The organism is Bradyrhizobium sp. SZCCHNRI20481 (assembly GCF_032485055.1).
Taxonomy (GTDB): domain Bacteria; phylum Pseudomonadota; class Alphaproteobacteria; order Rhizobiales; family Xanthobacteraceae; genus Bradyrhizobium.
Window position 1 is genome coordinate 168,518 of sequence record NZ_JAUEUE010000012.1, and the last position, 111,231, is coordinate 279,748.

Genomic DNA, 111,231 nt, shown 5'->3' on the forward strand with positions numbered 1-111,231 from the left:
TCAGGGCGAGGCCGTTCTCGTCGGCCACGCGGAACGCGACGTTGAGCACGCCCTCCTGGACATCGTTGAGGTCGAGCATCCGCGCGAGCAGCAGCGGCCCCATCTCGGTGACGGTGGCGCGCACCGGATGGCCCTGCTCGCCGAACACATCCCAAAATACCGTCGAGAACTGATCGGGCTGATAGGTGAGCCCGAGTTCGGTCGCGCGCTTGATGATGAAGTCCTTCGCTTCGCCGGTTTGCGAGATGCCCGAAAGGTCACCCTTGATGTCGGAGGCGAAGACCGGAACACCTGCACGAGCAAAACCTTCGGCCATCACCTGCAGCGAGACGGTCTTGCCGGTGCCGGTTGCGCCGGTGACCAGGCCGTGGCGATTGGCGAGCGCAAGCGTCAACCAGGCCGGCTGCTCACCGGCTCCCACGAAGATCTTGTCGTCGGTATCAGCCAGGGATTTTCCGGATGGTGCCATGATGATCCATCTTTCGAGAGTGATTGTTTCGCATCGCACGTGGAGCGGAGCATCTCGTGCAGTAACATAGTTGAGTTTCGCGAATGGGAACTAGGGTCAGGCTGCCTTACCTCTTCGCACGACACGCACTCTTCTTAACATTGGTGCTGCGGGATACGCAGGTTTGAGCCGTGGATTCAACATCTGGTCTTGCATCGCTGCAACAGTTCATCGTCGATCACGAATCGATTCGCGCACCGGGCCGGCTCCTCGCTTGTAATTCACGGATCGTCCGATCAAGATGAATTCAGCGAGAGGACGTTCGGTCTTGGGGGACCGGATGATACGGGGTTCACATGAACGAGTTGATTGAGCCGCTGGCCAGAACGGCCGGCATCGGTAGAGTCGTGGCTGAAATCATCGGCACCGAGCCCGACCTCCTCAGCGACAATGGACGGCAACGACGGGAGCAGCAGCGATCCGCCGGTGAACTTTTCAAATTCGGCCGCGACCAAACCGAAGCGGATCAGTTGGCACGATCGCGACAGGCACACCCGGCCTGAGCCGGTTGCCCAAAGCCCAACCGCCTGGGCCAGATCACCTGAAGCACCTTCGCGCGCGCCGAGCATCATGACATATCCGATCACCGAACTCGAAGGCATGACGGCCTTCTATGCTGCCAAGCTGAAAGCTTTGGGCATCCGCACCACCGACGCATTTCTCGAAGCCGCCCGGACCGTGAAAGGGCGCAAGGCGCTTGCCGCCACGACCGGCATCAGCGAGCAGCAACTGCTCGATTGGGCAAATTCCGCCGACTACATGCGCATTCCCGGCATGGGCAAGGCCAAGGTCTGCCTCGTCCGCGCGGCCGGCGTGCCCACCGTGCGCGAGCTGGCGCACCGCAACCCCGCCCGCCTGGCGCAGAACATCAAGGAAGTGAACACCCGGCGGAAGCTGGTTCGCATCCTGCCGTCGGAGAAGTCGGTCGGCCAGCTCATCGAAAAGGCGCGCCGGCTGGAGCCGAAGATCAGCTATTGACCAGCCTCTAGATTGACCGCGCTTGTGCGCGCGCGACACCTTGACTTGACGGTGGCAACCGCGCAAAGCGGCGCCCATGAGCGCCATTTCGCCGCACTCCGCCTCGGACCTCACGTCGAGCCACCCGCTGCTGCGGCCGTGGCTGGTGCGTCCATTCCCGGCGGTGATGGGCATCCTGAACGTCACGCCGGATTCGTTCTCGGATGGCGGCCGTTTCGATGCACCGGAGCGGGCAATCGCGCAGGCCGAGCGCATGATCGCGGCCGGCGCCGACATCATCGACATCGGTGCCGAGTCCACCCGGCCCTACAAGGGCGCGGTGCCGGTCACGGCCGAGGAGGAACTGGCGCGCCTGCAGCCGATCCTGCCCGCGATCGTCGCACTCGGCGTCCCCGTGTCGATCGACAGCATGAAATCTCAAGTTGTAGACTACGCGCTGAACCATGGTGCTGCGATCGCCAACGATGTGTGGGGTCTGCAGCGCGATCCCGCGATGGCCGCGGTCGTCGCGGCGCATGGCGCGCCGGTCGTGGTGATGCACAACCGCGCTGCCGTCGATCCGGAGATCGACATCATCGAAGACATGCTGGGCTTCTTCGCGCGCTCGCTCGACATCGCCGCCAAGGCCGGCATCCCCATTGGTAACATCGTGCTCGATCCCGGCATCGGCTTCGGCAAGACGGCGCAGCAGAGCATGACCGCACTGGCGCGGCTCGACGCATTCGCGCGCTTCGGGCTGCCGCTGCTGGTCGGCGCGTCGCGAAAACGTTTCATCAGCACCGTGGTGGCGTCGGAGCCGCAGGAGCGGCTCGGCGGCTCGATCGCGGCGCATCTGATTGCGGCTCGGCGCGGTGCTGCAATCATCCGGGCGCATGACGTCGCCGAGACGGTTCAGGCCGTGCGCGTGGCCGCGGCAATCGAGGCACTGGGATGACCGATACGATCTTCATCAAGGGCGTTCTCATCCACGCGCGTCATGGCGTGATGGAGCATGAGAGCGAGGTCGGCCAGCGCTTCGTCATCGACCTCGAGCTCTACACCGATCTGTCCGACTCCTCGCGCAGCGACCGCCTCGCCGACACCGTGTCCTATTCCGACGTGGTGGAGACCGCGACGGCGGCGTTCAAAGATGTCAACTACCGCCTGCTCGAACGCGCGGCCGGCGCGGTGGCCGATGCGATCCTGTCGACCTTCGCCCGCATTCGCGCCGTCAAGGTGACGGTGCATAAGCCGCATGCGCCGATCGCCGCCATCTTCGAGGATGTCGGCGTCGTGCTGACGCGCTCGCGGCATCCATGACGGCAATGGCGAGCGCGCTGATTGCTCTCGGCGGCAATGTCGGCGACGTCAGGGCGACGTTCCGGCGCGCCATTCCGGAGATCTGTGCGCGCGCCTCGGCGGCGCTTGTCGCGCGGTCGTCCGACTACATCACTCCGCCATGGGGCGAGGAGCAGCAGCCGCCTTTCATCAATGCCTGCATCGAGATCGCGACCGCGATGCCCCCACGGCCGCTGCTCGGCATTCTGCACCAGGTCGAGCGCATGTTCGGCCGCAATCGCGCGCAGGAGACGCGGTGGGGTCCGCGGACGCTGGACCTCGATCTGATCGCCTATGACGATTTCGCGATCGACACGCCCGATCTCACGCTGCCACACCCCCGGCTGTTCGAACGCGGCTTCGTACTGGTGCCGCTGGCCGAGATCGTGCCGGCGCGACGGATTGCCGGCCGCCGCGTCGATGAGGCCCTGCGCGCCGTTTCGCGCGACGGAATCCGGCCGCTGCCAGCCGAATAGCTGACGTCTCCGGCCAAACAACCGTTTGGCTTGGCCCCCCTGACGTGGCATTTTGCGCCACAACAATCGCGATAACAGACGCCCCGGGAGACGCGTGCCGACATGACGACCGAGACCGACGATCTGCGACTGGCTGCCGATTTTGCTCCGGCCAGCGAAGCGGACTGGCGCAAGCTGGTCGATGGCGTGCTGAAGGGCGCGGCTTTCGAGAAGCTGGTCGGCAAGACCTATGACGGGCTCCAGATCCAGCCGATCTATCCGCGCGCCAAGCATGCCGCGCCGGTCGCAGGCCGCTCAGCATCGGCGCCATGGCAGATCATGCAGCGCGTCGATCATCCCGATCCGGCCAAGGCCAATGCGCAGGCGCTGATCGACCTCGAGAACGGCGCGACCGGCTTGTCGCTGGTGTTCGCCGGCTCGAATGCCGCACACGGCTTCGGCCTCGCCGCCAGCGCCGACGCAGTGGCGCGCGCGCTCGACGGCGTGCATCTCGATGCTGCGATTGCAATCGAATTGCAACTCGGTGAATCGGTCTCGCCCGCCTCGCTTCTCGCCGACTACGTCAAGCAGCGTGGCGTCGAGGCCGCTGCCTGCGACATCCGATTCGGCCTCGATCCGATCGGGGATGCTGCCAGTCGCGGCGCAAGCTCACATGACGCATCGATGCTCGGCGGCAACTCGGGCGCGCTGGTCAAGCAACTGCACGAGGCCGGCTTCAAAGGCCCGTTCTTCGCCGCGGACGGCCGGGTCGTGCACGACGCCGGCGGATCGGAGGCGCAGGAGCTCGCTTTCGTGCTCGCCTCTGGTGTCGCCTATCTGCGGGCGCTCGAAGCCGAAGGCATCGCACTCGAGACCGCGCGCGGCATGATCTATGGCCGGCTCGCCGCCGACACCGATCAGTTTCTCACGCTGGCAAAATTCCGCAGCCTGCGGCGGCTGTGGGCGCGCATCGAGGAAGCGTGCGGGCTGGCACCGAAGCCGCTCTTCATCTCGGGCGAGACAGCGTGGCGCATGCTCACCCGGCGCGACCCTTACGTGAACATGCTGCGCGCAACCATTGCGACGTTCGCGGCCGGACTCGGCGGCGCCAACGCCGTGACGGTGCTGCCGCACACGGCCGCACTCGGCCTGCCCGACGCGTTCGCGCGCCGTGTCGCCCGCAACACGCAATTGGTGCTGCTGGAGGAGAGCAATCTCGCCCGCGTCGCCGATCCCGCCGCCGGCGCCGGCGGCATCGAGGCGCTGACGAGCGAGTTGTGCGTTACCGCCTGGGCACTGTTCCAGGAGATCGAAAAGGCCGGTGGCGTCGTGGCTGCCCTGCGAGCTGGGCTGATCCAGTCCAAGGTCGCCGCGGTGAAGGCGGCGCGGAATGCCAACATCGCCAGGCGTCGCGACGTGCTGACCGGCGCCAGCGAGTTTCCAAATCTCAACGAGGCCGAGGTCGCGGTCGAAGCGGTTGCACCGTTGGCTCCGCAGGCGACAGCCAAGGCTGCGCTCACCTTCACGGCGCTCGCGCCCATCCGTCTCGCAGACGGGTTCGAGAAGCTGCGTGATCGCTCCGACGCCCTGTTGAAGAGCAAGGGACAGCGCCCCTCGATCTTCCTCGCCAATCTCGGCACCGCCGCCGATTTCACCGCACGCGCGACTTTCGCCCGCAGCTTCTTCGAGGCCGGCGGCATCGCGGCGATCGATGGCGCGGGCGCTTCGGATCCGGCCGCGCTGGCTGCCGCCTTCCGCGCCTCCGGCGCCGCCATTGCCTGCCTCTGCTCGTCCGACAAGGTCTATGCCGACGCCGCGGTTCCGGCGGCCAAGGCCCTTCAGGCCGCGGGCGCGCGACATATCTATCTGGCAGGCCGCGGCAGCGAGCAGGAGGCCGCGCTGCGCGAGGCCGGAATCGGCAGCTTCGTGTCCGCCGGCGGCGACGCGCTGAAGACGCTCGAAGACGCCTATACGCATCTGGAGTGAGCATGACCGACGACACCAAGCCTCTCCTGACCGGCGGCTGCCAATGCGGTGCCGTCCGCTTCGCGTTCAAGACCACGCCGAACAAGGTCAGCATCTGTCATTGCCGGATGTGCCAGAAAGCCTCCGGCGCGCCGTTCGCCTCGTTCGCTGAGATCGACCGCGAGCACTTCGCCTGGACGCGCGGTCAGCCGGCCGCGTTCCGTTCATCCACGATCGCCGAGCGCTTCTTCTGTCCCGCCTGCGGCACGCCGCTCGGCTTCGGGCGTATTGATGGGCCGCGGATCGAGATCATGACCGGCAGCTTCGACCGGCCGGACCGGGTGGTGCCGACGCGACAATATGGCTCGGAGTCGCGACTTGGCTGGGTGGTCGCGATCGCCAATCTGCCGAGCCAGACGACACAACAGAACTATGGACCGGAGAAGATGGCGACCATCGTCAGCCATCAGCATCCGGACCATGATTGAGAGACGAGGACGCCAGGCCATGAGCCGCATTCCCGATTTCACCGCGATCGCGTTCGAGCCCACGGCCACGCCGGCTCCCGCAGGCCACGCCGAGCCGTGGCTCACGCCGGAAGGCATTCCGGTGAAGCCGGCCTATGGCGAGGCCGATCTCGCCGGCATCGACTTCCTCGACACCTGGCCGGGCATCGCGCCGTTTATGCGCGGTCCCTACCCGACCATGTATGTCAACCAGCCCTGGACGGTCCGGCAATATGCCGGCTTCTCCACGGCGGAGGATTCCAACGCGTTCTACCGCCGCAACCTCGCCGCGGGACAGAAGGGCCTGTCGGTCGCGTTCGATCTCGCCACCCATCGCGGCTATGATTCCGATCATCCGCGCGTCGGCGGCGATGTCGGCATGGCCGGCGTCGCGATCGACTCGATCTACGACATGCGAACCTTGTTCGCCGGCATTCCGCTCGACCAGATGAGCGTGTCGATGACCATGAACGGCGCGGTGCTGCCGATCCTCGCTTTGTTCGTGGTCGCCGCCGAGGAGCAAGGCGTGCCGCCGGAGAAATTGTCGGGCACCATTCAGAACGACATTCTGAAAGAGTTCATGGTGCGCAACACCTACATCTATCCGCCGTCGCCCTCGATGCGGATCATCTCCGACATCTTCGCCTTCACCTCGCAGAAGATGCCGAAGTTCAATTCGATCTCGATCTCCGGCTACCACATGCAGGAGGCCGGCGCGACGCAGGATCTCGAGCTCGCCTACACGCTCGCCGACGGCGTCGAATATCTGCGCGCCGGCATCGCCGCGGGTCTCGACGTCGACCGCTTCGCACCACGGCTGTCGTTCTTCTGGGCGATCGGCATGAACTTCTTCATGGAGGTCGCCAAGCTGCGCGCCGCGCGGCTGTTGTGGGCGAAGCTGCTGAAGCCGTTCAACCCGAAGGATCCGCGCTCGCTGTCCCTGCGCACCCACAGCCAGACCTCGGGTTGGTCGCTGACCGCGCAAGACGTCTACAACAACGTCGTGCGCACCGCCGTCGAGGCGATGGCGGCGACCCAGGGCCATACGCAGTCGTTGCACACCAACGCGCTCGACGAAGCGCTCGCGCTGCCGACCGACTTCTCCGCCCGCATCGCCCGCAACACGCAATTGTTCCTGCAGCAGGAGAGCGGCACCACGCGCATCATCGATCCCTGGGGCGGCTCGTACTACGTCGAGCGCCTCACCCGCGATCTCGCCGCAAAGGCCTGGGGCCACATCCAGGAGATCGAGGAGCTTGGCGGCATGGCCAAGGCGATCGAGGCCGGCGTGCCGAAGCTGCGCATCGAGGAGGCCTCGGCCAAGACGCAGGCCCGCATCGACACCGGCCGCCAGTCGGTGATCGGCGTCAACAAGTACAAGCCCACGGATGAGCCGCCGCTCGACGTGCTCAAGGTCGACAATTCCACCGTCCGCCGGCTGCAGATCGACAAGCTCAGCCGGCTGAAATCCGAGCGCAAGCAGGCCGAGGTCGATGCGGCGCTGTCGGCGCTCACGCGCTCGGCCGGCGACGGCAACGGCAACCTGCTGGCGCTCGCGATCGACGCGGCGCGCGCCAAGGCCACCGTCGGCGAGATTTCCGACGCGATGGAAAAGGTGTTCGGCCGCCACCGCGCCGAGATCAAGTCCATCACCGGCGTCTACAAGCGGGAGATCGCCGCCATGTCCGGCAAAGCCGAGAAGCTGCAGGCGCTGATCGAGGCGTTCGAGGAGGCCGAGGGCCGCCGGCCACGCATCCTGGTCGCCAAGATCGGACAGGACGGCCACGACCGCGGCCAGAAGGTGATCGCGTCGGCCTTCGCCGACATCGGCTTCGACGTCGACATCGGGCCGCTGTTCGCCACCGCCGACGAGGCGGCGCGGCAGGCGGTCGAGAACGACGTGCACATTCTCGGCGTCTCGTCGCTGGCGGCCGCGCATCTCACCGCAGTGCCGGAGCTGAAGGCCGCGCTCAAGAAGCAGGGCCGCGAGGACATCATGATCATCGTCGGCGGCGTCGTGCCGCCGCAGGATTACGATGCGCTCTACAAGGCCGGCGCCGAGGCGATCTTCCCGCCGGGCACCGTCATCGCCGACGCCGCCGAGGAGCTGATCCACAAGCTCAATGCGCGGCTGGGCCACAGCGAGGCGGCGGAGTAGTCCGACTGCGTCACACCCCACCGTCATTCCGGGGCAAGGCCAAAGGCCTTGAACCCGGAATCTCGACATTGTCTTGCGTCCATTCCTGGGAGCGTCGAGCTATTGACGCGCTGTAATCGATCGCCGCGCGTTCGATCTGGGCACGATCGAACCTTTGCGGTACGTGCGCGCACAGACCACTAAACCCGGATCACAAGTCTCATGTATTCTACCAAACTGCTTGTCGCCGCCCTGTTCGGCCTGCTCACCCTCTCGCCGGCGATCGCCGCCGAAGCCAAGCCCGATGCGTCGATCAAGACCAAGGCCGCCGAGGCCAGCGTCACGCTGAGTGCCGACATCAAGGCCGATCCGGCGCTCGCCGCGAATTGCCTCGCCGAAGGCCGCAAGTGGATGGACAAGCAGGCCGCGGACGCCGCCAAGGACTACAAGGCGGACAAGGAACTGTTCCGCGACGGCCCTTACACCTATGGCCGCGACTATTCGGTGCGTTCGATCGTCGCCGATCGCTATGTCAGCGTGCTGCGCAACGACTACATGGACACGCATGGCGCCCATCCCAACCGGACGGTCGACACCATCCTCTGGGACAAGGCCGCCGCCAAGCGCATCTCGATCCGCCCGTTCTTCAACGAGACCGCCGACAACGGTCCGACCATGACCGCGATCAGCAAGGCGATCATCGCCTCGCTGCGGGCAGAGAAGAAGGCGCGCGACGCCGGCGACACTGACGAGTGGTGGCTGAAGAGCGTCGAGCCGAAGCTGCTCGGCATTGGCGCCGTCACGCTCGCGCCCTCGACGCTGGCCGGCAAGAGCTCGGGCCTCACCTTCCACTATCCGCCCTACGCCGTAGGTTCCTATGCCGAGGGCGACTATGTCGCCTTGGTGCCCTGGGAAACGCTGAAGCCCTATCTCAGCACGGAGGGGCAGGCGATCTTCGGCGGCGCGAGGCCGAAGGGGGATGCGGAGGAGAACTAGCTGGCCGGGCCGCGCGCATCCGCTATAACGGGCGCATGTCCTCTCGTTCTCCTTCGCCAAATACCACGGCCTTGGCCGACGATATCAGCGCCGGCAGCCGCGCGGCGCTGGCGCGTGCGATCACCTTGGTCGAGAGCCGGCGCACCGACCATCAGGCTGCCGCGCGGGAGCTGGTGCAGGCGCTGCTGCCGCAGACGGGGCATGCGATCCGGGTCGGCATCACCGGCTCGCCGGGGGTCGGCAAGTCGACGACGATCGATGCGCTCGGCATGTATCTGATCGAACAGGGCCAGAAGGTCGCGGTGCTCGCGGTCGATCCCTCCTCCGCGCGGACCGGCGGCTCCATCCTGGGCGACAAGACGCGGATGGCGCGGCTGTCGCATCACGAGCACGCCTTCATCCGCCCCTCGCCATCGTCGGGCACGCTCGGCGGCGTCGCCGCCAAGACGCGCGAGGCGATGCTGCTGTGTGAGGCCGCAGGCTTCGACGTGATCCTGGTCGAGACGGTCGGCATCGGCCAATCCGAGACCGCGGTCTGCGACATGACCGATTTCTTCCTCGCGCTGATGCTGCCCGGCGGCGGCGACGAGCTGCAGGGCATCAAGAAGGGCCTGATTGAGCTCGCCGACATGATCGCGATCAACAAGGCCGATGGCGACAACGTCAAGCGCGCCAACATCACCGCCGCCGACTATCGCGGCGCATTGCATCTGCTCAGCCCCCGCTCCGAGCACTGGCATCCGCCGGTCGTGACCTATTCGGCGATGGCCGGGACGGGCATTGCCGAGCTGTGGCAGAAGGTGCTCGACCATCGCAAGGCGATGATCGCCTCCGGAGAATTCGCCGCCCGTCGCCGCGACCAGCAGGTGAAATGGATGTGGACCATGCTGGAGCAGCGCCTGATGGCGCGGCTGCGCACCGATCCGTCCGTCCGCGCGAAAGTGAAGAAGCTGGAGACCGACGTCGCCGAGGGCCGCGTCGCGCCGGCGCTCGCCGCCGAGCAGCTCGCGGAGATGCTGACATGAGCGAGCGGCCGCGCATCCTGATCACCGGATTCGGCCCGTTTCCCGGCGCGCCGTCCAATCCGACCATGCCGCTGGTGAAGCGGCTGTCGGAGCTGCGGCGGCCGGCGCTGGATGACGTCGCCATCAGCAGCCACATTTTTCACGTGACCTATGCGACCGTGGATCGCGAGCTGCCCGCCCTGATCGCCGAGCGGCGCCCGCATGCGCTCCTGATGTTCGGCCTCGCCGGGCGAACATCATACCTGCGCATCGAGACCCGCGCGCGCAATGCGATCACCACGACCTTCCCCGATGCCGATCGCCACGTCGCGCGCAAGGGCGTGATCGCGCCGGGCGCACATCCGGCGACGTTCGGTCCGCACATGGCGCGGCTGCTGCGCGCGGCGCGCGCCACCGGCATCGATGCCCGGGCCTCGCGCGATGCCGGCAGCTATCTCTGCAACTATCTGAGCTGGCGCGCGATCGAGGCGACCAAGGCCGCCGAAGGGCCGCGGGTCGCCGCCTTCATCCACATTCCTCCCTTGCCGCGTGCCGGCTCGGCGTTGCCGCACGGCAGTTCGCGCATCACGCTGGAGGGGCTGGTCGATGCCGGCGAAGCCATGCTGATGGAGCTGGTCAAGCTCGTGCGACAGGCGACCTGTCGCACGAGCTGACGTCGATAGTGGTATGACCGTATGACCGCTGACCGTCAGCGCTGTGTCAGATGCTCCAACGGCGCCGACCGCCAAATCCCCCGCCGATCAGGCGCAGCAGGAGCAGCAGGACCACGGCGCCGATGAAGGCGTTAATGATCGCGGCGACCAGTCCGACGCCCAGATGGATTCCGAGCTGCGGCAACAGCCAGTTGCCGATGAAGGCGCCGACGAGACCGACGACCAGGTCGCCGATCAGGCCGAAACCGCCGCCCTCCATGACGCGGCCCGCGAGCCACCCGGCGACGATGCCGACGAACAGAATAACCAGTAGACTCTCATTGGACAGATGCATGACCCTCTCCTCGCCGATCCATTGCCGGAACAATGTCCGCGAGTCCCATTGGTTCCCTCGGGAGAGGCTCACCGGTTCGACGGGCAACCCATAGCCGGCGGCGATCTGACGTGAAGATTTAACCCTACCGCCAACAATCCCGGGCGCAGGCGCTCATCCTCAGCATCAGCATTGAGACTTTCAGCTTAAGTCGTGGCCGCACATCATCTTTTGCGCGAGACGCTGACCATGGATGTCAATCGCCGCCGCATTCTGGCTGGATCGGCTGCCGGCGCCGCCGGGGCATTGGCCCTGCCGGCGGATGCCGCACAGGCCGCCCCCTTGATCTCCGCGCTGGGGCGCGACGCCACACAGTATGGCGTCAAGCCCAACAGTCCCGACGACCAGACCCGCGCGCTGCAGCGTGCGATCGACGAGGCCGCCCGCGCGCAGGCGCCGCTGGCGCTGCCGCCAGGCACCTATAGGACCTCGATGCTGCGCCTCGCCAGGGGCAGCCACTTGGTCGGCGTCCGCGGCGCCACCAAGCTCGTCTTCACCGGCGGCGGCCCGTCGATGCTGTCAGCAGAAGGCGCTGACGGCATCGGCGTCAGCGGCATCGCGCTCGACGGCGGCGGCATCGCCCTGCCCCAGCGCCGCGGCCTGCTCCATGTCGCCGCTAGCCGCGACGCCCGTATCTCCGATTGCGAGATCACCCGCTCCGGCGGCAGCGGCATCTGGCTCGAGCAGGTCTCGGGCGACGTCAGCGGCAACGTGATCACCGACATCGCGGTCACCGCCATCGTGTCGTTCGACGCGCTCGGCCTGATCGTGTCGCGCAACACCATCAACGGCACAAGCGACAACGGCATCGAGATCCTGCGCACCGCGATCGACGACGACGGCACGATGGTGCTCGACAATCGGATCGAGGACATCAAGGCTGGCCCCGGCGGCTCGGGCCAGTACGGCAACGCCATCAACGCCTTTCGCGCCGGCAACGTCATCATCAGCGGCAACCGCATCAGGAACTGCGACTACTCGGCAGTGCGCGGCAACTCCGCCTCGAACATCCAGATCACGGGCAACAGCGTCACCGACGTGCGCGAGGTCGCGCTCTATTCGGAATTCGCGTTCGAGGGCGCCGTCATCTCAGGCAATACGGTGGATGGTGCCGCCTTCGGCGTCTCCGTCTGCAACTTCAACGAAGGCGGCCGCATCGCGGTGGTCCAGGGCAACATCATCCGCAATCTGATCCCGAAGCGGCCGATCGGCACCGCACCTGACGACGATGCCGGCATCGGGATCTATGTCGAGGCGGACTCCGCGGTGACCGGCAATGTCGTCGAGAACGCCCCGTCCTACGGCATCGTCGCCGGCTGGGGCCGCTATCTCAGGGATGTCGTGATCTCCGGCAACGTCATCCGCAACGCGCTGGCGGGCGTCGGCGTGTCCGTCGTTCCGGGCGCGGGCACGGCGCTCGTCAGCAACAACATGATCTCCGGCACGCCCCGTGGCGCCGTGATCGGGCTTGATCACATCAAGCCGGTGACATCGGACCTGACGCGCGACGGGACGCAAGGCTATGCGCAGATCGTGGTCAGCGGCAACGCGGTGCGACGAAGCTGAGCCGCCGCTTCAAATCGGCCGAGCACTCGGCCTCACTTGTGTGATCGCGACGCCGGTGATCGCCAGCAGCCCGCCCGCAATCAGCTTCGGTGTCATCCGTTCGTCCAGGAACAATACGCTCGAGATCAAGGCGAACACCGGAAGCAGCAGGCTGAACGGTGCGACGCGGCTCATGGAGTAGCGGGCGATCAACCAGAACCAGACGCCAAACCCGACAATTCCGCCGATGAAGACCGTGTAGGCGAGCGCCAGCCATCCGCGTTCATCCGCCGCGGCAAGGCTCGCCACCTGGCCATATTCGAGGAACGACGACATGACCATGACTTGCGGCACGGTGAGCAGCGACGACCATCCCATCAGCATCAGCGGTTCAAAAGGGCCGTAGCGCTTGGTCAGGACGTTGGACACCGCGAATGCGAAGGCTGCGCCAACCACCAGCAGCAGCGGGAGCACGTTTGCCGTCAGACCCGGCTCGGCCGCCAGCACGACCACGCCGGCGAATGCAAGCCCTACTCCAGCGCATGTGGAGAGGGACGGCTTCTCCGCCAGCAGCGGCCACGCCAACAGGACGGTGAAGGGCGTGGCGAGTTGATAGGCGACGGCTGACATGCTTCCCGAGCCGAGCCCAAGACCAACATAGAACAGCCCGAAGTTCAGGCCGCCCAGGAAAACGGAAATGACTGCGATGTGACCGAGCTGTCGACGCGTCGGCCTTTTGACGAACGGAACGAGCAGCAGCGCGATGGCCAGAAATCGAAGCGCGAGAAAGAACAGCGGCGGAAACTCCGTCACCCCCACTTTGATGACGACGAACTGATAGCCCCACAGCAAGGGAACGGCCACCGAACAGAGAATCTGGACCATGGTCATGGCATTCTCCATTTAAGGACTGATCGGTCCAGATATAGGCGACTCGAAAGCAAGGCGCTCAACGGTCTCTATCGAATGAAGCGGTCGAGAAGCGCGTCAACGGTGGCTTGCGATGTGATCGGCGTCGGCCCCGTCTTGCCGACCACGCGCAGCCCCTCAACGAAACAGACGAGAATTCGCGCGGCACTCGAAGGTTCGACACCATCGGCCAGCTTGCCCGCCATCTTCGCGCGGGACAGTGCATCCGCCACCCGGACCTCCATGGCCTTGAAGAAACTCGCGATGCGCCGACCAACTTCGGCGTCCTGGCCAGCAAGCTCCATGGCTGTCGCCACCAGCAGGCAGCCGCGCCGACCATTGGCCCCGCGCGTGCGGTCGACGTAGCCGGCAAGATAGGCCCGCAGGCCGTCGACCGGCTCCCTGCTTGGGTCGAGCTCGGTATCCATCCGGGCCAGGGCATCGGCGATGTAACGGTCAAGCGCGAGCAGGAACAGCGAGTGTTTGTCACCGAACGCGGCGTAGAGGCTGCCACGCGAGAGCTTCGTCGCCTGAAGAAGATCAGGCAGCGCCGTCGCGTGATAGCCACGCGACCAAAACACACCCATTGCCCGCTCGACAGCGGCGTCCATGTCGAAACTTCGCGGGCGCCCACGCGGCAACTGCATCGGAGTCTGGCGGCTCATCACCGATATATGGACTATTCGGTCTTGAAATCAAGTGACCGGATTGAGGGCGGCTTGCGGCCCCCTTGGCTGCGATGCGGTTTGGGTCTGGAGCTCGCCCTGCGCCTAGAACGCGACCGCCAGCGCGGGATAGCGGCGCTCGATGGCGTCGAGATCGACCACCGGCTCGTCATACTCGGCGTCGGATTGAATGCCGATGCTCAAAGCCTGCTCCAGGGCGAACATGTCGATGCGGGGCGGCGCGACGGCCGGCTCCGGCGCGATGGCATCTTCGGCCACATAGTCCGGTTCGATGACGTCGTCCGGTTCCAGATCATCCGCGGCCAGCTCGATCTCGGGCTCGACGATGATCTTGGACTCCGCAAGGATGGTTTCGAGCGAGGGCGGCAGCGCGATGGGGCGCCGCTCGATGGGATGATTCTCGTGGAGACGGAATTTGATCGGCTCCGGCTCGGCGGGGCGCACGGGAGCGGGTGGCGCAGCCACCATCGCAGCCGGCCGCTGGCTCGGCACGATGCTCACCTGCTCGGGTTCGGCGCGGGATAGCGCCTGCCAGGTCTGCACCGCGGCCTTGGCGTGCCGGATATCGTCGAGGAGCGACTGCTCGGTGTAGTAGCGGCGCCAGCGGCCGCTCTGGAACAGCTCGGTCAGATGGTCCAGGCGCCTTTCGGCGAGCGCGCACCAGCGTGCAGCCAGTTCGCGGCTGCAAGCCACGTCCGGTCGATGTGTCATGGGGGAGCCCGTGAGATAAGGGGACGGACGCACTCGGCACGAATCAACGCAACGTGACGTGAATATTTTGTGGAAAAGGTTAACAAAGTCTAGCTAATGCCATGTTGTTTGGCGGCCAAACCGTAGTCGTGCGGAAATTTTCTCCGTGCTTTTTCGGAATCCGGCCTAGTGCAGCCACGCGAGCGCGGCCAACGACATCGCCTGACAACCCGAAGATGTGCCCATCGGGCGGGCGAACACTGCCGGATATCAATGTCGCCGGGATTTGACCTGACCCAGAAATGGAAGACCCGTCCGGGGGGACAACCGGACGGGTCGAGCCATATGGGCGCTTGGGGTGGATGGGCGCTCGCGCCGTATATAGCCTTGGGGAGGGGATCACCGCTCCCACATGCTTTCTGTCGTGACCGCCCCGCTGCACGTTCAAAGCGAGCGGGAGAATTTCGGAACGTTCACGAAAACGTTGGCGTCATTGCTGCGCCGGCCGAAGCGCGTCGCCGGCTGGAGATGCCTCGGTCACCGCGGCCGGCGCCGGGCGCAACTCGCGGGCCGCCGCGGGCTCCGTTTGCAGCCCCGCGGAAGGCACAGCAGCAGCAGGCGCATCCTGTGGCGAGACCACGGCCTGGACCGCCGCCAGGGCATCCGCCTGCCCTGCCCCGAACAGATCGTCGCGTCCGGGCGTCCCGAGATCGCGCGCGGTCCCGGTCAGCACGGTCCGCACCATCTCCGGCTTCAGCGCCGGATTGCGCTCCAGGACCAGCGCCGCAAGCCCGCTGACATAGGCCGCGGAAAACGAGGTGCCCGAGATGATCTGATATTTTCCGTCCGGCGCCGGCAGGAAGATCTCGGCGCCGGGCGCGGCCAGCGCGATGTAATTGCCGCGGTTCGACGCCGGCAGCAACTGATCCCTGTCATCGGTCGCACTGACGGCGATGACGTTCGGATTGCCCGCAGGATAGAGCGGCGGCGACTTGGCCCCGGCATTGCCGGCCGCAGCGACCATCACGACGCCCTTGGAAGCGACCGCCGCAATCGCGCGCTCGATCACCGCATCCTTCGGGCCGGCGAAGCTCATGTTGACGATCTGCGCACCATGCAGGGCCGCGTAGTCCAGCGCCTTCAGGATCACATAGGAGCTGCTCTCCGGCCCGCCGCCTTTCTTGGCCATGCCGAAGGCGCGGACGGCGATGATGCGTGCATAGGGCGCGCTGCCCATCAACCGCTTGTGCGACACGATCACGCCGGCGATGCCCGTGCCGTGCGCATGCGGTCCCTCGTCGCCGCCGAGCGCGTCGAACGCGTCGAACGACGCGTCGGCGAATTCCGGGTGCTTGAGATCGACCCCGGAATCGATCACGGCGATGGTGACGTTGGCGCCCTCGGCCAGCCTGTGCGCTTCCGGCAGCCGCAGCTTCGCCAGCGCGTATTGCGCCGGATCGCCCTCGACAGGCGGCGCACTCTGCTGCTGCAGCGTATAGCGGTAGTTCGGCTGCACCGAACGCACCCTGGCATCTGCCGCGAGCGCACGGCTGACCGCTTGCACCGAGCGGCGATCGGTGATCCTGAACAGACCGATGGTGGCGCCGATCAGCGGAAAGCGCTGCGAGCTGATGCGCTGCAGGCCATGGCGGCGCGCCAGCGCGTCGGCCTGGTCGATCGAGAGACCGTCATCGATCTCGGCGACGATCTCGTTGGCGACGGCCCGCGGATCGCCAGCGGCCGCAGCCTTAGGCTCGCGCCGTTGCGTCACCTTGGCGGACCTGCCTTTGTCCAATCTTCCTTGGGCTTGCCGGCCCTGCCCGTCCCCCGTCACCGACCGGCGGTCGAGACATTCACCCGACACGCTGCGATCCGCCGGGTTGCAGGACGCCTGCAGGTTCGGTGCAAATCGCGCATTGGGCAAGGTCGGGCGCGCGGCCATCCCGGTCGGCGGCGGCACACGCATCGCGGTGCCCGGGTTGATGCTCGGCACCCGGCTCGGGATGTTGATGTTGGGCGAACGCATCATCGCTTGGGCATGGGCACTGAGGTCGCCACCGGCGAAAGCAGGCATTGCGACGACAATCAGTATCGCGACCGATCTGGCGAACTGTAGCGGCGAAGTGGACGACATGGAGCCTCCGAATGACGTTCGGACGGCGCGGGCCTATTGCGCGGCCACCGCGAGGCTGACGATCTTCTCTCGCGCCAGACGGCCGATCAGGCTGTCGGCCTCGGCCTTCGACAGCGGCCGATCGCCGAGTTGCAGCTTGAACAGGCCGCCTCTGGCGCCCTCGACGATCGACGCCTGGTAGCTGTCGAGCAACGCGGAGATGTCGGCCATGCGCGCATTCGGCGCGAACCGCACCAGCGCATAGGCGGGCGCGGTCGATCCGGCGACCTGCGGTCCAAGGCCGCGGATCAGCGGAGCGGCCGGGGCCGGTGCTTCGGCCATCCGCGAACGCGTCATGCTCTCGGGCGTCCGCTCCGCCGGGGCCGGCGCAGCAGCGCTCGGCGGCGGCGGCGGCGCGGCCATCGGTTTGCTCGCGGGCTCGGGAGCTGCGTTCTTGTCCTCGACCGAGGCGGTCTGATAGGTCGCGGTCTGCGAGCGCATCAGCACGGCGCCGATCACGCCGGCCTGCGCCAGCACCAGCAGCGCGCCGAGGCTGACGGTCCACGCCAAGGTCCGCGGCGACAGGCTGTCGAAGAAATCCATCAGCCGCGCGCTGAAGCCGCGCGGCGCGGCAGGCTTCTGCACCGGATCCGCCTCGATCGCCGCGAACAGCTTCTGCATCGCGCGCATCGAGGGCGCGCCGAGGCTTTCGTTCAGCGCGATGGTCTCGGCATATTCCTTCTGGATCTCCGCATACTGCCTGGCGAGATCGGCATCGTGGGCAAGCACCTCCTCGACCCGGCGCATGTCGCGCGCGTTCAGGGTGCCGGCGGCGTACCACGGCAGCAGGAGTTCGATCTCTCCGGGCTCTTGCTCCAGCATCTTGCTCAAAGCCATCATGGCCAGCCTCTTTCAATGCCGGCCGCTTTCAGGAGTTCGGCCAATTTCTTGCGCGCATAGAACAGGCGCGTCTTGACGGTGTTTTCCGGAATTCCGACGATCTCGGCCACCTCCTCCACGGACTTCTCGTGGTAGTAGACGAGATCGACGATCTCCCGGTGATCAGGCGAAAGCGCCGTCAGGCACTTGCGCAATGCTTCGCCGGTATTCTTCTTCTGGACCGCGACCTCCGGATCGTCGGAGGTATCCTCGATCGCGTTCGCGGCCTCGTCTTCCAGCTCAACGTCCTTCCGGCGCCGAAGTGCCGACAGGGCCTTGAACCGCGTGATCGCCAGAAGCCAGGTGGAGACGGCAGAACGGCCCTCGAACTTGCCGGCCTGACGCCACACGTCGAGAAAGACCTCGCTGATGAGGTCTTCCGCGACCTGCTCGTCCCGCACGAGCCGGAGCCCGAAACGGTACACCCTGACATGGTGCCGTCCGTACAGCACCTGCATGGCGAGCCGGTCGCCTTGAGCGATCCGGGCAATCAGGGTTTCATCTGACGCCGCTGCTGTCACGCTCAATGGCCGTCTCGCAAGATTGGTCTGGAGGATTGACGTCGCGGTTCGAATACAACCGCAAAAATCTTCAAAATACCGGAAAGATACGTCCCGAAATGTGAGTTGGCGCACAGACTTGCAGATTTCGCTGCAGCGCCCAGGTCGATCGCGACCAGCGGGTTCCCGCCTACCATGTTCCGCCCGTTCCCGCCAACTGCGCGCCCTGAAAGCCGTAGATTCCCCGTCGCAGCACGACGCCGGCGGCCTCTTCGTCCATGCCCATAGATACCAAAGTTAAATGCTTTCCCACGTAGATTTTGAGCCAACGACGAAGAATCGCGAGCACATGGGCACGACGGCACCGCCTTTTCCCAGTCCGAATGTCGCTGAGGCCGGGGACGCGCAGCCGTCTCCGTCCAGCGACCTGCGCGCGCGTCGTGCCGGGCGGCGCCGGCAGATGCTGGCGCTGGTCGCAGGATGCTACCTGATCGACGCCGTCATCCTGCTGATCTACGCCAAGGCGGGCACCGTCCCGGTCACGATCGCGCCAGCCTACGCAGCGATCGGCGTTCTCACCGTCGCGCTGTGGACCGCTTTGTCGGAGAGCGGTTTCAACGACCGTTTCCGCGACCACTACCTCGTGGTGCCGCAATCGCTCGCCAGCATGATGATCACAGTCGCGTTCTGCTACATCGCGCCCGAAGTCAGCATCCTGTTCCTGTGCACGCTGTACATCGTCGTCGCCTTCGCCTCGCTGCGCGCGACGCCGCGCCAGAGCGCGATCTGCTGGACGTTCCTCGCGATCGGGCTGGCGGGATTGTTCCTGCTCACCGACAAGCCGCTCGGCATGCCGCACGACAGCGGCCTCGAGCGGCTCGCGACGCTCCTGGTCTTCCTCCTCACCATCGCCGGCTGCATGTTCCTCGGCATCTTCTCCAGCGCGCTGCGCGAGACGCTGTACCAGCGCGGACAGAAGCTCAAGGAAGCCTATCGCCGCATCGAGGAGCTGGCCGAGATCGACGAGCTCACCGGCGCGCTGAACCGGCGCTCGATCATGGATGTGCTGGACGAGGAGATGGCGCAGGCGCGGCAGGGCGGCCAGCCCTGCTCGGTCGTGCTGATCGATCTCGATTGGTTCAAGCGCATCAACGATACGCATGGTCATCCGACCGGCGACGACGTGCTGCGCACCTTCGCTATCACGATCTTCGCCAACATTCGCGGCAGCGACCGCTTCGGCCGCTACGGCGGCGAGGAATTCCTGCTGGTGCTGCCGGGCGCGCCGGCGGACGCCGCCGCGCGGCTCGCCGAACGATTGCGCCAGATCATCGCCGGCCTCGACTGGAGTGCGTTCTCGACCGGCCTGCAGGTCACGTTCTCGGCCGGCGTGGCCGCCCCGCGCGGCGACGAGACCGCCGATTCGCTGCTCGCCCGGGCCGATCGGGCGCTCTACGACTCGAAGGCGCAGGGCCGCAATCGCGTCACCAGCGCCTGAGCCATCCCGGCATGCCCCCGAAACCCACCCCGAACGAAAGCCTGCTCGACGAGCTCGAGGACACGCTCGCGCACGGCACCGTCGCGCGGCGGGTCGAGACCCTGCGCAAGGTGACGGACCTGTTCGTCGACGGCGCGACGGACTTCGCCGATGACCAGGTCGCGCTGTTCGACGACGTATTCGAATGCCTGATCGACCACATCGAGATCTCGGCCCGCGCCCTGCTCGCGCGCCGGCTTGCGCCGCTTGCGTCGGCGCCGCCGCGGACGCTGCACCGGCTGGCGGATGACGACGCCATCGATGTCGCAGGCCCCGTCCTGTCGAAGTCGGAACGGCTCGACGAGGCCGCGCTGATCCGCACAGCCGAGACCAAGAGCCAGGCGCATCTGCTCGCGATCTCGCTCCGGCGCGTGCTCAGCCACGCCGTCACCGACATCCTGCTCAGGCGCGGCAACGACGAGGTCGTTCACAGCACCGTCAGCAATCCCGGCGCCGACGTCTCGGGGACCAGCCTCGACACGCTGGTCGATCGCGCCGCGCTGGACGAAAACCTCGTCGCGTGCCTCGCCATGCGGCCCAATCTGCCGCGCCACCTCTATCTGAAGCTGGTCGCCAAGGCGTCTGCCACCGTCCGCACGCGGCTCGAGGCGGCAAATCCGAAGCTCGCGCAGGAGGTCTCCTCGGCGGTGCGCATGGCGGGCCGGCGGGCGCGATCGAGCGCGGTGGCGCTGACCAGCCAGACCGAGATCGCGCACGCGCTGGTGCGCTCGCTGCATGCCGAGGGCCGGCTCGACGACCGTCTCGTCGTGCAGTTCACCGAGCAGCGCAAGTTCGACGAGGCCAATGCCGCCGTCGCGGCCATGGCCAACGTGCCGGTCGCGGTCGCCGAAAGCATCATGATCGAAAGCCGCGCCGAGGGCGTGATGATCCTTGCCAAGGTCGCAGGTCTGTCCTGGCCAACGGTGAGATCGATCATCCTGATGCGCGACGAGCTCGCCACCACCGCGCCGGCCGATCTCGACGCCTGCAAGGCGACCTATGAGCGGCTCCGGCGGTCCACCGCGCAGCAGGTGTTGCGCTTCCACCGCGTGCAGGACGCCGCGGCGCCGATGCAGGCGTAGTCGCGACCTCGCTTGTCGCGCAGCCCCCTCAGTAGCGCAGGACCCTTGCGCCGATGAGCGCGCCGAGCCCGGCCACGATCAGCGCGGCCACCGTGTACCAGGTCGCCACGAACAGCGGCGAGTCGTCGGTGCAATGCGCGGCATAGAGCGTCGCCGCGATGCCCGCCGAGACCAGGCCGGCGATCGCACCCGTCATCGCCGGACGCGACGGCGCGCCATGGCGCAGGCCGAACAGCGCGGCGGCCAGCAGCGGCAGCGACAGCACGGGAATGGCGCTCATGCACACCATCGAATTGTGGCCGACCAGCCGCGCCATCATCGGCGTGCGCTGCGGCAGCATCATCTCCGCCGCCATGCCGCCGATGAGGACGACGATCGGCGCGATCAGCAGCCAGCTCCAGCCCTGCAGCGAGGCTTCGGGGCGCGACAGATGCAGCCCGATGATCAGCGCCGGGATCGCCAGCGCCGTGGTGACGACGAACTTCAGGTCGAAGAACGGATTGCGCACCGCGAGCCAGATGTCCGGCCGGACGCCGAGGCCGATGAGCAGCATCGCGGTCGATACCGGCGTCGCCGCCATCAGGGCCAGCGCCAGCACGATGCCGACCGGCTGCGCGCGCTGCGCATTGTCGGCCGCGAGGGTGCGGATGAGCTGATCGGTGTCCATGGTCAGGTATCCCGTAGCTTGGCCGTGAGGCTTGCGAGCGCCCGGTGCAGCGCCACCCGCACCGCGCCCTCGCTCATCGAAAACTTCTCCGCGGTCTGCTTGATCGAGGCGGCCTCGACTGCGATCGACTGCAGCACGTCGCGCTGACGCTGCGGCAACGTCTTCAGCTGCGCCTCGACCTCGCTGGCCGAGACGGTGGGCGCCGGCGGCGCGTCGGCCAGCGTCTCCGAGAAATCGTCGATGTCGACGAACACCCGCCGGCCACGCCGGCGCAGCATGTCGATCAGCTTGTTGCGCGCGATCGCGAACAGCCAGGGCGCGAACGGCGCGTCGACGTCCCAGGTGTGCCGCTTCAGGTGAACCGCCAACAGAATTTCCTGCACGATGTCCTCGGCCTGGTCGGGGGGCTGACCGGCGCGCGCCAGCCCGCGCCGTGATGCCGCGCGCAGCACGGGCGTGATCGCCCTCAGCAGGCGATGATAGGCCTCGTCGTCACCGGCGACGGCCTGGCGCATCCAGCCCGTCCACTCGTCGTCACGCTCGCGCAACTCCGCTCCACCCCCAGCAATTCGCCCGAAACACTCAGTTTGTTACTCTCGCTCCATCCTCATCACTAATTCGTGATGAGGACTTTGGCCTCGGAACCATCCGAGTTACGCCACACCGAGAGCACGCCACCGGGCAAGTCTTGGAACCGCTCCATAGCACCGAATCGCGAGGTGCATGATCAGGTTTGATGGGCAGCGTCGCAAAGTGCGGCGGCGCCCAGCTTTTGCCGTGAGCGGCAGGAAGATACCCATTTTCTGCCCCGTTCTCGACATCTGTCGGGGTCTCACTCCGGCTTGGGCTGGCGGGATGGGGAGAAAGCCGACGATGACGATCCAAGCCAGTGGACGTTCAGCATTGATCATTGCCGCCGCGTTCGTTCTGGGCCTCGTTGGCACTGGATTCGCGCGCGCGGCCGAACAGCAGAGCTACAGTCCGTTCTTGCCGGTGGGGTCCGAGAGCGCTCCGGCGGCGAAGCAGGACGGCTTCCCGGCGCCGCTGCCGGCCGAAGCCCAGGCTCAGGCCGCACCTGCGGCGCAATCGACCGACGCCGCGCCGAGCGATGCGCCGGCGGCCTCGGACGTCACCGTGAACATGGTCACGGTCAGCAATGACGACAGCTCCGGCTGGGACAAGGCCTCGATCATCGGCAAGATCTTCATCGCCTGCGGCACCCTGCTCACCCTGGGCTCGGCGGCGCGGATGTTCATGATCTGAGGCGCCGCGCGGCGCCGCACCTACTTGATGCGCATCGATCCAGCGGGCACATTGCCCGCTGTTTTGATTTCTCGGGGTGGGATCATGAGCGTCTACGAGCACATCATCGTCGAAGGCAAAGGCGCGGTCGGTGTCATCACCCTGAACCGGCCGAAGATGCTCAACGCGCTGTCGTTCGGCGTCTTCCGCGAGATCGCCGCCGCCGTGGACGACCTCGAGGCCGACGACGCCATCGGCTGCATCGTGATCACCGGCAGCGAGAAAGCGTTCGCCGCCGGCGCCGACATCAAGGAGATGCAGCCGAAGAGCTTCATCGACATGTTCTCGAGCGACTTCACCGCGATCGGCGGCGACCGCGTCGCGCGCTGCCGCAAGCCGACCATCGCCGCAGTCGCGGGCTACGCGCTCGGCGGCGGCTGCGAGCTCGCGATGATGTGCGACTTCATCATCGCCGCCGATACCGCGAAATTCGGCCAGCCCGAGATCACGCTCGGCACCATTCCGGGCATCGGCGGCACCCAGCGCCTGACGCGCGCGATCGGCAAGGCCAAGGCGATGGACCTCTGCCTCACCGGCCGCATGATGGATGCGGCCGAGGCCGAGCGCTCCGGCCTCGTCAGCCGCATCGTGCCGGCCGACAGGCTGATGGACGAGGTGATGGCTGCGGCCGAGAAGATCGCGGCGATGTCGCGCCCGGCGGCGGCGATGGCCAAGGAGGCCGTCAACCGCGCCTTCGAGACCCCGCTCTCCGAAGGCATGAATGTCGAGCGCAACCTGTTCCACGCCACCTTCGCGCTGGAGGACCGCGCCGAGGGCATGGCTGCCTTCATCGAGAAGCGCAAGCCGGTGAACAAGAACCGGTGAGATTGCTGCGGGTCACTCGCAGCTGAACGAATCGATCTGCCTCTGATGTCCACGGGTGCCCCTCACCCGCCTACCGAGCGCGTATCCGTGCGGCCATGTCGCAGCACTGCGACAAACGGTCTGTGGCGAGCACGACACAACAAACCATGGAAAAGCCTGCCGGATTCCACATCCGCGGTTTGTGTGTGGCCGCCATCCGCCCTAAACAGGTAAACAACTGGTTAAGACAGTGGGACGCGGCGGAGTCGGATGGTGGGTCGAGCCAAGGAATTTGGCGTCGGCGAGGTGCGTGCGCGAAGGATCGGCCTCGGCCTGACCCTCGCGGCCAGCCTCGTCGTCTGCTCGCCCGTGCGCGCCGAGGATCTCGCGGCCGCGCTCGCGAAGGCCTATCAGACCAACCCGGCGCTCAATGCCGAGCGCGCGCGCCAGCGCGCGACCGACGAGAACGTGCCGCAGGCGCTGGCCGGCTATCGTCCGCAACTGATCGCGAGCCTCGGCGCCGGCCTGCAGGCCGTGCGCAACCTGCTCCCCAACAACACGATCCAGACCGCGACGCTGAAGCCCTGGACCATCGGCGTGACCGTCACGCAGACGCTGTTCAACGGCTTCCGCACCGCCAACAGCGTGCGCATGGCGGAGCTGCAGGTGCAGTCCGGCCGCGAGGCGCTGCGCAATGTCGGCCAGGGCGTGCTGCTCGACGCCGTCACCGCCTACACCAACGTGCTCGCCAACCAGTCGCTGGTCGAGGCACAGCGCTCCAACGTCGCCTTCCTGCGCGAGACGCTCTCCGTCACGCAGCGCCGCCTCAATGCCGGCGACGTCACGCCGACCGACGCCTCGCAGGCCGAGGCGCGGCTGTCGCGCGGCCTGTCCGATCTCAACGCCGCCGAGGTCAACCTCGCCATCAGCCAGGCGACCTATGCCCAGGTCATCGGCATGGCGCCAGGCCAGCTGCGCGCGGCCGACCCGATCGATCGCCTGCTGCCGCGCAGCCGCGAGGACGCGATTGCGCTCGGCAACAAGGAAAATCCGGCCGTGGCTGCGGCGAGCTTCGACGTCGACGCGGCCTCGACCTCGATCAAGGTCGCCGAGGGCGCGCTGCTGCCGAGCGTGACCCTGCAGGGCGGTGTCAGCCGCAGCCGCGATTCGGATCAGACGCTGGGCACCTTCGGCACCGACCAGGCCTCGATCGTCGGCAGCGTCACCGCGCCTATCTATGACGGCGGCACGGCGGCGTCGCAGACCCGCCAGAGCAAGGAGCTCGCGGCGCAGAGCCGCCTCGTGCTCGACCAGGTCCGCAACCAGGCGCGCACCGCGGTGGTCAGCGCCTGGGTCGCCAATGAAGGCGCCAAGGTCGCCGTCAGCGCCTCCGAGGCCGAGGTAAAGGCCGCCACCGTCGCGCTGCAAGGCGTCTCGCGCGAGGCCCAGGGCGGCCAGCGCACCACGGTCGACGTGCTCAACTCGCAGGCCGACCTGATCCAGGCCAAGGCGCGGCTGATCGGCGCCCAGCGCGACCGCGTCATCGCCTCCTACACGCTGCTCAGCGCGATCGGCCGGCTCGACGTCAAAAATCTCAATTTGAACACGCCGGACTACCTGCCCGAGGTTCACTACCACCAGGTGCGCGACGCCTGGCACGGGCTGCGCACGCCCTCGGGGCAGTAGCGCGGGACGAGACCCGCGCGAGCGCCGGCCTCATCCCATCCTGTCGATACGCCGTATGACATAAGCCGAAGATACTAATAGGCCTTGGGATCGCCGCTGTCGCTCGGATGCGCGAACGCCTTCTGCAGCGCGGATGTCATCGGGAAGTTGAAGTTGACGCCTTTCGGCGGCACCGGCGCCATGAACCATTTGGCGTACAAGGCCGCGATCTCCGGGCTCGTATAGAGCTTCGTGGCGGCGCGGTCGACGACGGCCTTGAAGGCCGGATCGTCCTTGCGCAGCATGATCCCATAGGGCTCCGGCATCGAGAACTGATCGGTCGAGATCACGAAGTCCGACGGCGTCTTCGCGCTGGCCACCAGGCCCGCGAGCAGGATGTCGTCCATCACATAGGCGTCGGCGCGACCGTTCTCGACCATCAGAAAACCTTCGGCATTGTCCTTGGCCGTCAGCACGTTCATGCCGAGCTGGCGCGCCGTGTTGGCCTCGAAGAGCTGCTTGATGTTGGTGGTGCCCGATGTCGAGGCGACGGTCTTGCCCTTGAGGTCGTCGATGGTCTTGAGGCCGCTCGCGGCCTTGGCGACGAAGCGGTTGGCGGTGAGGAAATAGGTCGGCGAGAACGACACCAGCCGCTGGCGCTCGATGTTGTTGGTGGTCGAGGCGCATTCGAGATCGATGGTGCCGTTGGCGATCAGCGGAATGCGGGTCGCCGACGACACCGGCGTCAGCTTCACCTCCAGCCTGTCGAGCGTCAGCGTCGCCTTGATCTCGTCGACGATCCTGTTGCAGATGTCGAGCGCGAAGCCGAGCGGCTTCTGGTTGTCGTCGATGTAGGAGAACGGCAGCGAGGTTTCGCGGTAGCCGATCGTGATCGCGCCGGTCTCCTTGATCTTCTGCAAGGTGCCGGTCAGCTCCTCCGCGAAGGCGGGTGCGGCCAGCACCGCTGCAACCAGAGCGTACGCGACGAGACGTGCCTTCTTCATGGGTTTCTCTTCCCGTTGGATGCGAGTTCCCTCGCAGAAGCAAGGACTGCGCCAGGGAAAGGCGTCTCGTCCACGAGGCCATCGCGGCCTCGTCCGTCAGGCGAACGATGTCCCCCCGGGCTGGCACCCCGCACCGATTCACCGCACAATGCGTGCACGTCAGGACGGAGGCGCGCATGCTGTTCATGGTGATCGAACGTTTCAAGGACCGCGATCCGATCCCGGTCTATCGCCGCGTCCGCGATCCCGGCATCACGTTTCCCGACGGGCTGAAATATCTCGGCAGCTGGATCGAACCCAATTTCGACCGCTGCTTCCAATTGATGGAATGCGACGACGCCCGCCTGCTGCAGCAATGGATTCTCTCCAATGCTCGCGACTCCGGCATGACGTTCGAGATCGTGCCGGTGGTGACGAGCGCTGAGACGCGCGAGGTTGTGGCGCCGTTTTTGGACGAGGCGTGAACGGCGGAGAAGTCCGCGTAAGGTGGGCAAAGCAGCAGGCGGCTGCGTGCCCGCCGTCTTTCCACGAACTCATCAGCAGGATGATGGGCACGGCGCCACCACGATCTCGAACGTGGAGACAGCGCGGCTGCGCCTTTGCCCACCCTACTGAATGCCCTACCCATCGAACGAAAACAGCTCGATCGGGTCGTTGAATCCGCGCACCGGGAATTCGCCGACGCGCTCCAGCGCGAACGGGCCTTCGACGAGCTCGGCGAAATCGCGCGACAGCAGCACCGGCCGGCCCACCTGCTTGGTCAACGCCTCCATGCGCGAGGCCATGTTGACCGCGGGGCCGATGACGGTGAAATCCAGCCGGGTGCGCGAGCCGATATTGCCATACATGACGTCGCCGACATGGACACCGATGCCGTAGTTCAGCGGCGCGCGGCCGGTCTCGCCGTTGCGCGCGTTCAGCTCGGTCATCGCCTTGCGGGCGCCGCTCACGGCGTGCAGCAGGTTGGCGCAGGCAGCGGGCTCGGTGAGCGGAAAGATCGCCAGCAGGCCGTCGCCGATGAACTTCAGGATCTCGCCGCCGTGCTGCGTGATCGGCTCCACCATGGCATCGAAATAGCTGTTGAGCAGATCGATGACGTCGTCGCGCGGCCAGTTATCGGAGATGCGGGTGAAGTCCCGGAGGTCGCAGATCATGATGGCGGCACGCACCGTGGTGCCGCTGCCGCGCCGGGTGGCGCCGGCCAGCACCATCTCGCCGGCATGCGGCCCGACATAGGTTTCGAGCAGGGTCCGCGCCAAGCGGTTCTTGACGCGGATCTCGCTGACCAGCGCCAGCACCGGCACGAGCCGCAACAGCGCATCGATATGCGCCTGGTCGAAGCCGCCGCGCCGGTCGGTCGCGAAGGTGACGATGTGGCGCTTGCCCAGCGTGTGATACATCGGCCATGCGACATAGTCGGTCAGGCCCTGCGCCCGCATCTCGTCATAGATCGCGTGCCGACGGCCGAGCTCGGGGTCGCGCGCGAGGTTCTCGCGGATCTCCTCGACGCCCTCATGGATTTCGCTGGCGGGACTGCCGATGTATTCCGAGCGCTCGCGGACGTCGTAGTCGACGCGGGCGATGTCGGCGCCCTCCATGCCGTCGCTCCACAGCATGCGCGCGCCGAGCCACTGCGGATGATTGATCTGGACGTGCAGCGAGGCCCGCTTCACCGGAATGCCGGCACGCTGCAGCCGGTTGCACATCTGCCCGAAGATGTTGTCGATGAAGCGCTCGTCGCGGGTGCCGTTGGTGAGCCAGTCCACGACCTCGTCGCCCAGGCGTCGGCCGGCGACGGGATGGGTGTCTGTTGCGGTCATGGCGGTCTCCTGGCAGCTCGGCGTCGCGGTCCAGGAGATGTCGTGTCGCAATGCGAAAGAGTCAATCGACGTCATCGCATCGCGGCCCACCCGGATGGGTAGGATACGCCAGCTCCGCATCGGATCGGCGAGCCGGGACAGCCGAGACGCCTCGCGCAGATGGGGCGGATGCTGCACACCCGCCCCGTCGGCTCACATCACAGGATCAGAAGTGCACGACCGTCCGCAGGCCGAGCACCACCGCATTGCCGGTCTTCAAGCCGGCGGCGTTGAAGCCGCGTCCGCCCGGATTGATGACATACTGGGCGTCGAACTTCAGGTTCATCCAGCCGGTCGCCTGCCAGCCATACCAGGCCTCGATCGGCACCTCGTTGCCGCCGGCATTCGGCGTCAGCGCCGCCGAGTTGACATGCGTCGTGCCGACCGCGAAGCCGACCTCGTCGTCGGGACGGAACGAGAAGGTGCCGGTGTGCTTGACGCCCCAGGAGATCTGGTAGTCCTGATACGAGGTGCGGTGATCGGCGACGCTGGTGTTGAGGAAGGTGTACCAGCCCTGCGCCTTGGGACCCTCGACCGTCAGCCGCTGCAGGATCGATTCGTAGAAGCCGTAGCGGCCGCGCTGGCTGCTGAGATTCTGATCTCCCACGCCGGGACCACCGGGGACGACGGCGACGATGCCGGGCAAGCCGCCGTCGATCGTCGACGCGCTGTCATACCAGCCGCCGAAGCGCCAGGTGCCGTTCAGCGGACCGCTCGGCTCCCACACCACTTCCACCGGCACCAGCACGCCCGAGGCGGGAGTGGAGCGCGGAATGCCCGGCGCGAGGTAGACGCCGGCGTCCGACGTCGTCAGATAGTTCGGATTGGCGTCGTAGACGCCGACCGACAGCTTCCATTCCTTGGTGAAGTTGTAGTGCACGACGCCGGCCCACTGGCTCACCGGCCAATTGTAGATGTAGCCGCCCTGGATGTTGCCCGGCTGGCCGCCGCAGAAGGTCAGGTTGATGAACTCGCACTGGCCGAAGAAGAAGTCGGAGCCGACCGGCAGCCGGCCGCCCTTGAGCACGAGGCGGTCGTCGAACAGCTTCTGCTGATAGTAGAATTCGGTGAGGCGCAGGATGTTGCCGCGGCCGAACACCTCGTTGGTCAGTTGCAGCGCCGGAATGCCGGCCTCGCTGTTGAGATTCTTGCCGAAGCGATCGACCAGCGTCACGCCAATCATGCCGCCCTGGATGCCGGCGAGCTTGGCCATGTCGAACTTGGCTTCGAACCACAATTGCCCGGCATTGGCCGCGGTGTTGCGCGAGCCACCCGACAGATTGGTGACGGCTTCGTCGCCGAGCGTGAGCGCGAGCGAGATGCCCTGCTCCTTCAGCCTGGTCCGGCCGAGATCGCCGAACAGATACGGCCGCGTCCAGAAATCATCGACACCCGCATAGGGAATCGGCGGCGCCTTCATCGGCAGATCGGCCGCGACCGCACCACCGCCACCCAACAAACAAGACAAGGCAATCCCTACGCCGCACATGCGCGCGGTCGTCGCAAACCCACTCATTTTTCCTGCTCCTCGCAGCGTCCCCAGGCTCTGGATGTTGTTCTGTCGCGTCCGGCCCAGAGCCTTCGTCCCGGCACGCGCTTCCCCACGGCTCAACCCCGGCCGCCGCTCATTCGAGGAGCGATTTCGTCAACCTGAGATTGGATGGCAATCCTAGCAAGCACCAGGGCGCCCTTGAATAGTCATATTATATTTTGGAGTCGGTATAACCGTAACTGTGACACGAGTGTCACATCCCGCATTGCGGAATAAGGCTTACGTCAATTCCACCCCGGCGACCCCTGAGGAGCCAATTCCAAGAGCGATCAGATCTGCGCGCGGGCACGCGCGAGCAGGACATCAATCCGTCCGCCGAAATACCGTTCGGAGTTGATCTCAGCTCCAAGCTCCATCACCTGCGCCGCGGCACGCGCCGCATGCATCACGCCCGCACCGCGCTTCGGAAGGCCGCCACGAGGGCATCGAGCGCCGCGCGCGCCCGGCCGTCCCTCACCCGCGTGTGCAGCACGACCGGCAGCCGGGGCAGCTCCGGCAATCCGAGCCTTGCGCCGACATCGACCGCGCCCGATGGCAGCATGCGCGGCGCGAGTGCGGCAACGCCGAGCCCGGCCGTGACGGCCGCGACGACCGCCGCAACGCCGCCGCCGACGAAGATTTCGGCCCAGGACACGCCGGCCGCATCGAGATGCTGCGCGGCCATCGCGCGCACGCCGCACGGCTCGGCCATGGTCGCGACCGGCAACGGCTCGCCCGCGCGCGGCTCCCAATCCGGGCCAGCGAACCAGCCGAACTTCTCCTCGGCCACGAGGTCGCCATCGCTGCGTCCGGCATGCAGGCGGACGATCACCGCCTCGAGCTCGCGCCGGTCGTAGCTCTGCAGCAGGTCGGCCGACGATCCGATGCGGATCTCGACCACGAGATGCGGATCATGGTCGTTCATGCGCGCGATCAGCGCCGGCAGCTCCGGCCCGGCGACATGGTCGCTGATGCCGATGATCAGACGCTGCCGCACGCCGGCGAACACCGCGAGCGCGCGGTCGTGCGCTGCCAGCAGCTGACGGGCAGGATCGAGGAAGACCCTGCCTCGCTCCGAGAGCTGCACATGACGCGGCGTGCGCTCGATCAGCCGGCACCCCAGCCGGTTCTCGAGCCGCCGCAGCTTCAGGCTGATCGCGGCCTGGGTCGTCTGCATCGCCTCGGCGGCACGGGTGAAGCTGCCGAGCTCGGCGATACGGACGAAGGCCTGGACCTCGTCCAGGTCGAGCGGGTGTTCGGTCATTTCCAGCCATTATGACTGATATCTCGATCCCCAGCATACCCGAACCGCACCGCCGCATCTAACCTCTCAGCCGACATCACGGATGAAAGGACTAGGGATGCCGCTGCTTCACATCTCGCTGCGCGCGGGCAAGCCGGAGGCCTACCGGCAGGCGATCTTCGACAGCCTCTACCGGGCGATGCGCGAGGCGCTCGACGTGCCGGAGGACGATCAGTTCATGACCATCACCGAGCACGATCCTTCCAACTTCCGCTATGGCAACGCCTTCGGCATCAACCGCAGCGACGATCTCGTCTACATCCAGATCACCGTCTTCAACACCCGCACGCGAGAGCAGAAGAAGGCGCTGTTCCGACGCATCGCCGACCTGCTCGGGGACAGCCCCGGCATCAGGCCGGAGGACCTGTTCATGACCATCCTCGACGCCGCCAAGGAGAACTGGTCGGTCGGCCACGGCCTCGCGCAATTCGCGTGAGGCGATCGGTGGCGAGCGGCTCGCCTGGAAGCACGATGTCTGCGCGCGTCATTGCGAGCGCAGCGACGCAATCCAGAATCCTTCGGAGAGACAGTTTGGAATGCTTCGCTGCGCTCGCAATGACAAGGAGAGAGCGCGTCGTACGTCCTAGCGAGGCTGCGCATCTTGAATGAAGGCATTCCACTCATCGCGAACGACGCCCCGAAGCAGACCAGGAGGGATCGTGCCCACGTTTGCTGGCCCAAGATAACTGGGCGGTGGGCCGCATGTCTCGATGAAGAAGTTGACGGCGTCGCCTGCTGTCTTAACCCCAGCGGCTTTGGCCGTTGGTGCATGCGTGCGGACGCAGGCTTTGAGGTTTGAGACCACTTGACGTAATTTGTCGTTCTCGGCCCGTGCGGACACTGACAGCGCACCTGCAACAAGCAGCAATGCAATTGCCGTTCTCAAAGCATCGATCCCATGAAATCCAACCCACCAGATTTGCATCGGCAATTGCGGTTCAAGTTTGTAAACACCAGTTACGCGCCGGCTGGCGGGTCAGCCAGCTTCGGGTCAGAAACTGCCTTGTCGTGTCACTGTCGGCTTGCTTACAGTTGAACCTCGATCGCGTAAACTTCCGCCACGGACCGAAATGCCCGAGATGGATCAGAACCGCCCTTGGTCTCCGGGTGAAGTCGAGGCATGATCTGGCCGTGAGGAACGCGTCGGACTTGCACTTGTCCTTGTGGAAACAGGCGCTCGGCGCCGTGCCGGATCATGTCTGGGATCGGACGAATCTGCAATCGCTCGTGCTGGCCGACAATCGCCTGGTGGAGATCTCGGACAGGGTCGGCGAGCTACGCGCCCTGAGAACGCTGGACCTGGGCCACAATCTGTTACGGCAGGTTCCGGCTGCGCTAGGCGAACTCGTCGGCCTGAGCGACTTCCTGTACTTGCACGACAATGCGCTGAAAGAGCTTCCGTCGTCGTTGGGGCGACTTACCCGGTTGCGCTACCTCAACATCAGCGCAAACGAATTCGAAAGACTGCCCGACGCGGTTACCGAGATGTCAGGACTTCTCGAACTTCGCGTAGCCGACAATCGCCTGACGACTCTGCCGATGACCATTTCCAAGTTGACGCGGCTGCGTGAGCTGCATCTCAGGAACAATAGCTTGACCCATTTGCCGGAAGAGATCGGTTCAATGGTGGAGCTGCGGCAGATCGACTTGAGAGGGAACCCTGTCGCCGCCTTGCCGGAAGCGCTGCTCAAGCTTTCACGTCTCGAAAAGCTTGATCTGCGCTGGGTGACGACGATCTCACGCCCGAACTGGTTCGCTGAGCTCGAAGAACGAGGTTGCGCGATTTACCTGTAACGCTTGCGTTTGCAACGTGCACTCTGGTCACAAGCTGCCGTCTCGAACGCCTGAGCGCCATGGCCGTTGTACCGCAGACAGCCGCCGGCTTGCTGCGCCGCGCAGGTCAGAGCGATGGGGTCGAATTCGGTCGTGACCTCCTGTTCGTTGATTTGCCCGACGAGCAGCGTCCCTGCCTTTCATGCAACGAAATCGGTCTCCGCCGCCCCCCGATCGGCGCTCGCCGGAACGGCGCGTTTCGTCAGCGACTTCAATATCATCGCTCATTTCAAGAGCTTCGCGCAAAAATAAACCACTTCCGAAAATCAGCAAATCATGTCTATGCTCCCTTCGTTCCGGTCCGGATGAGGGGCGTACGCGTCGTCACGAAACGTTGGGCCGGCAATGCGGTGGACGTGAGGGCATCAGCGCGCTTCATGCGCGGACGAATGATGCGCTTGCGGACGTGAAGTCGCGTGGTCCTGACACCCCGAAGCTGGTGTCCCCGCGGCAGCGAGCGAGAAGCGCGTCGTCGCGCACGGTGGCCAACAAGCCCGGTGCACCGAGGAGATCGCGTATAAGCGTTAAAACCGCCGCGCAGGGAATGCCGGACGAACCGGCTTTGCCTGTGGTACCTGCCGCCTGCATTTTTTTCGCAGGCGGGCCATGGGTGAGGCCCTCACCCGGCATTCCCTGCGCCCTCATCATGTTTCGAGGGCGAATGCTTTCCGCATCCCCCGGGCGCGACCGCGCCGCGGGACCGCGTGTGCATGCCCGGCTGTTTGACTGGTTGGTAGATGAGATAAAGCTCGTAGCTGCGCCACTCCCCGCTCGCCGCAGCGAGGACGTTGATGGGCAATCTGTGTTGGGCGACGATCTCGGTCTCACCCTCCCCTGGAGGGGGAGGGTCGATCGCACGCGAAGCGGGCGAGCGGGGTGGGGTGAAGCCACGGATGCTGGTGCTGCCGGAGAGATCACCCCACCCCGCCTCACGTCTCGCTTCGCTCCCCGCGAGGCGACCCTCCCCTGGAGGGGGAGGATGACAGCGGGACTCGTTGTTCGGACCTACCCGTCCGTCTGGTCGTCGTGCTCGGCCTGCGACAGCTCGGCGAGGGCGAGGTCGCCGGAATCGGCCATGCGCGCCTTGGCGATGGTCCGGACATGCGCGGCCAGCGCCGGCATCCGCGCGATCAAGGCGTGGAAATCCTGCGCGTCGAGCACCAGCAGCCGGGTCTTGCGTGTCGCGGTCACGGTGCCCGAGCGCTTGGTCCGATGCAGCAGCGCGATCTCGCCGAAGAACGTGCCGTCGGCGAGCTTGACGCATTGCGTCGGCAGCTCGATCTCGACCTCGCCGGCAGTGATGAAATACATCGAGGAGGCGGCATCGCCGCGCCGCACCAGCACCTCGCCGGACTCGATCGTGCGCGCGCGCAGCAGCCGCATGATGTCGGCGATTTCGGACGCCGAAAGATGCGAGAACAGCGGCACCCGCGCCAGCATGCCCCAGGTGACGACGAAGTCGCGCCGCTTGATCTCCTCGGCGAACGCGGTCGAGATGATCGCGACCGGCAGCGCGATCATGGCAAAGCCCCAGATGATCGCGAACACCGTGATGATGCGGCCGAGCGGCGTCACCGGCACGACGTCGCCATAGCCGACGGTGCCGAGCGTCACGATCGCCCACCACATCGCATGCGGGATGGTGCCGAACTTGTCCGGCTGGACGTCGCGCTCGACCGCGTAGAGCAGCGAGGCGAACAGCAGCACCGCGCCGGCCAGGATGACGAGGCAGCCGATCAAGATGCGCCGCTCGGCCTGCACCGCCGACAGCAGCGAGCGCAGCGCCGGCGAATAGCGCACCAGCTTGAGGAACGGCAGCACGATGCACACCGCTTCCAGGCTGCGGTCGCCAAGCACGAGCGCAATCGCGGCCGGCACGAAGGACAGGAGGTCGACGACGCCGAGCGCGGAGAAGGCGTAAGCGAAGCGATCCTGGCGCGGCGACTGCCGCCGCGGCATGTGGCCGGCGACGCTCCAGAGACGGGCGACATACTCCGCGGCGAAGACGATCAGCGCGCCGATCTTGATCGCGCGCAGCAGTCCGCCAATGGCGGCCGCGATGTCCGGGTCCGATGCCAGCACTACCGCCAGCACGTCGAGCGTGATGACGAGCACGATGAACTGGACGACGCGCGAGCCGTGCGTGCTCGGCAGATGGTCGTGCTCGAGCAGCTCGTACAGCCGGTCGCGCAGATCGGGATCGCGAACGCTCTCGCCCGGCCCGAGCGGCGGCACGATCAGCCGGCCTTGCCGATCGCGCTTTCGATCGCGGCCAGCGCGGCCTCCGCCTTGCTGCCGTCGGGGCCGCCGGCCTGGGCCATGTCGGGACGGCCGCCGCCGCCCTTGCCGCCCAACGCCTCGGACGCGGCGCGCACGAGGTCGACCGCATTGAAACGCGCGGTGAGATCGGCGGTGACGCCGACCACGACGCCGGCCTTGCCGTCCTCGGTGACGCCGACGATCGCGGCGACGCCCGAGCCGAGCTGCTTCTTGGCCTCGTCGGCCAGCGACTTGAGATCCTTCATCTCGATGCCCGAGACGGCGCGGGCCATCAGCTTGATGCCGCCGACGTCGCGGATCCCAGCGGGAGCGCCGTTGCCGGTCTCCTGGCCGCCACCCATGGCGAGCTTCCTGCGCGCGTCCGACAGCTCACGCTCGAGCTTCTTGCGTTCCTCCATCAGCGCGGTGATGCGCGCCGGTACGTCCTCGACCGTGGTGCGCAGCTCGGCCGCGGCGGCCCTGGCGAGCGACAGATTGTGGTTGGCATGCGCGCGGGCGCCGCGAGCGGTCAGCGCCTCGATGCGGCGGACGCCGGACGCCACCGCGCTCTCGGAGGTCACCGCGATCAGGCCGATGTCGCCGGTGCGCCTGACATGGGTGCCGCCGCACAGCTCGACCGACCAGCCCATCGCGTTCGAGCCCTGCTCGCGCGCGACGTTGCCCATCGAGACGACGCGGACCTCGTCGCCATATTTCTCGCCGAACAGCGCGCGGGCACCGGCCTCGCGGGCATCGTCCAGCCCCATCAGGCGGGTCGTGACCTCGGCATTCTCCAGCACGACGTCGTTGGCGATGTCCTCGACGCGGGCGAGTTCCTCCGGGCTGATCGGCTTCGGATGGACGAAGTCGAAGCGCAGGCGGTCGGGCGAGACCAGCGAGCCGCGCTGGGCGATGTGGTCGCCGAGCACCTGGCGCAGCGCCTCGTGCAGGATATGGGTCGCCGAATGGTTGGCGCGGATCGCCGAGCGCCTGCTGTGATCGACGTCGAGTTGCAGCGCGGAGCCGAGCTTGAGCGTACCCTGCTCTACCGTGCCGATATGCGCGAACAGGTCGCCGGCCTTCTTCTGGGTGTCGGTGATGCGGACGCGGACGCCGTCGCCGGTCATGAGGCCGGTGTCGCCGACCTGGCCGCCGGATTCGCCGTAGAACGGGGTCTGGTTGAGCACGATGACGCCGCTCTCGCCGGACTTGAGGCTCTCGACCTCGGCGCCGTCCTTGACCAGCGCGGTCACTGCGCCTTCGGCGGTCTCGGTCTCATAGCCGAGGAACTCGGTGGCGCCGAGCTTCTCGCGCAGCGGGAACCAGACGGTCTCGGTCGCAGCCTCGCCGGAGCCGGCCCAGGCCGCGCGCGCCTTGGCGCGCTGGCGGTCCATGGCGTCGGTGAAGGAAGCCTGGTCGACGCTGATGCCGCGCGACTTCAGCGCGTCCTGGGTGAGATCGAGCGGGAAGCCGTAGGTGTCGTACAGCGTGAAGGCGACGTCGCCGTCGAACATGTCGCCCTTCTTCAGAGTGGCAGACTTCTCGTCGAGGATGGCCAGCCCGCGCTCCAGGGTCTTGCGGAAGCGGGTCTCTTCGAGTCGCAGCGTCTCCTTGATGAGCGCCTCGGCGCGGATCAGCTCCGGATAGGCCCGGCCCATCTCGCGGGAGAGCGTGCCGACCAGCTTGTGCATCAGGGGCTCGCGGGCGCCGAGCAACTGGGCGTGGCGCATCGCGCGGCGCATGATCCGGCGCAGCACATAGCCGCGGCCTTCGTTCGACGGCAGCACGCCGTCGGAGATCAGGAACGACGAGGCGCGGAGATGATCGGCGATGACGCGGAGCGACGCCTTCTGCGGGCCCTGCGGGTCGGCATTGGTGAGGTCGGCGATGGCGCGGATCAGGGCGACGAACAGGTCGATGTCGTAATTGTCGTGCTTGCCCTGCAGCACCGCCGCAACGCGCTCCAGGCCCGCGCCGGTGTCGATCGACGGCTTCGGCAGCGGATTGCGGACCCCGCCCTCGAGCTGCTCATATTGCATGAACACGAGGTTCCAGATCTCGATGAAGCGGTCGCCATCGGCCTCCGGCGAGCCGGGCGGGCCGCCCCAGATCTTGTCGCCGTGGTCGTAGAAGATTTCCGAGCACGGGCCGCACGGGCCGGTGTCGCCCATCTGCCAGAAATTGTCCGAGCCGGCGATGCGGATGATGCGGGATTCCGGCAGGCCGGCGATCTTCTTCCAGAGGCCGAACGCCTCGTCGTCGTCGATATAGACGGTCGCGGTCAGCTTGTCCTTGGGAAGGCCGAACTCCTTGGTGACGAGCTTCCAGGCGAGCTCGATGGCGTTCTCCTTGAAATAGTCGCCGAAGGAGAAGTTGCCGAGCATCTCGAAGAAGGTGTGGTGCCGGGCGGTGTAGCCGACATTGTCGAGATCGTTGTGCTTGCCGCCGGCGCGCACGCATTTCTGCGACGTGGTGGCGCGGTTGTAAGCGCGCTTCTCGACGCCGGTGAAGACGTTCTTGAACTGCACCATGCCGGCGTTCGTGAACATCAGGGTCGGGTCGTTGCGCGGCACGAGCGGCGAGGACGGCACGATCTCGTGGCCGTTCGCGGCGAAGAAGTTGAGGAAGGTCGACCTGATCTCGTTGACGCCGCTCATAGCAATCCAATCGAAGAAGTCCGGGAATTCGGCGGTGATGCTTTTAGACAAGGGGACTTCGCGTGTCCAGAAACTGTGCAGAAACATCATGGGCTTGCTGCACGGCTCCTAAAGCTGGTTGAAAGCCCGAGTGACGCGTTGACAGCCTGCGCGGGCTGGTGTTTGGTCCGGGACATAGACGACAGTCGCGTCGGGAGAGACCGGTCTTCTGAGGTTCTGGTTGAACTTCAAGGGTCGGCGCCGAAGGAGCAACCGCCCCGGAAACTCTCAGGCAAAAGGACCCTCGCGACTGCAACTGCATCTGGAAAGAGACGCTGGCCGGGCTTTGACCGGACCGCGTCCGCCGACGGGATAATACTCTCAGGCACAGCGACAGATGGGGCTTCGGTGGCGTTTTTCGGGACTGGTCCCGAGGAACCGCGCGAGGACCCCTGATCGATGGCTGAACCGGCTGCCCCCCTTTCTTTGAAGCGAACGCCGCTCCATGCGCTGCATGGCAGCCTTGGCGGCAAGATGGTGCCCTTCGCGGGCTATGAGATGCCGGTGCAATACGCCCCCGGCGTACTCAAGGAACACCTCCATACCCGCAGCGCGGCCGGACTTTTCGACGTGTCCCACATGGGCCAGGTCGCGCTGGTGCCGAAATCCGGCAAGGTCGCCGACGCCGCAGCCGCGCTCGAGCGGCTGGTGCCGCAGGACATCATCGGCATCCCGGCAGGCCGGCAGCGCTATGCCCAATTCACCAACGCCGACGGCGGCATTCTCGACGACCTGATGGTGGCAAATTTCGGCGAGCACCTGCTGTTGGTGGTCAACGCCGCCTGCAAGGACGCCGACATCAAGCTGCTGCGCGACGGGCTCTCCGACGTTTGTGACGTGCAGCCGCTGACCGACCGCGCGCTGCTGGCGCTGCAGGGGCCGAAGGCTGCGAGCGTGCTGGCGAAATTCTACGCAGAGGCCGAGGGCATGCGGTTCATGGACGCCGGCCCGCGCATGGTCGACGGGCTCCCCTGCTACGTCTCCCGCTCCGGCTATACCGGCGAGGACGGCTACGAGATCTCCGTTCCCGCCGCCAAGGCCGAGCAGCTCGCCGAAGCGCTGCTGTCCGACAACGACGTGCTGCCGATCGGGCTGGGCGCCCGCGACAGCCTGCGGCTCGAGGCCGGGCTCTGCCTCTACGGCCATGACATCGACACGACGACGACGCCGGTCGAGGCCGCGCTGGAATGGTCGGTGCAGAAGGTCCGCCGCACCGGCGGCGCGCGTGCTGGCGGCTTCCCCGGCGCCGACAGGATCCTGGTGCAGTTCGATGGCGGTGCGACACGCCGCCGCGTTGGCTTCAGGCCCGAGGGCCGCGCACCGGTGCGCGAGGGCGCGCCGCTGTTCGCGAGCGCCGACTCGGCCGAGCCGATCGGCCAGGTCACCTCCGGTGGCTTCGGACCGACGCTGAATGCGCCGGTCGCCATGGGCTACGTGCCGACCGCCCTCTCCGCAATCGACACCCAGCTGTTCGCCGATGTGCGCGGCCAGCGCCTGCCGCTGCGCGTCGCCGCCATGCCCTTCGTTCCCAACACCTACAAGCGCTGAAGGACGTCCATGACCACGCTCTACACCTCCGACCATGAATGGCTCAGCATCGATGGCGACACAGCCACCATCGGCATCACCGACTATGCGCAGGCCCAGCTCGGTGACGTCGTGTTCGTGGAGCTGCCGCAGGTCGGCCGCGCGCTGAAGAAGTCGGAAGCTGCGGCCGTGGTCGAGTCGGTCAAGGCCGCCTCCGACGTCTACGCGCCGATCAGCGGCGAGGTGGTCGAGGTCAACCAGGCGATCGTCGACGAGCCTGCGCTCGTCAACACCGACGCCGGCGGCAAGGCCTGGTTCTTCAAGCTCAAGATCGCCGACCGGGGCGAGCTCGGCGGCCTGATGGATGAGGCCGCCTACAAGGCGCATACGGCGTGAGACGTGCGGTGCGGCGATACTCACCACTGTCATCGCCCGGCTCGACCGGGCGATCCACTACGCCGCGCTCTCTCCGCCTGATCTCACCATCGATGTTTACTGGATGCCCCGCCGTCGCGGGGCATGACGAGGCATAGAGGATTTGCTCATGACCACGCCGCTCAAGCCGCTCGATGATGCCGCCACCAGCTTCGCCCGCCGCCATATCGGTCCCTCGCCGCGCGACGTCGCGGCGATGCTGGAGACCGTCGGCGCCAAGAGCGTGGCGGAGCTGATGGCGCAGACGCTACCCGGCACGATCCGGCAGACGGCGCCGCTCACCCTCGAGCCGGCGCTGAGCGAGCCCGAAGCGTTGTCGCATATGCGCGCACTGGCGGCGCGGAATCAGGTCTTCACCTCGCTGATCGGCCAAGGCTATTCCGGCACGCTGATGCCGGCGGTGATCCAGCGCAACATCCTGGAGAACCCGGCCTGGTACACGGCCTATACGCCCTATCAGCCGGAGATCAGCCAGGGCCGGCTGGAGGCGCTGTTCAACTTCCAGACCATGATCTGCGATCTCACCGGGCTCGACGTCGCCAATGCCTCGCTGCTGGACGAAGCCACGGCGGCGGCGGAGGCCATGGCGCTGGCCGAGCGGTCGGCACGGACCAAGACCAAGGCGTTCTTCGTCGATCAGGATGTCCACCCGCAGACGCTGGCGGTGCTGCGCACCCGCGCCGAGCCGCTCGGCTGGCAGCTGATCGTCGGCGACCCGGCCAAGGATCTGGACAGCGCCGAGGTGTTCGGCGGCCTGCTGCAATATCCGGATACGACGGGCGCGCTGCGCGATCCGCGCCCCGCGATCGCCCGGCTGCACGACAAGGGCGCGCTCGCGATCCTCGCTGCCGACCTGCTGGCGCTGACATTGATCGCCTCGCCGGGCGAGCTCGGTGCCGACATCGCGATCGGCTCGGCGCAGCGCTTCGGCGTGCCGATGGGCTATGGCGGACCGCATGCCGCCTACATGGCGGTACGCGATGCGCTGAAGCGCTCGCTGCCCGGCCGCATCGTCGGCCTGTCCGTCGATTCGCGCGGTGCCCCCGCCTATCGGCTGGCGCTGCAGACCCGCGAGCAGCACATCCGCCGCGAGAAGGCAACGTCGAACATCTGTACCGCGCAGGTGCTGCTGGCGGTGATCGCTGCGATGTATGCCGTCTATCATGGCCCCGACGGGCTGAAGGCGATCGCCCGCACCGCGCATTGGCGGACCGCGGTGCTGGCTGCAGGGCTGCGCAAGCTCGGCTTTGCACCGGAAAGCGAGACCTTCTTCGACACGGTCACCGTCGAGGCCGGCGCCAAGTCCGATTCAATCATCGCCCGCGCGGAAGGCGAGCGGATCAATCTCGGCCGCGACGGCAGCAGGCTGCGGATCGCGCTAGACGAGACCACGACGGCCGATGTCGTCGAAGCCGTCTGGCGCGCATTCGGCGGCGACCTCTCCTACACGGCGATCGAGGCGGAAGCGCGCGAGGCGCTGCCGGCCGAGCTCAAGCGGCAGCGGCCGTACCTGACCCATCCGGTGTTCCACGCGCATCGCTCCGAGACCGAGATGCTGCGCTACCTGCGCAAGCTCGCGGACCGCGATCTCGCGCTCGATCGTGCGATGATCCCGCTCGGCTCCTGCACGATGAAGCTGAACGCGACCACCGAGATGATCCCGCTGACGTGGCCGGAATTTTCCAGCCTGCACCCGTTCGTGCCGCGCGCGCAGGCGGCCGGCTATCACACGATGTTCGCCGATCTGACCGACTGGCTGTGCCGGATCTCCGGCTATGATGCCGTGTCGCTGCAGCCGAACTCGGGCGCGCAGGGCGAATATGCCGGCCTCCTGGCGATCCGCGGCTACTACGCCGCCCGCGGCGAGGGCCACCGCACCATCTGCCTGATTCCTTCCTCCGCCCACGGCACCAACCCGGCCTCGGCGCACATGGCCGGCATGGAGGTGGTCGTGGTCGGCTGCGATGCAGGCGGCAATGTCGATCTGGCCGATCTCAAGGCGAAGGCGGAAGCGCATAGCGCCAAGCTCGCCGCCATCATGATCACCTATCCCTCGACGCATGGCGTGTTCGAGGAGCACATCCGCGACATCTGCGACATCGTCCATGCCCACGGCGGACAGGTCTATCTCGACGGCGCCAACCTCAATGCGCAGGTCGGCCTCTCCAGACCCGGAGATTACGGCGCCGATGTCAGCCATTTCAACCTGCACAAGACGTTCTGCATTCCGCATGGCGGCGGCGGCCCGGGCATGGGGCCGATCGGCGTGAAGGCGCATCTGGCGCCCTTCCTGCCCGGTCACCCTGCGACCGATGGCGCGACCGCGCATCCGATCGGGCCGGTCTCGGCGGCGCCGTATGGCTCCGCCTCGATCCTGACCATCTCCTACATCTACATGCTGCTGATGGGCGGCGACGGCCTGACCCGCGCCACCGAGATCGCGATCCTCAATGCCAACTACGTCGCGGCGCGGCTCGATGCGCATTTTCCGGTGCTCTACCGCAACGAGCGCGGCCGCGTCGCGCATGAATGCATCATCGATCCGCGGCCGCTCAAGCAGAGCAGCGGCGTCACCGTCGACGACATCGCCAAGCGACTGATCGACTACGGCTTCCATGCGCCGACCATGAGCTTCCCGGTGGCGGGCACCTTGATGATCGAGCCGACGGAATCGGAGTCCAAGGCGGAGCTCGACCGCTTCTGCGACGCCATGATCGCGATCCGCCAGGAGATCGCCGAGGTCGAGCAGGGCCGCTTCGGAATCGAGGCCTCGCCGTTGCGCCACGCGCCGCACACGGTGCACGACATCGCCGACGACGATTGGAACAGGGCCTACCGGCGCAGCGAGGGCTGCTTCCCCGCGGGCACCTCGCGCACCGACAAGTACTGGTGCCCGGTCGGCCGCGTCGACAACGTCTACGGCGACCGCAATCTGGTGTGCTCATGCCCGCCGGTGGCGGACTACGCCCAGGCGGCGGAGTAAGCCTCCTCACGCATGCTCCAAGGGATCGGGCGCCACGGCTCGCGACAATCAATGACGTGAGGCGTGGCAGGGTCCGGAGCGATGAGCACCGCATGCCAACGCCAGAGATTGGCGTTGATCAATTCGGTGCCACCCCACCAGCGCCGGATCGGATTTTGGCTGCTGAAATCCTCCTCGCCGGCGAGGATTGCCTTGCCGAGCGGTGTCAACGACAGCGTGCTGGCCCTGTAGCGCTCGAGGCGTTCACGGCTGTCGTGCGTCTCGACCGAGAATGGCGATTCGGCGAGGCCCGAAATTGCAGGCACCGGCGCGAGCGCCAGACCGTCGAGCAACGTGCCTCCTTCCCAATAGTCATAGACGCGCCGTTGAAAGCGATCCTGATGATGCGGCAACAGGTCGAATGGGTGCCGATAGCCGGCTGACAGCAATTCGAGGATTCTTAGCTCCGATGCTCCGAGGCCCGTCGCAACACCGGGAAGCTCATCGAGCATCTCCTGCACGCAGCGGCGAAGCTGCGGCAGTGCACTGAGATCCTGCTTCAACAGATCGAACCAGGCTTGCGGCGTCGGCGCCCGAAACGCCCGCCATGCCAGATGACCCAGGTCGAGATGCTCACGTGCGAGCTCGACGCCGGCAATGGTCCGACCGGCGAGTCGCCCGGCCGGGGCATCGAATAGCGGTACATCGACATGCCGCAATACGATCTTCGTCGCGATCTCCGCGTGATGGCGCAGATAATCCAAGAGCCAGATCAGCACCAACTGGTCGTTCGGACGGGTCCCCATCCACAGCTCGACGCTATCGCAGCGGTCGACAAGTTCGAGAAAACTGTGACTCCGCCCGCCGGCCGCCATGACGTCGCTACGCGAGGCGAAATCCAACCAATGCCCCCTCTTCCGTCGCGTGGTGCGCTGGACGAGATACGCCGATAATTCGGCATCGGATGGCAGCGGTCCCCACACGAAACGATGGAGAATTGGCACCACCAGGTCGGCAAAGCCGCCCCTCCGAAGCGCTCCGGCACTCGGATCATCGGCCGCTAGAATCAAACGCGTCATGCTGTCGGCTCCGGCACGGCCCGATTGGCTCAAGGCGCTATCAACATATTCGCGATCGGCTCCCGGCGCCCAGGATCGGCGTCGGAAACCCCGGTGCCGCCGCGCGGATCCGGTCCGCTCGTCCGCGTGCACGCCTTCAGCTATTCGCGTTGGAGATCGTATCCGGCGCTCAGAGACGCATTCTCGCTGCATTCGGGAATGCAGCCGCAGATTTCGGCAGAGCACCACACATCTGCAAACGGGCGCTGGAACGTCGGCAACTCAACGTCCACGGCGCCCCGCCGCCGCCGTGCCCCTACTCTTCCGCCGGCTCCTCACCGTCGGCGTCGCGCTCGGCATTGCCGGCCAGGATCTGCTCGGCGATCAGGCCGGAGTTCTGGCGGATCGCGGCTTCGATCTTGGCAGTCATGTCCGGATTGGCCTTGAGGAACGATTTCGAATTCTCGCGTCCCTGCCCGAGACGCTGGCTATCGTAGGAGAACCAGGCGCCGGACTTCTCGACGATGCCGGCCTTGACGCCGAGATCGAGGATCTCGCCCATCTTGGACACGCCCTCGCCATACATGATGTCGAACTCGACCTGCTTGAACGGCGGCGCCAGCTTATTCTTCACCACCTTGACGCGGGTGGTGTTGCCGATCACCTCATCGCGCTCCTTGATCGCGCCGATGCGACGGATGTCGAGGCGCACCGAGGCATAGAACTTCAGCGCGTTGCCGCCCGTGGTGGTTTCCGGCGAGCCATACATCACACCGATCTTCATGCGGATCTGGTTGATGAAGATCACCATGGTGTGGGATTTGTTGATGGAAGCGGTCAGCTTGCGCAGCGCCTGGCTCATCAGGCGGGCCTGCAGGCCGGGCAGCGACTCGCCCATCTCACCCTCGAGCTCGGCCTTGGGCACCAGCGCCGCGACGGAATCGACGACCAGCACGTCGACCGCCCCCGAACGCACCAGCGTGTCGCAGATTTCCAGCGCCTGCTCACCTGTATCCGGCTGCGAGATCAGCAGCTCGTCGATGTTGACGCCCAGCTTGCGCGCATAGACCGGATCGAGCGCGTGCTCGGCATCGATGAAGGCGCAGATGCCGCCCTTCTTCTGCGCCTCGGCCACCGTGTGCAACGCCAAGGTGGTCTTGCCCGATGATTCCGGCCCGTAGATCTCGACCACCCGCCCTTTTGGCAGCCCGCCGATCCCCAACGCGATGTCGAGCCCGAGCGAGCCGGTCGACACCGTCTCGACATCCATCGAGCGGTCGTTCTTGCCCAGCTTCATCACCGAACCCTTGCCGAACTGACGTTCGATCTGGGACAGCGCAGCAGAGAGCGCCTTACTCTTATCCATTGAGGAACCTTCGACGATACGCAGGGCGGTGGCGGACATTGGCGCTCCTTATGGCGGGGATTCGCGAGATGGACAAACGGTTAACGAGGTCGGCCAGCAATCTTGAGGTGAATGTACTCCATCCGTTCTTTGTTCGCAATATGTTCTTCTCAACAATCATCGCTCTCAGCCCCCCTGACAACCGCGGGGACACGCCTGCCACTCGAGGGCCGGCGCGCAGTCCACCGAGCAGCAGCGAGGGAGCGCTGCCCGATCAGCGCGCCCAGAAGCGAAGTACGGGGTGCAGGATGACGGCGACCGCGAAAGGATCCTGATCCGGCTGGAGGCGGAAGCCATGTGCGCGAGCGGCGCAGCCGCCGACCGGCGATCGCGCGGATGATGACCAGCCTGTCCGAGCGCTCCAACCTCGCTTCCCACGCCTGCGGCAGACGTCGACTCAATTATAAGTTGTTATTATCGTCTCGGCTTTGCCCTTATCATTCTGCTGGTCCTTCTCTATGAGCCTCGCACACCGCTTCCAATTTTCGGGACCAGCATGACCGGATCCAACAACGAACAGACCCTCACGTTGTGGCGCCCCGTCGGCCCAAAGGAGCTTGCCTTGATCGAGGCGTCGGGCATGCGTGCGTTTCCGCCGCGCCTTCCTGAGCAGCCGATCTTCTACCCGGTGCTGACCGAGGACTATGCCGTGAAGATCGCACGGGACTGGAACGTGCCGGCGAGCGGCCGCGGCCATGTGCTACGCTTCGCGATCCTGCGAGGCTTCATCGACAACTACGAGGTGCGCGAGGCCGGCGGCCGCGAGCATCTCGAGTACTGGATTCCCAGCGAAGACCTGGCCGACTTCAACGCCGCGATCGTCGGACCGATCGTGCTCGTCAGGTCTTTCCCTTGAAACTACCAAACTCCTACACGCGTGCGTAGATCGCACATTCCGGGGTTCTCCTGACAGGAACGAAGTTCCCTCGCCTCTTCTGCTTTTGTTCGGCTCATCGTGCGTGCAGGCGCACCGTTTCGATGCAGATGCGCATGCAATGCTCGGCCGCGCGCAAGCTGTGTCCGGCCAGAAGTTCCGCAACAGAAGCGTCCGCGGATCTGCCGCGGCTTTCTGAGGCGGAATGGCACCCTGCGTTCCAACCGGAGCAATGGCCGGCGCGCGAGCAGCTCGACGGTCGCCATATGACGAGCGACAGATGAAATGGCGCCCGCCAGGACGCTGTCTCGTGCCATGCCAGAGGGAGCCACGAGGGCCGTTCGCGCAGCCCCCTATGACCGGGCGAATGAGTGGGCCGAATGGAAGCCGGCGTGATCCGCATCACGCAGCACGCGGCGCTCACGACATCTTCAAGCCACAAACCATTGTCATAAACTTTGGGTTGCGTTATAGAATCGTGGTTGTCGTACGTCTGAGCAAATTTTTGATCAGCCCCGGATTTGTTTGTTCGTTGCGATGATGTGGCCGCACATTGTCAGTGGTGTATCGCCTTTGGTGTATCGCCCGTGGTGTGCCGTCGACCGATCCCTTGCAGCCTGCCAGCTACAACATTTGCAGGCTCCGTCACCCGTAGGCGCCCGGCCCTGAAACCATCCGCGCCGAAAGAAAGCCCCGGACGACGTCCGGGGCTTTCGACGTTGATAGCTCCGCTCGGGATGCATCCCCCCGTCATTGTCGTGATGTCGAGGAACGGATCGCTTGCGTTGCGCTTCATATTGGCGATGACAAGAGATGACGTGACGTGCCCGTCCTGCAGGGCCGGCCTTCAAAGGATCGAGCTTCACTCGCAGCAAGGCGCCGCGGGAGAGAGGCGTTGTCCGGCTTGCGATGAACTCTTGGAAATGGTCGACGGCGCGACGCAGATCGCCTACCGACTGACAGCCGTGCCGGAACGGATCTTCGATCACAGCTAGGCGCGCGTCCCACGGCGATTGATCGAGATGGCAACCTTGATCTGACGCAAGGCACGCCTACAAGTTTCGCACTAATCTAACTACGTCATTGCCGAACTGCCCTCGCTGGGAAGCTACGACGTTGACGCCGAGCCTCGGACCGCGGCGGTCCGAGGCTCATTCTCCGAGGCTCATTCGTTGGCCCGCAATCCGTCCGATTGCGCCGCACATCCCCAACGGCAATCAGCTCAACCGAGCGGACAGCGCGACCGACCGTATTTTACCGGAATTGATCCGAGGGGGTTTTGCGCTTCCATTTGCGATGCGTACATCAAACCCAGCGGCCTGGGGCGGTCAGGGCTCACCGGTTTTGGCAATGCCGCTCTATTTCTTTCGTATCCGTAACGGCCACTTCTCAGGCGCGTCCGAGTATGGGACCGAGTGCGCCGACCGCAACGCAGCCTGGAAAGAGATGACCACCGTCTGTGCCGACATGGCCAGCAGCATCTCGCGCAAGCTCGCCGAAAACTCCGAATGGCAGATGGAGCTGCTCGACGAGGCACGGCAGCCGGTCTTCCGCATCCGGATCGTCGCCGAGTCGCTGGATCAGGCCTGACGGCTCGCCACACCTCTTGTAGATCGTCACCGACGAGAACCACAACCGAAGCCTGTGGCCGGCGAGGTGACTGCGCGTCATTTCGCCAGCCGAGCTTGATCCAGATCAAAATGCCTGTCTGCATCCTGGCAGACATTTAAATTTGTATGGGTAATCTGATCTTCAAATGTCCGCGAACGGGGATGAACGTGCAGCATTGGCTGGAAGAGCCGAAGCCCGGCGATCCCGCGTACGCCTATGAAACCGTGGTCTGCAAGGCCTGCACGCGGCTTCATTTCATCAATCGCGACACACGCAAGCTTCTCGGCGAGAAGGAATGAGGCGCTAGCCGGAATGATTCAATCGGCGCTGGGAAGCCGCCGCATCGTGAACTCGATGGCCCCATCGGGAAGCTCGCGCCAGCTTTCGACGGCGCTCATGTAGCCGGCCTTGGGATAGCGGGTCAGATAATCGCGGGCCTTGGCGCGCGCTTGCTCGCGCGGCAGCGTGAACGTGTCACGAACGTAGCCGTCGCGAACCGGGCCCGCGCTCTTCCTCTGGCGCCGGGCCGCCATCCGGCTGGCCATGTCTCGAGGACGCATCCCCATCGACGAACTCCAACGCGCTGCCACACCGTCAATATAGACGGGGCCGCGAGGAATCCGAGTCCGCAATCGGGCAAGCGGGCCCGGGAGGATCAGAGCCCGCCCGACCCGAACGCGATAAATCTCAGTTGGTGCTGCCGACAGCCTTCGGCTTCTTGGCCGCGGTGGTCTTCATGGCAGGCGCCGCCTTGGGCTGCTCCGCCGCCCGGACGTTGCCCCAGGGATCGGCGCTCGTCTTGGCGTCCGGAATCTTGCGCATGGTGTCCTTGTAGGCCTGCTCCCGCGCCGCTTCGGCCTCTTTCTCCTCGGGCGACTTGGAGGGACCGTCGGCGAGAAGGTTGATGTTGGGCATCTGCGCCATTGCGGGAACCGCCCAGCCGGCCAGCACGGCGACCGCCATCGTCACGATCAGCTTCTTCATTGGTTACTCCCCGGTATAGGCGCCTTATACCATCGCTTCGCCATGCGCCAAGCCCGCGGCACTGTGCCGGAACGGTGGACCGCAGATCGGGATGTTCACGGCCGCAGCGTCTGCGCGCACCTGCCGTCTGTTCCACGGTGTGCCCTCATCATAGTTTTCCAACTCCGGCCTTTTCAAGCCGCCGCTCTGCGGCAACATTCCGGCGGCTCCGCCGATCGCGGCGAGGCAAGTCGATGCCAAGACAAATCGATGACACGATCATGGAAGGACCTCCGCGCGTGCCGAACGAGACCCTGAACTTCACCACCGACGACGCGAGGCGCATCCTCGATGACGTGTTCGCGCCCTGGATCAAGGATCTTGGCTTGATCGTCGAGGACATCGCGCCGTCTGCGCAGGGCGAAGCCGGCGCCATCCTGCGCATGCCGTTCTCGCCGCGGCTCTGCCGCGACAATGGCGTCGTCTGCGGCCAGGCGCTGATGGCCTTTGCCGATACCGCGATGGTGATCGGGATGGTCACCGCGAGCGGCGGCTACCGGCCGATGACCACTGTCGACCAGACCACGCATTTCATGCGCGCCGTTGCCTCCGCTGACGTGCTGGCGGATGCGCGCGTGGTGCGGATGGGCCGCACCATGAGCTTCGGGCGGGTCACACTGACCAGCGCCGGCGATGGCAAGCCGGTGGCCATGGTGTCGAGCGCCTTCGCGATGCTCTGATCTGCGGCCTCTCTGATCCGCGGCCCGGCGGGGGGGTTAACGAAACATGAAGGCGACGGCCCGGGCTTCGCAGGCCGGATTCATCTGATCGAAACGCGAGACTGATTTATTTTAGGTGCTTTTGACGCGAAAGGTGACGCCATTCGGCACCGGGTTACAGGCCATGAGCGAGACGAGTGACAAGCGCATTGCACCGAGGCATCGGGTGCTGAAGCAGGGCAGGCTGGCATTCGACGGCGGCGGCGCGGTCGATTGCATGGTCCGCAACATGTCCGACACTGGCGCCAGGGTCGAGGTGGTCAGCCCGGTCGGTCTGCCCGAAGCCTTCACGCTGGTGATCCCGGCCGACAAGTTCACGCGGCGCTGCCACGCAGTCTGGAGCCACGACAAGCGGATCGGCGTGGCATTCGACTGATAGCGGCGCGGCGGGCTAGACCCGCCGCAGGCGCCATCGCCACAATGTCACCAACAGACCGACCAGCACCCCGACCGCGAGCAGGACGCCGGCGGCGAACCGTCCGCCCGGACGATCAATCGTCCGTGACCACAGCGAGGGCCCTTCGCCATCGCGCGCCAGCCGAAACGCCACGACGCTGTCGCCGAGCGATGTGCCCGCCTCCGAATGGCCGCCCGCTGCGATCACCACGAATTGCTCGCCCTTCCATTCATAGGTCATCGGATTGGCGATGCCCGGCGCCGGCAACCGGCCCTGCCAGAGCTCCTGACCTGAGACAGCGTCGAAGGCGCGCAGATAGGCATCCATCGCGCCGGTGAAGACGAGGCCGCCGCCCGTGACCACGACGCCGTTGACGAGCGGCGTGCCCCACTTGAACGCCAGCCCGAGCGGCGCGCGATCCTCGGTGGTGCCGACCGTCGAGCGCCACAGGATCCTGCCGGCCTTGAGATCGACCGCGACCATTTCGCCCCATGGCGGCCGGTTGCACAACAGGCCGAGCTTGGACATGGCGACCACCCGCGTCACCGCGAACGGTGACCCGCGCTGCAATCCGAAATCGACACCGCGCGGCGGCGTCATCCGGTCAGCTTCGGCGCGCGGGATCAGCCTGACGATGTGGATGGCGCGGCTGATATTGGCGTAGAGGATCTGGTGCACGGGATCGAACGCCACGCCGCCCCAGTTCACGCCGCCTCCGGTCATTGGAAACAGCAACGCGCCCCGGGTCGTCGGTGGCGTGTAGAGACCATCATTGCGCAACGCCGCGAGCTGATCGTCACAGGAGGAATCGACGACGCGCGGCACGGCCCTGAAGACCTCTGCCACTTCGAAGTGCTGATTCAGCAGCGGCGGCACATGGGTCGGGAACGGCTGCGTCGGCGACAGAACCTCACCTTCGACGGCGCCCTGCGGCACCGCGCGCTCCTCCACCGGCCAGATCGGCGCGCCGGTGTCGCGGTCGAGCACGAACACGAAACCCTGCTTGGTCGGCTGCATCACGACGTCACGTGCACCCTGCCCGGTCTCAATCCGCGCCAGGGTCGGCTGCGCCGGCAGATCGTAGTCCCAGACGTCGTGATGCGTGGTCTGAAACGACCAGGCCAGTGCGCCGCTCTCGATCCGCAGAGCGACCACGGAATCGGCGTGCCTGTTGTCACCCGGACGCGCACCGCCAAAGAAATCCGGACTGGGCGAGGATGTCGGAAGGAACACGAGGCCGCGCACCTCGTCGACCGACATCGGCGCCCAGACGTTCGCATGTCCCGCCGCGATGCCGTCATGGATCAGCGGATCGAAACGCCAGCGCAGCTCGCCGGTGCGCGCATCGAAGCCGTGGACCGTGCCTTCGGGCGCATCGACCCGCACATTGTCGCCGATCGATGAGCCGACCACCACGACACCCCTGCTCGCCACCGGCGCCGAGGTGATCTGGAATTCGCCCGGCCACAGCAGGTCCTTGGCGATGTCGATCCGCACTTCACCGTCCGCTCCGAAGCCGGCGCAGGGCTGCCCTGTCCGGGCATCGAGGGCGATCAGGCGGGCATCGACCGTGCCCATGAACAACCTGCTGCGGCACGCCGCGCCGGCCGGCGCCCGCTCGTCCACCCAATAGGCAACGCCGCGGCAGGCATAGCGATTGGCCGGGCGCCGTCCGTTGCCGACCTTGGGATCGAAACGCCAGCGCTGAACGCCGGTGCCGGGATCGAGCGCCACCACCTCGTTGAACGGCGTGCAGAACACCAGGCTGTCCTCGACCAGGATCGGCGTCGCCTCGAACTTGGTCCGCAAGGCGGCCGCGGGCGGCCGGCTCTGCAGATCCCCGGTGTGATAGTCCCAGGCAGGCACGAGCCGATCGACATTGGAAGGCGTGATCTGCGCCAGCGGAGAGAACCGCGTCCCACCGGCATCGCCGCCCCAGTGCTGCCAGGAGACGGCCGGCGCCACCATCAGTTGGCTCCAGATGACGACCGCGCAAACACCCGCTCGACGCAATGACATGGACCTCTTCCTCCCGCAAACTGCATCCGAGGCGACGCAGCCGGGCCATGAAAGCAGCCTTCGCAGGCGGATCGAGCGGGATGGGACGGGCGGCGGCATCCGCGGGACGAGTGGTGGTGGGCGATGACGGATGGCGGAACCGAGAGGATGACCCGAACGAACCTCTCAAACGTCAGTGGCCGCCCCTGCGGACGGCCACATCGATGCGCAGAGGTCAGCGAGCTTCAGTAGCCGTAACCACGCCGTGTCGGATAGCTCTGCGGAGCCCGCCCATAACCACCGCCATAGCCACCGCCGATGCCGATCCCGATACTGACCGGCGGCGCCACGCGCACCGGCGGTCCATAATACTCGCGCGGCGGAGGCGGCGGCGCATAGACGACGACATCATCTGGGTCGCGACGGGGTGTGCGGCTGGCGCGCCTGGGCGGATCCTCGTCGCGCTTTCGGGCCGGCTTCTCTTCGACCCGCTTCTGCGTCTCGGACTTCCGGCCCGGCGGAGGCGTCTGCGAGCATGGACAGGTGGGACCAGCCGCGGCAACGGCCGGCACGACCGGCGGGGTTGCCGGAGCGGCGGCCGGGATCGCCGCATTGGCGGCCGCCACCACCGGCGTCACCACGGGCCGGTTGCGCAAGCGCTCGATCAGCTTGCGCGCGGTCGGGGTCAGGTCGCTGTTCGGATAGCGGTCGAGAAAGCCTTGATAGGACGCCACCGTATTGATCAGCACCGCCTCGTTCCAGGCTGCCATCCTGTTGTGGAGGTCGAGCCATTCGCGCGCCTGCGGGCCATAGGGCGGCGCGGTGTAGAGCGCCACGAAGGCCTCATACGCCTCGACGCTGCCGTCGCCGACGATGATTTCGTTGGCGGCCTCGATCGGCTTGCCCTGCAGGTTGCGCTTCCATTCGTCGACGCTGCGCTTGGCGACGACCGGCCGCGGGCCGGCATTGGCAGCGCCCGCATCCGCCGACACCACGAAGCGAAAATCCTCCGTCAAGGACGACGAATCCCACGGCGTCTGCCGACCCTCGGTGACCTTGTTCACCGCGACGCGCACGCGCTTGAACGCCTGCTCGATCGGAAGGCCCGGTTCCCGCGCCGCCTGCAGCAGCGCCGTGGTGTAGGGGCTGTTGGCGCCGGTGCCATCCTCGGCTTCTGCGCCAGGCGAGGTCGAGTAGGACAGGAACGTGCCCGGTGCTCCGGTCTTGGTGTCCACCAGCGCAAGGCCGCGGCCCGCGTTCTGACTGATGGCAGGAAACGGATTGTTGCGGCAGGCATCGAGCAGCAGGATGCGCATCCGGCTCGGCACAGAATTCAGCGTGTTCAGGAGATCGTTGAGACGCACGGCCTGCAGCGGAATGTCGGCTTCACGTCGCGGATCCACGTCGACGGGCACGAGATAGTTCTCGCCATCGATCTGCAGGCCGTGGCCGGCATAGAACACCAGCGCGACCGTGTCGGGTCCCTTGGCCGCGATCTTGGCGGCAAAGTCGCCCACCTCCCTGTTGAGGTCCCGCTGCGACAGATCGGCGGCCGTCGTCACCTCGAACCCCGCCTCCCCCAGCATCTGCGCCATGACCTTGGCGTCGTTGGCGGGATTCGGCAGCGGCGTCACCGAACGATAGGCCGACTGCCCGATCACCAGCGCCAGCCTGCTGGTTTCGGCCAATGCGGGAGTGAGGCCGGCAAACAGGCCGCCGGCGAGCAATGCAGCCCTGAGAGCGTGCCGAAACATGGGACCTCCAATCTGCTCATGGCGTGCCTGTTGGTCGGGCCGGTTCGTGACCCGGTTCATCCCGACGGGCACAATCCGGTGAGCACGATGCCGCACGGCCGGCGCCGTTCGCGCCCTTGCCGCCCGCGGCCGGACATCGTTGCTGCACGAGATCCCCGTAGCAATGCCGCGATCGCTGGCTAGCGTGCGCGCCGCAATGGGGGCGATGATACATGCGGCGGATTGCGTCACAGGTGGGGCTGCTCTCGGCCCTGCTTCTGGCCGGCTGCGCCGCCGACAGCAATGCGCGCCTGCCGGCCTTCATGCGCGCCAAGGCGCCCGCGCCACCGCAGCCCGAAGCCGCGCCGGATGTCGCACTTCTGGTGCGCAAGAATCTCGACATGATCTTCGTCGCAACGACGCTGCCGCGCGATCTCGAGGCCACATCCGCCCGACAGACCGATGCCGGCGATACATGGACCGCCTGCGTGCGGGCCGGAATCATCTCGGTGAGCGGCGCCGCGCTCCGGCGCCAGACCTATCGGCTCACGATCAGGCACAACGAGATCATCGACCGGCGACGCGCGGCGTCCGCCGACGACTGTGTTTCTGAAGATTACAAAGCCGTCCTGCCGACGAAGTGATTTTGACCCGAAGGCGATCTGGATCCGCCACGTCGACTGGAACTCGCCACGCCAGTTGGCGTGCTGGAACGGGCTACCGCATCGGTTGCGGATTGTTAGTTCTTAGCTAACGCAATTCCGCAACCGCACAGCGAACGAATGGCTCAAATTTAACGATTCCTGCGGAACATCTGGTTCGCAAAAGGCGCGGAATGACCCTGGACCTGGCTTTCCATGAACGTTCACCTCGTCGGCGATGACACGGCCAAGCTCGCTCTGCTTCGCGGCATGCTGGCCGAGCGCTGCTCGCTCACATCTGAACTGATCGGTGACGCCGACTTCAAAGGCGGAGACATCGACGCGATCGTCGTGGCCGCCGATCTGCGCCACGTCGACAACATCACCGCATTGAAGGAGATCTCCGACCGGCTCTCGCGTATTCCGCGGCGGATCTTCCTCACCAACAACAAATCCCGTCTGTCGACGGTCCAGGCCTATGCGCTCGGCGCGACGAGCGTGCTGTCGAGCACGCCGAGCCGCAATCAGTTGCTCGGAAAGCTGCTCGATGTGCGGCCCGGTTCTGCGGCCAAGAGCATCGCGGTCGACGACCGACAGGCCGCATTTGCCGGCGCGTCCTGCATCGCCTCGATGTTTGCAGCCGTGCTGGGCGGTGCAGCGATCGACGTCGAGGAGACCCGGCGCGCCGGCAAGCGAATTGCCGAATGCATTGCAGAAAACGGTCTGTCCGATTGGCTCGCCACCGTTCGCCGCCATCACGAAGGCACCTATCAACACTGCCTGCTCGTGACCGGCATCACCGTGGATTTCGGCTTGAGCCTCGGCGTCCACAGTTCCGATCTGGAGCGTCTCTACATGGCCGCGATGTTCCACGACATCGGCAAGGCCAAAATCCCGCTGACCATTCTCGACAAGCCGGGACGGCTCGACGTCAAGGAACGCACGCTGGTGGAAACCCATCCCGTGGCCGGCTACGAAGCGCTGAAGGACAACGCAGCGATCACCGACGAAGTGCTCAAGGCGGTGCGCCACCATCACGAATTTCTCGACGGCAGCGGCTATCCCGATGGGCTGATGGCCGACAACATTCCAGATCTGACACGCATCCTCACCATCTCCGACATCTTCTCTGCGCTGATCGAATATCGCAGCTACAAGCCGGTGATGACGCGCGAGAAGGCCTATGAGATCCTCCAGGAGATGGAGGGCAAGCTCGAGAAGCCCCTGATCGGCGCCTTCCGCGAGGTGGCGCTGATCCGCTGATCGCAGCCGGCGATAGGCTGAACCGGCCGTTAACGCATCGATTCGAATTGTCTGCCAACGTCAAGTGTCTCTTCTCAGCTTTGCGCTAGTGTCGCCCGCGCGGTGCGGGTTGTCCGCGCCGCGAGGGGACCATCGGGACGTGGCCGAGATCATCGATCGCGCGATTGCGACTGCTTCATCGACGGCAAGGGACCACCAGGCCGATCCGCTCGCGCGCGTGCGCGCCGCCCACCTGGTGCCGCTCGAGACCGTTTCACCGCAAGCATGGCAGGATCTCGCGGAGCGTGCGCGCGAGCCGAACGGCTATTACCTGCCCGGCTGGGAACGCGCGGTGAACGCCACGGCGCGCGGCCGCACCGGAACATCGGCGCTGTGCGCATGGGACGACGATCAGCCCTCGCGTCTCATCGGCCTGATGCCCACGACCTCCCTATGGCATGCCTGCAGGCTTCCACTGCCCGCGCTCGCCAGTGGCCATCCCTACGGCACTTTGTGCACGCCGCTGCTCGACGCAGGGAGCGCGGAGCCGGCTGCGGCGCAGGTGCTCGACGAAGCGCGACGAACAGGCGCTCGCGCCGTGCTGCTGCGCGACATGTCGCTGGCAGGCTCCGTGATGCAGGCGTTCGACGCGGCCCTTCGTCGTGGCGGCCTGCGCCCGCGCATGCTGCATTGCTATGAAAGAGCCTTTCTCGATGCGACCGGGGACGCCGACCAAGTGCTGCATGACGCGCTCGGCGCCAAGAAGCTGAAGGAGTTGCGCCGCCTGCGTCATCGGCTGGCCGAGCATGGCGCGGTTCGCTTCGAGGTCGCGCGCTCTCCCGGCGACGTCTCCGCTGCGCTGGAGACGTTTCTGGTCCTGGAGGCGAGCGGCTGGAAGGGACGCCGCGGCACTGCGCTGATCCAGCACGACGGCGACGCGGCGTTCATCCGACGCGCGGCACCGGCGCTTGCGCAGCACGAGGCCTGCGAGATCATCAGCCTCCGGGCGGGCGACACCACCGTCGCCGCTGGCGTCGTGTTGCGCCATCAGGACCGCGCCTTCTTCTTCAAGCTCGGCGTCGACGAGCGCTTCGCGAAATACTCGCCCGGTGTCCAGCTGACGCTCGACCTGACACGGCACCTTTGCGCGGATCCGAAGATCAACGCCGCCGACTCCACTGCCGGTCCCGACCATCCCATGATCAACCCGATCTGGCGCGAACGCCTCGTCATCGGCGATGTGCTGATTCCGCTCTACGCGCACGATCCGATCGTCGAGCTCATTCATGCCGCGTTGACGGCACGACGCGAAGGCCTGGCCGTCGCACGTCGCGCGGTGCATGCGATCCGCGCTATCCGAAGGCGCCGGCCGACTACTCAGCCGCCTCGGCGTTGACCTCCGCCGACACCTGCCGGATGGCGCGGGCCAGCATCTGCGGATCCTGCGCACCGGAGACGGCGTATTTCTGCGCGAAGACGTAGGTCGGAACTCCGGAGATGCCCTTCTCTGCGGCCTCCTGCGCCTGGGCAGAGACCAGCGCCACATCCTCGTCGGTCGCCAGCATCTTGCGGACCACCTGGGCATCGAGCCCGCAATCCGCGGCGGCCTGCACCAGCACCTCGACGTCGGTGAGGTCGCCGCCGTCGCGGAAATACAATTCCATCAACCGCTGCTTCATCTCGGGCGCCTTGCCGATCTCGGCGGCCCAGCGGATCAGGCGATGACAATCGATCGTGTTGGGCTGACGGGCAACACGATCGGGATGATAGCTCAGCCCCTCCTGCTCCGCAGCCGCTACCACGCGGCCCGCGATGCCCTTGTAGGCCTCGACCGATCCGAACTTGGTCGTCAGGTACTGCTCGCGGCTGATGCCCTCGCGCGGCACCCAGGGATTGAGGAAGAACGGCCGGAAATTCACCTCGACCGGAACGTCCGGCACGAGCTCCAGCGCGTCCTCGATGCGCTTCTTGCCGATGTAGCACCAGGGACAGACGACGTCGGAGACGACATCAATGATCAGCGGCTTCAAGGTGCTCATGCGCCTCGCTCCAGGTTCGCTTGCGATCCGCGCAAGATAAGCCTCTGCATCGCCGAGACAAGCGCGGTCACGGCGAGGTAACCATCTCCTTCAGCCTGATGGCCGTGAGCTCATCGGCCGGAAAGAAGGTCTCCAGCGCCAGCTCCGACAACGTGATGTCGACCGGCGTGCCGAACACCATCGTCGTCGAGAAGAAGCTCAGCACGTCGGTCCCGACCCGCAGCCGCAGCGGGATCGCGACGCTGTCGGCCGCGAGCGGCGCCGATCGCGCCGGGAACGGATAGGACTTCAGCTCCTGATAGAGCTTCAGCAAATCGGCATCCGCGGTCGCCTCGCATTGCCGGTGCAGCCGCTCGAGCAGATGTCCGGACCATTCGGCAAGGTTCACCGTCCGCGCTGCGAGCCCCTCCGGATGCAGCGCCACGCGCAGCACGTTGAGCGGCGGCGCAAGCAGTCGCGGTGGGACGCCTGTCAGCAGCGGCGCGATCATCCGGTTCGCCGCGACCAGGTTCCAGTGCCGGTCGATCGCGAGCGCAGGGTTGGGCTCATGGGCCTTGAGCACGAGGTTCATCGCCTCGCGCGCGGGCTTGAGTGCCGGATCATCCAGCGGGCGCTGCTGGAAGGCGGGCGCGTAGCCGGCCGCCACGAGCAACACGTTGCGTTCGCGCAAGGGCACGTCCAGTCGCTCCGCGAGTTTGAGGACCATGTCGCGCGACGGCGCGGCGCGGCCGGTTTCCACGAAGCTCAGATGGCGCGCCGAGATCTCGGCATCGAGCGCGAGATCGAGCTGGCTGAGATGCCGGCGCTGCCGCCATTGCCGCAGGTGCTCACCGACATGAACGGGTCTGGCGCGGTCGGCGCGCGCCGAAGCAAGCTGTGCATTCATGGGCCAAGACCTATCACGCTGACGTCAGCGCCTCCATGACCTGCCAGGTAATCGAAATGCCTCCCGGCGCAGGTCATCGTCCTCACCACAGGAGATGACGATGAGCAGGCAGCGCAATCCCGAGACCTTTCCCTTCACCGCAGTCGGCCACTGGCTGGCGGGTCTCGCGACATCGCTGCTGGCGCGCTCGCTCAACCTGCCGGAGCCGCTGCTGCACGTCACGGGCAGCCTCGTCTTCGCGCAGGTCTATGCCATCGAGACAAGGGCAGCACGCTCGCTGCGCCCGGCGCGCCTGCGCCGTCAGCTCCTGGCCTGGTTCCGCTGAACCGCCCTCCCCCAAACCAAAGGAGACCCGACATGATCACCTCGTCCGCCCTGCTCCGCCGCGCCCTGCTCGCCGATGCCGCCTTCAGCGGCATTGCCGGGCTCGCGCTCACATTCGGCGCCTCGCCGCTGGCGGCGCTGCTGCAACTGCCCGACGCGCTGCTGCGCGAGACCGGTCTGTTCCTGATCGTCTACGCGGCCTTCGTCGGCTGGCTGGGCGCGCGGCCGATGGCGCCAAGGCCGCTGATCCTTCTGGTCATCGCCGGCAATGCGGCATGGACGGTCGGCAGCATCGCGCTGCTGTTCTCCGGCCTCGTCACACCGAACGTGCCCGGCGAAATCTTCGTCGCGGCCCAGGCGGTGGGCACCGGCGTCTTCGCCGAGCTGCAATCTATCGGCTTGCGCCGCAGTTCCGGCACCGTAGCGGCGTGACGCCGATCGGTGATGAGCGCCGGCCATCGTGCTCGCGCGGGCCGGCGCTCCCGCCCCAACCGATATTTGGGCATGCGCGGCGAATGCACCTTCGGCATAATCGGCGACCGACAGGAGATCGCAGCGATGCAGCCGCAGGTGAGAGGAACGGAAGGCTACGCCGCCGAAGCCGACAGTCTCTTCGTGCGGTACGAGAGCATCCCGTCGGAACAGGTTCATGCCGCCGTGCTTCATCTGCTGCCGAATACGCCCGCACGCGTGCTCGACATTGGAGCGGGCACGGGGCGCGACGCCGCGTGGTTTGCAGGCCTCGGACATCAGGTGGTTGCCGTCGAGCCGACCGATGCGCTGCGCGTCGGCGCCATGCGGCTGCATGCCTCGCCTGCGATCACCTGGATCGACGACAGCCTTCCGGAGCTCGCCACACTGGCCGCTCGTGATGAGCAGTTCGACCTCGTCATGCTGACCGCCGTCCTGATGCATCTCGATGAGGAGCAGCGGCGACGCGCGCTTCCCAACATCGCGGCGCGGATTGCTCCCGGCGGAATGCTGATCATGACGTTGCGGCATGGTCCGGTGCCGCCGGGCCGCCGGATGTTCGAGATCGCGGCCGAGACGATCGTTGAGCCGGCGCGGCAGCTCGGGCTGACGCTCCAGCTCAACCGGCATGGCGAGTCGCTCGGCGCGGAGAACCGGGCTTCCGGCGTCACCTGGACGACGCTGGCCTTCGGCAAGCCGTCCTGAGAGATCCCGGAAACGAGCTGATCGGCTCAGGCCGCCTTGGCGCGGCTGGTCAGGGTCTTCGCCGGGGGGGATTTGGTCTTGCCGCGATTGCTGGCAGCCGGGCGCCGGGTCTTGGCCTTGCCGCGAGCAGCCTCGCCGCCCGATTTGGCTCTGGCCTTGGGCCGCTGCTTGGCCTTGTCCTTGACGGGCTTCTCGACCTTTTTCTTCGCCTTCTTCTCGGCCTTCGCCTTCACCCGCGTCCGCTCGGCGCGCGCCTCGGCCTTCTGCTTCGCCCGCTTCTTCTCGCAGGCGTCGCATTTGCAGCCGATCGGCTTCAGATAGGCTTTGAAGTAGTCGGTGCCGTAGTCGTAGTTGATCTCCTCGCCCGGCTCGATGTTCTTGATGGCCCGGATGAAGATCTTCTTCTTGCGCGGCTTGACGTCGGACTCGGCGTTCGGCTTGCAGGAATGATTGATGTAGCGGGCGACGTTCTCACGGACCGAGCCGTCGATGGTCCAGCGCTTGTCGAGCTCGAACAGATATTTGTTCTCGATCGCGTCCTCGTCCGCCTTCTTCGAATCCAGCAGCGGACCGAAATAGCGGACGATCTTGGTGCCCTTCTTGATCGGCTGGGTTGCGAACAGGCCGAGCCCCGTCTTGGAGCGGCCGATGCGATAGGGTTTGGTCGGCGGGATGACAGGCATGATCGATGAGAAGAGATGAACCTCGCGAGGCCGTCGTTCTAGGATAATTTGACGACGCTGTCAGGTGTTTCCGGCCGCCGTTTCGAGCCGTCCCCAGTTTGCGCGGGCCGCAAACCGCTTTCTCTTGCATTCCTGGTCCTCATCCCGCGACTTGCGCGCCAGGCGGCAGCTTCGGCACGGTGGCCTTCAGCATCGCCTCGAGCAGCGATTCGGCGTTGGTGCCAGCAGGCGAGCGGCGCAGGATGTCGGCGAGACGGCCGTCGAGCAGCAGCATCGTGTAGCCGTGCACCAGCGACCAGGCGCGCGCGATCGCGGCGGCCTGATCGAGCGACAGCTCCTCGTTGCCGACCTGGCCTTCGCTGCGTGCGGCCACCGAGCCCGCCAGCCCGGCGAACGAGGCCTCGGCCGCCTCGTGCAGCGACGGCCGCGAATAGTCGAGCCGCTCGGTGCGGAACATCAGCCCGTACATGCCGGGATTGGCCTGCGCATAGGCGACATAGGCGCGGGCGCGCGCCATCGCGCGCTCGATCGGCGTGCCCGGCTGCTCGCCCGCCGCCTTCATCGCGGCATTGAAGCGCGTGAAGCCGATCGCGGCGAGCTCGCTGACGAGGCCGGTGAGATCCTTGAAATGATGCGTCGGCGCCGCATGCGACACGCCGGCCTCGCGCGCCACTGCGCGCAGGGTGAGTCCGGCGAGCCCGTCGCGCTCCAGCACGCGCTCGGCCGCCTCCAGCAGCGCATCACGCAGCGCGCCGTGATGATAGGGCGTCGCCGCCTCGCCCGCAGTGCCGGCCGCCCGCCGCACCCGCGCCCGTGCCGCCGATGTCGCGATGCGTCGAGGCTGCGCCCGGACCTTTTCAGTCTTGCTCGTCATGAGCCTCCTTATACAATCAATTTTGACAGCGTAAAGATTTGGCTTGACCCCGCCATGTTCGCCCGCTAGCTTTATCTTTACAACGTAAAGATAAAGTGGAGGAACGACCATGAGCGACGCTACGCCGACGACCGCCCGGCAGACTCGGAAGGAGCGCAGCAATCTCGCGCCGATCCCGTTCGAATGCGACGCGGCGTTCCTCGCAATCACCGGCGAGCTGCCGCGTGAGCTGAACGGCACGCTCTATCGCAATGGCCCCAACCCGCAATTCGCTTCGCCCGGCTCGCACTGGTTCGTCGGCGACGGCATGCTGCACGCCTTCCATCTCGAGAACGGCCGCGCGTCCTATCGCAACCGCTGGATCCGCACGCCGAAATTCGAGGCCGAGCGCAAGGCCGGCCACGCCCTGTTCGGCGGCTTCGGCCGCCGGCTGGCGGACGCGCCCGCCGACGTCACTGATGGCGGCGTCGCCAACACCAACATCATCGCCCATGCCGGCCGCCTGCTCGCGCTCGAGGAGGCGCATCTGCCGACCGAGATCGAGCCGGGCACGCTCGCCACCCGCGGCTACCACGATTTCGGCGGCCGCCTGCGCGGCGCCTTCACCGCGCATCCGAAGACCGATCCGGTCACCGGCGAATTGCTGTTCTTCGGCTACAACGCCGCCGGTCCGCTGACGCCGGCGCTGTCCTACGGCACGGTCGATGCGGCCGGCAAACTGACGCGCATCGATCGTTTCGAGGCGCCCTATGCCAGCATGGTGCACGACTTCATCGTCACGGCCAACCACGTGCTGTTTCCAATCCTGCCGCTCACCGGCAGCATCGAGCGCGCAATGTCCGGCAAGCCGCCTTATGCCTGGGAGCCCGACAAGGGCGCCTATGTCGGTGTGATGAAGCGCAGCGGCGACATCAAGGACATCGTCTGGTTTCGCGGTGACGCCTGCTACGTCTTCCACATCATGAACGCCTGGGAGGACGGCGGCCGCATCGTCGCCGACGTCATGCAGTTCGAGGAAGCGCCGCTGTTTCCGCATCCCGACGGGCGCCCGACAGATCCGGCAAAGTCGGTCGCGCGGCTGTGCCGCTGGAGCTTCGACCTCGCCGGCAGCACCGACCGCTTCACGCAAACCTATCTCGACGACCTCACCGGCGAATTCCCCCGCATCGACGACCGCCGCGCCGGGCTCTCGAGCCATCACGGCTGGTACGCCTGCGCCAATCCGGACGGGCCGCTGTTCGGCGCATTGTCCGGGCTCGCCCATGTCGACGGGGCCGGCACGCGCCAGGCGACCCACCTGCTGCCCGCAGGCGACACCCTGTCCGAGCCGGTGTTCGTGCCGCGCAGCCTCGATGCCGCCGAGGGCGACGGCTGGCTGCTGACCGTGGTCTGGCGCACCGGCTCCAACACCAGCGACCTCGCCGTCTTCAACGCCACCGATATCGGCGGCGGTCCCGTCGCCCTGGTGCATCTCGGACACCGCGTGCCCGATGGCTTCCACGGCAATTGGGTCGGCAGCGAAACTCCAAACCATTGATCAGCCTGGATTAATTCGCGATCTCACGAAATTTTGACACTGTCAAGATTTGCTTGACGCGGCGCCGTCCGCGCCCTATCAATCTTGGCAGTGTAAAGATTGGCCAGACCAACGCCATGACGATCTTCCTTATCCTTGCGCCCTACGGCGTCTACGCTGCTCTGATGATGGTGGTCTCGGCCACGCTCAGCCTGGCCGTAGCCACGGTGATGTGCCTGGCCGTGATTGCGCTCGACGTCGCCAAGGGACGTTCGATCAAGATCCTCGGCCTGGGCTCGACGATCGTGTTCGCAAGCGTAGCCGCCTACCTCAGCCTCATCGACCCGACGCTGAGCGCCTCGGCGGTGCGCCTCGCGGTCGACTGCGGCATTTTCGCGCTGTCGCTCGGCTCGATGCTGCTGCGCACTCCGTTCACGCTGCAATATGCGCTCGAGGCGGTCCCGCCGGAAACCGTGGCGATTCCCGGCTTTCTGCGCGCCAATTACGTCATCACCGGCGCCTGGACGCTGTCGGCGCTGCTGATGATGGTCGGCAACCTGATGACGCTCTACGTGCCCGGCCTGCCCTATTGGACCGGCCTCGCCATCGCCTTTGCCGCACGCAACAGTGCACTTTATTTCACGCGCTGGTATCCTGAGTATCGTAAGACGAAAGACATCGCCGCACCGACTGCGGCCGCAATGTCCGGCCAGGATTCGTGACGGGGTGTGCCCCAGGGAGACGTGCGTGAAGGACGTGTTTGCCAAACTGACGGCCGACTTCCTGTCGGCTGCGGTCTTCTTCATCCTGTATATCGCTACCGATAACGTCGTGCTGGCCACGGCCGCCGCGGTCGCCGTCGCGGTGGTCCAGGTGGTCTACGCCCGCGTCAGGGGCGTGAGCCTCAGCTTCATGGCCTATGCCAGCGTCGGCCTCGTCATCGTGCTCGGCGGCGTCACGCTGCTGACCAACGACCCGCGCTTCATGTTCGCCAAGCCTGCGATCGGCCATTTCGCCATCGGCCTCATCATGCTCAAGCGCGGCTGGATGCTGCGCTACGTTCCGCCGATCGTGGCGGAGACCATTCCGGAATACGTCAACGTCGCCGGCTTCGCCTGGGCGGCGCTGATGTTCGCGCTTGGTCTCGGCACCATCGCGGTCGCCATGACCGGCGACATCAAGCTGTGGGTGCTCTACATCACCGTGGTCGCGGGCGGCGCCAAGGTCGCGGCTTTTGCACTGCAGTTCGTCGCCTTCCGCTTCGTGGTCGCCAACCGCTTGCGGGCCGCGCGCGCGTGACGCAACCGATCGCCGTATTGGGCTTATCAGCAAAGATGCGCTATAGGGGCGCCCCGAGGCTTCCTCGAACAGTGCTTCGGGGTGCGGGATGGCAACGCCAGGAGAACGATCGATGGCTGTGGACGGCAACTGGAATCTGACCTTGAATACGCCGATGGGCGAGCGCAGCGCGACGCTGAGCGTGAAGAGCTCGGGCGCGACGCTGACGGGGACCCAGGCCGCGGAGGGCGATTCCGCCGAGATCTTCGACGGCACCGTCAACGGCGACGACGTCGCCTGGAAGGTCTCCATCACCAGCCCGATGCCGCTGACGCTCGACTTCAAGGGCAAGGTCGCCGGCGACACCATCTCCGGCGAGATGGGCATCGGCTTCATGGGCAGCTTCCCGTTCACCGGCGCGCGGGCCTGATCACCGTTCTGAAGGGTGGGCAAAGGCACGCCACGCCGGCCGCCGCTTCGTGGCGGCCCCACGCGCGCCGTGCCCACCATTAGCTCCGCAGTGCGCCAATCGACGGTGGGCACGCACCCCGCCCCGCGGGCGGACGCTTTGCCCACCCTACGGCAGCGTTTGTCCGGCTCGTTCCGCTTCACATCTCAAACAGCCCGGACACGCGAACGCAGCCTCGCAGCGAACATCGCCCGAGGGATGCACCGACATGTCCCTCTTCAAAATGCAGAGGGCGCAGGGAAGGCCAGGCGTCGGCTGACGCCTGCGGCCCGCCTGCGAGAAAAAATGCAGGCGGCAGGTACCACAGGTGCAGCCGAGAAACGCCCGGCCTTCCCTGCGCGATGGTCTTCACGCTTATACGCAGTCTCCCTGGTGCACCGGCTTGTTGGCCACCATGATCCGCGCGGCGCGTTAGCGCCGTCGCGAACGTAACACCGGCAACGGGGTGTCAGGACGCTGCGACTTCACGTCCGCGACACATCGTTCGTCCGCGCGCCCGTAGACACGCTGCGACATGATCGCGGCCACCGCTCCCCGCCCCGCGTGTCGTGACGATCGCGCGCTACGCCCCTCGGCTTGGGACGGGATGGCGGGAGGAAAACATGATTTCGAAAAAATAGCAAGAGATTTATTTTTATCAGAATCACCCGCAAGCCTTGGCCCGGTGCGCTGGGGTGGCGCTCGCGCCAATTGCCCGAGGATCGTCATGCCCCGCGAAGGCAGGACATCCAGTACCCCGAGACGGCGTTGGTCAGCCGAGGTGCCAGTGTATACTGGATCGCCCGCGGACGGTGACGGCGGTGTGAAGGACTGGCCCCGAATTCGCCCCCCTGCCCCTTCAGGCAGAGGTTAGCTCGTCTCGATGGCCCAAGGGCAACGCCACATCAAAACCAGACCTGCATCGCCACGCCATGTGCATCCCGCGGCGCCTCGCCCTCCGGCACGCAGCCGGCGCAGTCGCGGGCAGCGAGCGCGACGGCGCAGGCGTCGAGGAGGTCGTCGGGCTTGGCGCCGGTGCCGAGACGGGCGCGGGTGACCCAGTCGTCGATCTCGACGAAGCCAGCCGCAACTAACAGGTCGCGCCGCAGCTTAGCGCCCTGCTCCGTCTTCTTCGACGGCAGCGGCGCACCGTTGAGGCGCAGGAACACCAGCTCCGGATGGGCCTCGCGGATGTCGCAGTCGCGATGCGCGCGCACGAAGGCGTCGACCTCCATGATCTTGCGGCCGAGGTGCCAGAGCTGGCGCGAGGCGCGTGTCTGGCCGCGCCGCGACGCCTCCGCATTGGCCTCGTCCGGATCGGTGAAGTCCTCCCACAGCCAGCGCCGCGCCCCGGTGAAGACGCGCGAGCGATGCCGCGCGAGTTTGTCGCGCGCGAGCCTGTCGCAGGCGCGCTCGCCGTCGTCGGTCATGCCGATGGGGATGTCGATGGCGGCGCGGGCGAAGGGGGAAGCGAGCGCGGTGGAGATATCGGCCGGGAAGCTGATCGTGCGGTGCTCGCCGTCGATCGAGACGGCGACCCAGCCGCGCGAGAAGCCATCGAGGCCGAGGATGCACCGGCTGCACATGCAACTGATCCCTGCGGCCCTCGTTTGAGCCCAGATCTTCGGAAGTTCGAGTTAATCTCTCAGCGCGATGGCGTGGCGCTCACCTCGCCCTTGCGGAAACGCGACGAGCGGCCCTGCATAAAAACCGCATGGTTCATGCGCCATCGCATTCATAGCAGCCCCTTCGGGCAGGCAGCCGTCAAAGCTCGGATCTTTCGCTACCTATGATTCCTTTTTGAATTTTTTGAGTAACTTTATGATCGAATCCGTTGTGGAATTGTTCTCACGTTGTCGCGCGAAAGATCGCCTCCCGACACCTTATCAATAACTCCTTTGGCTTTCTGAATAAGTGCATTGGCCTTTACATCATCAGACAACGTGGCAATCATTGTCACGCATCTCTTCTCCATTTCCTTTGAGTTCATATGCGGCAACGGGAGCGGGTCCATCAACAATCGCATGGCGAGTAGCATGTGATAACGCGCCGACTTATACACCCTGAGTGGCTTGGTTCGCAGTTGGACTTCAAGTCTGTACGCCGCCAAGGCGGCCAGAAAATAGGGATCGCGTTTGTCGGCTTCAAGGAAAAACTCCTTGCCGACTCGAAGCCTAAGGGCCTTGTAGCTTTTTGCAGCAACATGCGGCTCCTCCAATATCATTGCGGCGAATACCTTGATTAGATTTTGCGGTGAAACAATCCTGCCTTTTTCTCCTACCGCCACCCGATCGTACTGACCATCGCGCCGTTCGTAATGAAGGCGAACAGGTTCTGGGTATGATTCGAAGTGCTTCTCAAGCCTCTTCGCAAATTCAGTACGCGCATAGATTTGCTCTGGCGTTAGTTCAGTCTGCTGATTTGTCCCAGTAACGACCGAATCAAATACATTGTCATCGTTCGTCCAGATCAAACGAAGAGGGACCTGAATGGCAGAGTCCTTTATTTTATCCCTATGATCGAAGAGCACATTGCTAGTTTGGCATCCATTGACGATCTGAAAATTTTCAATAGTAAGCGTATCGCCAACCTGCTTGAATCCTCTGGCAATAATCGTGACCCCGTTGTTCATCAAAACAAACCGAGCTTTCTTTTCGGAGAGGACCGTGTCGCGAATCCCGGAATTGACCTCGTTGTAGTCCTGCCAGTCGCGGACATTGTCGTAGAAAACCCCCCCAACAATTCCGTCATGGGCGTCATCGCTAATGATCTCGACGAAATCCTTCGCTGGCAGGTACCCCAAGTAGGCAAGGTGGACACCAGAAATACTCGGGATTTTAACCTTCTGATCCCAAGTGAAGGTTCGAACGACGGCGTTCTTTGCCGACGTATGAAGCCGCATGATGTCGTCGGCGCCGTAAGTGGTAAAGCTAACATCGAACATCTCTGGTGCCGCCAGCTTTGCTGTTTCGATATTTCTACGAGCCACCAAATCTGCTGCGTCTGTCCATTTTCCCGTCGTGACGTAATAGATATGACAGTTTGGCAACCGCCTGAAACTTGGTGCACGCGCATAGATGGCAGCCTTAATTTCTGCTGCCTCCTGCACATCGTCATTGCGGGTCATTTGAGGAACATCGCGGAAGAAATCTTCGACGCCGTTTCCGATGGTTCCAATCTTTGCGCCATCGAACGAGCTGGAGCGCTCGGCCTGAACAAAGATGAATGTCGCCTCAATGTATCCATTCTGTTCAAGCATCTCTTGGACTTGATCAACGTCAGTCATTAGAGCGCCATTCACAATAATGGCGATAGCGTCCAAGCCGGTGTCTCCGCCTTTTCCTACTACAATATCTTTCAAATTCAGCGCCCGGCTGAAATGTCGCCGGATTGTGAGATACGAAGTCAGGTATTCAAATCGATCCTCTTCCGGCAAGGCTTCGATTCCGTTGTCCTTTGAAAATTCAGCAAGAATGGCTCCAACGATCTTATTCATTAATTTCCCTCGTCGACACCGGCGCCTCGATCGCCGCTCTCATAGTACTACAGGAATCGTTATACCTTTAGTTGTACGTGTAATCAAAGTGATGAAATCTCCCCGCAAGGGGAAGGAAACGCACTGCCTGGGATGCGCGAGTTCGAATCCAACGCCCGGATCTTATTGGAGTCACGCAGGTCGTCCGATTCCCTGCCCTGCATACACCAACGGCCGGGATCGCTCCCGGCCGCCGCAACAAACATCACGCCCGCCTGACCTCAGCCGAGGTTCAGCTCCTTGAAGAAGTCGTTGCCCTTGTCGTCGATGATGATGAAGGCGGGGAAGTCCACCACCTCGATGCGCCAGATGGCTTCCATGCCGAGCTCGGGATATTCGACGACCTCGACCTTCTTGATGCAGTGCTCGGCGAGGTTCGCCGCCGCGCCGCCGATCGAGCCGAGATAGAAGCCGCCGTGCTTCTTGCAGGCCTCGCGCACCGCCGGCGCGCGGTTGCCCTTGGCGACCATCACCATCGAGCCGCCGGCCGCCTGGAACTGGTCAACGAAGGAATCCATGCGGCCCGCGGTGGTCGGGCCGAACGCGCCGGAGGCATAGCCGTCCGGAGTCTTGGCCGGACCGGCGTAATACACCGGATGGTTCTTGAAGTAGTCCGGCAGCGGCTCGCCACGGTCGAGGCGCTCGCGCAGCTTGGCATGGGCGGCATCGCGCGCCACGATCATGGTGCCGGTCAGGGACAACCGCGTCTTGATCGGGTTCTTCGACAGAGTGGCGAGGATGTCCTTCATCGGCTGGTTGAGGTCGATCTTGACGACCTCGCCGCCGAGCGCCTGCTCGACCTCCGGCAAATACTGCGCCGGATGATGCTCGAGCTCCTCGAGATAGACGCCGTCCTTGGTGATCTTGCCGAGCACCTGGCGGTCGGCCGAGCAGGACACGCCGAGACCGATCGGCAAGCTCGCGCCGTGACGCGGCATGCGGATGACGCGGACGTCATGGCAGAAATACTTGCCGCCGAACTGCGCGCCGACGCCGAGCGACTGCGTCATCTTGTGGATTTCCTGCTCCATCTCGAGATCGCGGAAGGCGTTGCCGTCCGGGGAGCCCTGCGTCGGCAGCGCGTCGAGATAACGGGCGGAGGCGAGCTTCACCGTCTTCATGCACAATTCAGCCGAGGTGCCGCCGATCACGATGGCGAGGTGATAGGGCGGGCATGCCGCGGTGCCGAGCGTCAGGATCTTCTCCTTCAGGAACGCCAGCAGCCGGTCCTTGGTCAGCACCGAGGGCGTCGCCTGGAACAGGAAACTCTTGTTGGCCGAGCCGCCGCCCTTGGCCATGAACATGAACTTGTAGGCGTCCTCGCCCTCGGCGTAGATCTCGGTCTGCGCCGGCATGTTGTTGGCGGTGTTCTTCTCTTCATACATCGACAGCGGCGCGACCTGCGAGTAGCGCAGGTTCCGGCGCAAGTATGCGTCGCGCGCGCCTTGGCTCAGCGCGGCCTCGTCGTCACCGTCGGTGATGACGTTGCAGCCCTTCTTGCCCATGATGATCGCGGTGCCAGTATCCTGGCACATCGGCAGCACGCCGCCGGCGGAGATGTTGGCATTCTTCAGGAAGTCGAGCGCGACGAACTTGTCGTTCGGGCTGGCCTCCGGATCCTCCAGGATGCTGCGCAGCTGCTTCAGATGGCCGGGGCGCAGGAAATGGTTGATCTCGCCGAACGCGGCCTCGGACAGCGTCCGCAACGCGTCGCGCGACACCACCAGCATGTCGCGGCCCAAGACATTCTCGACCCGCACGCCCTCGGCCGTGATCTTCTTGTAGGGCGTGGTGTCCGGCCCGAGCGGAAACAGCGGCGTGTGCTTGTAGGGCGGGACGGGCTTGGACTGGTCGGGGAAGGCGGTGGGCGCGTTCATGGCGAGCTCGTGGGGTTCTAGAAATGGCCGCCCAAAGCGGTCTTGACAGGTCTGATACGCTACCCGTCGGAAGCCTTGCAAGACATGTCTCGGCACAGCGGCAGAGGGGTACGATCATGGCAAGTTTTGTCCTGATTCCAGGAGGTTGGCACGGTGGCTGGATGTACGACTCGCTCTGCGCCAGGCTCCAGCAGGCCGGCCATGACGCCTATGCGGTGACCTTGAGCGGGTTGGAGGAGACACCGGCCCGCGCCGCCCATGCCGTCAATCTCGACACCCACATCGCTGACGTCATTGATCTGCTGACGGTCGAGGACCTGTCAGAGGTCATTCTGTGCGCGCACAGCTATGGCGGCATGGTCGCGACCGGCGTCGCCGACCGCGTGCCGGAAAGGCTCGCGGCATTGGTCTATCTCGATGCCTTCGCACCCGAGAACGGTCAGTCATGGTGGGATCTCGCCGGCGACGCGTATCGCCGGTTCGTGATCGAACGCGCCGGGCAAGACGGCTTGACGGCGCTGCCGCGCGAAGGCTCCGATCCGCGCCGCCGGCCCCATCCGCTCGGGACCTTCATCCAGGCCCTGAAGCTCCACAGTCCGGCGCCGGCGGCTCTGCAGCGCACCTTCGTCTACGCCAGCGGATGGAGCGCGACTCCGTTCACCGCGCAATATGAGCGGCTGCGCAGCGATCCCGCGTGGCGCGTGCACGCATTTGCGTGCGGGCACGATGTCGTGCAGCACGCGCCCGACGAGACGTTCGACCTGCTGATCGAGACGGCCCGCGAGGTCGCCGCAACATGACGCCGCGACCGGCGCAATGTCGTACGGCGAGATCGATTGCGATCGGTCGCCGAATTATGTAACCTTAGATTGTTCACCTATTCATTTTCCTCCTGGAGGCGTCATGAAACGAGGTCTCTTCGTTGCCATCACAATTGCTCTTGCCCTGACCACCATGCTCCCGGGCAGCGCCGGCGCGGTCGGTCCCGGTCGTGCGTGCGGCGGATTTGCCGGCATCTCCTGCAATGCCGGTCTTTATTGCGAATTCCCAGCCGGCCAGTGTGGCCGGTTCGACATGATGGGTGTCTGCCGCCGAAAGCCGACGTTCTGCAATCGCATCTACATGCCGGTGTGCGGCTGCAACTTCCAGACCTACGGCAATGACTGCGAGCGCCGCGCCGCGGGCGTATCGCTGTCGCATCCGGGCCGCTGCTGGTTCTGACGAAGCGATCGCGCCGCTGCCGCCGGCAGGTGACCGCGGCCCGTCAACACGCGGTCACGTCGGCCGACGATCTTGTGCGGCCGCGGCGCATCGCGCTTGCATGACCTCCGCGCGCAGGCTTCAATGGCGCGGGGGTATTTGGAATGCATTTCTATCAATGCTCATTTGGCCGCACGGCCGTCTTTGCCGTCCTCGTCGCACTCAGCACGTTGCTGCTGCCGCAGGCCGCGCAAGCGGATCGCTGCGACGACATCGCCAAGGAATTGAGGAACGGCATCGACGGCGTCCGGATCGGACAGACCGCGGCGGGCACGGTCTATCTCGCCCATCCCAAGGCGCGCGAGCTCACGCTCGGCTGCTCGTCTAAGAACTTCAGCAATCAATTGTTCGGAAAAACCGACCGCAAGCCGCCGCCGGCCTTCATCGACCTGATGGCGAGCGCGGCGGCGATCGTGTTCACCTTGCCGAAGGACGACATGCAACGCGGCGTCACACGCTGTTACCGCCGGCTCGGGATCTTCCGCGGCGACGACGTCGCCAGCCGCTACCGCCGGCTCGACATGCGTTGCGCCCGGACCAAGACCGAGTCCTCGATCACGATCAGCCGCAGCAAGGACCAATAGGCCGGGGTGACGCGACAGCCCTGTCGTTTCTGCGCCGGCGGCAGCGACCCGTTCACTATTCGCCGCGCCACCGACAGTTGCAGACAATTCGAGCGATCTGGTTGACGAAGTTTTCGTCAGGGATGGCCACGCTCATCGCAACACCAAGCGAGGAGCTGGACCATGTCCGTTTCGAGCGTTTCGTCGTCATCGCCGCCGCCCTCACCGCCGCCGGTCTCGACCGAGACGACCAAGCCGCAGACCCAAGACACGCAGACCCGGAATCAGACGCAGCAGAGCCAGGCCTTCAAGCCCGACAAGACCGGCGACGAAGCGGCCGCGGAGAAGCAAGCCTCCCGTCCGCCGCTGCCGCCCGGCCAGGGCACCCGCGTCGACATTCTCGCCTGACGATCCCACACCCTCAGGCCAACTTCGTATAGCGGCGGCGCCTCAGGCATCCGCCGCTATACGTGTGATGGCATCGCCGATCCGACTCCACCCCTGTCCCATGATGTCGAACTGAAACTTGTTGCCCGGGAAGACGAAGCCGTCATGGACCATCCGCAGATGCGTGCCGCCCTCGACCGGCGTCAACGTCCAGGTCACGACGCTGTCGAGCCGTAAGCCGTAGGCCGGGTTGGAGTCCGAACCGCCCTTCCAGGAATAGCTGAGCAGATGCGGCGGCTCACAGGCGAGCACCTCGCAGTGAACGACGCCATCCCAGTCGCCCACCGGCTTGGTGCGGAAGGTGAAGCGATGCCCGGTGGCCGCGACGAAGTCGTTCGGCATCAACCATTTCGCGATCAGGTCGCTCGTGGTCAGCGTGCGCCAGATCTTGTCGGGCGAATGGGGCAGATGCTTCTCCACCACGATCGCATGCGTCTCACCCATCACTCGGTCTCCTTCAACAGTGCCTCGAGGCCGGCAATACGCTCATGCCAGAATGCGCGGTAATGACCGAGCCAGTCGACCAGCGGCGCCAGCCCCTTTGGCGCGACGCTATAATAGTTGTGGCGGCCGTCGCGCCGTTCGCTGACCAGCCCGGCGTCGCGCAGCGCCTTGAGATGCTGTGAGATCGCCGGCTGCGACACGCGCGAGCCCTGCACCAGGCCGGTGGCCGCCACCTCCCCCTCTCGCGCGATGCGCTCGAACACGGCCCGCCGCGTCGGGTCGGCAAGCGTCTTCATGACGGATGTCAGCTGGGCTTCGACGATCATGCCAGATGTATAAGCAAATGCTTATACATCGTCAAGCGCGGCGCCGCAGGGCTTCGCCTTCACGCATCCAGCGCCTTGTAGTGGCGGAAGATGCCGTCCTCGTTGAAGGCGATGCGGCGCTCGCTGGCGAGATAGGCTGAGATGTTCGGTCTGCTGGCGACGCGGTCATGCAGCGCGACGAGGCTCGGGATGTTGCGCTCGAACGCCATCATGCGCTTCGGGAACGCGTAGCGCAGGCCGGCGACGATCTGGAACAGCGACAGGTCGACATAAGTGAGCCTGCGCCCGGTGACGTAGGCGCCACCGCTTTTCGACAGGAGCTGCTCGAAATAGCCGAGGAATTTCGGCACCCGCTCGCCCCAGAATTCGGCGGTGCGCTTCCTGGCCGGCGCACGCTGGTCCTCGTAGTACAGCGTCGGCCCCAGCGGATGATGCGTGTCGTGGATCTCGACGACGAAGTCGGTCACGGTGAGCTGCAATTGATGCACCCAGAGCTGGCCGGCTTCGGCCTTGGGCGCAAGGCCATGGCGGCTGCCGAGAAACAGCAGGATGTTGGCGGTCTGGCCGATGACGCGGCGGCCCGCTCTCAGGAACGGTGGCGCGAAGGGCGGCGTGTCGCTGTCCGCCTCCATCATCGCCGTCATCGCACCGATGCCGTCCTCGCGCGCGACGTCGCGATAGGCGGCGCCCGCCTCCTCCAGCGCGAGACGCACATATTCGCCGCGGCCCTGGATCATGGGCCAGTAGTAGAGCTCGTAACGCATGGGCCATCCTCGCAGTGATGCGCCCACACGTTCGGCTCGGACGACGCAACGGACGCGGTGTTAGTTCGCCGCGAAGCAGTATAGCAGCCCGTCACCGCCCGTGCTCTTCAGATCGGCCTGGGAACAGCCGCCATCGGGCCCGCGAGAGATGGGAATTGTTCCACAAGCAAAGGCGCCGCGGATTGCTCCGCGGCGCCTGATGAGGGTCTCAAGTCAGGCTCAGCTGACCTGCTGGATTCCCGATAGCTGCCAATCGGCGCCGGCGTGGCGCAGGAAGGTCCAGATCTCGGTGACCTCCTGCGGCTGGTCGGAGCCGTCGACCACCCGGCCCGAGGCGCGCTCGATGGTCTTGTCGGCCAAAGTGAAGCGCATCGCGACCGTGGCGTAGTCCGCGCCATTCTCGCGCCAGGCTTCGGCGAGGTCACCCTGCAGCAGCTTCACGGCGCTGACCTTGTTGACCACGCCGCGGGCCTGGTTCTGCTCGAGATCGCGCTCGAAATACGAGGCCATCTCCGGCGTCGACAGCAGCCGCAGGCGGCCGACATCCTCGTTCGACCAGGCGGACTGGATCTCGCCGAGCAGCCGCTCGAACGCCTCGTAGTCGGCGGGCAGGATCTGCAGCGGCGGCGTGTTGCTGCCACTGCCGAAGCCACCGAAACCACCAAGGCCGCTCAGGCCCGAGCGGAGGCTCGGCTGGCCGTCGGTGGGCGACGGCGCCGGGCCGGCGGCATAGGCCGGCTGGTTGCGGCGCTGCCACCAGGCCATCGCCATGCGCACCAGGAACACCACCAGCAGGACCTGGAGGATCAGGCCGATGATCGAGGCGAAGCCGCCGAGGCCGGAGAAGAGCCCGCCGCCGAACAGCATGCCGAACAGGCCGGCACCCAGGAAGCCGGCAGCGAGGCCGCCGAGCAGGCCACCCGCGCGGCCGCCGAACAGCCCGCCACGCGACGGCGCAGCCGTGTTGAAGCCGCCGGGCTGGCCGGGCTGGGTGATGGTGCGATTGAACTGCGACGCCGATCCCGGCGCGGTCGTGGTGGGAGGTGGCGCGGAGAAGGTGCGCGTGCCGCGGGAGCCCGAGCTGGAGCCGCCGCCGATCCGGGCGTCGGCCGCCGAGACGGCGAGCACCGTCGGCAGCGCCAGTGAAAGGGCCACGGCCATCGCCTTGAGGAGGCCGCTTTTGCGCTGCATGAAGCTCATCTGTGTTTCCCATAACTCCCCGGAATGGGGATGCCTGTAAGATGGGCACAACCGGCGAAAAGGGAAGGCGGCACGAGGCCGCGCGGCTGCGGCGCTGGGTCGCGGGATGAAGGCGCTCGGCCGCCTTGCCAAGGAACTTCCTAAGGAACTCCGGTAACCTATTGCGGCGCCATGGTTTCCTTGACCGCCGCCACGAGCTGGCTGAGCGTGAAGGGCTTTGGCAGGAACGCGAACTGCTGGTTCTCCGGCAGGCTCTTCTCGAACGCATCCTCGGCATAGCCCGAGACGAAGATGATCTTGATCTCCGGATTGCGCTCGCGCATCGCTTTAAGCAGCGTCGGCCCGTCCATCTCCGGCATCACCACGTCGGACACCACGAGATCGAGCACGCCATCGCACTCCTCCAGCGCCTCCATCGCCTCGACGCCATTCGACGCCTCGATGACGCTGTAGCCGCGCGAGCGCAGGCCGCGCGCGTTCAGCGCCCGCAGGCCCTCCTCGTCCTCGACCAGCAGGATGGTGCCCTGCCCGGTCAGGTCAGCGCGCGGCTTCGACGCTTCAGCTGCGGCCGGCTCCTTGGCGGCGCCGTTGGCCGCGTGCGGCTCGGTCTGGACCTCCGGAACGACGATGTGCCGCGGCAGGAAGATCTGGAACGAGGTCCCCTTGCCGACCTCGCTGTCGACATAGATGAAGCCGCCGGTCTGCTTGATGATGCCGTAAACGGTCGACAGCCCGAGGCCGGTGCCCTTGCCGACCTCCTTGGTCGAGAAGAACGGCTCGAAGATCTTTTCGCGGATCTCGGCCGGAATGCCGGTGCCGGTGTCGCTGATCTCGATGCGGACGTAGTCGGCGACCGGCATGCCCTTGTAGGCGGCCTGCGCGACCTCGTCGGCCGAGACGTTGGCGGTGCGCACCGAGAGCTTGCCGCCGTCGGGCATCGCATCGCGGGCATTGACCGCGAGATTGACGACCACCTGCTCGAACTGCGAGACGTCGACCTTGACCGGCCACAGGTCGCGGCCATGCGCCAGGTCGAGCTTGACCTTCTCGCCGATCAGCCGGCGCAGCAGCATCGTCAGGTCCGACAGCGCGTCGCCGAGATCGAGCACCTGCGGCCGCAAGGTCTGGCGGCGCGAGAATGCCAGCAGCTGTCGCACCAGGGTGGCGGCGCGCGTCGCGTTCTGCTTGATCTGCATGATGTCCTGGAACGACGGGTCGGTCGGCTTGTGCGCGTTCAGCAGGAAATCGTTGGCCATCATGATGGCCGAGAGCACGTTGTTGAAGTCGTGGGCGATGCCGCCGGCGAGCTGGCCGACCATCTCCATCTTCTGCGACTGGTTGATCTGGTTCTCCAGCGCGCGGCGCTCGGTGGTCTCGAGCAGATACACGATCGCAGCTTCCGTCTCGCGCTCGTCCTCGTCGACGGCGGTGACGAAGAACTGGCCGAAGCGCTCCTTCGCGCCCTCCAGCATCACCTCGACCGGCGGAATGTCCGCCTGCCCTTCCGAGGCCTGGTTGATCGCGGCGATCAGGAGATGCCGGTCGCGCTGGCTGACGGTGCGGAAGATCGATTTCGCCGCGGCCACATCGCCGCTGACGCTCTGCGCGAGCTTGGCATAGCGCGCATTGGCCCTGACGACGGCGCCGCCGCGGTCGACGGTCGCGATCGCCATCGGCGTGTGGTCGAAGAAGCGCATGAAGCGCACCTCGGCGGCGCGCTCCGGATCGGAGCGCTCGTCGCGGGCGCGGCTGATGACCAGGGTGCGCGACGACCCGGGCTTGCCGTCGGCGCCGAAGGCGAGCTTGTGATAGAGCCGCGCCGGCATGGTCTTGCCGCCGCGCATCTTCAGGTCGATGTCGAACACCTCGGTGCGGACCTCGCCGGGCACCGCCACGATCGAACTCAGCAAGGACGCGCCGTCGCCGGAGACGACGTCGGCGAGCTTCAGCCCGCCCGAGCCGATCTCGGCGAGATCGTAGTCGAGCCAGTTGGCGAGCGTGGCATTGACGTAGACGAGGCTGCCTTCCGGATTGACCGAGAAGAAGCCGCACGGCGCGTGGTCGAGATATTCGATCGCATGCTGCAGCTCCTGGAACACGTCCTCCTGGCGCTCGCGATCCCTGGTGATGTCGGCGATCGACCACACCGCGTAGCGGGCATGGCGCTTGGTCTGGCCGAGCGGGCGCACGCGCATCCGCAGCCAGCGCCCCTGCGCGCCTTCGGCCGCAGTGATGCGTACCTCCTCCTGCTGCCGCTTGCCCTCGCGCGCCGCCTTGAGCAGGCGGAACACCGCTTCGGAGACATCGGGATTGCCGATGAAGACACGCTCGACGGGACGCGCTTCCTGCGCGGTCGCCGCTCCCGTCATGTTGAGATAGGCGGCGTTGGCGTAGACGACATGGCCGCGCGGATCGGTCACCGCGAGGCCATCGAAGGCGTGATCGGCGATCGCGCCCATCACCGGATCGTCGGTCGCCTTGTCGGCGAAGCGGACGATGCCGGCGGCGAACGCGAACAGATTGAACAGGCCGACGGTGGCAAGCAGCGACAGCAGCCCGAGAATGTAGGGCTGCGCCTGGGCGCGGCCGATCGTCATCAACGCGATCGCGACCGCGACGAGACCGAACGCCACCAGCAGGATCAGCAGAATGCTGCCGCTGCGGCGCGGCCGCTCCGGCAGGCCCACCTGATCCTGTAACCCATCGTTGTCGGAATCGGCGCTCATGGCTCGGGGACGCGACCTGTCGGCTGGGAGCCCCAGCCCGTTCGCGCGGCTCCCCCTTCCACCTGCCTGAATCGACGGGTCAAGCGCAAGCCCGTCAAGCCGATATTCCATGATTTATCCGTATTTTGCGGTCCGTCCGGGGACCGAATCGGTTGTCATCGCGGGCGCCCCGAGAGGTTGCGCCGCAGCCCCATCACGTAGCCGATGATCTCAGCGACGGCGTGATAATGTTCCACCGGGATCTCCTCGTCGATCTCGACCGTGGCGTAGAGCGCGCGCGCCAGCGGCACGTTCTCGACGATCGGGATGTCGTGCGCCTTGGCGACCTCCCGGATCTTGAAGGCGATGTTGTCGACGCCCTTGGCGACGCAGACCGGGGCCGACATGCCGCGCTCGTAGGACAGCGCGACCGAGTAGTGGGTCGGGTTGGTGATGATCACGGAGGCCTTTGGAACCGCGGCCATCATGCGCTTCTTCATGCGCTGCTGCCGGATCTGCCGGATGCGTCCCTTGACGTGCGGGTCGCCTTCCGACTGCTTGAACTCCTCCTTCATCTCCTGCACCGACATCTTCTGCCGCTCGTACCATTGCCGGTACTGGAACAGGTAGTCGCCGATCGCGACCAGCGCGAGCAGCGCGACCACCGAGCCCATCAGATGCGTGGTCAGCGACATCGTGACGCCGAGCAGCTCGCTGACGTCCATATGCAGCAGCGATTCCAAGCGCAGCCGCTCCGGCCACAGGATCATGACCATGACCGTGCCGAGCAGCACGAGCTTGAAGAGACCCTTGGCGAAATTGGCCGCGGCCTGCTTGCCGAACAGGCGCTTGGCGCCGGCCAGCGGCGAGATCTTGCTCAGGCTCGGCTTCATCGGCTCGCCCGACCAGACGAGGCGATGCTGCATCATGTTGCCGGCGATCGCCGCCAGCATCACCATCAGGATCGGCACGCCGATCGCCGCGATCACGGCGAACGATAGGCTGCGCGCCAGCGCCAGCAGGCCGGCACCGTCGGTGTGGATCATCCAGGAATTGGCGATCAGGTTGCGCATCGGCACCAGCACGGCGGTGCCGATCGAACCCGAGAAGGTCGACATCACCAAGGTCGCGGAGGCGATCACGAACCAGGTGTTGAGCTCCTGACTCTTGACGACGTCGCCGCGCTCGAGCGCCTGGTCCAGCCGCTTTTGCGTCGGGTCTTCTGTTTTGTCTTCGGAATCGGCCTCATCGGACATCGATCGGCCCCCTCACCGCGGCATCATCTCGTGCATGACGCCTTCGAAATAGCCGAGAAACGTTCCCATCATCGCGGTCAGGACCAGCGCGAAGATCAGGAAGCCGATCAGGATCGAGAGCGGCGCACCGACGAAATAGACCTGCATCTGCGGCATCAGCCGCGCCAGCACGCCGAGCCCGATGTTGAAGACCAGCCCGAACACCAGGAACGGCGCCGATAATTGCAGGCCGATCTTGAACGCCGTGGCAAAGGCCTTGGTCGCCAGCGAGGCGACGTCGCCGCTCGGGATCAATTCGCCCGGCGCGAAGATCTTGTAGCTGTCGCTGAGCGCCGCGATCACCAGGTGATGGCTGTCGGTCGAGAACAGCAGGGTCACGCCGAGCATGGTGAGGAAGTTGCCGATCAGGACGCCCTGCTGGCCCTGCGTCGGATCGACCGCGGTGACGAAACCGAGCCCCATCTGCTGCGCGATCACGGAGCCCGCGACCTGCAGCGCCGACAGCGTCACCCGCGCCGTTGCGCCGAGCACGATGCCGATCACGATCTCGTGCACCATCATCACCAGGAGCGGCGACAACGCCTGCAGGTCGACCTGATAGGCCTGACGGTGCAGCGGCAGCACGATCATCGTGAGCAGCAGCGCGGTCGCGAGCTTGATGCGGACGGGGATGTTGACCTCGCCGAGGCCCGGCAGCAGCATCACCATCGCACCGACGCGAGCGAAGGCCAGCATGAACACGGCGGCCAGCGCCGGAAGGAAGGAAATATCGATGCGCATCGTCCGCCGTCACGGCCCTTTCGACCGCATGCTGGTGCGGCACGACGGTCTTTGAAGAGACAGCCTGCGACGAGACAGCTTGCGAAGAGTTGGCCCGAAAGGCCGCCAGCTCACGGCCGAAAGCAGCAGCGCCCCCCGCACTGCTCCTCGCGACCGCTCGCAGCGCCCTCACGCAGGCTAGCCCTGCTGCCCCGGACATTGCCTCATCCGCCGATGATTCGCGACGAGATCCGCATCATGTGCGAATGCAGGGCATCGGCCATGAACGGCAGCGCCAGCAGCAGCGTCACGAAGATCGCAATGATCTTCGGCACGAACACCAGAGTCTGCTCCTGGATCTGCGTCAGCGCCTGAAACAGGGAGACGACCACGCCGACGACGAGGCCGACCACCATCAGCGGCGAGGAGACCAGCACGATGGTCCAGATCGCATCGCGCGCCACATCGAGCGTTTCAGCTCCTGTCATGTCCTGTCGTTCCTCACTGTCGATCGGTTCCGGTCCGGCACCCGCCTCATCGCGCATCGCGCGCAGTCGCGGCAGACGGCAAATCCCTGATGCGTTACGAGTTGCGCCTAGATCGTCATCTTCATCACGTCTTCATAGGCCTGGATCACGCGGTCGCGCACCGACACCAGCGTCGACACCGCGACATCGGTTTCGGCGACCGCCGTGACGACATCCATGACGTTCGCCTTGCCCGCGGCCATCGCGACCGCCTGACTGTCCGACTTGCGTCCGGCCTCCATCACGCTGCCGATCGCATCCTTCAGCACCGCGCTGAACGACGGACCACCCTTGTCGGCGCCGTTGCCGCTGCCTAGCACGTCGCGCACGCGCCCGAGGCTGCCGAAGGCACCGCTCGAGCCGCCGGCGTCGAGCACGCGGGCGGAATTCGCATAGGCATTAGCTGCGGAGATTGGGGAGGCCATGACTTTCGTTCCTGTCCTAGGTCTTCAGAATGTCGAGTGTGCGTTGGATCATGCGGCGCGTGGCGCCGATGATGTTCAAATTCGCCTCGTAGGACCGCTGTGCATCGCGCATGTCGGTCATCTCGATGAGCGGATTGACGTTGGGGTACTTGACATTGCCGGACGCGTCCGCGGCCGGGTTACTGGGGTCGTATTTGACGCGGAACGACGATTGATCGGGCACCACCTTGCCGAGTGCCACCACCTTGGCGTCAAGCGCACGGTCGAGCGCCGAGGTGAATGTCGGGACCTTGCGGCGATACGGATCGCCACCCGATTTGGCGGCGGTCGAATCGGCATTGGCGATGTTCTCGGAAATGACGCGCATACGCCCCGCCTGCGCACGCAGGCCGGAGGTCGCAATGCTCATCGAGCGCAGGAAATCGCTGGAGTCGTTTGCCATGCTTGTCGGTCTCCGTCCTCAACTCCGGCTCAGGCCTTGCCGATCGCCGTCTTCAACAGATGCAGGCTCTTGCCGTACAACGAGGTTGCCGCGGCATAGTCCATCTGGTTGGCGGAGACCTTCAGCATCTCCTCTTCGAGGCTCACCGCGTTGCCGGCGGGCCTCGTCTGAAATCCGGCCTTGCGGTTCTGGTCGAAGCTCGCGCTCTCGCCCGACGACGGTGCGATGTGCGCGGTGCTGGTCCGGGTCAGCGACAGCGGCGCAAAGCCGCCGACCGCCTGGCCGGTTGAATCGAACCTCGGCTCAACCAGATCCTTCGGCTTGAAGTTGGGCGTATCCGAATTGGACACGTTCTCCGACAGCACGCGCTGGCGCTCCTGGTGCCATTGCATCTTGGTCCGCAACGCCGACAACACGGGGAGATCGTTGATGGACATGGCGCTGCTCGGTTATGTCCGGCTACCGGACGGTTTGGGTAGGTAGAAATTGCCGTGCATATGGTTAACAAGGAGTTAAGAAACGGTGCGATGCCCACCGGGACATTCCCGGGGTTTTGACGATTTCTTAGGAAAGTGCCGGGGTCCCAGCCGACCGATGCATCATTACGGGACGGCGCGGCTCGCCAAGAAGTCGTTTTGGCCCGGCCGATTCATGGGTTATTAAGAGGCCGAGCGGCAGTTCCTGCCGTCATGCGTTAACAGGTTGGTTCCGGTTCTGAAGCTCCGTTCGCTGCCGGCGATGCGTTGGACAGACGAGAGACTTCGAAAGGACGCGGTATTTGCCGGGGACAGAGATGCAGGCACTGACGTTCTTTTTTGCATTCGTGGCGGTGCTGGCTCTGATCGGCCTCGCCGCGTGGCTGGTCCGTCGATTCGCGGGCAATCGTCTCGGCACCAACCCGAATCGCGGCCGCATGCCCCGGCTTGCCGTAATCGATGCCGCCGCCGTCGATGGCCGCCGCCGTCTCGTGCTCGTGCGCCGTGACAACATAGAGCATCTTTTGATGATCGGCGGGCCGACCGACATCGTGGTCGAATCCAACATCGTGCGCGCCATGCCGGCGCGCGAGCAATTGCCGCAGCGGCCGGGCATCAATGAAGAGCGGCCGGCGGCGCGCATCGCGCCGCTGCCGGATGCGCCGTCCTGGGCCGACAACGAGCCGAAGACCGAGGCCGCCGAGCATGCCGAGCCGCAGATGCCGGAGCCGCCGCAGCGCCCGATGCGGCCGTCGTTCATCGATGAGGTTCGCCGCACGGGGCCGGCTGCTGCTGAGCGGCGTGAGCCGGCACCGGCATTCCCGCCGGAATCACCGCTCCCTCCGCGCCGTCCCGATCCCCGCCAGGACCTCCGGGCGGACGTCCGTGGAGAGCCGCGCGGCGGCGACGAAGCCCGCCCGGAGCCGCGCCCCGAGCGGGCGCCCCGCGGTGAACCGGTGATGCCGCGCCCGCTGCGCCCCGCCGAGCCGCAACGGCCGGCCGAGGCGCCGCGCCCCTCCGAGGGGCCCCGGCTGCCGCCGGTGCGGAGCGCTGAACGCGCTGCCGAGCGCGTCGAACGCGTGGCGGCGCCGCCGCTGCCGCCGATTGCGCAGATGCCACCGCCACCGCCACCGCCACCGCCGCCGGTTGCGCCGCCGCCCGTAGCGGCCGATCAGAGCGCCGAAGCCAATCTGGCCGAGATGGCGCAACGGCTCGAGGCCGCGCTGCGGCGTCCATCGGCCGATCCGTCGGCTGCTCCAGCCTCGGGTCCCCGGGCGGCCGCACGCAGCGAGCCGGCTCCGGCGCAAGCCGCGCCGGTCAAGACCAGCTTCGAGAATCTGGAGGACGAGATGGCCTCGCTGCTCGGACGTCCGAAGTCGTCTCAGTGAGATCGCTGCTTCCCCCGCGTAGAGTTGTCTTCATCGCTGTTCTGACTGCCGCCGGTTTACTGGCGGGACGTGCTGCTGCGCAGGACATCAGCATCAATCTCGGCGCTGGCGGTGGCGGCGTCACCGAACGCGCGGTCCAACTGATCGCGCTGCTCACGGTGCTGTCGATCGCGCCGTCGATCCTGATCATGATGACGTCGTTCACGCGCATCGTGGTCGTGCTGTCGCTGCTACGCACGGCGATGGGCACTGCGACCGCCCCGCCCAACTCGGTCATCATCGCGCTCGCGATGTTCCTGACCGCGTTCGTGATGGGGCCGGTGTTGCAGAAATCCTATGAGGACGGCATCCGGCCGCTGGTCGAGAACCAGATCGGCGTCGAGGACGCGCTGCAGCGCGCCTCGGTGCCGCTGCGCGGCTTCATGCAGAAGAACGTGCGTGAGAAGGACCTGAAGCTGTTCATGGACCTCTCCGGCGAGCCGCCGCCGGCGACGCCCGACGACCTGTCGCTGCGCATCCTGGTGCCGGCCTTCATGATCTCCGAGCTCAAGCGCGCCTTCGAGATCGGTTTCCTGCTGTTCCTGCCGTTCCTGATCATCGACCTCGTGGTCGCCTCGGTCTTGATGTCGATGGGCATGATGATGCTGCCGCCGGTCGTGGTGTCGCTGCCGTTCAAGCTGATCTTCTTCGTGCTGGTCGACGGCTGGTCGCTGGTCGCCGGCAGCCTGGTGCAGAGCTACGGCGGGTAGGTTTCACCTGTCATGATGAGCGAGAGGCAGTAGGTTCGTGTCTCCCATTGACGCGTACCCTCGATCAGTTCGCCCGGATTGGGCTTGCGACGGGGCGCGATGTGGAGGAGCCGCGCAACTCGACGCGAGCTCGCTGTATGATGTGCCAGCCACCGCTCAAACCAAGCGCGGCCATGATCGCCGCCACAATGAGATCCGGCCACGCCGTGCCGGTGCCGAACACACCGGCTGCGGCCGCGAGTACGGCGATGTTGCCGAGCGCATCGTTCCGGGAGCAGATCCAGACCGACCTCATATTCGCGTCGCCGACGCGGAAACGGTAGAGCATGACGGCCACGCCTGCATTGGCGACAAGAGCGAGCATGCCGACGACCCCCATCGTCCTCGCCTCCGGGAGGGTGCCTGCAATTGCGTGCCAGACAGTGGAGGCAAGGACAAGGACGCCAAGCAGGACGAGCGACCAGCCCTTCAGAAGGGCGGCGCGTGCTCGCCAGGTCAACGCGAGTCCCGCCACTCCGAGGCTGATCGCATAGTTGGCCGTATCACCGAGGAAGTCGATTGCGTCCGCCTGCAGCGAGGCCGACCCGGCCGCCACGCCTGCTGCGATCTCGGCCAAAAACATGGCTCCATTGATGGCCAACGCAATCCAGAGCGCACGACGCCAGCGGGGGCTGTCCAGTTCCCTCGGAGGGGAAGACGAACAGCAGTCATCATGACAACCAGCCATATCGTCGCCTCTTACAAGATGATGCGACGTCCTATATGGACCCTGTAGCCACTACAGGGTCAAGCCATGTCACGACTGACCATCGGAGACCTCGCGAAGCGGACCGGCACCAAGGTCGAAACGATCCGGTATTATGAGCGGATCGGTCTGCTACCGGTTCCGGCGAGAACCGAGGGCAACTACCGAGCCTATGACAACGACCAACTCGGACGACTGAGCTTCATTCGGCGTGCCCGCGACTTGGGCTTCTCCATCGACCAAGTCCGTGACCTGCTGGATCTCGCCGATCAGCGAGACCGCTCGTGCGAAGCGGTTGACGTCATCGCAGGCCAACACCTGGCAGAGATCGAACGCAAGATCTCAGACCTCGTGGCGCTGCGTGACGAACTTGCCGATGTCATAGGGCGCTGCAAGCACGGCACCGTTGCCGACTGCCGCATCATCGAAGCGCTTGCGCCGCATCGCTCTGACTGAACGAACAAGACAATTACCGATCCACTGGCTTCGCAAAGCAGTCTCGAACTTTCGTCTTGGCGCGCTTCGGACGGATTCAGAATCGCTCACCCCGCGACGTCGTACTGCTTGCTCAGCTCGTCGCCGATCTTCACCAGCATCGACACGCTCTCCGGATAGCCGGTGCGCGTCGCCGTGCCGGGATCGGCCTTGGCGCAGAGCTCCATTTGGTGCCCCAGCGGAGCACCGAGATCGCCATGCCGTCGGGACAACCGACCCGCGCCTTCAGCTCCGCCTTGGCCATCGCGATGAGCTCGGCTTCGGTCTTGGTCGGCTTCGTCATGTCGCCAGGTCCTCCTGGCTACACGCCTTGACGCACGACGTCATCGACCCGCGATCGCCTGCTTGACGCCCTGGATGCGCGGCAAGGCGCCGGTCGCCTCCGACGGGGCCTTCGCAGCATCCTTGCCGCCGTCCGGTCCTTTGCCGGTGGCATCCGGGAAGCGCGCCCGCATGTCGCGCAGGAAGCCGTCGAGCGTATCGACGCTCGACGCCATCTTCGCGATCTGCGCGAATTCGGCGCTGGAGCCGCTCGCCGGCTTGCTGGCGACGTCGAATGCGATCTTGTCGGCTTCGCCGGTCATCAGCGGCGCATATTTCTCGCGGAAGCGGGCGAGGCCGATGGCGTCGTCGGCGAGCGCATAGCCGACCACGGCGCGCAGGATGTCGCCGCGCTCCGCCGGATTGAGCGGGCGGAAATCGCGCCAGCGATCGCCGTAATAGAGCTCGATCTGCTCGGACGCCTCGCGCCAGCGCCGCGACGCCCAGTAGATGTCGGAGCGCAGCCGGATCGCCTCGCGGCCGCCGATGTTGCTGATGATGTCCAGTCCGAGGTCGTAACGCCCGATGTCGCTGTTGGCGCGGGCTTCCAGCAGCAGCCGCTGCTGGCGCAGCTCGCCCGCGAGATCGGCGATGCGCGTGGTGCGCAGCGCCTCAATGGCGCGTTCAGGCTTGCGGTTGGTGAGATAGACCATGGCGAGACGCGCGGCGACCTGGGCGCGCGCCGCGCCTTCGAGGCGGTGGTCGACCTGGTATTGCAGAAGCTCGGCGGCCTGATCGAGCAGATCGATGCCGACCAAGCGGTCGGCGAGCTTGCGGATCATCTCGTCGCCGCGGCGGCCGATCGGCGTCAGCTCGCGAAACCCGTAGAAGATGCTGAGCGCATCGACCGGCGGCAGCTCGTCGGCCTTGCCGTTCAAGAACAACTGCGAGAACAGGCGGGAGGCTGCATCCTGGGCCTGCCGCGCCAAATCGGAGTTGGGCATCAGGCGGGTGGCCTGACGCGCGGCCTCGAGCGAGTCCGCATAGCGCCCCGCCTCCTCGTAGAGCTGCGCCATCATCTGCAACGTCTGCACCTCGATGGCGTCGCCGCGCCAGATCGCCTGCAAGGTCTCCAGCTCCTTCAGCGCGTCCGGCGGCTTGATCTCGCCGCGCTTCTGCAGAAGCTTGATCTCCAGCAGCTTGGCCTCCGCGGCCGCAAGGCGGTCGTCGGAATTGACGGCGAAGCGATAGTCGTCGAGCGCATCCTTCTCCTGCGCCATCGCCTCGGCGAGCCGACCGCGCAGCACGGCGATGTCGGGCTTCATGTCCGCGGGCACGCCGATCACGTCGAGCTCGGCGCGCCGCTTGGCGGCGCCGGCGAAATCCTTGATCTCGAGCGCCGACTTCATCGCATCCGCGATCACGACGCGCTGCAGGTCGAGCGGCAGCGAGGCGATGGCGAATTCGACGTTCTTCAGCTTCTCGCGCGCGTCGGCAAACTTGCCCTGGCGGGCGAAGGCGAGGCCCTTCCACATCTGCGAATCGAAATTATTGCCGATCGACGGAGTGGCGAGATCCTTGAGTCCCTGGTCCGGCCGGCCCATCAGGATGCTCGCCACCGCGTGGATCATCAGCATGGCGGTCTCGTCGGTGCGCGGGTCGGCGTCGGAGATCATCAGATTGGTGACGCCGCGCGCTTCCGGATACATCGCTCGCGCCATGTAGAAGCGCGCCAGCGCCAGCCGCGTCTGCGCCCGCCGCTCCGGCTCGGCGTTCGCCGCGGCCTTGATCAGCAGATCCTCGCGCGGCACGAACGGCTGGGTCTGGTTCTGCTGCCATTCGTCGATGTCGAACATCGGCCGTACGGCGGTCGGCGCCCGCTCCGGCGAGAAGCCGATCGACGACAGGGTCAGCCCGCCCGGCCGGCCCAGGATCACCTTGTCAGGCGCGATCTCTACGGCGACGTCATCCGAATTCGGACGCACCGCGATGCCGTGGATCGAATCGAGCAGCGACAGGTCGACGAAATCCTGGCGCTTGATGAAGCCGCGGATCGGCGGCGGCGCCGTCACGACCAGCAGCGTGTCGCCGGCATCCGGGTCGGTCAGCCGGTGCAGCATGCCAGCTCCGGGATTGGCGAGCGGCACCATGACATTGGCGAGCGCGGGATCGGTGACGTTGCGCATCACCATCAGCGGCTGCTGATTGGTCAGGCCCTTGTCGGCGAATGACAGGGTCCAGCTGCGCCCGCCATCGTCGCTGCCGAGCGAATGCATCTGCGGGCGGTTGAGGCGGATCCGGATCGCCTGCCCCTTGTCGAGCGGCGTCCTGTTGACCTCGCCGATGATCGCGCCGCCCTTGGCGCGGATGGGCTCGACGTCGACGGGCTTGGTCGAATCGAACACCATCCATACCGTGTCGCCGCGGCGGAACAGCGCCGCCGGCGTGACCTGGCCGAAGCCGAAGGTGAGCCGCAGGCCCTCACTGTCGCGCAGGGCCTCCAGGGTGGCGGCTCCATTAGCTGCCTTCTCGGCCGGCTTGGTTTCGGCGGCCTTGGTTTCGGCAGACTTGATCTCGGCAGACTTGATCTCGGCAGACTTGGTCTCGATAGGCTTGGCGGCTTCGGCTTTGCCCGCCTCCGACTTCATCGCCTCGGACTTCGCTGGCTCGGATTTGGCTGCTTCGGATTTGACAGCTTCAGGCGCAGCAGCTTCAGGCTTGGGGGCCTCGGGCGCGGCTTCGGCCTTCGCGGCGGCCGGCGCGGCAGCAGCCGCTGCCGACGGCGCAGGCTCGGCTGCGAGCTCGGTGGCTGGCGCCGCGACCGCAGGCGCCGGCTTGGTCTCCGTCTTTATCTCCTTGGCGATGGTGTCGGAGGTCGGCGGCACGATCTCGGGCTGCGCAGCCTGCTTCGGCTTGTCGCCATTGGGTTTGCTGCCGCTGGGCTTCTCGGCCGCGGCCGCCTTGGCGCCCGGCAGCGTGTCCGAGGAGACTGCGGAGACCTTCTTGTCCGGCTGCTGATAGGCGACGTCGATGTTGTAGTTCTTCTCCTCGCGGAAGGCGCGAACGTCGACCTCGCCGACCAGGCCGAGCTCGACGACGGTCCTGCTGCCGTCGATGCGCTGGTTGATCGCGGCGACGTTCGGCGGCGCGACGAGCTTGGCGTCGGCGAGATCGAAGGACAGCGGCGCGGTGAAGAACAGCGAGAGCTTCTGGTCGTTGAGCACCGAGGAGATGCCGACACCGTCGGGGATCTCGAACACGAAGCGCACGAAGGTGGGCTGCACCAGCGCGCGCACGCGGATCGGCGGCCGCTTCTTCGATTCCGCCTCGGCGCGCTGCAGCCGCAGCGCCCGTTCGGCGGCGCGCGCTCGCTCGGCGAGCTCGCGCACGACCTCGGCCGGCAGCGGCGGCGGCGGGCCGGTCCAGCTGTCGGGCAACAGATCGATGAAGACGCGTTCGCCCGCGGTCATGGTGTTGACGCGGACCTTGCGCGACAGCGAGAGCCGCAGCGCCGAGCCGTCGGGGTCGCCGCGGGCCGATGAGATGTAGTCGGGCGCCGCATCCACCCAGCGGTCGATCGGAATGGTGGCGGCGCGATCGAACCTGATCAGCAGAATCGAGCCGGCGGTAGTGACGTCGGCGCTGATGTCCTCGGAGAATTTCAGCACCAGCCGCGCATAGCCGTCCTGAGCCGACAGGCTGGCCTCGCCCGGCACCGGCGCAGCGCCTGCCGCGACCGTGGACAGCACCAGGCCGATGACGATGGCCGACAGCAGCGCAAGGCCAGCGCGCGCCCGTGCGCGGGCCTTCGACCGCAATCCAATGGGAGTCGTGCGCGCCATGGTCACAAGCTTCCGGTTCGACATCCGCAACTTGACGGATACGCCTGCCCCGCCACGCCGGAAATCTAGGTGCCGGCGTTTAAGGGCGCATTAAACATGCGGCTCAATTGCTCTTCACAGGCACGATCTTGCCTTCGATCTTCGGCAGCTCGGCGCTGGTCTCGGGCCTGTCGGCGCCGGCCCGGCGCGCCAGCTCGACGGTGAGCCGTTCGGCCGCCTCCGGCGTCATCAGTCCGAGAATGTCGGACATCTTGCGTGGCGCGATCTGCGAGGCGATCTCGATCAGCACCGACATCTCGAGCCGGTCGAACACCTTGGCGGCATCCTTCGGCTTCATGCCCTCGTACATCGTGACGATGCTCTTGAAGCGGGCGTTGTCGGCCTCGGTCTTGGCGGCCTGCGCGCCGGAGATGCGGCCCTCGATCGCCTTCATCTCCTCGGTCTTGGACTGGATGCGCTGCTCGGCGGCGCGCAACAGGCTCTCGCGGATGTCGATCTCGCGCGCACGCGCGTCAAGCTCCTGGCGACGCGACTGCAGCCGCTCGAGGATCGCCTTCTCCGCCGGCGACACCTGCTGCTGGTTCTCCTCGGGCTTGATCACCACGCCCTCGGGCTTGGTGTCCGGAGCGGCGGGCTTGGGCGCCTCCTCCTTCTTCTCCTTCGGCGCGCCATGCGTGGAGCCGGTGACGATGTCATTGTCCTCGCGGCCCGGATAGCCCAGGTTCTCCTGGGCCCATGACCGCTTGGTCGGGTGAGGATCATAGTCGAAAACGTAGCCGCCATCGATCACGAGGCCGGCCACCTTCAGGACCGCAAGACAGGCCACCGCGATCAGGACGACGGGAATGACGCGGATGTTACGAAACGCATTCATGCGGCAAGGCCACCAGTCCTTCGACGTTCGGAGAATGCCTGGGCCGCGGCGGCAACCGCCTTGGCACCGGAGACGCGCACCGGCTCGGTCGTGATCGCCGGCACCGGCGCAGGTGCAGGCTCCGGCGCGGCTTCAGGCGAGGTGATGGGTCGCGCGGCGCTGGCGATGCGCGACAGCCGGCGCACCACGCCGTCGCTCTCGGCGAGCTGCTTGCGCAACTGGTCGGACATCTGCGTCGCGGCGGCGAGCTGATTGCCGAGATTGTCGTTGACGTCGCGCACGGCGAGCTTGAGGCCGCCGATCGCCCGCTCGGCGATCTCGGTCGCGGTGATCAGCTCCGCGATCACGGCTTTGAGCGAATGCTCATCCGCCTTCAGCCGCTTCAGCCTGGAATTCAGCAGCATGCAATAGCCGATGGTCAGCACCAAAAGGACCGCCACCAGGCTTTCGATGATCAATCCGAGGGAGTGGTTCATTGGGCCTCCATCAACTTGTTCTGGCCTTCGGAGCCTTCGAACATCGCAAGGGTCGTATTCGGCTTGCGCAAATTCTTGGTGACACGGATCGCGACGCGGTCGCCGACCCGGCCCATCCGCCCCTCCGTCAGCATGGTGCTGCCGCAGCGGACCGCGACCAGCGCATCGGGACGGATGTCGAGCGGCAGGGTGTCGCCGACCTTCAGCTTCATGAGCTGCTTCAGCGGCACGTCGGCCTCGTAGAGCACGGCGTCGACGGCGATCTCGGCCTTGGTGATCTCGGTGGCGAAGTGGCCTTCCCAGACGGGATCGCGGCCGAACTTCTCACCCATGAACATCTGCAACAGCACCGGCCGGATCGGCTCGATCGTCGCATAGGGCAGCAGCAGCTCGATGTTGCCGCCGCGATCTTCCATGTCGATCCGCAGCTTCACCAGGATCGCGGCGTTGGCGGGCCGGCTGATCGCGGCGAAGCGCGGATTGGTCTCGAGCCGGTCGATGGTGAAGCGCACCGGCGACAGCGGCCGGAACGCCTGCTCGGCATCGCTCAGCACTACCTCGATCAGGCGCTTGACCAAGTTGGTCTCGATCGTCGTGTAGGGGCGGCCCTCGACGCGGAGCTGGGTGTTGCCGCGGCGGCCGCCGAGCAGCACGTCGATGATCGAATAGATCAGGGTCGAGTCGACGGTGGCGAGCCCGAAATTCTCCCACTCCTCCGCCTTGAACACGCTGAGCACGGCGGGCAGCGGGATCGAGTTCATGTAGTCGCCGAAGCGCACCGAGGTGATGCGGTCGAGCGAGACTTCGACGTTGTCGGAGGTGAAGTTGCGCAAGGAGGTCGTCATCAGCCGCACCAGACGGTCGAAGACGATTTCGAGCATCGGCAGACGCTCGTAGGAAACCATCGCCGAATCGATGATGGCGCGAATGCCGGAATGGTCGTCGAGGCTGACCTCACCGGCGGTGAAGCCGAGGAGATTGTCGATCTCCTCCTGCGACAGCACTCGCTCGCCGCCGTTCTTGGTGGCGCCGAAATCGCGGCTGCCGTCCTCGACCATCGCGGCCCATTGCAGGGCCATCGATTCGGTGAGTTCATTGGCTGCTGCGGCTTCCGCGGCCTCTGTGGGATCCTCCGAGTCGAGCGAGGCTTCCCATTGCGCGGCTATCGCATCTTGGTCGACTTGATCGTTGCCCGCCATGATCGTTGAGCTTCTTTGCCTTACTGGACCACGATTTCCTTGAACAACACCGCGTTGACCTGGTTCGGCGCCAGCGCGACGTTGACCCGCTTGGTGAGCTCCTCCTTGAGCCTGAACAGGCCCGCCGAGCCGTTGAGGTCGCTCGGCCGGAGCTCGCGCAGATAGGTCTGGAAGATGTCGGTGACGCGCGGCAGCGTCGGCTTGATCGTCTCGACCTGCTTCTCCTCCTTCACCTCCAGCACGATCTTCACTTTCAGATATTGGACGCGATCGCCGGGATTGCCGACCAGGTTGACGAGAAGGTCCGGCACCTCGACGAAGGCCGGCGGCTTCGGCGGCGGCGCCGCCTCGGCGTGATGCTCGTCGTTCTTGTGGCTGAAGAAGAAGAAATAGGCCGCACCACCGACGCCGAGCAGCGCCAGCGCGCCGACGACCATGATGATCAGCTTGAGCTTGCTCTTCGGCGAGCCTGCTTGCTCCTCGCCTTCGCCTGCTCCGGCGTCGTTCTCGGCCATGGCTTTCGGATCCTTCCGGAAAATCGAGCCGATGCCGCCAGAAAGCTTAATGACGCGAAACCAACGCTCCCAGCGCATCTGCGCTTTGTTGAGGGAACGCTACGGTAACAATGGTTAACGGAAGCTTTCTTTTGCCGAGGCGGTGGGAAAAACTTGCCGGGCAATTATGGTTAGCGAGACGTTGTTGCCGGGCGTTCTGAACCCGGGCTTAAATCCAAATCGTTGATTTATCGATAGATTCAGATTTGGCACGGCTTTCGCTGTACCCCTTGCGAACCCGCCGGCTTGGGAGAGCTGAACGGTTCGTTGAAGACCCGGTCGAGACCGCCTTGGGAGAGGTGCCGCGAACGGGATTCGTTAAGAGGGGAGATCGACCGGTGGAGAATGCGCTTCTCATCGGATTGTCGCGGCAGATGGTGCTGGAGCGGCAGCTCGACGTCGTTGCCAACAACGTCGCCAACGTCAACACCAACGGCTTCAAGGCCGATCAGCAGCTGTTCGAGGAGTATCTCTCCTCCGGCGCGCATGAAGACAATTTTCCGGGCGCCGCCCGCAGGGTGTCCTATGTCCAGGACCGCGGCACCTATCGCGACTTCTCGCAGGGCTCGATGCAGCGCACCGGCAACGCGCTCGACGTCGCCGTCACGGGCGACGGCTTCCTGACGGTGCAGACCGCGGCCGGCGAGCGCTACACCCGCGACGGCAACCTGCACATGAACAATCTCGGCCAGCTCGTCACCTCCGCCGGTGACCTAGTGCTCGGCACCGGCGGTCCGATCGTGTTTCAGCCGACCGACCACGACATCAACATCTCGCCCGACGGCACCGTGACGGTGGTCGAGGGCGTCAACCGCACCGACTCGATCCGCGGCAAGCTGCGCATCGTCAACTTCGCCGACCCGCAGGCCGCGCAGAAGCAGGGCAACAACCTCTACGCCGCCGCCGCCGGCGCCATCCCGCAGCAGGACACCAAGTCGACCATCCAGCAGGGCTACATCGAGAAGTCGAACGTCAGCGCGGTCGGCGAGATGAGCAAGATGGTCGAAGTGATGCGCGCCTACACCCAGGTCGCCAACATGCTGCAGGTCCAGAGCGACCTGCGCAAGAACGCGATCGAGAAACTCGCCGACGTTCCGGCCTGACAGATCTTGAAGGAGACGTGACATGCAGGCGCTTCACACCGCTGCGACCGGAATGGCGGCACAGGAACTCAACGTTCAGGTGATCTCCAACAACATCGCCAACCTGCGCACCACCGGCTTCAAGAAGCAGACGGTGGCGTTCCAGGACCTGATCTACGAGCATATGCGCCGCGTCGGCGCGCAGTCCTCCGACCAGGGCACGATCCTGCCCGTCGGCATCGACATCGGCGGCGGCGTCAAGACCGTCGGCACGCCGCGCTCGATGACGCAGGGCACGCTGTCGCAGACCGGCAACGATCTCGACCTCGCGATCTCGGGCGAGGGCTTCTTCAAGGTGCTGATGCCCGACGGCACCTTCCAATACACCCGCGACGGCACCTTCCAGATGGACAATCAGGGCCGCATCGTCACCGCGCAGGGCAACCCGGTGCAGCCGACGATCACGATCCCGCAGAACGCCTCGGGCATCACCGTCAACGCGCAGGGCCAGGTCTCCGTGACGCTGCCGGGCTCGACCACCTCGAACATCATCGGCCAGCTCCAGGTCACCCGTTTCATCAACAAGGCCGGCCTGCAGCCGGTCGGCAACAACCAGTTCACCGACACGCCGTCGTCGGGCGCACCGCAGGACGGCGTCGCCAACCAGGATGGCCTCGGCAGCATCACCCAGGGCAGCCTGGAGCAGGCCAACGTCGATGTCGTCAGCGAGATGAGCGAGCTGATCGCCGCCCAGCGCGCCTATGAGATGAACGCCAAGGTCATTTCGGCCGCCGACCAGATGCTGCAATCGACCACTGCGCTGTTCCGCTGAGGTTCGAAGGGAGATCGCCATCATGACCCGCACCGTCCGTCCCTTCCTGCTCGCAGCCGCCCTGCTCGCCTCGACCGCGCTGTCGGCGCTGGCCGGCGAGGCCGACGACCAGATCAAGGCGCCCGTGCTGCGCTCCACCGTCAACGTCACCGGCGACATCGTGCGCGTCGGCGACCTGATCGACAATGCGGGCGTCGCGGCCAATATCGCCGTCTACCGCGCGCCCGATCTCGGCACGACCGGCGTGCTGCCGGCCGCGCAGGTGATCGCGACCCTGCGCACCCACCAGGTCATCGGCGTCGAGGTCCGCGACATCAAGGAGGTTGCGGTCACGCGGCTGGCCCGCGCCATCGACGCCAAGGAGATCAGCACGGCAGTGGCCCAGGCGCTCGATCACCGCAACGGACTTGGCGATGCCGCGAACCTCAGCATCAGCTTCGACCAGCCGGTGCAGGATCTCAAATTCGAGGCCTCGACGTCAGGCACGCTGGCGCCGACCAGCGCCCGCTTCGACCCCCGCAGCGGCCGCTTCGACATCACCTTCGAGCTCGGCCATGCCAATGGCGCGAGCCCGACCAAGCTGCGCTACACCGGCACGGCGATCGAGACCGTCGAGGCCGTGGTGCTGACCCGCAACATCGATCGCAACGAGATGATCCGCTCAGGCGACCTGCAGACCGAGCGGCGGCCGCGCGCCGAGCTCGGCGGCGGCGAGCCTGCCTCGCGCGAGCTCGCAGTGGGCATGCAGATGCGCCGCGCGGTGCGCGCGGGTCAGGCGCTGAAGACCACCGACCTCGCCAAGCCCGACCTCGTGCAGCGCGACCAGGCGGTCACGCTGATCTACCAGACCGCCGGCATCTATCTCACCACGCGCGGCAAGGCGCTGGAGTCGGGCACCGAAGGCGACGTCGTCAGCGTGCTCAATCTGCAGTCCAAGCGCACCGTGACCGGCCGCGTCTCGGGTCGCGGCCAGGTCTCCGTCGACATCGCCGTCGCCAAGCCGGCGCAGACCTCCGAAGCCGACATCGCCGCGCCCGTCGCCGTCGCCAGCCGCCTTCCCACCTCCGCCACCCCGAAAGCCGAGTAAGTTTCATGTCGAAGTTCAAGTTTGATGATCGGGGCGTCTCGAGCCTGCGCCGGGTCGCGCTGATCTCGGTCTCCTTCGCGGTGCTGTCGATCGCCGGCGGATGCTCCTCGATCGACCGTCTCAGCCAGATCGGCGAGCGGCCGAAGCTGACGGAGATCGACAACCCGACCACGCAGCCGGGCTACAAGCCGGTGCAGATGCCGATGCCCAAGCCCGAGACGGTGTCCTACGCGCCGAACTCGCTGTGGCGCAACGGCTCGCGCGCCTTCTTCAAGGACCAGCGCGCCCGTCAGGTCGGCGACCTCCTGACCGTCACGGTCAGCATCTCCGACAAGGCCAATTTCGCCAACGAGACCCAGCGCAGCCGCACCAACAAGGAGGATTCGGGCATCACCGACTTCATCGGCGCGAAGACGCTCGGCGTGCAGGCGCAGAAGGTGCTGCCCGGCCGCATCCTGACCGCCGACGGCACCTCGTCCTCCGACGGCAAGGGCACCATCCAGCGCTCGGAATCCCTGACCACCAGCGTCGCCGCGGTGGTGACGCAGGTGCTGCCGAACGGCAACCTCGTCGTCGAAGGCAAGCAGGAGATCCGGGTCAACTACGAGATCCGCGAGCTGATCGTGGCCGGCATCGTGCGGCCCGAGGACATCCAGAGCGACAACACCATCGACTCCACCAAGATCGCCCAGGCCCGTATCTCCTACGGCGGCCGCGGCCAGATCTCCGACGTCCAGCAGCCGCGCTACGGCCAGCAGGTGATGGACATCCTGCTGCCGTTCTGAGGCGAAGATCACATCGAAAGGCCGGGCGGATCCAACCACGCCCGGTCGCCGCGAAAGCTCCGACCTGAATGTCTTGGGTCGGCAATCGGACAAGGATGAAGAGACACGATGAAAATCCCTCCCCGGAGGGTCAGACAAGGACTTGGCCGAGCGCGACACTGGTCATGAGATGATCCGCAGCCGCCGCCCTTTTCTGAAAGCGAGCTCCCACATTGCCCAATGCGAACCTAGGCGCAGCGGGCGATGTATACACGGCCTCCGGTAGCTCCCCTGCCGGAGGCCGTGTTCGTTTACTTGCCTAGACAAGTGTCGTTCACTTGGCGATCAACTGAGAGCCTGCTCAGCATTTTCCCTGTTGCAGAACGTACCAAAAATGGTACATTTCAATGAAACGGCTACCGGCGTTCTTCTACGCGCTGCCATCCGGCCGCGAACCCGTCCGGGACTGGCTCAAGGAATTGCCTGCCGAGGATCGTCGGATCCTCGGCGAGGATATCAAGGATGTCGAGTTTGCTTGGCCGATCGGGCTTCCTCTGTGTCGGCCATTGAGTCATGGACTGTGGGAGGTTCGCAGCAGCCTCACGCAGGGCCGGATCGCCCGTGTGATCTTTTGCTTGCGAGACGGCCGGATGATCCTGCTCCATGCCTTCATCAAGAAGAGTCAGAAGACTCCGGCATCCGATATCGAATTGGCCGTCAAACGCATGAGAGACATTTCGTGATGCGCGCACCTAAGACTGCCGGCAAGGTCGGCTCTGCCTTCGACGACTTTCTGAAGGAGGACGGTCTCTACGAGACCGTGACGGCGCGCGCGATCAAGCGCGTGCTGGTACGGCAGCTCGAGGAGCTAATGAAGCGCGAGGCGATCTCCAAGACCGAGCTGGCGGCCCGCATGGAGACCAGCCGCGCCCAGCTCGACCGGCTGCTCGATCCCGACAATGAATCCGTCACGCTCGGCACGCTGGCGCGCGCCGCCAGAGCCGTAGGCCGTCATCTGCGCATGGAGCTCGTCTAGCTGGAGCGGAGCAACGCCCCGCTCAGAGATCGGCAGGTCTTCCTCGACGCGGGATCACATGAACGTCGCCTCGACCACACCGAGGCCGTCCAGCTCCATCCGTACCCGGTCGCCCGCGCTCAACCATATCGTCTTGACCAGGCTGCCGGTCAGGACGAGCTGTCCGGCCTCGAGCCCGTCACCACCGGCGGCGAGATGATTGGCAAGCCAGGCCAGCGCGTGGACCGGATGTCCCAGCACATCCGCACCGGTGCCCTCGCCGACCAGGGTGCCGTTGACGATGGCACGGCCCTGCACCGCGGCCAAGTCCGCTACGGCAGCGCGCGGGAGCGCCGGGCCGAGGACGCAGCCGGCAGCAAAGAAATCGTCGGCGACGAGCGTCGGCGCCCCCAGCGTCTGCCATTGCACATAACGATCGTCGACGATCTCGATCGCCGCATGACAGTCGCCGATCGCCTCGACGACACGATCCATGGTGAACGGCGCGTCCAACGGCAGCAGGTCGTGCTTGAGCCGCACGGCGATCTCGCATTCGACGCCCACGCGGACGAAGTCGGCCGTGCGCAATCCGACCCCCGTCTGGTGAACGCCGCGCGCGAACACCCCGCCGGAACAGGGATGCGGAATGCCAAGATAGTCCTGCATCACCTTGCTGGTGCAGCCGATCTTGTAGCCGGCGAAGTCACCGGCCTGTTCGGCGAGCAGCCAATGGACTTCACGCTGGATCTCGTAGCCGGCAGCTTCATCCTTCGGCTGAAGCTGCGGCGGCAGAGCGCCCAAGGGCGCCCGCCGCTTGCGGGCATCTACAATCAGTTGCGCAGCGGCAAGGATCTCGTCTGCTCCCATGGCCCTTCAACTCCCCTGGCCCGCGGCCCGAACCGGCATCGCAGGATTTATGGTGAACGGATTGTTTATTAACGAGATTTTGGCTCCCATCTCAGCTTCATCAACAATTTGAGACGGCGCGGCCACGGGCGCAAGCAGCACTTTCAACCGACCAGCCGCCCATAACCAGTACCTCGCTCATCGGAATTGCCGTCTCTGCGCCGATATCCCGGACGTGGGTATGGCAGAGCGCGATGGCGAGGCCATGTGAGGCCATGTCAGGACCAGCCGAGCGGCGCTTCGCGCGCTGACGCTCAACTCGCCTCGCCCGTTGCGGCCATCGAGCTCTCGTCACGTGTCGTGAGCCAGGGCAGCTCGAACTGGCAGGTCAGCCCGCTCTCGGCAAATGTGCGCTGCAGATGCCTGACCGTGCGGGTCAGCAGCCGGCTGCCGAAGCCGACCACCGGAGGCTCGCGCGCCGGCGGGCCGCCGCTCTCCTGCCAACGGACATGCAGCGCGTCCTGGGCCAACGACCAGCTGACATCGACGTGACCGTTGGGCGTGGTGAGCGCGCCATATTTGCTGGCGTTGCAGGCCATCTCGTGGATGACGAGAGCCAGCTGCGTCGTCAGCTCGACCGGGACCAGGATGGAGGGGCCGCTGGTGGCGAGTTGATCCGGTGTGCTGGCGAACGGCGCGACCTGACTCCTGATGAGGGCGGCGAGATCGGCGCCCTGCCAGTCGTTCTCGGCAAGGCTCGTGTGCGCCGTCGCCAGCGCATGCAGGCGTGACGTGAAGTCGCGGACCTTGGCGTCGTGCCGCGGCAGCAGCTGATGCGCCAGCGATTGCACCACGGCGAGGCTGTTCTTGACGCGATGGGCCAGCTCATGCACGAGCAGCTCGCGCTTGCGGTCGGCTTCCTTCGCGGCGGTGACGTCGATGTTGACGCCGATCATGTACGGATCGCCGCCGCCCTCGCCGCCCAACATGCGGGCGCGCGCCTCGATCCACCGGATCGAGCCGTCGGGCAGCGCCACTCGCCACTCCGAATCGAGCTCCCCGGTGATCAGCGCCTGCTTGTTGTCCTGGTCGGCACGCGCCTGGTCCTCGGGATGCACCAGCGCCAGCCAGGCGTCATAGGTCCCTGGGAACGTGCCCGGCGCAAGCCCATAGAGTTCTTCGATCTCGTCGGACCAGTGGCTGGCGCCGGATCTGCCGTCCCAGGTAAAGGTGCCAAGCCGTCCATATTTCGCGGCGAGTTTGAGCTGCCCGGCCGTGCGCGACGCATCGTCCCTGGCTTGGGCGAGCATCCCGAAATTCTCCTGGATGACGCGCGCACTCTCCGCCTGCGCCTTTTCGGCCGCAGCCAGTCGGGCGTTGAGCGCCCGAACCTCCGGAGGATCGGAGGGCGCGGCCTCGCCTGGGATGGCGCTCTTGACGGCGATGCTTTCGAGCGGCCGGGCGATGCTTCGGCCGATGCCGGCCGCCAGCAGCAGCGCCAGGGCACAGATCGTCGTTGCCACGATGGTTGCGGTCTGCACCGTCGAGGAGATCGCCTGGGCGAAAGCCGCCTGCTTGATGCCGACCCCGACAGTCCAGTCGCTCAGCTGGGGACGCGCATTGGCGTTGATGACACGATCGCCCTCGATCGACGGAAACTCCGCGATCCCCTCGGCCTTGGCAGTCGCCCGCCAGCCGGCCGACGCCGGCTGCCCGATCGTGGTGGCGTTCTTCGGAATGCGCGAGATGTATCGTCCCTGGCCGTCCATGATGCCGACCAGCCAGTCGGCCGGCAGCTGCTGCTGGGCCAGCAGCCGGGTGTAGTTCGCGGCCGGCATGGCGATCGACAGGCAACGGAACGGCTTGCCATCCTTGACGACGGGGACATCGACGGTCGCCACCCACGCGCCTGAATTGGGCCCGGTGAAGATGTCGGAGATCGATGGCCTTCCTGACTGAAAAGCGCGCTCCTGCGAGTGCCGGCCTTCGGGCGTGCGCTCGCCGAGCGGCTTGCCCGGCGTCGCCCCGGTGTTGAGCAGGATGCGGCCGCTCGCGTCCGACACGATGATCCAGCCTTCGCCGCTGACCGCACCGACGCGGCGCGCCTCCGCCTCGAAGTCGCTGAGATCGGCCGCGCTGAGATCAGGAGACTTCGCCAGCACCTCGGCGAGCGCGATATAGCGCCGCAATTCGGCGTCGACAGCTCCGGAGATTGTCTGCGCGGCATAGGACAGGCCGTGCCGAATCGAGGCGTCGGCGGATTGCGCCATCGACACGATGACATAGGCAATCAGTCCGACGCAGGGCAGGAACAGAATGCCGGCCAGCAGAAGGAGGCGTCCCTTGATGCTCAGGGCGCCGTAGGAGCGCTGCATCGTCGCCAGCGCGCCTCTGGCTATGTCCGGCTCGCCCATGATTCCCCGCGGCGTTCCGAGATGGAACCGCAGTTAATTCAGCAGGCGCGAAAAAGTTCCTGACGTTCGGAAAACCAAAGGCGCTTGCGCTCGCTCCCGCACAGCCTGTGCGGATCGCACAAGCACCGTCTCGGCCGTCAACAGATACTGCGGCCGCACCCGGCAGGCGGCCGCAATCCCCGCTCGTTCAGGTCAGTGTCGCGACCTACTCGTCGCGATAGACCTTTTCACGCTTCTCGTGGCGTTCCTGCGCCTCCACCGACAGCGTCGCAATGGGCCGGGCCTCGAGCCGCTTCAGCGAAATCGGCTCACCGGTCTCCTCGCAATAGCCGTAGGTGTTGTCCTCGATGCGCTGGAGCGCCGCGTCGATCTTGGAGATCAGCTTGCGCTGGCGGTCACGGGCGCGAAGCTCGATCGCCCGGTCGGTCTCCGACGACGCGCGGTCGGCGAGGTCCGGATGGTTCACGTTCTCCTCCTGCAGAGCCTGCAGGGTGAGCTTCGATTCGCGCAGGATCTCCTCCTTCCATGCCAGCAGCTTGGCGCGGAAATAGTCGCGCTGGCGTTCGTTCATGAAAGGCTCTTTTTCGGAAGGTTTGTAGTTCTTCAACTTTTCCAAGGTCAGCCCATCTGTACGTGCTGGCGCCGGTCTCGGCACCGGCGGACGGAATACGCCCGTTCGCGGCCGCGTTATATAGCGGCCTCATGTGACAGACAATATTTCCATCGGCACGGGCGCCCCGCCGTTCGGGCCGTTGCACAGGCAAATTCGGCCGCAGCCGGCGGGACGCCGTGGACGGCCTCAATAACCGACCGTGAAACGGGCCCGCCGGTGCGCCGGACGCTCGATTTCGTCGGCCATCGCGACCGCGAAGTCCTCGAAGGTGATGAAACTCTTGCCGTCGGCATCGACCAGCAACTGGTCCGTTCCGAGCCGGAACTTGGCCGTCCGGGCACCGAAATCGATCATCGCCGAGGGCGACAGGAAGGTCCAGTCGAGCTCCTTCTCCTGGCGCAGACGATCGAGGAACGCGGCGCCCTTCTCCGCTTCGGCCTTGTAGGCGGCCGGAAAGCCGGGCGTCGTCACCAGCCGCACACCCGGCGCGACCTCGAGCGAGCCGGCGCCGCCGACCACGAGGTAACGCGATACGCCGGAGTCCTTGGCCGCCCCGATCAGGGTCTCGACATCGCTGGCCGAGAAATGGATCGCGCTGATCGCGACGTCATGGCCGGCCCAGAGCTTTGCCAGCGCGGCGCGGTCGTTGGCATCGCCCCGCACCGCCTTGACGTTGGCGTGACCGGCGATCTTCTCCGGGTTGCGGGCGATGCCGGTGACCTGGTGGCCGCGGCTGGCCAGCTCGGCGGTAATGCGGGACCCGGCACGGCCGGACGCGCCGGCGACGGCGATCTTCATGGGGAGCTCCTATGTTCGAGATCACGAGGTCGGATCCGAGATCTGGACGAAGCCGCCTCGGTATCCGATAGTGACTAGATAGCGGAACGAATGCTGGTGTTAAGAGCGCACTTTAAGATCACCTGGTCACGCCGGAGTAACCGATGAGAGCCGCGAACGTCTATTCGGCCGACTGCCCAACGCGACAGATCCTCGATCGCGTCGGCGACAAATGGGCCGTGCTGATCCTGATCCTGCTGCGCAACGAACCCTTGCGCTTCAATCAGTTGCGGCGGTCGATCGAAGGGATTTCGCAGAAGATGCTGTCCCAGGTGCTGAAGAGCCTGGAGCGCGACGGCCTGGTGCGGCGGCGCGCGATCGCGACCGTCCCGGTCACCGTCGAATATTCGATCACGCCGCTCGGGCTGACGCTCGCCGCCGCGGTCGATCCGCTGCGCGACTGGGCCGAGCGCCATCTCAAGGAGGTCACCGCCGCGCAGCGGCGCTACGACGCGCAACAGCCGTCGAAGGCGGCTTGAACGCGCGAAGCGTCTCAGCTCCGCCCGGCCTTGGCGAGCTCGACCTCGACGCGCAGCTCGATCTCGGAGAGGATCGCATCCAGTCCCGGGTCGCCCGAGGTCTGCTTCAGGTCGGCCGCGGCATCGCGCAGCCGCAGCGCCATCGCGGTGTCGAGCTTGCCGGACAGCAGCGTCAGCTTGAGATCATCGAGCACGTCGAGCGCGCGCTTGCCGCGCTGGACCGAGCGCTTGCGGCGCTCCGCCGGCTCCTCCTCGATACCCTGCAGCGCCAGCAGCGCATCGATGTTCGCAGTCTGCTTCGGCGCGAGGGTCGCGCGCGTGTCCTGCGTGGTGCCGACGTCAGGCAGCTTGAAGCCGCTGGACGAGGCCTTCCGCGTGGAGCTGGTCGATGAGCCCAGGGTCGTGCCGTTCGGTCCGTAGATGCGCATCGATGGCTCCCGCAAGCTTCGCGTGTCGAGCGGGAGATTGGCTCCGCCGTGGTTAACGGTGCGTAAACGGCCCGGCAAATTCTGCCGGGGCGGCAGCTTCGTTCCCCCCGAGCACCCCTGGACCGCGACAAAGCTTCGAGTCGATTTCACACTCTTTCAATGAGTTAGCCCGGAGCATCGCCGTGGCACGACGCTCGCATAGTTAACGTCGATCATGCGGTCATGGGAGTGGCCGAGTGATCACTTGAAGAGTTCGAGGGGAGCATAGGATGCGACGCGTCCGAACCACGCGCCTGTTTCAGGTCGCCTGCGCCGCCGTGCTGGCGCTGGCATCTACCGTCATGTCTGCGAATGCGACCTCGCGGATCAAGGATCTCGCCAATATCGAGGGCGTGCGCCAGAACCAGTTGATCGGCTATGGCCTCGTGGTCGGCCTCAACGGCACCGGCGACACGCTGAACAACATCCCGTTCACCAAGCAGTCGCTGCAGGCGATGCTCGAGCGCATGGGCGTCAACATCCGCGGCGCCACCATCCGCACCGGCAACGTCGCCGCTGTCATGGTCACCGGCAACCTGCCGCCATTCGCGACGCAAGGCACGCGCATGGACGTCACGGTGTCCGCGCTCGGCGACGCCAAGAACCTGCAGGGCGGCACCCTGCTCGTCACCCCCCTGCTCGGCGCCGACGGCAACGTCTATGCGGTGGCGCAGGGCTCGCTCGCGATCTCCGGCTTCCAGGCCGAGGGCGAGGCCGCCAAGATCGTGCGCGGCGTGCCGACGGTCGGCCGCATCGCCAATGGCGCCATCATCGAGCGCGAGATCGAGTTCGCGCTGAACCGGCTGCCGAACGTGCGGCTCGCCCTGCGCAACGCCGACTTCACCACCGCAAAACGCATCGCCGCCGCCATCAACGATTTCCTCGGCGTCAAGACCGCCGAGCCGATCGACCCGTCGACGGTGCAGCTCAGCGTTCCCGCCGAGTTCAAGGGCAACGTCGTCGCCTTCCTGACCGAGATCGAGCAGTTGCAGGTCGATCCTGATCTCGCCGCCAAGATCGTCATCGACGAGCGCTCCGGCATCATCGTGATGGGCCGCGACGTGCGCGTGGCGACCGTCGCCGTGGCGCAAGGCAACCTGACCGTCACGATCTCCGAAAGTCCGCAGGTCAGCCAGCCCAATCCACTGTCGCGCGGCCGCACCGTGGTCACACCGCGCACCAGCGTCGGTGTCACCGAGGAAGGCAAGAAGTTCGCGGTCGTCAAGGACGGTGTGTCCTTGCAGCAGCTGGTCGACGGCCTCAACGGCCTCGGCATCGGTCCCCGCGACCTGATCAGCATCCTGCAGGCCATCAAGGCGGCGGGTGCGATCGAAGCCGACATCGAGGTGATGTGATGGCGACGTCCTTCATCGACTCCTATCATGGCCGCGTCGCTCTCAACATGCCGACGGCCGCGGCCGTCACCGCGCCGCGCACCGATCTCGATCTCGCCGAGGCCCTGACCAAGGTCTCGCCCAAGGCGCAGGCCAGGGCCAAGGCGACGGCGACCGACTTCGAAGCAATGTTCCTCAACAGCATGTTTTCGCAGATGACCAGCGGAGTGAAGGGCGAAGGGCCGTTCGGCGACACGCCGGGCACCGGCGTCTGGCGCTCGATGCTGACGGAGCAATATTCCAAGAACTTCGCCAAGGCCGGCGGCGTCGGCATCTCCAACGACGTCTTCCGCACTCTCATCCTGCAACAGGCCGGCAGCAGCTCCGGCGCCAACGGCAAAGCGTAGATGTTCGCGTGACAAGCGCGTGGGCGGCAAACGCTCACGCCGAAGGGAGTTATGAAATGACCGCACAGGGCCAAGCGAAGAAGACGACCTACGCCGCCGCCACCAGCGCCGCAGAGGCACGCGCGCTCGCCGACGAGATGGTGAGCGTCATGAGCGAGCTGATCGCGGTCATCGAGCAGGAGACCGAGCTGGTCCGCGCCGGCAAGCTGCGCGAAGGCATGGCGTTCGGCCCGAAGAAGACCGAGCTGTCCCGCCACTACGTCACGACCGTGGGCTGCCTCAAGGCGAGCCAGGATTTCATGAAGCAGACCGTGCCGGAGCTGCTCGCCACCCTGCACCGTCACCACGACACCTTCCGCGCCCTGCTGCAGGTGAACCTGACCGTGCTGGCGACTGCGCACGCGATCTCGGAAAAGATCGTGCGCGGCGTCAATGCCGAGGTTCAGCGCAAGAACATCCCCAGCACGTATACCGCCGGCGGCCGCCGCGCCGCCCCGGGCGCGCGGCACCTCACCCCGCTCGCCGTCAGCCGGACGCTCTGAGCCTCACCACCGGCACCCCCCACTGCATTGCAGCGCCGCGCCGCCTCGAGGGCCGCGCGGCCGTCGCCGTTTAACGCTCGGATAAGCTTAAAAGGCCCTGGCGAATCACAACGCGCCGTTCATCCTATTTCCTAACATAACGTTGATTGGTCATCGGCATAGTTGCAAGCGGGATGGGTTGGGAATTGACTCGATGGCCATGAGGAGGCTGCCATGAGTTCCGATTTCAGCGTAAGAGCGGTAGGGACGCCAGCGTCCGTTCCGATAATTCCGCCGTCGAGCCAGGCGGTGGTGAGCGCTGTTCCAACGGACCTTCCTCCCAGCCAGACCGTGACCGCGGCCGAGCCTGGCGCCTCCGTGCGCAACGACGTCCCGGTCAACGTCGCGAACGATCTGTCGGTGTCGCGGCAGGCCTATTACGATCGCGCCGCTGCCGCCCTGGTGTTCCAGGTGGTCAACCGCAAGACCGATCAGGTCGTGACCCAATATCCGGATGAGGCCGTGCTGCGCCGCCGGGCCTACTTCAACACGCTCGACCTTCAGAAGGATATGCAGAAGGCGGACGTGCCGCGCGTCGTGGCGACCGATCGCACCGCCTGAGCCCCCACGGGGCCTACCGCTTCATTCCGCCGCCGCCTGCACGCCGCCCCACCGGGCGGCGTTGCCGTATCGAGCGGCGCAGCTTTGGCGGATCAACTGCTCCGGGTCGCGTAGGCGGTGTCGAGATAGGTCTGGCCCGAGGCGGCGTCGGTGACCACGTTCTTGATCTGGGCCTTGCCGTTGCCGGTCAGCGTGAACTTCGTATCGCCGATCCTGAACGCATTATCCTTGATCAGCACGTCCTGATACTTGTTCACGCCCTCGCTCTGGTCGCGAACCTTGGCGTGAAAGCCCTTGACGTTGGAGACCGAGACCGTGAACGACTTCCCGTTGGCATATTTTCCGCTCCAGCCGCCCTGATAGAGCGTCGGATCGACGGCCACGTATTTGCTGTTGCTTCGCGCCGCACTGAGCAGGTTCGACTTGTAGGACGCTGACAGGATGCTGGTGATATCGGTCATGACGACGCGCCACCCGCCCCTGTCCCCGACGGTCAGCTCCGCCCGGACAATCCCGCGGCGATGTGGCAGTTGATGTCGATCAGCGACTTGAGCTTCGCCGGATCCGGATCCATCTGCATCTCGATCGTCTGCTTCATCACGAACACGCCGATGTTGGCGATGTTCTGGCGGATGTCGAGCGGATTCGGATTGTCGTCCGCCTCCATCGCGCTCATGAAGATCGTCCACAAGCGACGATTGAAGAGCAGAGCCTTGTACATGTTGCGATCAGGGCCGCTCCAATTGGCCTGGACTTCCTGCAGCTGCCGCGCCGCTTTCAACAGAGCCTGAGCTTCGATCTCCCGTGGTGATGCCGTCGTCTGCGACGTGCGGGCATAGGCTTGAGCGGCATATGACATCAACTACTCCGGACTGACGCAGGGACACGACCAAACTGCTCAGGTTTTGTACTTTGCGTGCCTTTAAAATATGGTTAGCGGCCGTTAGCGGAATTCGTTTCGTAGCGCCACGGAGCACCGCAAATCGCCTTGTTTGGTGCACCTCTTAATTTCTTGCGAACGCGATGATTCAAAATGTCCGGACGAGGATCGTACGTTGTTCATCAAGCCTCGGCGGCGCGAACTACACGAACAACGGCGCCTTCACGCAGCTCACCCACCGACATCGAACGGAGACCCGCGCTGCCACGCACGGCATAGCCAAAAGCAGAAGCGGCGGGCATGGCCCGCCGCTTCGATGAGATATCATTCCAGCGCGTTCGCGCTCAGCGCAGGAGCTGCAGCACGCTCGCCTGCGACTGATTGGCCAGCGCTAGCGCGGAGACCGCGATCGACTGGCGGGTCGACAGCGCCTGGCTGTTGGCCGCCTCCTCGTTGGTGTCGGCCAAGGTCAGGTTCGAGGAACCGGTCTGCAGCACGTTGATCAGGTTCTTGTTGAAGTCCTGACGGATCTGCACGATCGAGAGGTTCGAACCGAGCGACGACGCTTCAGAGCGGATCGCAGTCGATGCACTGTTCAAGGTCGTGAGCACCTTGTTGGCCGAGTTGCTGTCGAGGAAGTCGCTTCCGACCACCAGCGCCGACAGGCCGAGACCGGTGCTGTTGAAGGTCACGCCGGTGATGTTCAGCGTGGACCGTCCGGTCTCGTTGAACACCAATTTGAGCGTGTCGCCGTTGAGCAGGTTGATGCCGTTGAACGAGGCGTCCTGCGCCGTGGTGTTGATCTGCGCCAGGACGTTGTTGTACTGCGCGATCAGGCCGGCACGCGTCGTCTGGGAGTTGGTGTCGGCCACCGGGGTCGATGCCGTCACGCCGTTAAAGGCCATGCTGGCCGCGGTCGAAGAGCCGGCGACCGCGCCGATCGTCGACGATGCCGCTTCGTTGGTGGTGAGGATCGTAAGCTGACCCGTCGTGCTCAGGCTGGCCTGCAGGTTGTTGGTCGCGAGAGCCGTATTGAGCTGTGCCAGCGTCGAGATCTGCGAAGCACCTGTGCCGAACGTTATGTTCGTTGCGACGCCGCCCCCTGTCGAGGCAATTGTCAGCGTCTGTCCTGTCAAGGCTGGCGGATTTCGTGTGGTCGTGCCGGCGGTCAATCCGAGCTTGGCCAGGGCCGTGCCCGATACTGTCAGATCCTGCGCCGTGCCTGTCGCCAGCTGGATCTTGCCGGCTGCCACCGTGGACGGCGTTGCGGTGGCTCCGGTCACCGAATCGATGGCAGCCAGGAGGTTGCTGACGGTGTCGCCGACGCCGATGTTGGTACCGGCCGAGACCGAGCCGGCCACGAAGGTGAACACGACACCGTTGACCACGAGCGTATCGCCGGTGGTGACGCTGCTCGCCAGGTCGTTCGAGGTCGAGCTCGCCGTACCCGACAGCCTGGTGGATCCGGTGATCGCAACGGCCGAGCTGAGGTTGTCGTTGTTGACCGCGCTGCCGGTCACGAAATTGTTTGAGGAGCTGCCGAGCAGGTTGTTCGCCGTCGCCCCTGAGATGACCGCGGAGGTCACGCTCGACTTGGTGGTGTACCCCGTCGGGGCCTGGAGGACCTGGCTTGCGATCGACTTGGCGCTATCGACGAGCTTCTGAAGCGAGGTGAGACCGGTATTCGCAGCCTGGAGAACCTGGACACCGTTGCCGATGCTGTCGAGCAGATTCGCAATGTCGCTCGCGCGGTTGTTGAGCGATTGCGAGGTAAAGAATTCGGTGGGGTTATCGAGCGCCGTGTTGACCTTGTTGCCGGTGGCCAGGTTGTTTTGAGTCGTGGCCAGCAGCGATGCGGTGTTTTGCAGCGCCAGCAGGTTTTGGCGAACCGAAGCCGAGAGAACGATACCGGACATATGTGTGAAACCTTCCTAGTTATTCACCAGGAGGTTCTAGTCCAGCCACTTTTAAAACATGGTTAATGGCGCTTTAAATTTCTTGCTTAACGACTGGTTGCGATCCTTGGCTCCACTCGCGTCCGGTTCCGTGCCAGTATTGATACGGGCCGGACGGCCAAACCAGGCGAAAAAAAGCGGCGGGGTTTCCCCCGCCGCCTTGGTTGTCGAGATGCGATCCTTGCGGATCAGCGCAGCAGCTGCAGCACGCTCGCCTGCGACTGGTTGGCGAGCGACAGCGCGGACACCGCGATCGACTGGCGGGTCGACAGCGCCTGGCTGTTGGCCGCTTCCTCGTTGGTGTCGGCCAGCGTCAGGTTCGACGAGCCGGTCTGCAGCACGTTGATCAGGTTCTTGTTGAAGTCCTGACGGATCTGCACCACCGACAAGTTCGAACCCAGCGTGGAGGCTTCCGACCGCAGCGTCGAGCTCGCCGAGTTCAACAGGGTGATCACCTTGTTCGCCGAGTTGTTGTCGAGGAAGTCGGTGCCCGAGGTGAGGGTCGACAGACCAAGACCGCCGGTATTGAAGGTCACACCGGTGATCGAGAGCGTCGACTTGCCGTTCTCGTTGAAGGTCAGCTTCAGCGTGTCGCCGTTCAGCAGGTTGACACCGTTGAACGAAGCGTCGGCCGCGGTGGTGTTGATCTGCGCCAGCACGTTGTTGTACTGGGAGACCAGGCTCGCGCGCTGCGTCTGCGCGGTCGCATCCGCCACCGGAGCCGCCGCCGTCAGACCGTTGAAGGCCTGGCTGGATGCAGCCGACGTACCGCCGATCGCACCGATCGTGGCCGAAGCCGCGTCGTTGGTCGTGGTGATCGAGATCTTGCCGGTGGTATCGATCGAGGCTTGCAGGTTGTTGGCTGCGAGCTTGGTGTTGAGATCGTTCAGCGACTTGACCTGCCCTGTCCCTAGACCGAACGTGACACTCGTCGCCGTGCCTCCCCCTGTCGCGCCGATCGTCAAGGTCTGACCTGACAAGCCGTCGCCGACAGCAGTCAGCCCGAGCTTGCCCAAGGTGCCGGTGCTGCCCGAGAGCGTCAATCCCGCCGCCGGCGGCGTCAAGGTGATCGCACCCGCCGTGATCGACGCGGTGACGCCGGTCTGGGTCTGGATCGCCGACAGCAGGTTGCTGACGCTGTCGCCGATGCCGATGCTGGTGCCCGTCGAGGACGTGCCGGTGACGAAGGTGAAGGTGGTGCCGTTGACGACCAGCGTCTCACCCGAGGTGATGCCGGTGGCGAGGTTGTTCGACGCGGTGCCCGCCGTGCCCGACAGCTTGGTCGAGCCGGTGATCGCCACCGCGCTCGAGGTATTGTCGTTGTTCACGACCGAGCCGGTCACAGCTGTCGAGCTGGAGCCGAGCAGGTCGGTGGCGGTCGCGCCGGTCAGAGCCGCCGAGGTGACGCTGGACTTGGTGGAATAGCCCACGGAGCTCTGCAGCACCTGGTTGGCGATCGACTTGGCGCTGTCGACGAGCTTCTGCAACGAGGTGATGCCGGTGTTGGCGGCCTGCAGCACCTGCACGCCATTGCCGATGCCGTCGAGCAGATTGGAGATGTCGGAAGCGCGGTTGTCGAGACCCTGGGCGGTGAAGAAGTTGGTCGGATTGTCGAGCGCCGAGTTGACCTTCTTGCCCGTGGAGAGATTGTTCTGGGTGGTGGCGAGGAGCTGAGCCGTCGACTGAAGCGAGAGCAGATTCTGACGCACCGACGCCGAGAGAACAATACCTGACATTTTCATACCCTTCTGGTGTGAAACAAACTGCCCGATCCATTCAGGATCAAGGCGAAGCCCGTCGGTGACTGCACCACCGGGCGACGGGCGTTAAGGTAAATGCGAGCGGCTAACAAACAGTGAAGTCACGACCGCTCGCGGTCCCCGATGCGCGGCATCGGCACGGCCGCGCATCGGCGATTCGCCGCGGATCACCTTGAAAACACCGCATATTCGCCGGGCGTGCGCGGCCGTTTACCGTCCGTTAACCATGATCGGAAAGGATTGCTGCGCGCCGACCGATCGAGCGCGCAGACTCCCCGCGCGATCTAGACTGGCAGCTGGACCGGTCATCGGCCTCGACGCAGCAGGTTCGGCGCCACGCCGATGCGGCAACGGAGAATGAGAATGGCCCTGAAAGTCGAACTGAAGCCGCATGAGCGCATCATCATCGGCTCCTGCGTGATCACCAACACCGACCAGCGCGCGCGTCTCCTGATCGACGGCGAGAACATTCCGATCCTGCGCGAGAAGGACATCCTGACGCCGGAGACGGCCGACACGCCGGCCAAGCTCGTCTATCTTGCGGTCCAGCTGATGTACATCTCGCCGGGGGCAGACGCGGATCACGGCACCTATTTCAACCTGCTGCGCGACATCATCACGACGGTGCCGAGCGCCTGGCCGATCATCGAGGCGATCAACGGCCATATCCTCAACGGCGATCTCTACCAGGCGCTGAAGGAAGCCAAGAAGCTCGTCGCCTATGAGAAGAAGCTGATCGAGCAGGCTGAAGCCGAACAGCAGGACAAGCCGGTGAGCTCGGCGGCCTGAGCCTCCGCCGAACACATCGTAGATCGAAGGCCCGGCCCCGCCCATGGCGGGCCGGCTTTTTTGTCCTGACGGGCTCGTCGCAATACGCCATCCGCACCGTCGGCCCCCCTCCTCGTCCCCTCCAATGAAAAGCGGCGGGGTTTCCCCCGCCGCCTTCGTTGTCGAGATGCGATGCCTGCGGATCAGCGCAGCAGCTGCAGCACGCTCGCCTGCGACTGGTTGGCGAGCGACAGCGCGGACACCGCGATCGACT

At 65.6% G+C, this 111,231-nt stretch carries 111 protein-coding genes, 2 pseudogenes and 1 riboswitch (1 of these 114 running past the window's edge); of the genes and pseudogenes, 56 read left to right on the forward strand and 57 right to left on the reverse strand.

What is annotated here, in order from left to right:
- Positions 1–469: the 5' portion of a helicase HerA-like domain-containing protein gene (locus tag QX132_RS20740; protein ID WP_315798358.1), read on the reverse strand. 1,142 nt of this gene lie to the left of the window's left edge; only the first 469 of its 1,611 coding nucleotides appear in the window; the start codon lies at positions 467–469; its stop codon lies off the left edge, out of view.
- Between the two features lie 609 nt (positions 470–1,078).
- Between QX132_RS20740 and QX132_RS20745 the strand changes: the two genes are divergently transcribed.
- The 10 genes from QX132_RS20745 to QX132_RS20790 all read left to right on the forward strand — a co-directional run bounded on the left by QX132_RS20745 (position 1,079) and on the right by QX132_RS20790 (position 10,540).
- Positions 1,079–1,486 carry a DUF4332 domain-containing protein gene (locus QX132_RS20745; protein ID WP_315739877.1) on the forward strand — a complete coding sequence of 136 codons (408 nt, stop codon included), beginning with the start codon at positions 1,079–1,081 and terminating at the stop codon, positions 1,484–1,486.
- Between the two features lie 76 nt (positions 1,487–1,562).
- Complete coding sequence (gene folP, locus QX132_RS20750) at positions 1,563–2,420, forward strand: dihydropteroate synthase (RefSeq protein ID WP_315798357.1); 858 nt, start codon at positions 1,563–1,565, stop codon at positions 2,418–2,420.
- Positions 2,417–2,785, forward strand: a complete 369-nt coding sequence (folB, locus tag QX132_RS20755) for a dihydroneopterin aldolase (RefSeq protein ID WP_009028138.1) — start codon at positions 2,417–2,419, stop codon at positions 2,783–2,785. The genes folP and folB overlap by 4 nt, the downstream gene beginning before the upstream one ends.
- A gap of 5 nt (positions 2,786–2,790) precedes the next feature.
- Positions 2,791–3,279: a 2-amino-4-hydroxy-6-hydroxymethyldihydropteridine diphosphokinase gene (gene folK / locus QX132_RS20760; RefSeq protein WP_315785244.1), complete on the forward strand. Its 489-nt coding sequence runs from the start codon at positions 2,791–2,793 to the stop codon at positions 3,277–3,279.
- Between the two features lie 102 nt (positions 3,280–3,381).
- Positions 3,382–5,244 carry a methylmalonyl-CoA mutase subunit beta gene (locus QX132_RS20765; RefSeq protein ID WP_316162716.1) on the forward strand — a complete coding sequence of 621 codons (1,863 nt, stop codon included), beginning with the start codon at positions 3,382–3,384 and terminating at the stop codon, positions 5,242–5,244.
- Between the two features lie 2 nt (positions 5,245–5,246).
- Positions 5,247–5,711: a GFA family protein gene (locus tag QX132_RS20770; protein ID WP_315716096.1), complete on the forward strand. Its 465-nt coding sequence runs from the start codon at positions 5,247–5,249 to the stop codon at positions 5,709–5,711.
- Between the two features lie 19 nt (positions 5,712–5,730).
- Positions 5,731–7,887 carry a methylmalonyl-CoA mutase gene (gene scpA / locus QX132_RS20775; protein WP_316162718.1) on the forward strand — a complete coding sequence of 719 codons (2,157 nt, stop codon included), beginning with the start codon at positions 5,731–5,733 and terminating at the stop codon, positions 7,885–7,887.
- Positions 7,888–8,088: 201 nt separating this feature from the next.
- Positions 8,089–8,862 (forward strand): RsiV family protein, encoded by a 774-nt coding sequence (locus QX132_RS20780; protein ID WP_315798354.1) that lies wholly within the window; start codon positions 8,089–8,091, stop codon positions 8,860–8,862.
- 35 nt (positions 8,863–8,897) lie between these two features.
- The gene (meaB, locus tag QX132_RS20785; protein ID WP_316162720.1) at positions 8,898–9,887 is read left to right on the forward strand and encodes a methylmalonyl Co-A mutase-associated GTPase MeaB; all 990 of its coding nucleotides are present in this window, start codon (positions 8,898–8,900) and stop codon (positions 9,885–9,887) included.
- Complete coding sequence (locus QX132_RS20790; RefSeq protein WP_315798353.1) at positions 9,884–10,540, forward strand: pyroglutamyl-peptidase I; 657 nt, start codon at positions 9,884–9,886, stop codon at positions 10,538–10,540. Before meaB ends, QX132_RS20790 begins: the two co-directional genes overlap by 4 nt.
- A gap of 46 nt (positions 10,541–10,586) precedes the next feature.
- Here the strand turns inward: QX132_RS20790 and QX132_RS20795 are convergent, their stop codons facing one another.
- The gene (locus QX132_RS20795) at positions 10,587–10,874 is read right to left on the reverse strand and encodes a GlsB/YeaQ/YmgE family stress response membrane protein (protein WP_315739884.1); all 288 of its coding nucleotides are present in this window, start codon (positions 10,872–10,874) and stop codon (positions 10,587–10,589) included.
- A gap of 228 nt (positions 10,875–11,102) precedes the next feature.
- On the opposite strand from QX132_RS20795, the gene QX132_RS20800 reads away from it, so the two are divergent.
- The gene (locus QX132_RS20800) at positions 11,103–12,479 is read left to right on the forward strand and encodes a TIGR03808 family TAT-translocated repetitive protein (RefSeq protein ID WP_316162722.1); all 1,377 of its coding nucleotides are present in this window, start codon (positions 11,103–11,105) and stop codon (positions 12,477–12,479) included.
- A 9-nt stretch (positions 12,480–12,488) separates the two neighbouring features.
- Here QX132_RS20800 and QX132_RS20805 read toward each other — a convergent pair whose 3' ends face one another.
- The 6 genes from QX132_RS20805 to QX132_RS20830 all read right to left on the reverse strand — a co-directional run bounded on the left by QX132_RS20805 (position 12,489) and on the right by QX132_RS20830 (position 18,322).
- Entirely contained in the window at positions 12,489–13,349 is an 861-nt protein-coding gene (locus QX132_RS20805) for a DMT family transporter (protein ID WP_315739886.1), read from the reverse strand.
- Positions 13,350–13,417: 68 nt separating this feature from the next.
- Positions 13,418–14,014, reverse strand: coding sequence for a TetR/AcrR family transcriptional regulator (locus QX132_RS20810; RefSeq protein ID WP_316162789.1), 597 nt, complete (start codon positions 14,012–14,014; stop codon positions 13,418–13,420).
- 123 nt (positions 14,015–14,137) lie between these two features.
- Positions 14,138–14,764, reverse strand: a complete 627-nt coding sequence (locus QX132_RS20815) for a TIGR03809 family protein (RefSeq protein WP_316162724.1) — start codon at positions 14,762–14,764, stop codon at positions 14,138–14,140.
- 469 nt (positions 14,765–15,233) lie between these two features.
- On the reverse strand, positions 15,234–16,877 hold the full coding sequence (locus QX132_RS20820; RefSeq protein WP_316162725.1) for a S8 family serine peptidase: 1,644 nt from the start codon (positions 16,875–16,877) through the stop codon (positions 15,234–15,236).
- A 33-nt stretch (positions 16,878–16,910) separates the two neighbouring features.
- Positions 16,911–17,756: a hypothetical protein gene (locus QX132_RS20825; protein WP_316162728.1), complete on the reverse strand. Its 846-nt coding sequence runs from the start codon at positions 17,754–17,756 to the stop codon at positions 16,911–16,913.
- On the reverse strand, positions 17,753–18,322 hold the full coding sequence (locus tag QX132_RS20830; RefSeq protein ID WP_008961196.1) for a sigma-70 family RNA polymerase sigma factor: 570 nt from the start codon (positions 18,320–18,322) through the stop codon (positions 17,753–17,755). Before QX132_RS20830 ends, QX132_RS20825 begins: the two co-directional genes overlap by 4 nt.
- A 322-nt stretch (positions 18,323–18,644) precedes the next feature.
- Between QX132_RS20830 and QX132_RS20835 the strand changes: the two genes are divergently transcribed.
- Positions 18,645–19,793: a GGDEF domain-containing protein gene (locus QX132_RS20835; RefSeq protein ID WP_315739890.1), complete on the forward strand. Its 1,149-nt coding sequence runs from the start codon at positions 18,645–18,647 to the stop codon at positions 19,791–19,793.
- 11 nt (positions 19,794–19,804) lie between these two features.
- Positions 19,805–20,914 carry a DUF2336 domain-containing protein gene (locus QX132_RS20840; protein ID WP_316162731.1) on the forward strand — a complete coding sequence of 370 codons (1,110 nt, stop codon included), beginning with the start codon at positions 19,805–19,807 and terminating at the stop codon, positions 20,912–20,914.
- A 28-nt stretch (positions 20,915–20,942) separates the two neighbouring features.
- Here QX132_RS20840 and QX132_RS20845 read toward each other — a convergent pair whose 3' ends face one another.
- Positions 20,943–21,581 (reverse strand): DUF1109 domain-containing protein, encoded by a 639-nt coding sequence (locus tag QX132_RS20845; protein ID WP_315777534.1) that lies wholly within the window; start codon positions 21,579–21,581, stop codon positions 20,943–20,945.
- Positions 21,582–21,583: 2 nt separating this feature from the next.
- Positions 21,584–22,129: a sigma-70 family RNA polymerase sigma factor gene (locus QX132_RS20850; RefSeq protein ID WP_315756517.1), complete on the reverse strand. Its 546-nt coding sequence runs from the start codon at positions 22,127–22,129 to the stop codon at positions 21,584–21,586.
- Between the two features lie 325 nt (positions 22,130–22,454).
- Here QX132_RS20850 and QX132_RS20855 point away from each other — a divergent pair, with 325 nt between their 5' ends.
- The 3 genes from QX132_RS20855 (at position 22,455) to QX132_RS20865 (ending at position 25,373) form a co-directional block, all read left to right on the forward strand.
- The gene (locus tag QX132_RS20855; protein WP_315739894.1) at positions 22,455–22,844 is read left to right on the forward strand and encodes a hypothetical protein; all 390 of its coding nucleotides are present in this window, start codon (positions 22,455–22,457) and stop codon (positions 22,842–22,844) included.
- An 84-nt stretch (positions 22,845–22,928) separates the two neighbouring features.
- On the forward strand, positions 22,929–23,708 hold the full coding sequence (locus QX132_RS20860) for an enoyl-CoA hydratase (protein ID WP_315739895.1): 780 nt from the start codon (positions 22,929–22,931) through the stop codon (positions 23,706–23,708).
- 249 nt (positions 23,709–23,957) lie between these two features.
- Positions 23,958–25,373: a TolC family outer membrane protein gene (locus QX132_RS20865; protein ID WP_315739896.1), complete on the forward strand. Its 1,416-nt coding sequence runs from the start codon at positions 23,958–23,960 to the stop codon at positions 25,371–25,373.
- A 74-nt stretch (positions 25,374–25,447) separates the two neighbouring features.
- Here the strand turns inward: QX132_RS20865 and QX132_RS20870 are convergent, their stop codons facing one another.
- Entirely contained in the window at positions 25,448–26,356 is a 909-nt protein-coding gene (locus QX132_RS20870; RefSeq protein WP_315770475.1) for an amino acid ABC transporter substrate-binding protein, read from the reverse strand.
- Between the two features lie 176 nt (positions 26,357–26,532).
- On the opposite strand from QX132_RS20870, the gene QX132_RS20875 reads away from it, so the two are divergent.
- Positions 26,533–26,820 carry a DUF3303 domain-containing protein gene (locus QX132_RS20875; protein ID WP_315739898.1) on the forward strand — a complete coding sequence of 96 codons (288 nt, stop codon included), beginning with the start codon at positions 26,533–26,535 and terminating at the stop codon, positions 26,818–26,820.
- 156 nt (positions 26,821–26,976) lie between these two features.
- On the opposite strand, the gene QX132_RS20880 is transcribed toward QX132_RS20875, so the two are convergent.
- From QX132_RS20880 to QX132_RS20890, 3 genes are all read right to left on the reverse strand, one after another.
- A complete protein-coding gene (locus QX132_RS20880; RefSeq protein ID WP_316162735.1) occupies positions 26,977–28,176 on the reverse strand; it encodes an adenylate/guanylate cyclase domain-containing protein in 1,200 nt (399 codons plus the stop codon).
- Between the two features lie 205 nt (positions 28,177–28,381).
- On the reverse strand, positions 28,382–29,731 hold the full coding sequence (locus QX132_RS20885) for a carbohydrate porin (protein WP_316162737.1): 1,350 nt from the start codon (positions 29,729–29,731) through the stop codon (positions 28,382–28,384).
- A 421-nt stretch (positions 29,732–30,152) separates the two neighbouring features.
- Positions 30,153–31,010: a LysR family transcriptional regulator gene (locus QX132_RS20890; protein WP_315716073.1), complete on the reverse strand. Its 858-nt coding sequence runs from the start codon at positions 31,008–31,010 to the stop codon at positions 30,153–30,155.
- A 97-nt stretch (positions 31,011–31,107) separates the two neighbouring features.
- On the opposite strand from QX132_RS20890, the gene QX132_RS20895 reads away from it, so the two are divergent.
- The gene (locus QX132_RS20895; protein WP_315798343.1) at positions 31,108–31,485 is read left to right on the forward strand and encodes a tautomerase family protein; all 378 of its coding nucleotides are present in this window, start codon (positions 31,108–31,110) and stop codon (positions 31,483–31,485) included.
- A 719-nt stretch (positions 31,486–32,204) separates the two neighbouring features.
- On the forward strand, positions 32,205–32,843 hold the full coding sequence (locus QX132_RS20900; protein WP_316162739.1) for a leucine-rich repeat domain-containing protein: 639 nt from the start codon (positions 32,205–32,207) through the stop codon (positions 32,841–32,843).
- A gap of 1,044 nt (positions 32,844–33,887) precedes the next feature.
- On the opposite strand, the gene QX132_RS20905 is transcribed toward QX132_RS20900, so the two are convergent.
- Both QX132_RS20905 and alaS read right to left on the reverse strand, forming a co-directional pair.
- Positions 33,888–35,117: a cyclic nucleotide-gated ion channel gene (locus tag QX132_RS20905; RefSeq protein ID WP_315739936.1), complete on the reverse strand. Its 1,230-nt coding sequence runs from the start codon at positions 35,115–35,117 to the stop codon at positions 33,888–33,890.
- A gap of 2 nt (positions 35,118–35,119) precedes the next feature.
- On the reverse strand, positions 35,120–37,798 hold the full coding sequence (gene alaS, locus QX132_RS20910) for an alanine--tRNA ligase (RefSeq protein WP_316162790.1): 2,679 nt from the start codon (positions 37,796–37,798) through the stop codon (positions 35,120–35,122).
- Between the two features lie 181 nt (positions 37,799–37,979).
- Positions 37,980–38,091: riboswitch (glycine riboswitch) on the forward strand.
- 145 nt (positions 38,092–38,236) lie between these two features.
- Between alaS and gcvT the strand changes: the two genes are divergently transcribed.
- From gcvT to gcvP, 3 genes are all read left to right on the forward strand, one after another.
- Positions 38,237–39,385, forward strand: coding sequence for a glycine cleavage system aminomethyltransferase GcvT (gene gcvT, locus QX132_RS20915; protein ID WP_316162741.1), 1,149 nt, complete (start codon positions 38,237–38,239; stop codon positions 39,383–39,385).
- Between the two features lie 9 nt (positions 39,386–39,394).
- On the forward strand, positions 39,395–39,760 hold the full coding sequence (gene gcvH, locus QX132_RS20920) for a glycine cleavage system protein GcvH (RefSeq protein ID WP_315770483.1): 366 nt from the start codon (positions 39,395–39,397) through the stop codon (positions 39,758–39,760).
- A 148-nt stretch (positions 39,761–39,908) separates the two neighbouring features.
- Positions 39,909–42,782 (forward strand): aminomethyl-transferring glycine dehydrogenase, encoded by a 2,874-nt coding sequence (gcvP, locus tag QX132_RS20925; protein WP_316162744.1) that lies wholly within the window; start codon positions 39,909–39,911, stop codon positions 42,780–42,782.
- On the opposite strand, the gene QX132_RS20930 is transcribed toward gcvP, so the two are convergent.
- Together QX132_RS20930 and recA are read right to left on the reverse strand one after the other, a co-directional pair.
- Positions 42,761–43,840 carry a DUF1835 domain-containing protein gene (locus tag QX132_RS20930; RefSeq protein WP_316162745.1) on the reverse strand — a complete coding sequence of 360 codons (1,080 nt, stop codon included), beginning with the start codon at positions 43,838–43,840 and terminating at the stop codon, positions 42,761–42,763. The genes gcvP and QX132_RS20930 overlap by 22 nt on opposite strands.
- A 295-nt stretch (positions 43,841–44,135) precedes the next feature.
- The gene (gene recA, locus QX132_RS20935) at positions 44,136–45,224 is read right to left on the reverse strand and encodes a recombinase RecA (protein WP_315739908.1); all 1,089 of its coding nucleotides are present in this window, start codon (positions 45,222–45,224) and stop codon (positions 44,136–44,138) included.
- 562 nt (positions 45,225–45,786) lie between these two features.
- Here recA and QX132_RS20940 point away from each other — a divergent pair.
- The 3 genes from QX132_RS20940 (at position 45,787) to QX132_RS20950 (ending at position 48,008) form a co-directional block, all read left to right on the forward strand.
- Complete coding sequence (locus tag QX132_RS20940) at positions 45,787–46,080, forward strand: hypothetical protein (protein WP_315777640.1); 294 nt, start codon at positions 45,787–45,789, stop codon at positions 46,078–46,080.
- Positions 46,081–47,448: 1,368 nt separating this feature from the next.
- Entirely contained in the window at positions 47,449–47,688 is a 240-nt protein-coding gene (locus QX132_RS20945) for a DUF6894 family protein (RefSeq protein WP_012045383.1), read from the forward strand.
- 188 nt (positions 47,689–47,876) lie between these two features.
- Positions 47,877–48,008 carry a hypothetical protein gene (locus QX132_RS20950; RefSeq protein ID WP_315770689.1) on the forward strand — a complete coding sequence of 44 codons (132 nt, stop codon included), beginning with the start codon at positions 47,877–47,879 and terminating at the stop codon, positions 48,006–48,008.
- A gap of 18 nt (positions 48,009–48,026) precedes the next feature.
- Here QX132_RS20950 and QX132_RS20955 read toward each other — a convergent pair whose 3' ends face one another.
- Together QX132_RS20955 and QX132_RS20960 are read right to left on the reverse strand one after the other, a co-directional pair.
- Positions 48,027–48,275 (reverse strand): hypothetical protein, encoded by a 249-nt coding sequence (locus tag QX132_RS20955; RefSeq protein ID WP_315777525.1) that lies wholly within the window; start codon positions 48,273–48,275, stop codon positions 48,027–48,029.
- Between the two features lie 121 nt (positions 48,276–48,396).
- Positions 48,397–48,693 (reverse strand): hypothetical protein, encoded by a 297-nt coding sequence (locus QX132_RS20960; RefSeq protein WP_315739911.1) that lies wholly within the window; start codon positions 48,691–48,693, stop codon positions 48,397–48,399.
- Positions 48,694–48,953: 260 nt separating this feature from the next.
- Here QX132_RS20960 and QX132_RS20965 point away from each other — a divergent pair, with 260 nt between their 5' ends.
- Together QX132_RS20965 and QX132_RS20970 are read left to right on the forward strand one after the other, a co-directional pair.
- Positions 48,954–49,412: a PaaI family thioesterase gene (locus tag QX132_RS20965; protein ID WP_410052876.1), complete on the forward strand. Its 459-nt coding sequence runs from the start codon at positions 48,954–48,956 to the stop codon at positions 49,410–49,412.
- A gap of 163 nt (positions 49,413–49,575) precedes the next feature.
- A complete protein-coding gene (locus tag QX132_RS20970; protein ID WP_315716061.1) occupies positions 49,576–49,827 on the forward strand; it encodes a PilZ domain-containing protein in 252 nt (83 codons plus the stop codon).
- A 15-nt stretch (positions 49,828–49,842) separates the two neighbouring features.
- Here QX132_RS20970 and QX132_RS20975 read toward each other — a convergent pair whose 3' ends face one another.
- Positions 49,843–51,816: a pyrroloquinoline quinone-dependent dehydrogenase gene (locus tag QX132_RS20975; RefSeq protein WP_316162792.1), complete on the reverse strand. Its 1,974-nt coding sequence runs from the start codon at positions 51,814–51,816 to the stop codon at positions 49,843–49,845.
- A 275-nt stretch (positions 51,817–52,091) separates the two neighbouring features.
- Positions 52,092–53,600, reverse strand: coding sequence for a caspase family protein (locus QX132_RS20980; RefSeq protein ID WP_316162748.1), 1,509 nt, complete (start codon positions 53,598–53,600; stop codon positions 52,092–52,094).
- A 212-nt stretch (positions 53,601–53,812) separates the two neighbouring features.
- Between QX132_RS20980 and QX132_RS20985 the strand changes: the two genes are divergently transcribed.
- The 3 genes from QX132_RS20985 (at position 53,813) to QX132_RS20995 (ending at position 56,858) form a co-directional block, all read left to right on the forward strand.
- On the forward strand, positions 53,813–54,223 hold the full coding sequence (locus QX132_RS20985; RefSeq protein ID WP_316162750.1) for a hypothetical protein: 411 nt from the start codon (positions 53,813–53,815) through the stop codon (positions 54,221–54,223).
- Positions 54,224–54,436: 213 nt separating this feature from the next.
- Positions 54,437–55,483 (forward strand): HD-GYP domain-containing protein, encoded by a 1,047-nt coding sequence (locus QX132_RS20990; RefSeq protein ID WP_316162752.1) that lies wholly within the window; start codon positions 54,437–54,439, stop codon positions 55,481–55,483.
- Between the two features lie 139 nt (positions 55,484–55,622).
- Positions 55,623–56,858, forward strand: a complete 1,236-nt coding sequence (locus QX132_RS20995) for a GNAT family N-acetyltransferase (protein WP_410052877.1) — start codon at positions 55,623–55,625, stop codon at positions 56,856–56,858.
- Here QX132_RS20995 and QX132_RS21000 read toward each other — a convergent pair.
- Positions 56,836–57,501, reverse strand: a complete 666-nt coding sequence (locus tag QX132_RS21000) for a DsbA family oxidoreductase (RefSeq protein ID WP_316162753.1) — start codon at positions 57,499–57,501, stop codon at positions 56,836–56,838. The two genes, QX132_RS20995 and QX132_RS21000, sit on opposite strands and share 23 nt — an antisense overlap.
- Positions 57,502–57,568: 67 nt before the next feature.
- Entirely contained in the window at positions 57,569–58,387 is an 819-nt protein-coding gene (locus tag QX132_RS21005) for a helix-turn-helix transcriptional regulator (protein ID WP_315739916.1), read from the reverse strand.
- 100 nt (positions 58,388–58,487) lie between these two features.
- Between QX132_RS21005 and QX132_RS21010 the strand changes: the two genes are divergently transcribed.
- The 3 genes from QX132_RS21010 to QX132_RS21020 all read left to right on the forward strand — a co-directional run bounded on the left by QX132_RS21010 (position 58,488) and on the right by QX132_RS21020 (position 59,887).
- Positions 58,488–58,712: a hypothetical protein gene (locus QX132_RS21010; protein ID WP_315739917.1), complete on the forward strand. Its 225-nt coding sequence runs from the start codon at positions 58,488–58,490 to the stop codon at positions 58,710–58,712.
- Positions 58,713–58,744: 32 nt separating this feature from the next.
- Positions 58,745–59,143 (forward strand): hypothetical protein, encoded by a 399-nt coding sequence (locus tag QX132_RS21015; protein ID WP_316162755.1) that lies wholly within the window; start codon positions 58,745–58,747, stop codon positions 59,141–59,143.
- A gap of 126 nt (positions 59,144–59,269) precedes the next feature.
- The gene (locus QX132_RS21020; RefSeq protein ID WP_316162756.1) at positions 59,270–59,887 is read left to right on the forward strand and encodes a class I SAM-dependent methyltransferase; all 618 of its coding nucleotides are present in this window, start codon (positions 59,270–59,272) and stop codon (positions 59,885–59,887) included.
- A gap of 26 nt (positions 59,888–59,913) precedes the next feature.
- On the opposite strand, the gene QX132_RS21025 is transcribed toward QX132_RS21020, so the two are convergent.
- Positions 59,914–60,570 carry an SET domain-containing protein gene (locus QX132_RS21025; RefSeq protein ID WP_315812652.1) on the reverse strand — a complete coding sequence of 219 codons (657 nt, stop codon included), beginning with the start codon at positions 60,568–60,570 and terminating at the stop codon, positions 59,914–59,916.
- A gap of 139 nt (positions 60,571–60,709) precedes the next feature.
- Positions 60,710–61,444 carry a TetR/AcrR family transcriptional regulator gene (locus QX132_RS21030; protein ID WP_315739921.1) on the reverse strand — a complete coding sequence of 245 codons (735 nt, stop codon included), beginning with the start codon at positions 61,442–61,444 and terminating at the stop codon, positions 60,710–60,712.
- 109 nt (positions 61,445–61,553) lie between these two features.
- Here QX132_RS21030 and QX132_RS21035 point away from each other — a divergent pair, with 109 nt between their 5' ends.
- The 4 genes from QX132_RS21035 to QX132_RS21050 all read left to right on the forward strand — a co-directional run bounded on the left by QX132_RS21035 (position 61,554) and on the right by QX132_RS21050 (position 64,668).
- Positions 61,554–62,981 (forward strand): carotenoid oxygenase family protein, encoded by a 1,428-nt coding sequence (locus tag QX132_RS21035; RefSeq protein ID WP_316162757.1) that lies wholly within the window; start codon positions 61,554–61,556, stop codon positions 62,979–62,981.
- 116 nt (positions 62,982–63,097) lie between these two features.
- Positions 63,098–63,682, forward strand: coding sequence for a hypothetical protein (locus tag QX132_RS21040; protein ID WP_315770669.1), 585 nt, complete (start codon positions 63,098–63,100; stop codon positions 63,680–63,682).
- Between the two features lie 25 nt (positions 63,683–63,707).
- Positions 63,708–64,259 (forward strand): septation protein IspZ, encoded by a 552-nt coding sequence (locus QX132_RS21045; RefSeq protein WP_315739924.1) that lies wholly within the window; start codon positions 63,708–63,710, stop codon positions 64,257–64,259.
- A 112-nt stretch (positions 64,260–64,371) separates the two neighbouring features.
- Positions 64,372–64,668, forward strand: a complete 297-nt coding sequence (locus QX132_RS21050) for a hypothetical protein (protein ID WP_315739925.1) — start codon at positions 64,372–64,374, stop codon at positions 64,666–64,668.
- A gap of 923 nt (positions 64,669–65,591) precedes the next feature.
- Here QX132_RS21050 and QX132_RS21055 read toward each other — a convergent pair.
- From QX132_RS21055 to QX132_RS21065, 3 genes are all read right to left on the reverse strand, one after another.
- The gene (locus QX132_RS21055; RefSeq protein ID WP_315786406.1) at positions 65,592–66,272 is read right to left on the reverse strand and encodes a DUF429 domain-containing protein; all 681 of its coding nucleotides are present in this window, start codon (positions 66,270–66,272) and stop codon (positions 65,592–65,594) included.
- A 233-nt stretch (positions 66,273–66,505) separates the two neighbouring features.
- The gene (locus tag QX132_RS21060) at positions 66,506–68,182 is read right to left on the reverse strand and encodes an AIPR family protein (RefSeq protein ID WP_316162759.1); all 1,677 of its coding nucleotides are present in this window, start codon (positions 68,180–68,182) and stop codon (positions 66,506–66,508) included.
- A gap of 260 nt (positions 68,183–68,442) precedes the next feature.
- The gene (locus QX132_RS21065) at positions 68,443–70,098 is read right to left on the reverse strand and encodes a fumarate hydratase (protein ID WP_315786412.1); all 1,656 of its coding nucleotides are present in this window, start codon (positions 70,096–70,098) and stop codon (positions 68,443–68,445) included.
- A 116-nt stretch (positions 70,099–70,214) separates the two neighbouring features.
- On the opposite strand from QX132_RS21065, the gene QX132_RS21070 reads away from it, so the two are divergent.
- The 4 genes from QX132_RS21070 to QX132_RS21085 all read left to right on the forward strand — a co-directional run bounded on the left by QX132_RS21070 (position 70,215) and on the right by QX132_RS21085 (position 72,329).
- Positions 70,215–70,898, forward strand: a complete 684-nt coding sequence (locus QX132_RS21070) for an alpha/beta hydrolase (protein WP_316162761.1) — start codon at positions 70,215–70,217, stop codon at positions 70,896–70,898.
- 103 nt (positions 70,899–71,001) lie between these two features.
- The gene (locus QX132_RS21075) at positions 71,002–71,319 is read left to right on the forward strand and encodes a hypothetical protein (protein ID WP_316162763.1); all 318 of its coding nucleotides are present in this window, start codon (positions 71,002–71,004) and stop codon (positions 71,317–71,319) included.
- A 143-nt stretch (positions 71,320–71,462) separates the two neighbouring features.
- Positions 71,463–71,942: a hypothetical protein gene (locus QX132_RS21080; RefSeq protein WP_316162764.1), complete on the forward strand. Its 480-nt coding sequence runs from the start codon at positions 71,463–71,465 to the stop codon at positions 71,940–71,942.
- 162 nt (positions 71,943–72,104) lie between these two features.
- Entirely contained in the window at positions 72,105–72,329 is a 225-nt protein-coding gene (locus tag QX132_RS21085) for a hypothetical protein (protein WP_315738755.1), read from the forward strand.
- A 42-nt stretch (positions 72,330–72,371) separates the two neighbouring features.
- Here QX132_RS21085 and QX132_RS21090 read toward each other — a convergent pair whose 3' ends face one another.
- The 12 genes and pseudogenes from QX132_RS21090 to flgB form a co-directional block, all read right to left on the reverse strand.
- Positions 72,372–72,812 carry an SRPBCC domain-containing protein gene (locus QX132_RS21090; RefSeq protein WP_315756547.1) on the reverse strand — a complete coding sequence of 147 codons (441 nt, stop codon included), beginning with the start codon at positions 72,810–72,812 and terminating at the stop codon, positions 72,372–72,374.
- On the reverse strand, positions 72,812–73,138 hold the full coding sequence (locus tag QX132_RS21095; RefSeq protein WP_315756586.1) for a metalloregulator ArsR/SmtB family transcription factor: 327 nt from the start codon (positions 73,136–73,138) through the stop codon (positions 72,812–72,814). The genes QX132_RS21090 and QX132_RS21095 overlap by 1 nt, the downstream gene beginning before the upstream one ends.
- A 59-nt stretch (positions 73,139–73,197) precedes the next feature.
- On the reverse strand, positions 73,198–73,902 hold the full coding sequence (locus QX132_RS21100; RefSeq protein ID WP_315778484.1) for a glutathione S-transferase: 705 nt from the start codon (positions 73,900–73,902) through the stop codon (positions 73,198–73,200).
- 60 nt (positions 73,903–73,962) lie between these two features.
- Positions 73,963–74,065: pseudogene (locus tag QX132_RS21105) on the reverse strand (lectin); the annotation flags it as partial.
- Positions 74,066–74,121: 56 nt separating this feature from the next.
- Positions 74,122–75,093 carry a Tim44 domain-containing protein gene (locus QX132_RS21110; RefSeq protein WP_315812676.1) on the reverse strand — a complete coding sequence of 324 codons (972 nt, stop codon included), beginning with the start codon at positions 75,091–75,093 and terminating at the stop codon, positions 74,122–74,124.
- 167 nt (positions 75,094–75,260) lie between these two features.
- Positions 75,261–77,828 (reverse strand): cell cycle histidine kinase CckA, encoded by a 2,568-nt coding sequence (gene cckA / locus QX132_RS21115; protein WP_316162767.1) that lies wholly within the window; start codon positions 77,826–77,828, stop codon positions 75,261–75,263.
- 155 nt (positions 77,829–77,983) lie between these two features.
- The gene (gene flhB / locus QX132_RS21120; protein WP_315738759.1) at positions 77,984–79,063 is read right to left on the reverse strand and encodes a flagellar biosynthesis protein FlhB; all 1,080 of its coding nucleotides are present in this window, start codon (positions 79,061–79,063) and stop codon (positions 77,984–77,986) included.
- 12 nt (positions 79,064–79,075) lie between these two features.
- Positions 79,076–79,843 carry a flagellar biosynthetic protein FliR gene (gene fliR / locus QX132_RS21125; protein WP_315738760.1) on the reverse strand — a complete coding sequence of 256 codons (768 nt, stop codon included), beginning with the start codon at positions 79,841–79,843 and terminating at the stop codon, positions 79,076–79,078.
- A 203-nt stretch (positions 79,844–80,046) separates the two neighbouring features.
- On the reverse strand, positions 80,047–80,310 hold the full coding sequence (gene fliQ, locus QX132_RS21130; protein ID WP_008965881.1) for a flagellar biosynthesis protein FliQ: 264 nt from the start codon (positions 80,308–80,310) through the stop codon (positions 80,047–80,049).
- A gap of 107 nt (positions 80,311–80,417) precedes the next feature.
- Positions 80,418–80,774 carry a flagellar hook-basal body complex protein FliE gene (fliE, locus tag QX132_RS21135; protein ID WP_315738761.1) on the reverse strand — a complete coding sequence of 119 codons (357 nt, stop codon included), beginning with the start codon at positions 80,772–80,774 and terminating at the stop codon, positions 80,418–80,420.
- A gap of 16 nt (positions 80,775–80,790) precedes the next feature.
- Complete coding sequence (gene flgC, locus QX132_RS21140) at positions 80,791–81,216, reverse strand: flagellar basal body rod protein FlgC (protein ID WP_315738762.1); 426 nt, start codon at positions 81,214–81,216, stop codon at positions 80,791–80,793.
- A 29-nt stretch (positions 81,217–81,245) separates the two neighbouring features.
- A complete protein-coding gene (gene flgB, locus QX132_RS21145; RefSeq protein ID WP_315738763.1) occupies positions 81,246–81,653 on the reverse strand; it encodes a flagellar basal body rod protein FlgB in 408 nt (135 codons plus the stop codon).
- A 356-nt stretch (positions 81,654–82,009) separates the two neighbouring features.
- Here flgB and QX132_RS21150 point away from each other — a divergent pair, with 356 nt between their 5' ends.
- On the forward strand, positions 82,010–83,080 hold the full coding sequence (locus QX132_RS21150) for a flagellar biosynthetic protein FliO (protein WP_316162769.1): 1,071 nt from the start codon (positions 82,010–82,012) through the stop codon (positions 83,078–83,080).
- A complete protein-coding gene (gene fliP / locus QX132_RS21155) occupies positions 83,077–83,829 on the forward strand; it encodes a flagellar type III secretion system pore protein FliP (protein ID WP_315738765.1) in 753 nt (250 codons plus the stop codon). The genes QX132_RS21150 and fliP overlap by 4 nt, the downstream gene beginning before the upstream one ends.
- A gap of 64 nt (positions 83,830–83,893) precedes the next feature.
- On the opposite strand, the gene QX132_RS21160 is transcribed toward fliP, so the two are convergent.
- Complete coding sequence (locus QX132_RS21160) at positions 83,894–84,556, reverse strand: cation transporter (protein ID WP_315799254.1); 663 nt, start codon at positions 84,554–84,556, stop codon at positions 83,894–83,896.
- Positions 84,557–84,622: 66 nt separating this feature from the next.
- Between QX132_RS21160 and QX132_RS21165 the strand changes: the two genes are divergently transcribed.
- Positions 84,623–85,030, forward strand: a complete 408-nt coding sequence (locus QX132_RS21165; protein ID WP_315756555.1) for a helix-turn-helix domain-containing protein — start codon at positions 84,623–84,625, stop codon at positions 85,028–85,030.
- Positions 85,031–85,116: 86 nt separating this feature from the next.
- On the opposite strand, the pseudogene QX132_RS21170 reads toward QX132_RS21165, so the two are convergent.
- The 6 genes and pseudogenes from QX132_RS21170 to fliL all read right to left on the reverse strand — a co-directional run bounded on the left by QX132_RS21170 (position 85,117) and on the right by fliL (position 92,236).
- Positions 85,117–85,352 (reverse strand): annotated as a pseudogene (locus QX132_RS21170) (hypothetical protein).
- A 40-nt stretch (positions 85,353–85,392) separates the two neighbouring features.
- The gene (locus tag QX132_RS21175; RefSeq protein WP_316162773.1) at positions 85,393–89,172 is read right to left on the reverse strand and encodes a tetratricopeptide repeat protein; all 3,780 of its coding nucleotides are present in this window, start codon (positions 89,170–89,172) and stop codon (positions 85,393–85,395) included.
- A 103-nt stretch (positions 89,173–89,275) separates the two neighbouring features.
- Positions 89,276–90,046 carry a flagellar protein FlbB gene (locus QX132_RS21180; RefSeq protein WP_315716017.1) on the reverse strand — a complete coding sequence of 257 codons (771 nt, stop codon included), beginning with the start codon at positions 90,044–90,046 and terminating at the stop codon, positions 89,276–89,278.
- Complete coding sequence (locus QX132_RS21185; protein WP_315716016.1) at positions 90,043–90,522, reverse strand: DUF6468 domain-containing protein; 480 nt, start codon at positions 90,520–90,522, stop codon at positions 90,043–90,045. The genes QX132_RS21180 and QX132_RS21185 overlap by 4 nt, the downstream gene beginning before the upstream one ends.
- Complete coding sequence (gene fliM, locus QX132_RS21190; protein WP_315738772.1) at positions 90,519–91,721, reverse strand: flagellar motor switch protein FliM; 1,203 nt, start codon at positions 91,719–91,721, stop codon at positions 90,519–90,521. The genes QX132_RS21185 and fliM overlap by 4 nt, the downstream gene beginning before the upstream one ends.
- A gap of 20 nt (positions 91,722–91,741) precedes the next feature.
- The gene (gene fliL, locus QX132_RS21195) at positions 91,742–92,236 is read right to left on the reverse strand and encodes a flagellar basal body-associated protein FliL (protein WP_315738773.1); all 495 of its coding nucleotides are present in this window, start codon (positions 92,234–92,236) and stop codon (positions 91,742–91,744) included.
- Positions 92,237–92,613: 377 nt separating this feature from the next.
- Here fliL and flgF point away from each other — a divergent pair, with 377 nt between their 5' ends.
- From flgF to QX132_RS21225, 6 genes are all read left to right on the forward strand, one after another.
- On the forward strand, positions 92,614–93,378 hold the full coding sequence (gene flgF / locus QX132_RS21200; protein WP_315778478.1) for a flagellar basal-body rod protein FlgF: 765 nt from the start codon (positions 92,614–92,616) through the stop codon (positions 93,376–93,378).
- 22 nt (positions 93,379–93,400) lie between these two features.
- Positions 93,401–94,189 carry a flagellar basal-body rod protein FlgG gene (gene flgG, locus QX132_RS21205; RefSeq protein ID WP_315738775.1) on the forward strand — a complete coding sequence of 263 codons (789 nt, stop codon included), beginning with the start codon at positions 93,401–93,403 and terminating at the stop codon, positions 94,187–94,189.
- Between the two features lie 19 nt (positions 94,190–94,208).
- The gene (gene flgA, locus QX132_RS21210) at positions 94,209–95,276 is read left to right on the forward strand and encodes a flagellar basal body P-ring formation chaperone FlgA (RefSeq protein WP_315739125.1); all 1,068 of its coding nucleotides are present in this window, start codon (positions 94,209–94,211) and stop codon (positions 95,274–95,276) included.
- 5 nt (positions 95,277–95,281) lie between these two features.
- Positions 95,282–96,061 carry a flagellar basal body L-ring protein FlgH gene (gene flgH, locus QX132_RS21215; RefSeq protein WP_315716010.1) on the forward strand — a complete coding sequence of 260 codons (780 nt, stop codon included), beginning with the start codon at positions 95,282–95,284 and terminating at the stop codon, positions 96,059–96,061.
- A gap of 386 nt (positions 96,062–96,447) precedes the next feature.
- Positions 96,448–96,783, forward strand: a complete 336-nt coding sequence (locus QX132_RS21220; RefSeq protein ID WP_315738779.1) for a type II toxin-antitoxin system RelE/ParE family toxin — start codon at positions 96,448–96,450, stop codon at positions 96,781–96,783.
- On the forward strand, positions 96,783–97,076 hold the full coding sequence (locus tag QX132_RS21225) for a helix-turn-helix transcriptional regulator (protein ID WP_315738781.1): 294 nt from the start codon (positions 96,783–96,785) through the stop codon (positions 97,074–97,076). The genes QX132_RS21220 and QX132_RS21225 overlap by 1 nt, the downstream gene beginning before the upstream one ends.
- A gap of 54 nt (positions 97,077–97,130) precedes the next feature.
- Here QX132_RS21225 and QX132_RS21230 read toward each other — a convergent pair whose 3' ends face one another.
- The 4 genes from QX132_RS21230 to QX132_RS21245 all read right to left on the reverse strand — a co-directional run bounded on the left by QX132_RS21230 (position 97,131) and on the right by QX132_RS21245 (position 101,726).
- Positions 97,131–97,922, reverse strand: a complete 792-nt coding sequence (locus QX132_RS21230; RefSeq protein WP_315786435.1) for a 2-keto-4-pentenoate hydratase — start codon at positions 97,920–97,922, stop codon at positions 97,131–97,133.
- A gap of 293 nt (positions 97,923–98,215) precedes the next feature.
- Positions 98,216–100,315: a sensor histidine kinase gene (locus QX132_RS21235; RefSeq protein WP_315799251.1), complete on the reverse strand. Its 2,100-nt coding sequence runs from the start codon at positions 100,313–100,315 to the stop codon at positions 98,216–98,218.
- Between the two features lie 205 nt (positions 100,316–100,520).
- Entirely contained in the window at positions 100,521–100,886 is a 366-nt protein-coding gene (dksA, locus tag QX132_RS21240; protein ID WP_170323279.1) for an RNA polymerase-binding protein DksA, read from the reverse strand.
- 228 nt (positions 100,887–101,114) lie between these two features.
- On the reverse strand, positions 101,115–101,726 hold the full coding sequence (locus QX132_RS21245) for an NAD(P)-dependent oxidoreductase (protein ID WP_315738784.1): 612 nt from the start codon (positions 101,724–101,726) through the stop codon (positions 101,115–101,117).
- A gap of 143 nt (positions 101,727–101,869) precedes the next feature.
- Here QX132_RS21245 and QX132_RS21250 point away from each other — a divergent pair, with 143 nt between their 5' ends.
- Positions 101,870–102,244 carry a helix-turn-helix domain-containing protein gene (locus tag QX132_RS21250; RefSeq protein WP_315716006.1) on the forward strand — a complete coding sequence of 125 codons (375 nt, stop codon included), beginning with the start codon at positions 101,870–101,872 and terminating at the stop codon, positions 102,242–102,244.
- A 14-nt stretch (positions 102,245–102,258) separates the two neighbouring features.
- Here the strand turns inward: QX132_RS21250 and QX132_RS21255 are convergent, their stop codons facing one another.
- Complete coding sequence (locus tag QX132_RS21255) at positions 102,259–102,672, reverse strand: flagellar assembly protein FliX (RefSeq protein WP_315716005.1); 414 nt, start codon at positions 102,670–102,672, stop codon at positions 102,259–102,261.
- Between the two features lie 269 nt (positions 102,673–102,941).
- On the opposite strand from QX132_RS21255, the gene QX132_RS21260 reads away from it, so the two are divergent.
- From QX132_RS21260 to QX132_RS21275, 4 genes are all read left to right on the forward strand, one after another.
- A complete protein-coding gene (locus tag QX132_RS21260) occupies positions 102,942–104,066 on the forward strand; it encodes a flagellar basal body P-ring protein FlgI (RefSeq protein ID WP_315738786.1) in 1,125 nt (374 codons plus the stop codon).
- Entirely contained in the window at positions 104,066–104,452 is a 387-nt protein-coding gene (gene flgJ / locus QX132_RS21265; protein ID WP_315756568.1) for a flagellar assembly peptidoglycan hydrolase FlgJ, read from the forward strand. Before QX132_RS21260 ends, flgJ begins: the two co-directional genes overlap by 1 nt.
- Before the next feature lie 56 nt (positions 104,453–104,508).
- The gene (locus QX132_RS21270) at positions 104,509–104,994 is read left to right on the forward strand and encodes a hypothetical protein (RefSeq protein ID WP_315812667.1); all 486 of its coding nucleotides are present in this window, start codon (positions 104,509–104,511) and stop codon (positions 104,992–104,994) included.
- Between the two features lie 213 nt (positions 104,995–105,207).
- Positions 105,208–105,594 carry a hypothetical protein gene (locus QX132_RS21275; RefSeq protein ID WP_315738790.1) on the forward strand — a complete coding sequence of 129 codons (387 nt, stop codon included), beginning with the start codon at positions 105,208–105,210 and terminating at the stop codon, positions 105,592–105,594.
- A 92-nt stretch (positions 105,595–105,686) separates the two neighbouring features.
- Here the strand turns inward: QX132_RS21275 and QX132_RS21280 are convergent, their stop codons facing one another.
- The 4 genes from QX132_RS21280 to QX132_RS21295 all read right to left on the reverse strand — a co-directional run bounded on the left by QX132_RS21280 (position 105,687) and on the right by QX132_RS21295 (position 110,165).
- Positions 105,687–106,055, reverse strand: a complete 369-nt coding sequence (locus QX132_RS21280) for a hypothetical protein (protein WP_316162779.1) — start codon at positions 106,053–106,055, stop codon at positions 105,687–105,689.
- 32 nt (positions 106,056–106,087) lie between these two features.
- Entirely contained in the window at positions 106,088–106,453 is a 366-nt protein-coding gene (gene flaF / locus QX132_RS21285) for a flagellar biosynthesis regulator FlaF (RefSeq protein WP_315738793.1), read from the reverse strand.
- Positions 106,454–106,818: 365 nt separating this feature from the next.
- Entirely contained in the window at positions 106,819–108,390 is a 1,572-nt protein-coding gene (locus QX132_RS21290; RefSeq protein WP_315738794.1) for a flagellin, read from the reverse strand.
- Between the two features lie 227 nt (positions 108,391–108,617).
- Positions 108,618–110,165 carry a flagellin gene (locus QX132_RS21295; RefSeq protein ID WP_316162781.1) on the reverse strand — a complete coding sequence of 516 codons (1,548 nt, stop codon included), beginning with the start codon at positions 110,163–110,165 and terminating at the stop codon, positions 108,618–108,620.
- A 387-nt stretch (positions 110,166–110,552) separates the two neighbouring features.
- Between QX132_RS21295 and flbT the strand changes: the two genes are divergently transcribed.
- Positions 110,553–110,978 (forward strand): flagellar biosynthesis repressor FlbT, encoded by a 426-nt coding sequence (gene flbT / locus QX132_RS21300; RefSeq protein WP_315715996.1) that lies wholly within the window; start codon positions 110,553–110,555, stop codon positions 110,976–110,978.
- Positions 110,979–111,231 lie beyond the last annotated feature (253 nt).

Bases quoted from the DNA above. Each gene is read 5' to 3' on its own strand.
- QX132_RS20930 (WP_316162745.1), bottom strand. From the start codon at position 43,840: ATGACGCGTTTGATTCTAGCGGCCGATGATCCGAGTGCCGGAGCGCTT.
- QX132_RS20880 (WP_316162735.1), bottom strand. From the start codon at position 28,176: ATGACCGCAACAGACACCCATCCCGTCGCCGGCCGACGCCTGGGCGAC.
- QX132_RS21270 (WP_315812667.1), top strand. From the start codon at position 104,509: ATGACCGCACAGGGCCAAGCGAAGAAGACGACCTACGCCGCCGCCACC.
- QX132_RS21275 (WP_315738790.1), top strand. From the start codon at position 105,208: ATGAGTTCCGATTTCAGCGTAAGAGCGGTAGGGACGCCAGCGTCCGTT.
- QX132_RS21110 (WP_315812676.1), bottom strand. From the start codon at position 75,093: ATGCAGCGCAAAAGCGGCCTCCTCAAGGCGATGGCCGTGGCCCTTTCA.
- scpA (WP_316162718.1), top strand. From the start codon at position 5,731: ATGAGCCGCATTCCCGATTTCACCGCGATCGCGTTCGAGCCCACGGCC.
- QX132_RS21280 (WP_316162779.1), bottom strand. From the start codon at position 106,055: ATGACCGATATCACCAGCATCCTGTCAGCGTCCTACAAGTCGAACCTG.
- QX132_RS20765 (WP_316162716.1), top strand. From the start codon at position 3,382: ATGACGACCGAGACCGACGATCTGCGACTGGCTGCCGATTTTGCTCCG.
- QX132_RS21180 (WP_315716017.1), bottom strand. From the start codon at position 90,046: ATGAATGCGTTTCGTAACATCCGCGTCATTCCCGTCGTCCTGATCGCG.
- QX132_RS20975 (WP_316162792.1), bottom strand. From the start codon at position 51,816: ATGGTGGCGCCGGCCGTCTCCTGGCAGCACTGGGGCGGCGATGCCGGT.
- QX132_RS20800 (WP_316162722.1), top strand. From the start codon at position 11,103: ATGGATGTCAATCGCCGCCGCATTCTGGCTGGATCGGCTGCCGGCGCC.
- folP (WP_315798357.1), top strand. From the start codon at position 1,563: ATGAGCGCCATTTCGCCGCACTCCGCCTCGGACCTCACGTCGAGCCAC.
- QX132_RS20955 (WP_315777525.1), bottom strand. From the start codon at position 48,275: ATGGGGATGCGTCCTCGAGACATGGCCAGCCGGATGGCGGCCCGGCGC.
- QX132_RS21160 (WP_315799254.1), bottom strand. From the start codon at position 84,556: ATGGCTGGTTGTCATGATGACTGCTGTTCGTCTTCCCCTCCGAGGGAA.
- QX132_RS20990 (WP_316162752.1), top strand. From the start codon at position 54,437: ATGAACGTTCACCTCGTCGGCGATGACACGGCCAAGCTCGCTCTGCTT.
- QX132_RS21085 (WP_315738755.1), top strand. From the start codon at position 72,105: ATGTCCGTTTCGAGCGTTTCGTCGTCATCGCCGCCGCCCTCACCGCCG.
- flhB (WP_315738759.1), bottom strand. From the start codon at position 79,063: ATGTCCGATGAGGCCGATTCCGAAGACAAAACAGAAGACCCGACGCAA.
- QX132_RS20805 (WP_315739886.1), bottom strand. From the start codon at position 13,349: ATGACCATGGTCCAGATTCTCTGTTCGGTGGCCGTTCCCTTGCTGTGG.
- QX132_RS20870 (WP_315770475.1), bottom strand. From the start codon at position 26,356: ATGAAGAAGGCACGTCTCGTCGCGTACGCTCTGGTTGCAGCGGTGCTG.
- fliM (WP_315738772.1), bottom strand. From the start codon at position 91,721: ATGGCGGGCAACGATCAAGTCGACCAAGATGCGATAGCCGCGCAATGG.
- QX132_RS21255 (WP_315716005.1), bottom strand. From the start codon at position 102,672: ATGCGCATCTACGGACCGAACGGCACGACCCTGGGCTCATCGACCAGC.
- recA (WP_315739908.1), bottom strand. From the start codon at position 45,224: ATGTCCGCCACCGCCCTGCGTATCGTCGAAGGTTCCTCAATGGATAAG.
- gcvT (WP_316162741.1), top strand. From the start codon at position 38,237: ATGGCTGAACCGGCTGCCCCCCTTTCTTTGAAGCGAACGCCGCTCCAT.
- QX132_RS20855 (WP_315739894.1), top strand. From the start codon at position 22,455: ATGACGATCCAAGCCAGTGGACGTTCAGCATTGATCATTGCCGCCGCG.
- QX132_RS20860 (WP_315739895.1), top strand. From the start codon at position 22,929: ATGAGCGTCTACGAGCACATCATCGTCGAAGGCAAAGGCGCGGTCGGT.
- QX132_RS20825 (WP_316162728.1), bottom strand. From the start codon at position 17,756: ATGATGGCTTTGAGCAAGATGCTGGAGCAAGAGCCCGGAGAGATCGAA.
- QX132_RS21035 (WP_316162757.1), top strand. From the start codon at position 61,554: ATGAGCGACGCTACGCCGACGACCGCCCGGCAGACTCGGAAGGAGCGC.
- QX132_RS21025 (WP_315812652.1), bottom strand. From the start codon at position 60,570: ATGCCTGTCATCCCGCCGACCAAACCCTATCGCATCGGCCGCTCCAAG.
- QX132_RS21005 (WP_315739916.1), bottom strand. From the start codon at position 58,387: ATGAATGCACAGCTTGCTTCGGCGCGCGCCGACCGCGCCAGACCCGTT.
- flgC (WP_315738762.1), bottom strand. From the start codon at position 81,216: ATGGCAAACGACTCCAGCGATTTCCTGCGCTCGATGAGCATTGCGACC.
- QX132_RS20815 (WP_316162724.1), bottom strand. From the start codon at position 14,764: ATGACACATCGACCGGACGTGGCTTGCAGCCGCGAACTGGCTGCACGC.
- QX132_RS21175 (WP_316162773.1), bottom strand. From the start codon at position 89,172: ATGGCGCGCACGACTCCCATTGGATTGCGGTCGAAGGCCCGCGCACGG.
- QX132_RS21010 (WP_315739917.1), top strand. From the start codon at position 58,488: ATGAGCAGGCAGCGCAATCCCGAGACCTTTCCCTTCACCGCAGTCGGC.
- flgB (WP_315738763.1), bottom strand. From the start codon at position 81,653: ATGTCCATCAACGATCTCCCCGTGTTGTCGGCGTTGCGGACCAAGATG.
- QX132_RS20970 (WP_315716061.1), top strand. From the start codon at position 49,576: ATGAGCGAGACGAGTGACAAGCGCATTGCACCGAGGCATCGGGTGCTG.
- gcvP (WP_316162744.1), top strand. From the start codon at position 39,909: ATGACCACGCCGCTCAAGCCGCTCGATGATGCCGCCACCAGCTTCGCC.
- QX132_RS21095 (WP_315756586.1), bottom strand. From the start codon at position 73,138: ATGATCGTCGAAGCCCAGCTGACATCCGTCATGAAGACGCTTGCCGAC.
- QX132_RS20895 (WP_315798343.1), top strand. From the start codon at position 31,108: ATGCCGCTGCTTCACATCTCGCTGCGCGCGGGCAAGCCGGAGGCCTAC.
- dksA (WP_170323279.1), bottom strand. From the start codon at position 100,886: ATGAACGAACGCCAGCGCGACTATTTCCGCGCCAAGCTGCTGGCATGG.
- folB (WP_009028138.1), top strand. From the start codon at position 2,417: ATGACCGATACGATCTTCATCAAGGGCGTTCTCATCCACGCGCGTCAT.
- QX132_RS21020 (WP_316162756.1), top strand. From the start codon at position 59,270: ATGCAGCCGCAGGTGAGAGGAACGGAAGGCTACGCCGCCGAAGCCGAC.
- flgG (WP_315738775.1), top strand. From the start codon at position 93,401: ATGCAGGCGCTTCACACCGCTGCGACCGGAATGGCGGCACAGGAACTC.
- QX132_RS20845 (WP_315777534.1), bottom strand. From the start codon at position 21,581: ATGGACACCGATCAGCTCATCCGCACCCTCGCGGCCGACAATGCGCAG.
- QX132_RS21235 (WP_315799251.1), bottom strand. From the start codon at position 100,315: ATGGGCGAGCCGGACATAGCCAGAGGCGCGCTGGCGACGATGCAGCGC.
- QX132_RS20980 (WP_316162748.1), bottom strand. From the start codon at position 53,600: ATGTTTCGGCACGCTCTCAGGGCTGCATTGCTCGCCGGCGGCCTGTTT.
- QX132_RS21060 (WP_316162759.1), bottom strand. From the start codon at position 68,182: ATGAATAAGATCGTTGGAGCCATTCTTGCTGAATTTTCAAAGGACAAC.
- meaB (WP_316162720.1), top strand. From the start codon at position 8,898: ATGTCCTCTCGTTCTCCTTCGCCAAATACCACGGCCTTGGCCGACGAT.
- QX132_RS20810 (WP_316162789.1), bottom strand. From the start codon at position 14,014: ATGCAGTTGCCGCGTGGGCGCCCGCGAAGTTTCGACATGGACGCCGCT.
- flgJ (WP_315756568.1), top strand. From the start codon at position 104,066: ATGGCGACGTCCTTCATCGACTCCTATCATGGCCGCGTCGCTCTCAAC.
- QX132_RS20865 (WP_315739896.1), top strand. From the start codon at position 23,958: ATGGTGGGTCGAGCCAAGGAATTTGGCGTCGGCGAGGTGCGTGCGCGA.
- QX132_RS20795 (WP_315739884.1), bottom strand. From the start codon at position 10,874: ATGCATCTGTCCAATGAGAGTCTACTGGTTATTCTGTTCGTCGGCATC.
- QX132_RS20960 (WP_315739911.1), bottom strand. From the start codon at position 48,693: ATGAAGAAGCTGATCGTGACGATGGCGGTCGCCGTGCTGGCCGGCTGG.
- QX132_RS21065 (WP_315786412.1), bottom strand. From the start codon at position 70,098: ATGAACGCGCCCACCGCCTTCCCCGACCAGTCCAAGCCCGTCCCGCCC.
- QX132_RS21290 (WP_315738794.1), bottom strand. From the start codon at position 108,390: ATGTCCGGTATCGTTCTCTCGGCTTCGGTTCGCCAAAACCTGCTGGCG.
- QX132_RS20985 (WP_316162750.1), top strand. From the start codon at position 53,813: ATGCGGCGGATTGCGTCACAGGTGGGGCTGCTCTCGGCCCTGCTTCTG.
- QX132_RS21245 (WP_315738784.1), bottom strand. From the start codon at position 101,726: ATGAAGATCGCCGTCGCCGGCGCGTCCGGCCGTGCCGGGTCCCGCATT.
- QX132_RS20745 (WP_315739877.1), top strand. From the start codon at position 1,079: ATGACATATCCGATCACCGAACTCGAAGGCATGACGGCCTTCTATGCT.
- QX132_RS21295 (WP_316162781.1), bottom strand. From the start codon at position 110,165: ATGTCAGGTATTGTTCTCTCGGCGTCGGTGCGTCAGAATCTGCTCTCG.
- QX132_RS20945 (WP_012045383.1), top strand. From the start codon at position 47,449: ATGCCGCTCTATTTCTTTCGTATCCGTAACGGCCACTTCTCAGGCGCG.
- QX132_RS20790 (WP_315798353.1), top strand. From the start codon at position 9,884: ATGAGCGAGCGGCCGCGCATCCTGATCACCGGATTCGGCCCGTTTCCC.
- alaS (WP_316162790.1), bottom strand. From the start codon at position 37,798: ATGAGCGGCGTCAACGAGATCAGGTCGACCTTCCTCAACTTCTTCGCC.
- QX132_RS21090 (WP_315756547.1), bottom strand. From the start codon at position 72,812: ATGGGTGAGACGCATGCGATCGTGGTGGAGAAGCATCTGCCCCATTCG.
- fliR (WP_315738760.1), bottom strand. From the start codon at position 79,843: ATGCGCATCGATATTTCCTTCCTTCCGGCGCTGGCCGCCGTGTTCATG.
- flaF (WP_315738793.1), bottom strand. From the start codon at position 106,453: ATGTCATATGCCGCTCAAGCCTATGCCCGCACGTCGCAGACGACGGCA.
- QX132_RS21250 (WP_315716006.1), top strand. From the start codon at position 101,870: ATGAGAGCCGCGAACGTCTATTCGGCCGACTGCCCAACGCGACAGATC.
- cckA (WP_316162767.1), bottom strand. From the start codon at position 77,828: ATGAGCGCCGATTCCGACAACGATGGGTTACAGGATCAGGTGGGCCTG.
- QX132_RS21230 (WP_315786435.1), bottom strand. From the start codon at position 97,922: ATGGGAGCAGACGAGATCCTTGCCGCTGCGCAACTGATTGTAGATGCC.
- QX132_RS21040 (WP_315770669.1), top strand. From the start codon at position 63,098: ATGACGATCTTCCTTATCCTTGCGCCCTACGGCGTCTACGCTGCTCTG.
- QX132_RS20875 (WP_315739898.1), top strand. From the start codon at position 26,533: ATGCTGTTCATGGTGATCGAACGTTTCAAGGACCGCGATCCGATCCCG.
- QX132_RS20965 (WP_410052876.1), top strand. From the start codon at position 48,954: ATGGAAGGACCTCCGCGCGTGCCGAACGAGACCCTGAACTTCACCACC.
- QX132_RS21070 (WP_316162761.1), top strand. From the start codon at position 70,215: ATGGCAAGTTTTGTCCTGATTCCAGGAGGTTGGCACGGTGGCTGGATG.
- fliL (WP_315738773.1), bottom strand. From the start codon at position 92,236: ATGGCCGAGAACGACGCCGGAGCAGGCGAAGGCGAGGAGCAAGCAGGC.
- QX132_RS21225 (WP_315738781.1), top strand. From the start codon at position 96,783: ATGCGCGCACCTAAGACTGCCGGCAAGGTCGGCTCTGCCTTCGACGAC.
- QX132_RS20885 (WP_316162737.1), bottom strand. From the start codon at position 29,731: ATGAGTGGGTTTGCGACGACCGCGCGCATGTGCGGCGTAGGGATTGCC.
- QX132_RS21015 (WP_316162755.1), top strand. From the start codon at position 58,745: ATGATCACCTCGTCCGCCCTGCTCCGCCGCGCCCTGCTCGCCGATGCC.
- QX132_RS21100 (WP_315778484.1), bottom strand. From the start codon at position 73,902: ATGCGTTACGAGCTCTACTACTGGCCCATGATCCAGGGCCGCGGCGAA.
- QX132_RS21185 (WP_315716016.1), bottom strand. From the start codon at position 90,522: ATGAACCACTCCCTCGGATTGATCATCGAAAGCCTGGTGGCGGTCCTT.
- QX132_RS20840 (WP_316162731.1), top strand. From the start codon at position 19,805: ATGCCCCCGAAACCCACCCCGAACGAAAGCCTGCTCGACGAGCTCGAG.
- QX132_RS20835 (WP_315739890.1), top strand. From the start codon at position 18,645: ATGGGCACGACGGCACCGCCTTTTCCCAGTCCGAATGTCGCTGAGGCC.
- QX132_RS21080 (WP_316162764.1), top strand. From the start codon at position 71,463: ATGCATTTCTATCAATGCTCATTTGGCCGCACGGCCGTCTTTGCCGTC.
- fliE (WP_315738761.1), bottom strand. From the start codon at position 80,774: ATGGCCTCCCCAATCTCCGCAGCTAATGCCTATGCGAATTCCGCCCGC.
- QX132_RS21000 (WP_316162753.1), bottom strand. From the start codon at position 57,501: ATGAGCACCTTGAAGCCGCTGATCATTGATGTCGTCTCCGACGTCGTC.
- flbT (WP_315715996.1), top strand. From the start codon at position 110,553: ATGGCCCTGAAAGTCGAACTGAAGCCGCATGAGCGCATCATCATCGGC.
- QX132_RS20890 (WP_315716073.1), bottom strand. From the start codon at position 31,010: ATGACCGAACACCCGCTCGACCTGGACGAGGTCCAGGCCTTCGTCCGT.
- QX132_RS21050 (WP_315739925.1), top strand. From the start codon at position 64,372: ATGGCTGTGGACGGCAACTGGAATCTGACCTTGAATACGCCGATGGGC.
- gcvH (WP_315770483.1), top strand. From the start codon at position 39,395: ATGACCACGCTCTACACCTCCGACCATGAATGGCTCAGCATCGATGGC.
- QX132_RS21075 (WP_316162763.1), top strand. From the start codon at position 71,002: ATGAAACGAGGTCTCTTCGTTGCCATCACAATTGCTCTTGCCCTGACC.
- QX132_RS20820 (WP_316162725.1), bottom strand. From the start codon at position 16,877: ATGTCGTCCACTTCGCCGCTACAGTTCGCCAGATCGGTCGCGATACTG.
- QX132_RS21260 (WP_315738786.1), top strand. From the start codon at position 102,942: ATGCGACGCGTCCGAACCACGCGCCTGTTTCAGGTCGCCTGCGCCGCC.
- QX132_RS21150 (WP_316162769.1), top strand. From the start codon at position 82,010: ATGCAGGCACTGACGTTCTTTTTTGCATTCGTGGCGGTGCTGGCTCTG.
- QX132_RS20780 (WP_315798354.1), top strand. From the start codon at position 8,089: ATGTATTCTACCAAACTGCTTGTCGCCGCCCTGTTCGGCCTGCTCACC.
- folK (WP_315785244.1), top strand. From the start codon at position 2,791: ATGGCGAGCGCGCTGATTGCTCTCGGCGGCAATGTCGGCGACGTCAGG.
- QX132_RS21030 (WP_315739921.1), bottom strand. From the start codon at position 61,444: ATGACGAGCAAGACTGAAAAGGTCCGGGCGCAGCCTCGACGCATCGCG.
- QX132_RS21165 (WP_315756555.1), top strand. From the start codon at position 84,623: ATGTCACGACTGACCATCGGAGACCTCGCGAAGCGGACCGGCACCAAG.
- flgH (WP_315716010.1), top strand. From the start codon at position 95,282: ATGTCGAAGTTCAAGTTTGATGATCGGGGCGTCTCGAGCCTGCGCCGG.
- fliQ (WP_008965881.1), bottom strand. From the start codon at position 80,310: ATGACAGGAGCTGAAACGCTCGATGTGGCGCGCGATGCGATCTGGACC.
- QX132_RS21220 (WP_315738779.1), top strand. From the start codon at position 96,448: ATGAAACGGCTACCGGCGTTCTTCTACGCGCTGCCATCCGGCCGCGAA.
- QX132_RS20770 (WP_315716096.1), top strand. From the start codon at position 5,247: ATGACCGACGACACCAAGCCTCTCCTGACCGGCGGCTGCCAATGCGGT.
- QX132_RS21055 (WP_315786406.1), bottom strand. From the start codon at position 66,272: ATGTGCAGCCGGTGCATCCTCGGCCTCGATGGCTTCTCGCGCGGCTGG.